This is a genomic window from Janthinobacterium woesei, from assembly GCF_051380875.1.
Lineage (GTDB): Bacteria > Pseudomonadota > Gammaproteobacteria > Burkholderiales > Burkholderiaceae_D > Janthinobacterium.
On record NZ_JBNYXW010000008.1, the window covers coordinates 1 to 112,201 of the forward strand.

113 protein-coding genes, 1 tRNA gene and 1 pseudogene (1 of these 115 cut by a window edge) are annotated in these 112,201 nt (G+C 59.8%); 44 read left to right on the top strand and 71 right to left on the bottom strand.

Features of this window, described 5'->3' with window-relative positions:
- Positions 1-280 precede the first annotated feature (280 nt).
- The 6 genes from ACQ4W6_RS10320 to ACQ4W6_RS10345 form a co-directional block, all read right to left on the bottom strand.
- A complete protein-coding gene (locus ACQ4W6_RS10320; protein ID WP_436567103.1) occupies positions 281-1,807 on the bottom strand; it encodes an MFS transporter in 1,527 nt (508 codons plus the stop codon).
- A 10-nt stretch (positions 1,808-1,817) separates the two neighbouring features.
- Positions 1,818-3,017: an HlyD family secretion protein gene (locus tag ACQ4W6_RS10325; RefSeq protein WP_436567104.1), complete on the bottom strand. Its 1,200-nt coding sequence runs from the start codon at positions 3,015-3,017 to the stop codon at positions 1,818-1,820.
- Between the two features lie 30 nt (positions 3,018-3,047).
- Positions 3,048-4,472, bottom strand: a complete 1,425-nt coding sequence (locus ACQ4W6_RS10330) for an efflux transporter outer membrane subunit (RefSeq protein WP_436567105.1) — start codon at positions 4,470-4,472, stop codon at positions 3,048-3,050.
- Positions 4,473-4,514: 42 nt separating this feature from the next.
- Positions 4,515-4,970 carry a MarR family winged helix-turn-helix transcriptional regulator gene (locus tag ACQ4W6_RS10335; RefSeq protein ID WP_436567106.1) on the bottom strand — a complete coding sequence of 152 codons (456 nt, stop codon included), beginning with the start codon at positions 4,968-4,970 and terminating at the stop codon, positions 4,515-4,517.
- 102 nt (positions 4,971-5,072) lie between these two features.
- Positions 5,073-5,753: an alpha/beta hydrolase gene (locus ACQ4W6_RS10340; RefSeq protein ID WP_436567107.1), complete on the bottom strand. Its 681-nt coding sequence runs from the start codon at positions 5,751-5,753 to the stop codon at positions 5,073-5,075.
- Positions 5,754-5,901: 148 nt separating this feature from the next.
- Positions 5,902-6,582 (bottom strand): dioxygenase family protein, encoded by a 681-nt coding sequence (locus ACQ4W6_RS10345; protein ID WP_436567350.1) that lies wholly within the window; start codon positions 6,580-6,582, stop codon positions 5,902-5,904.
- 76 nt (positions 6,583-6,658) lie between these two features.
- Between ACQ4W6_RS10345 and ACQ4W6_RS10350 the strand changes: the two genes are divergently transcribed.
- A complete protein-coding gene (locus ACQ4W6_RS10350; RefSeq protein ID WP_436567108.1) occupies positions 6,659-7,543 on the top strand; it encodes a LysR family transcriptional regulator in 885 nt (294 codons plus the stop codon).
- On the opposite strand, the gene ACQ4W6_RS10355 is transcribed toward ACQ4W6_RS10350, so the two are convergent.
- Positions 7,540-8,439, bottom strand: coding sequence for a LysR family transcriptional regulator (locus ACQ4W6_RS10355; protein ID WP_436567109.1), 900 nt, complete (start codon positions 8,437-8,439; stop codon positions 7,540-7,542). The genes ACQ4W6_RS10350 and ACQ4W6_RS10355 overlap by 4 nt on opposite strands.
- Positions 8,440-8,536: 97 nt before the next feature.
- On the opposite strand from ACQ4W6_RS10355, the gene ACQ4W6_RS10360 reads away from it, so the two are divergent.
- Positions 8,537-9,541 carry an alpha/beta fold hydrolase gene (locus tag ACQ4W6_RS10360; RefSeq protein ID WP_436567110.1) on the top strand — a complete coding sequence of 335 codons (1,005 nt, stop codon included), beginning with the start codon at positions 8,537-8,539 and terminating at the stop codon, positions 9,539-9,541.
- A 152-nt stretch (positions 9,542-9,693) separates the two neighbouring features.
- On the opposite strand, the gene ACQ4W6_RS10365 is transcribed toward ACQ4W6_RS10360, so the two are convergent.
- The 6 genes from ACQ4W6_RS10365 to ACQ4W6_RS10390 all read right to left on the bottom strand — a co-directional run bounded on the left by ACQ4W6_RS10365 (position 9,694) and on the right by ACQ4W6_RS10390 (position 15,875).
- Positions 9,694-10,608 carry a SphA family protein gene (locus ACQ4W6_RS10365; protein ID WP_436567111.1) on the bottom strand — a complete coding sequence of 305 codons (915 nt, stop codon included), beginning with the start codon at positions 10,606-10,608 and terminating at the stop codon, positions 9,694-9,696.
- 25 nt (positions 10,609-10,633) lie between these two features.
- Positions 10,634-12,085, bottom strand: a complete 1,452-nt coding sequence (locus ACQ4W6_RS10370; protein WP_436567112.1) for an aldehyde dehydrogenase — start codon at positions 12,083-12,085, stop codon at positions 10,634-10,636.
- Between the two features lie 23 nt (positions 12,086-12,108).
- Positions 12,109-13,407, bottom strand: coding sequence for a GMC family oxidoreductase (locus tag ACQ4W6_RS10375; protein WP_436567113.1), 1,299 nt, complete (start codon positions 13,405-13,407; stop codon positions 12,109-12,111).
- The gene (locus ACQ4W6_RS10380; RefSeq protein WP_436567114.1) at positions 13,340-13,825 is read right to left on the bottom strand and encodes a hypothetical protein; all 486 of its coding nucleotides are present in this window, start codon (positions 13,823-13,825) and stop codon (positions 13,340-13,342) included. Before ACQ4W6_RS10380 ends, ACQ4W6_RS10375 begins: the two co-directional genes overlap by 68 nt.
- Before the next feature lie 126 nt (positions 13,826-13,951).
- Positions 13,952-14,941 (bottom strand): AraC family transcriptional regulator, encoded by a 990-nt coding sequence (locus ACQ4W6_RS10385; protein ID WP_436567115.1) that lies wholly within the window; start codon positions 14,939-14,941, stop codon positions 13,952-13,954.
- Between the two features lie 25 nt (positions 14,942-14,966).
- Positions 14,967-15,875, bottom strand: a complete 909-nt coding sequence (locus tag ACQ4W6_RS10390) for a LysR family transcriptional regulator (RefSeq protein ID WP_436567116.1) — start codon at positions 15,873-15,875, stop codon at positions 14,967-14,969.
- Between the two features lie 127 nt (positions 15,876-16,002).
- Between ACQ4W6_RS10390 and ACQ4W6_RS10395 the strand changes: the two genes are divergently transcribed.
- The gene (locus ACQ4W6_RS10395) at positions 16,003-16,182 is read left to right on the top strand and encodes a tautomerase family protein (RefSeq protein ID WP_436567117.1); all 180 of its coding nucleotides are present in this window, start codon (positions 16,003-16,005) and stop codon (positions 16,180-16,182) included.
- Positions 16,175-16,534 carry a putative quinol monooxygenase gene (locus ACQ4W6_RS10400; RefSeq protein ID WP_436567118.1) on the top strand — a complete coding sequence of 120 codons (360 nt, stop codon included), beginning with the start codon at positions 16,175-16,177 and terminating at the stop codon, positions 16,532-16,534. Before ACQ4W6_RS10395 ends, ACQ4W6_RS10400 begins: the two co-directional genes overlap by 8 nt.
- On the opposite strand, the gene ACQ4W6_RS10405 is transcribed toward ACQ4W6_RS10400, so the two are convergent.
- From ACQ4W6_RS10405 to ACQ4W6_RS10465, 13 genes are read right to left on the bottom strand one after another with little or no spacing between them, the layout of a single operon-like run.
- Complete coding sequence (locus tag ACQ4W6_RS10405; protein ID WP_436567119.1) at positions 16,531-17,622, bottom strand: porin; 1,092 nt, start codon at positions 17,620-17,622, stop codon at positions 16,531-16,533. The genes ACQ4W6_RS10400 and ACQ4W6_RS10405 overlap by 4 nt on opposite strands.
- Positions 17,623-17,675: 53 nt before the next feature.
- The gene (gene maiA / locus ACQ4W6_RS10410; protein WP_436567120.1) at positions 17,676-18,329 is read right to left on the bottom strand and encodes a maleylacetoacetate isomerase; all 654 of its coding nucleotides are present in this window, start codon (positions 18,327-18,329) and stop codon (positions 17,676-17,678) included.
- Position 18,330: 1 nt separating this feature from the next.
- The gene (locus tag ACQ4W6_RS10415) at positions 18,331-19,047 is read right to left on the bottom strand and encodes an ABC transporter ATP-binding protein (protein ID WP_436567121.1); all 717 of its coding nucleotides are present in this window, start codon (positions 19,045-19,047) and stop codon (positions 18,331-18,333) included.
- Positions 19,044-19,796 carry an ABC transporter ATP-binding protein gene (locus ACQ4W6_RS10420; protein WP_436567122.1) on the bottom strand — a complete coding sequence of 251 codons (753 nt, stop codon included), beginning with the start codon at positions 19,794-19,796 and terminating at the stop codon, positions 19,044-19,046. Before ACQ4W6_RS10420 ends, ACQ4W6_RS10415 begins: the two co-directional genes overlap by 4 nt.
- Positions 19,793-20,803, bottom strand: coding sequence for a branched-chain amino acid ABC transporter permease (locus tag ACQ4W6_RS10425; protein WP_436567123.1), 1,011 nt, complete (start codon positions 20,801-20,803; stop codon positions 19,793-19,795). Before ACQ4W6_RS10425 ends, ACQ4W6_RS10420 begins: the two co-directional genes overlap by 4 nt.
- Positions 20,803-21,723 (bottom strand): branched-chain amino acid ABC transporter permease, encoded by a 921-nt coding sequence (locus tag ACQ4W6_RS10430; RefSeq protein ID WP_436567124.1) that lies wholly within the window; start codon positions 21,721-21,723, stop codon positions 20,803-20,805. The genes ACQ4W6_RS10425 and ACQ4W6_RS10430 overlap by 1 nt, the downstream gene beginning before the upstream one ends.
- 11 nt (positions 21,724-21,734) lie before the next feature.
- A complete protein-coding gene (locus ACQ4W6_RS10435; protein WP_436567125.1) occupies positions 21,735-22,907 on the bottom strand; it encodes an ABC transporter substrate-binding protein in 1,173 nt (390 codons plus the stop codon).
- Positions 22,908-22,935: 28 nt separating this feature from the next.
- The gene (locus tag ACQ4W6_RS10440) at positions 22,936-23,259 is read right to left on the bottom strand and encodes a non-heme iron oxygenase ferredoxin subunit (protein WP_436567126.1); all 324 of its coding nucleotides are present in this window, start codon (positions 23,257-23,259) and stop codon (positions 22,936-22,938) included.
- A gap of 7 nt (positions 23,260-23,266) precedes the next feature.
- A complete protein-coding gene (locus ACQ4W6_RS10445) occupies positions 23,267-23,743 on the bottom strand; it encodes an aromatic-ring-hydroxylating dioxygenase subunit beta (protein WP_436567127.1) in 477 nt (158 codons plus the stop codon).
- The gene (locus ACQ4W6_RS10450) at positions 23,743-25,002 is read right to left on the bottom strand and encodes an aromatic ring-hydroxylating dioxygenase subunit alpha (protein WP_436567128.1); all 1,260 of its coding nucleotides are present in this window, start codon (positions 25,000-25,002) and stop codon (positions 23,743-23,745) included. The genes ACQ4W6_RS10445 and ACQ4W6_RS10450 overlap by 1 nt, the downstream gene beginning before the upstream one ends.
- Positions 24,995-25,708, bottom strand: a complete 714-nt coding sequence (locus ACQ4W6_RS10455) for a fumarylacetoacetate hydrolase family protein (RefSeq protein WP_436567129.1) — start codon at positions 25,706-25,708, stop codon at positions 24,995-24,997. The genes ACQ4W6_RS10450 and ACQ4W6_RS10455 overlap by 8 nt, the downstream gene beginning before the upstream one ends.
- 31 nt (positions 25,709-25,739) lie before the next feature.
- Positions 25,740-26,789: a gentisate 1,2-dioxygenase gene (gene gtdA, locus ACQ4W6_RS10460; RefSeq protein ID WP_436567130.1), complete on the bottom strand. Its 1,050-nt coding sequence runs from the start codon at positions 26,787-26,789 to the stop codon at positions 25,740-25,742.
- A gap of 11 nt (positions 26,790-26,800) precedes the next feature.
- Positions 26,801-27,787, bottom strand: coding sequence for a 2Fe-2S iron-sulfur cluster-binding protein (locus tag ACQ4W6_RS10465; protein WP_436567351.1), 987 nt, complete (start codon positions 27,785-27,787; stop codon positions 26,801-26,803).
- Positions 27,788-27,896: 109 nt separating this feature from the next.
- Here ACQ4W6_RS10465 and ACQ4W6_RS10470 point away from each other — a divergent pair, with 109 nt between their 5' ends.
- Positions 27,897-28,817 carry a LysR family transcriptional regulator gene (locus ACQ4W6_RS10470; RefSeq protein ID WP_436567131.1) on the top strand — a complete coding sequence of 307 codons (921 nt, stop codon included), beginning with the start codon at positions 27,897-27,899 and terminating at the stop codon, positions 28,815-28,817.
- A gap of 236 nt (positions 28,818-29,053) precedes the next feature.
- Here the strand turns inward: ACQ4W6_RS10470 and ACQ4W6_RS10475 are convergent, their stop codons facing one another.
- The gene (locus tag ACQ4W6_RS10475; RefSeq protein WP_436567132.1) at positions 29,054-29,290 is read right to left on the bottom strand and encodes a LysR family transcriptional regulator; all 237 of its coding nucleotides are present in this window, start codon (positions 29,288-29,290) and stop codon (positions 29,054-29,056) included.
- Positions 29,291-29,450: 160 nt separating this feature from the next.
- Between ACQ4W6_RS10475 and ACQ4W6_RS10480 the strand changes: the two genes are divergently transcribed.
- The 21 genes from ACQ4W6_RS10480 to ACQ4W6_RS10580 all read left to right on the top strand — a co-directional run bounded on the left by ACQ4W6_RS10480 (position 29,451) and on the right by ACQ4W6_RS10580 (position 48,380).
- Positions 29,451-29,630 carry a tautomerase family protein gene (locus tag ACQ4W6_RS10480; RefSeq protein WP_436567133.1) on the top strand — a complete coding sequence of 60 codons (180 nt, stop codon included), beginning with the start codon at positions 29,451-29,453 and terminating at the stop codon, positions 29,628-29,630.
- Entirely contained in the window at positions 29,623-29,979 is a 357-nt protein-coding gene (locus ACQ4W6_RS10485; protein ID WP_436567134.1) for a putative quinol monooxygenase, read from the top strand. Before ACQ4W6_RS10480 ends, ACQ4W6_RS10485 begins: the two co-directional genes overlap by 8 nt.
- Before the next feature lie 116 nt (positions 29,980-30,095).
- The gene (locus ACQ4W6_RS10490) at positions 30,096-30,710 is read left to right on the top strand and encodes a nitroreductase family protein (RefSeq protein ID WP_436567135.1); all 615 of its coding nucleotides are present in this window, start codon (positions 30,096-30,098) and stop codon (positions 30,708-30,710) included.
- Between the two features lie 259 nt (positions 30,711-30,969).
- Positions 30,970-32,046, top strand: a complete 1,077-nt coding sequence (locus ACQ4W6_RS10495) for a porin (RefSeq protein WP_436567136.1) — start codon at positions 30,970-30,972, stop codon at positions 32,044-32,046.
- Between the two features lie 387 nt (positions 32,047-32,433).
- Positions 32,434-32,718, top strand: coding sequence for a hypothetical protein (locus ACQ4W6_RS10500; RefSeq protein ID WP_436567137.1), 285 nt, complete (start codon positions 32,434-32,436; stop codon positions 32,716-32,718).
- A gap of 66 nt (positions 32,719-32,784) precedes the next feature.
- Positions 32,785-34,815, top strand: a complete 2,031-nt coding sequence (locus tag ACQ4W6_RS10505) for an outer membrane protein assembly factor BamB family protein (protein WP_436567138.1) — start codon at positions 32,785-32,787, stop codon at positions 34,813-34,815.
- 577 nt (positions 34,816-35,392) lie between these two features.
- The gene (locus tag ACQ4W6_RS10510) at positions 35,393-35,770 is read left to right on the top strand and encodes a transcriptional regulator (RefSeq protein WP_436567139.1); all 378 of its coding nucleotides are present in this window, start codon (positions 35,393-35,395) and stop codon (positions 35,768-35,770) included.
- 198 nt (positions 35,771-35,968) lie between these two features.
- Complete coding sequence (gene trbB / locus ACQ4W6_RS10515) at positions 35,969-36,928, top strand: P-type conjugative transfer ATPase TrbB (protein WP_436567140.1); 960 nt, start codon at positions 35,969-35,971, stop codon at positions 36,926-36,928.
- A gap of 10 nt (positions 36,929-36,938) precedes the next feature.
- Positions 36,939-37,367 carry a conjugal transfer system pilin TrbC gene (gene trbC / locus ACQ4W6_RS10520; RefSeq protein ID WP_436567141.1) on the top strand — a complete coding sequence of 143 codons (429 nt, stop codon included), beginning with the start codon at positions 36,939-36,941 and terminating at the stop codon, positions 37,365-37,367.
- 2 nt (positions 37,368-37,369) lie between these two features.
- Positions 37,370-37,681 (top strand): conjugal transfer protein TrbD, encoded by a 312-nt coding sequence (locus ACQ4W6_RS10525; protein WP_436567142.1) that lies wholly within the window; start codon positions 37,370-37,372, stop codon positions 37,679-37,681.
- Entirely contained in the window at positions 37,678-39,966 is a 2,289-nt protein-coding gene (locus ACQ4W6_RS10530; protein WP_436567143.1) for a VirB4 family type IV secretion/conjugal transfer ATPase, read from the top strand. Before ACQ4W6_RS10525 ends, ACQ4W6_RS10530 begins: the two co-directional genes overlap by 4 nt.
- Positions 39,963-40,727, top strand: coding sequence for a VirB8/TrbF family protein (locus tag ACQ4W6_RS10535; protein ID WP_436567144.1), 765 nt, complete (start codon positions 39,963-39,965; stop codon positions 40,725-40,727). Before ACQ4W6_RS10530 ends, ACQ4W6_RS10535 begins: the two co-directional genes overlap by 4 nt.
- 11 nt (positions 40,728-40,738) lie before the next feature.
- Complete coding sequence (gene trbG, locus ACQ4W6_RS10540; protein WP_436567145.1) at positions 40,739-41,632, top strand: P-type conjugative transfer protein TrbG; 894 nt, start codon at positions 40,739-40,741, stop codon at positions 41,630-41,632.
- Positions 41,629-42,114: a conjugal transfer lipoprotein TrbH gene (locus tag ACQ4W6_RS10545; RefSeq protein WP_436567146.1), complete on the top strand. Its 486-nt coding sequence runs from the start codon at positions 41,629-41,631 to the stop codon at positions 42,112-42,114. The genes trbG and ACQ4W6_RS10545 overlap by 4 nt, the downstream gene beginning before the upstream one ends.
- A complete protein-coding gene (locus ACQ4W6_RS10550) occupies positions 42,111-43,490 on the top strand; it encodes a TrbI/VirB10 family protein (protein ID WP_436567147.1) in 1,380 nt (459 codons plus the stop codon). The genes ACQ4W6_RS10545 and ACQ4W6_RS10550 overlap by 4 nt, the downstream gene beginning before the upstream one ends.
- Positions 43,491-43,508: 18 nt before the next feature.
- The gene (trbJ, locus tag ACQ4W6_RS10555) at positions 43,509-44,270 is read left to right on the top strand and encodes a P-type conjugative transfer protein TrbJ (protein WP_436567148.1); all 762 of its coding nucleotides are present in this window, start codon (positions 43,509-43,511) and stop codon (positions 44,268-44,270) included.
- Positions 44,271-44,280: 10 nt separating this feature from the next.
- Entirely contained in the window at positions 44,281-44,490 is a 210-nt protein-coding gene (trbK, locus tag ACQ4W6_RS10560; protein ID WP_436567149.1) for an entry exclusion lipoprotein TrbK, read from the top strand.
- A gap of 8 nt (positions 44,491-44,498) precedes the next feature.
- Positions 44,499-46,136 carry a P-type conjugative transfer protein TrbL gene (gene trbL, locus ACQ4W6_RS10565; RefSeq protein ID WP_436567150.1) on the top strand — a complete coding sequence of 546 codons (1,638 nt, stop codon included), beginning with the start codon at positions 44,499-44,501 and terminating at the stop codon, positions 46,134-46,136.
- 35 nt (positions 46,137-46,171) lie between these two features.
- Positions 46,172-46,642, top strand: coding sequence for a lysozyme family protein (locus ACQ4W6_RS10570; protein ID WP_436567151.1), 471 nt, complete (start codon positions 46,172-46,174; stop codon positions 46,640-46,642).
- Positions 46,643-47,008: 366 nt separating this feature from the next.
- On the top strand, positions 47,009-47,266 hold the full coding sequence (locus tag ACQ4W6_RS10575; RefSeq protein WP_436567152.1) for a helix-turn-helix domain-containing protein: 258 nt from the start codon (positions 47,009-47,011) through the stop codon (positions 47,264-47,266).
- A 163-nt stretch (positions 47,267-47,429) separates the two neighbouring features.
- Positions 47,430-48,380 carry a LysR family transcriptional regulator gene (locus tag ACQ4W6_RS10580; protein WP_436567153.1) on the top strand — a complete coding sequence of 317 codons (951 nt, stop codon included), beginning with the start codon at positions 47,430-47,432 and terminating at the stop codon, positions 48,378-48,380.
- Between the two features lie 98 nt (positions 48,381-48,478).
- Here ACQ4W6_RS10580 and ACQ4W6_RS10585 read toward each other — a convergent pair whose 3' ends face one another.
- The 19 genes from ACQ4W6_RS10585 to ACQ4W6_RS10675 form a co-directional block, all read right to left on the bottom strand.
- Positions 48,479-49,681: an NAD(P)/FAD-dependent oxidoreductase gene (locus tag ACQ4W6_RS10585; RefSeq protein ID WP_436567154.1), complete on the bottom strand. Its 1,203-nt coding sequence runs from the start codon at positions 49,679-49,681 to the stop codon at positions 48,479-48,481.
- Entirely contained in the window at positions 49,681-49,911 is a 231-nt protein-coding gene (locus tag ACQ4W6_RS10590; protein WP_436567155.1) for a ferredoxin, read from the bottom strand. The genes ACQ4W6_RS10585 and ACQ4W6_RS10590 overlap by 1 nt, the downstream gene beginning before the upstream one ends.
- Before the next feature lie 11 nt (positions 49,912-49,922).
- Positions 49,923-50,453: an aromatic-ring-hydroxylating dioxygenase subunit beta gene (locus ACQ4W6_RS10595; RefSeq protein WP_436567156.1), complete on the bottom strand. Its 531-nt coding sequence runs from the start codon at positions 50,451-50,453 to the stop codon at positions 49,923-49,925.
- Positions 50,454-50,463: 10 nt separating this feature from the next.
- Positions 50,464-51,831 (bottom strand): aromatic ring-hydroxylating oxygenase subunit alpha, encoded by a 1,368-nt coding sequence (locus ACQ4W6_RS10600; RefSeq protein WP_436567157.1) that lies wholly within the window; start codon positions 51,829-51,831, stop codon positions 50,464-50,466.
- Entirely contained in the window at positions 51,828-52,655 is an 828-nt protein-coding gene (locus ACQ4W6_RS10605) for an SDR family oxidoreductase (protein ID WP_436567158.1), read from the bottom strand. Before ACQ4W6_RS10605 ends, ACQ4W6_RS10600 begins: the two co-directional genes overlap by 4 nt.
- Before the next feature lie 166 nt (positions 52,656-52,821).
- Entirely contained in the window at positions 52,822-54,297 is a 1,476-nt protein-coding gene (locus ACQ4W6_RS10610; RefSeq protein WP_436567159.1) for an NAD-dependent succinate-semialdehyde dehydrogenase, read from the bottom strand.
- Positions 54,298-54,309: 12 nt separating this feature from the next.
- Complete coding sequence (locus ACQ4W6_RS10615; RefSeq protein WP_436567160.1) at positions 54,310-55,329, bottom strand: dihydrodipicolinate synthase family protein; 1,020 nt, start codon at positions 55,327-55,329, stop codon at positions 54,310-54,312.
- Between the two features lie 30 nt (positions 55,330-55,359).
- Positions 55,360-56,376: an ornithine cyclodeaminase family protein gene (locus ACQ4W6_RS10620; protein ID WP_436567161.1), complete on the bottom strand. Its 1,017-nt coding sequence runs from the start codon at positions 56,374-56,376 to the stop codon at positions 55,360-55,362.
- 116 nt (positions 56,377-56,492) lie between these two features.
- Entirely contained in the window at positions 56,493-57,290 is a 798-nt protein-coding gene (locus tag ACQ4W6_RS10625) for a cyclase family protein (RefSeq protein WP_436567162.1), read from the bottom strand.
- A 4-nt stretch (positions 57,291-57,294) separates the two neighbouring features.
- Complete coding sequence (locus ACQ4W6_RS10630) at positions 57,295-58,281, bottom strand: fumarylacetoacetate hydrolase family protein (RefSeq protein WP_436567163.1); 987 nt, start codon at positions 58,279-58,281, stop codon at positions 57,295-57,297.
- A gap of 255 nt (positions 58,282-58,536) precedes the next feature.
- Positions 58,537-58,899 (bottom strand): Rieske (2Fe-2S) protein, encoded by a 363-nt coding sequence (locus ACQ4W6_RS10635; RefSeq protein ID WP_436567164.1) that lies wholly within the window; start codon positions 58,897-58,899, stop codon positions 58,537-58,539.
- A 39-nt stretch (positions 58,900-58,938) separates the two neighbouring features.
- On the bottom strand, positions 58,939-59,835 hold the full coding sequence (locus ACQ4W6_RS10640; protein ID WP_436567165.1) for a LysR family transcriptional regulator: 897 nt from the start codon (positions 59,833-59,835) through the stop codon (positions 58,939-58,941).
- Between the two features lie 79 nt (positions 59,836-59,914).
- Positions 59,915-61,570: a methyl-accepting chemotaxis protein gene (locus ACQ4W6_RS10645; RefSeq protein WP_436567166.1), complete on the bottom strand. Its 1,656-nt coding sequence runs from the start codon at positions 61,568-61,570 to the stop codon at positions 59,915-59,917.
- Positions 61,571-61,647: 77 nt separating this feature from the next.
- Complete coding sequence (locus tag ACQ4W6_RS10650; protein ID WP_436567167.1) at positions 61,648-62,637, bottom strand: LysR family transcriptional regulator; 990 nt, start codon at positions 62,635-62,637, stop codon at positions 61,648-61,650.
- 21 nt (positions 62,638-62,658) lie between these two features.
- On the bottom strand, positions 62,659-65,088 hold the full coding sequence (locus ACQ4W6_RS10655; protein ID WP_436567168.1) for an efflux RND transporter permease subunit: 2,430 nt from the start codon (positions 65,086-65,088) through the stop codon (positions 62,659-62,661).
- A 15-nt stretch (positions 65,089-65,103) separates the two neighbouring features.
- Positions 65,104-66,219: a WD40/YVTN/BNR-like repeat-containing protein gene (locus ACQ4W6_RS10660; RefSeq protein WP_436567169.1), complete on the bottom strand. Its 1,116-nt coding sequence runs from the start codon at positions 66,217-66,219 to the stop codon at positions 65,104-65,106.
- Positions 66,219-67,577, bottom strand: coding sequence for a DUF1329 domain-containing protein (locus tag ACQ4W6_RS10665; protein ID WP_436567170.1), 1,359 nt, complete (start codon positions 67,575-67,577; stop codon positions 66,219-66,221). Before ACQ4W6_RS10665 ends, ACQ4W6_RS10660 begins: the two co-directional genes overlap by 1 nt.
- A gap of 35 nt (positions 67,578-67,612) precedes the next feature.
- Positions 67,613-69,343, bottom strand: coding sequence for a DUF1302 domain-containing protein (locus tag ACQ4W6_RS10670; RefSeq protein WP_436567171.1), 1,731 nt, complete (start codon positions 69,341-69,343; stop codon positions 67,613-67,615).
- A gap of 555 nt (positions 69,344-69,898) precedes the next feature.
- Positions 69,899-70,855, bottom strand: coding sequence for a VOC family protein (locus ACQ4W6_RS10675; protein WP_436567172.1), 957 nt, complete (start codon positions 70,853-70,855; stop codon positions 69,899-69,901).
- Positions 70,856-71,218: 363 nt separating this feature from the next.
- Between ACQ4W6_RS10675 and ACQ4W6_RS10680 the strand changes: the two genes are divergently transcribed.
- Positions 71,219-71,404 (top strand): hypothetical protein, encoded by a 186-nt coding sequence (locus ACQ4W6_RS10680; RefSeq protein WP_436567173.1) that lies wholly within the window; start codon positions 71,219-71,221, stop codon positions 71,402-71,404.
- Between the two features lie 339 nt (positions 71,405-71,743).
- Here the strand turns inward: ACQ4W6_RS10680 and ACQ4W6_RS10685 are convergent, their stop codons facing one another.
- From ACQ4W6_RS10685 to traJ, 6 genes are read right to left on the bottom strand one after another with little or no spacing between them, the layout of a single operon-like run.
- The gene (locus tag ACQ4W6_RS10685; RefSeq protein WP_436567174.1) at positions 71,744-74,533 is read right to left on the bottom strand and encodes a zincin-like metallopeptidase domain-containing protein; all 2,790 of its coding nucleotides are present in this window, start codon (positions 74,531-74,533) and stop codon (positions 71,744-71,746) included.
- Positions 74,505-74,774, bottom strand: coding sequence for a hypothetical protein (locus tag ACQ4W6_RS10690; protein ID WP_436567175.1), 270 nt, complete (start codon positions 74,772-74,774; stop codon positions 74,505-74,507). Before ACQ4W6_RS10690 ends, ACQ4W6_RS10685 begins: the two co-directional genes overlap by 29 nt.
- A 44-nt stretch (positions 74,775-74,818) precedes the next feature.
- Positions 74,819-75,340 carry a conjugative transfer signal peptidase TraF gene (gene traF / locus ACQ4W6_RS10695; RefSeq protein ID WP_436567176.1) on the bottom strand — a complete coding sequence of 174 codons (522 nt, stop codon included), beginning with the start codon at positions 75,338-75,340 and terminating at the stop codon, positions 74,819-74,821.
- 11 nt (positions 75,341-75,351) lie between these two features.
- The gene (locus ACQ4W6_RS10700; protein WP_436567177.1) at positions 75,352-77,262 is read right to left on the bottom strand and encodes a type IV secretory system conjugative DNA transfer family protein; all 1,911 of its coding nucleotides are present in this window, start codon (positions 77,260-77,262) and stop codon (positions 75,352-75,354) included.
- Positions 77,259-79,454 carry a TraI/MobA(P) family conjugative relaxase gene (traI, locus tag ACQ4W6_RS10705; RefSeq protein WP_436567178.1) on the bottom strand — a complete coding sequence of 732 codons (2,196 nt, stop codon included), beginning with the start codon at positions 79,452-79,454 and terminating at the stop codon, positions 77,259-77,261. The genes ACQ4W6_RS10700 and traI overlap by 4 nt, the downstream gene beginning before the upstream one ends.
- 12 nt (positions 79,455-79,466) lie before the next feature.
- Entirely contained in the window at positions 79,467-79,895 is a 429-nt protein-coding gene (gene traJ, locus ACQ4W6_RS10710; RefSeq protein ID WP_436567179.1) for a conjugal transfer transcriptional regulator TraJ, read from the bottom strand.
- A gap of 371 nt (positions 79,896-80,266) precedes the next feature.
- On the opposite strand from traJ, the gene ACQ4W6_RS10715 reads away from it, so the two are divergent.
- The 3 genes from ACQ4W6_RS10715 to traM are packed head-to-tail and all read left to right on the top strand — an operon-like array spanning position 80,267 to position 81,809.
- Entirely contained in the window at positions 80,267-80,647 is a 381-nt protein-coding gene (locus ACQ4W6_RS10715) for a TraK family protein (RefSeq protein ID WP_436567180.1), read from the top strand.
- Positions 80,647-81,372 carry a nucleotide-binding protein gene (locus ACQ4W6_RS10720; protein WP_436567181.1) on the top strand — a complete coding sequence of 242 codons (726 nt, stop codon included), beginning with the start codon at positions 80,647-80,649 and terminating at the stop codon, positions 81,370-81,372. The genes ACQ4W6_RS10715 and ACQ4W6_RS10720 overlap by 1 nt, the downstream gene beginning before the upstream one ends.
- Entirely contained in the window at positions 81,372-81,809 is a 438-nt protein-coding gene (gene traM / locus ACQ4W6_RS10725; RefSeq protein ID WP_436567182.1) for a conjugal transfer transcriptional regulator TraM, read from the top strand. Before ACQ4W6_RS10720 ends, traM begins: the two co-directional genes overlap by 1 nt.
- On the opposite strand, the gene ACQ4W6_RS10730 is transcribed toward traM, so the two are convergent.
- The 5 genes from ACQ4W6_RS10730 to ACQ4W6_RS10750 form a co-directional block, all read right to left on the bottom strand.
- On the bottom strand, positions 81,789-82,412 hold the full coding sequence (locus tag ACQ4W6_RS10730; RefSeq protein ID WP_436567183.1) for an IncP plasmid survival protein KfrC family protein: 624 nt from the start codon (positions 82,410-82,412) through the stop codon (positions 81,789-81,791). The two genes, traM and ACQ4W6_RS10730, sit on opposite strands and share 21 nt — an antisense overlap.
- Before the next feature lie 29 nt (positions 82,413-82,441).
- Entirely contained in the window at positions 82,442-82,786 is a 345-nt protein-coding gene (locus ACQ4W6_RS10735; RefSeq protein ID WP_436567184.1) for a KfrB domain-containing protein, read from the bottom strand.
- 171 nt (positions 82,787-82,957) lie between these two features.
- Complete coding sequence (locus ACQ4W6_RS10740) at positions 82,958-83,629, bottom strand: DNA-binding protein (RefSeq protein WP_436567185.1); 672 nt, start codon at positions 83,627-83,629, stop codon at positions 82,958-82,960.
- A 467-nt stretch (positions 83,630-84,096) separates the two neighbouring features.
- Positions 84,097-84,861, bottom strand: coding sequence for an IclR family transcriptional regulator (locus tag ACQ4W6_RS10745; protein ID WP_436567186.1), 765 nt, complete (start codon positions 84,859-84,861; stop codon positions 84,097-84,099).
- A 68-nt stretch (positions 84,862-84,929) separates the two neighbouring features.
- On the bottom strand, positions 84,930-85,484 hold the full coding sequence (locus ACQ4W6_RS10750) for a VOC family protein (RefSeq protein WP_436567187.1): 555 nt from the start codon (positions 85,482-85,484) through the stop codon (positions 84,930-84,932).
- Between the two features lie 91 nt (positions 85,485-85,575).
- Here ACQ4W6_RS10750 and mhpA point away from each other — a divergent pair, with 91 nt between their 5' ends.
- The 6 genes from mhpA to ACQ4W6_RS10780 all read left to right on the top strand — a co-directional run bounded on the left by mhpA (position 85,576) and on the right by ACQ4W6_RS10780 (position 92,260).
- Positions 85,576-87,090: a bifunctional 3-(3-hydroxy-phenyl)propionate/3-hydroxycinnamic acid hydroxylase MhpA gene (gene mhpA, locus ACQ4W6_RS10755; RefSeq protein ID WP_436567188.1), complete on the top strand. Its 1,515-nt coding sequence runs from the start codon at positions 85,576-85,578 to the stop codon at positions 87,088-87,090.
- Positions 87,091-87,159: 69 nt separating this feature from the next.
- A complete protein-coding gene (locus tag ACQ4W6_RS10760; RefSeq protein WP_436567189.1) occupies positions 87,160-88,158 on the top strand; it encodes a fumarylacetoacetate hydrolase family protein in 999 nt (332 codons plus the stop codon).
- A 162-nt stretch (positions 88,159-88,320) separates the two neighbouring features.
- Positions 88,321-89,670: an MFS transporter gene (locus tag ACQ4W6_RS10765; protein WP_436567190.1), complete on the top strand. Its 1,350-nt coding sequence runs from the start codon at positions 88,321-88,323 to the stop codon at positions 89,668-89,670.
- Between the two features lie 433 nt (positions 89,671-90,103).
- Positions 90,104-90,262 carry a transposase gene (locus tag ACQ4W6_RS10770; RefSeq protein WP_436567191.1) on the top strand — a complete coding sequence of 53 codons (159 nt, stop codon included), beginning with the start codon at positions 90,104-90,106 and terminating at the stop codon, positions 90,260-90,262.
- Between the two features lie 229 nt (positions 90,263-90,491).
- Positions 90,492-91,211, top strand: coding sequence for a DUF6088 family protein (locus tag ACQ4W6_RS10775; protein ID WP_436567192.1), 720 nt, complete (start codon positions 90,492-90,494; stop codon positions 91,209-91,211).
- Positions 91,208-92,260, top strand: a complete 1,053-nt coding sequence (locus ACQ4W6_RS10780) for a nucleotidyl transferase AbiEii/AbiGii toxin family protein (RefSeq protein WP_436567193.1) — start codon at positions 91,208-91,210, stop codon at positions 92,258-92,260. Before ACQ4W6_RS10775 ends, ACQ4W6_RS10780 begins: the two co-directional genes overlap by 4 nt.
- A 111-nt stretch (positions 92,261-92,371) precedes the next feature.
- Here the strand turns inward: ACQ4W6_RS10780 and ACQ4W6_RS10785 are convergent, their stop codons facing one another.
- Entirely contained in the window at positions 92,372-93,298 is a 927-nt protein-coding gene (locus tag ACQ4W6_RS10785; RefSeq protein WP_436567194.1) for a ParB/RepB/Spo0J family partition protein, read from the bottom strand.
- Positions 93,295-93,594, bottom strand: a complete 300-nt coding sequence (kleE, locus tag ACQ4W6_RS10790) for a KleE stable inheritance protein (RefSeq protein ID WP_436567195.1) — start codon at positions 93,592-93,594, stop codon at positions 93,295-93,297. The genes ACQ4W6_RS10785 and kleE overlap by 4 nt, the downstream gene beginning before the upstream one ends.
- 304 nt (positions 93,595-93,898) lie before the next feature.
- Here kleE and ACQ4W6_RS10795 point away from each other — a divergent pair, with 304 nt between their 5' ends.
- Entirely contained in the window at positions 93,899-94,105 is a 207-nt protein-coding gene (locus tag ACQ4W6_RS10795) for a hypothetical protein (protein ID WP_436567196.1), read from the top strand.
- Positions 94,063-95,316, top strand: a complete 1,254-nt coding sequence (locus ACQ4W6_RS10800; protein WP_436567197.1) for an Arm DNA-binding domain-containing protein — start codon at positions 94,063-94,065, stop codon at positions 95,314-95,316. Before ACQ4W6_RS10795 ends, ACQ4W6_RS10800 begins: the two co-directional genes overlap by 43 nt.
- A gap of 67 nt (positions 95,317-95,383) precedes the next feature.
- On the opposite strand, the pseudogene ACQ4W6_RS10805 reads toward ACQ4W6_RS10800, so the two are convergent.
- Positions 95,384-95,632: pseudogene (locus ACQ4W6_RS10805) on the bottom strand (DUF6979 family protein); the annotation flags it as partial.
- A 102-nt stretch (positions 95,633-95,734) separates the two neighbouring features.
- On the opposite strand from ACQ4W6_RS10805, the gene ACQ4W6_RS10810 reads away from it, so the two are divergent.
- Complete coding sequence (locus tag ACQ4W6_RS10810) at positions 95,735-96,730, top strand: IS481 family transposase (RefSeq protein WP_436567198.1); 996 nt, start codon at positions 95,735-95,737, stop codon at positions 96,728-96,730.
- Here the strand turns inward: ACQ4W6_RS10810 and ACQ4W6_RS10815 are convergent.
- From ACQ4W6_RS10815 to ACQ4W6_RS10835, 5 genes are all read right to left on the bottom strand, one after another.
- Positions 96,686-96,883 carry a DUF6979 family protein gene (locus ACQ4W6_RS10815; protein ID WP_436567199.1) on the bottom strand — a complete coding sequence of 66 codons (198 nt, stop codon included), beginning with the start codon at positions 96,881-96,883 and terminating at the stop codon, positions 96,686-96,688. The genes ACQ4W6_RS10810 and ACQ4W6_RS10815 overlap by 45 nt on opposite strands.
- A 284-nt stretch (positions 96,884-97,167) precedes the next feature.
- Positions 97,168-97,242, bottom strand: a tRNA-Val gene (locus ACQ4W6_RS10820).
- Between the two features lie 82 nt (positions 97,243-97,324).
- Positions 97,325-98,041: a DNA polymerase III subunit epsilon gene (dnaQ, locus tag ACQ4W6_RS10825; RefSeq protein WP_436567200.1), complete on the bottom strand. Its 717-nt coding sequence runs from the start codon at positions 98,039-98,041 to the stop codon at positions 97,325-97,327.
- Positions 98,042-98,169: 128 nt separating this feature from the next.
- Positions 98,170-98,619: a ribonuclease HI gene (gene rnhA, locus ACQ4W6_RS10830; protein ID WP_436567201.1), complete on the bottom strand. Its 450-nt coding sequence runs from the start codon at positions 98,617-98,619 to the stop codon at positions 98,170-98,172.
- Positions 98,612-99,388: a class I SAM-dependent methyltransferase gene (locus ACQ4W6_RS10835; RefSeq protein WP_436567202.1), complete on the bottom strand. Its 777-nt coding sequence runs from the start codon at positions 99,386-99,388 to the stop codon at positions 98,612-98,614. The genes rnhA and ACQ4W6_RS10835 overlap by 8 nt, the downstream gene beginning before the upstream one ends.
- A gap of 19 nt (positions 99,389-99,407) precedes the next feature.
- On the opposite strand from ACQ4W6_RS10835, the gene gloB reads away from it, so the two are divergent.
- Positions 99,408-100,217 (top strand): hydroxyacylglutathione hydrolase, encoded by an 810-nt coding sequence (gloB, locus tag ACQ4W6_RS10840; RefSeq protein WP_436567203.1) that lies wholly within the window; start codon positions 99,408-99,410, stop codon positions 100,215-100,217.
- A gap of 79 nt (positions 100,218-100,296) precedes the next feature.
- Here gloB and aceB read toward each other — a convergent pair whose 3' ends face one another.
- On the bottom strand, positions 100,297-101,895 hold the full coding sequence (gene aceB, locus ACQ4W6_RS10845) for a malate synthase A (RefSeq protein ID WP_436567204.1): 1,599 nt from the start codon (positions 101,893-101,895) through the stop codon (positions 100,297-100,299).
- Positions 101,896-102,110: 215 nt separating this feature from the next.
- On the opposite strand from aceB, the gene ACQ4W6_RS10850 reads away from it, so the two are divergent.
- Positions 102,111-103,022, top strand: coding sequence for a LysR family transcriptional regulator (locus tag ACQ4W6_RS10850; protein ID WP_436567205.1), 912 nt, complete (start codon positions 102,111-102,113; stop codon positions 103,020-103,022).
- A gap of 297 nt (positions 103,023-103,319) precedes the next feature.
- Here the strand turns inward: ACQ4W6_RS10850 and ACQ4W6_RS10855 are convergent, their stop codons facing one another.
- From ACQ4W6_RS10855 to ACQ4W6_RS10870, 4 genes are all read right to left on the bottom strand, one after another.
- Positions 103,320-103,523, bottom strand: coding sequence for a cold-shock protein (locus ACQ4W6_RS10855; RefSeq protein ID WP_010398811.1), 204 nt, complete (start codon positions 103,521-103,523; stop codon positions 103,320-103,322).
- Between the two features lie 299 nt (positions 103,524-103,822).
- Positions 103,823-104,185, bottom strand: a complete 363-nt coding sequence (locus ACQ4W6_RS10860) for an Hpt domain-containing protein (RefSeq protein ID WP_436567206.1) — start codon at positions 104,183-104,185, stop codon at positions 103,823-103,825.
- 24 nt (positions 104,186-104,209) lie between these two features.
- Positions 104,210-104,860 carry a uracil phosphoribosyltransferase gene (gene upp, locus ACQ4W6_RS10865; protein WP_436567207.1) on the bottom strand — a complete coding sequence of 217 codons (651 nt, stop codon included), beginning with the start codon at positions 104,858-104,860 and terminating at the stop codon, positions 104,210-104,212.
- A gap of 155 nt (positions 104,861-105,015) precedes the next feature.
- Positions 105,016-106,710, bottom strand: coding sequence for an isovaleryl-CoA dehydrogenase (locus tag ACQ4W6_RS10870; RefSeq protein ID WP_436567208.1), 1,695 nt, complete (start codon positions 106,708-106,710; stop codon positions 105,016-105,018).
- Between the two features lie 377 nt (positions 106,711-107,087).
- Between ACQ4W6_RS10870 and ACQ4W6_RS10875 the strand changes: the two genes are divergently transcribed.
- Positions 107,088-108,827 carry a putative bifunctional diguanylate cyclase/phosphodiesterase gene (locus tag ACQ4W6_RS10875; protein ID WP_436567209.1) on the top strand — a complete coding sequence of 580 codons (1,740 nt, stop codon included), beginning with the start codon at positions 107,088-107,090 and terminating at the stop codon, positions 108,825-108,827.
- Entirely contained in the window at positions 108,824-110,320 is a 1,497-nt protein-coding gene (locus tag ACQ4W6_RS10880; protein WP_436567210.1) for an HDOD domain-containing protein, read from the top strand. Before ACQ4W6_RS10875 ends, ACQ4W6_RS10880 begins: the two co-directional genes overlap by 4 nt.
- A 156-nt stretch (positions 110,321-110,476) precedes the next feature.
- Here the strand turns inward: ACQ4W6_RS10880 and aroC are convergent, their stop codons facing one another.
- Complete coding sequence (aroC, locus tag ACQ4W6_RS10885) at positions 110,477-111,571, bottom strand: chorismate synthase (RefSeq protein WP_436567211.1); 1,095 nt, start codon at positions 111,569-111,571, stop codon at positions 110,477-110,479.
- Positions 111,572-111,960: 389 nt separating this feature from the next.
- Here aroC and ACQ4W6_RS10890 point away from each other — a divergent pair, with 389 nt between their 5' ends.
- Positions 111,961-112,201 carry the start of a putative bifunctional diguanylate cyclase/phosphodiesterase gene (locus ACQ4W6_RS10890; protein ID WP_436567212.1) on the top strand. The gene runs 2,018 nt beyond the window's last position, so only the first 241 of its 2,259 coding nucleotides appear in the window; its start codon is at positions 111,961-111,963; its stop codon lies off the right edge, out of view.

Consider the following 112,201-nt stretch of genomic DNA (forward strand, 5'->3'; position numbering starts at 1 on the left):
CCAGCTCCATGCTGAATGAAACAACTGTAAACCTCGCTTCCGCACCGGACCGGTTTCAGGTGATAAACCGGCCAAGATAGTTGTCGTCTACCGGCCAAGATAATTGTCGCTCACCAATCAAGGTACTGCTAGCCAAATGACACCGATACACCCAATCACACACATGACTTGCTTGAGCAAGTTGCCAATGTTCAAGAATAAACATCGGTTTCCCTGCACAAGCACAACCCTTTGAAAGCCTGACCGTTCATGCATTCGCCCTGAAGTGCGACTGAGCTGACTATTTAAGTACGCGCTGCACCAACATCACGGCCGCGCCGACAATACCAACGGCGGCAACGATCCAGAAATAGTCCAGCGTCGCCAGCAAAGTCACCTGCTGCGTGAGCGACTGTGCCAGTCCAGCGGAGGCCAGCGCGGCGGATTGGGCCGAGCCCGTCAGCGCATACGCCTCACTCAGCTGGCGCAGGGACTGTTCATACAGTGGATCACCCGCGACGAAGTGCGTGTTCATTGCAGAGTAGTGCATTGCTGTGCGAGTTTGCAATCCCAACGTCGCGAGTGAGATGCCCAGGCTAGCGCCGAATTGCGCCAGCATATTCTTTACCTGCTGAGCATGTGAAAATACTGTTTCGTGATGCTGTACCTCACGGAACGTATGCATGGCGGTCGTTGCCAATACCAGCATTACAAACACGCCATAGGCAGCGAGCGCTGGAACGAAGTCGGTCCATAGATTAGCGCTAGGACTGAAGTTGGCGATACGCCAGCCAAAAATTGCCAAGGCGGTGAAACCAAGCAGATAGTATTTTTTGGCCGCTGGTTTTTTGGGCAGAATAATCGCCATGACCATCCAGGTCAGTACAGTTGCCGCAAGGCCTGTGGCTTGCACCCGGCCGATCACCGCCCACGGAAAGCCCAAACCGCGCTGCAACAGGGCAGGCAACATGTAGTTGGTTGCCGCCATCAGCGCATAGCAGCCAGTAAAAAGCGCCACGCCACTCCAGTAACGCTTGTTATGCAAACTACGAATGTCGAGCAAGGTACGTTTATGTGCATGCATGGCGTGGAGAAAGTACACCAACGCCATCAGCCCCAATACACCGGCAGAGGCCAGCATCGTAAAGTCGCCGTAAAAATCGTAGTAGGACCGCTGCAGGGCATATAGCACGACGAAGGTGGCTACGATCAGTACCATCAATAAAACCGGATGGGATTCGGTATGCAATTCTCGCGCCGGCGTTTCTACCGGCAGACAGACCAATGATAGTAGTGCCGCGATGGCAGCCAGTACCATCAAAATGCCGAAAATCCAACGCCAGCTGTCATGTGAAATGGCCAGCGAAGACAGCAACGGCGCGCTGGCACTGCCGACCGCCAGGGCGGTGGCGAAATACCGGATACCGGTGAAACGCGATGGGCTCGGTGGAAACAAATTCACCAGCACGCGCGCAGACGTCATCAGGGTACCGCCACCGATTGCCATGCAGATCCGGCCAGCCATGAATTGGAGATAGGTAGTGGACTGCGCACACACCGCTGCGCCGACCATGAAAAAGGCCAGAGACAACACAACAAACCGGCGCCAGCCCAAGCGCTCGGCAAACCACCGCTGTTTGGCGATCGCCGCGATTGCGACGCACGCATAGACGGCGCTGATCAGGCTAAACTCCTCGGGAGCCGCACCGATCTCGCCCATGATGGGACCAGCGCCAAAAGCGATCATCCCGCTCTGTAAATACTCAATCGCCGTCAGCGTAAAGATGGTAAACAGCAGCAACTGCGGATAGCGCGGCATATTCTGCATGATCGCACCCCTAGTTCGCGCTAGCGACCGAACTACCGGCCATGTTCATGGCGATGATCCGCGTAACGAGTGCCGCCGCGTCTTTTCCCTCTTGAGCAAACACCTCCGTTTCATAAGCATGAGCGGGATTGCCGGCCAACGCGAACGGCGTGCCATCGCGCTTGCTGGTATCGATACTTACCCGCATCGACAAACCCAGCTGTAGCGGATTTTTGCGCACTTCATTCGGATCCAGGGCAATGCGTACCGGCAGCCGCTGTACTACTTTGATCCAGTTTCCAGTGGCATTCTGCGCCGGCATCAAGGAAAAAGCACTACCAGTGCCAGCCTCCTGGCCAATCACTTTACCCCGATACTTGACTTGGCGGCCGTAAGCATCGGCCGTCATTATGACTGGCTGACCGGTGTGAATATAGCGCAACTGAGATTCCTTGAAGTTGGCCGTCACCCACAGGCTTTCCAACGGAATAATCGACATCATCGATACCCCTGCCGCCACACGCTGTCCCACCTGGACATTGCGCCGGGCCACAATGCCCCCCACTGGCGCAGGCACCACGGCGCGAGCTGCACCGATGTAGGCATCCTTAACCTGGGCCGAAACACTCAACACGTCGGGGTGGGTCGCCACAGTGGTGCCGTCCACATATGCTTGATTCGCAGCATACTGCTGCTCGGCCGATTTCAATGCCGCTGAGGCTGTACTGACGGCCTCGCTGGCATGCTCCAGATCCTCACCTGACACCGCGCCAGAGTGCAGCAGTCCACTACGGCGATCCATGTCGGCCTGTACCTTTCTCAGTTCAGAGCGCCGCAGCTCCACAATCGCGCGCATCTGGGACGCCACCGCGTATTGGCTCCGAACCTGCCGTACGGTCTTGGCGAGCATCGCCTCGCTACGTTCCAGCGCCAATTGCGCATCAAGCGGATTGAGCCTGACCAACGACTGGCCAGCGCTAACGCGATCGGTATTATCGGCGCCGATGGCAACCACCGTACCGGCAACTTGGGAGGTGACCTGAACGATGTTGCCTTCAACATAGGCATCCTCCGTTGTTTCCTCCTGCTGCGTCACGTGCGACCAGTAGAGCGCATAGCCGCCACCGACCACGAGCGCGCCAATCATGGCGAGGGTCAGCAAGGTACGTCGGCGCTTTTCGCTGGACGCATGTTGAGTTGCCCCAGCAGCTTGAGTTGGGTGTGCATTCATTCAAAAATCTTTCTCAAAGTCATTCCAGATTCAGTTCTGCGGAGCAAAGCCGCCGCCGAGCGAGCGTGCCAGGCCGATGTCCAGTTCGATAGCTCGCATATCAAGGTCGGATTGCTGGCGCTCGCTGGCCAGCTTTTGCAATTCGGCCGCCAATACCTGCAGGTAATTACCGACGCCACTGCGATATCGTTGCAGCGCCAGGCCGTAGGCTTCATCAGCGGCAGTCACCGCTTCCTGCTGCATGGCGCGCTGCTCCTCAATACCGCGTAGTGATACCAGTTGGCTCACCACATCGCGTACCGCGTCAATCACGGTAGCGTTGTATTGTTCAACGGCGTAGTCGTATTCGGCATTCCTGCCGGCCAGGTTACTTTTCAACCGGCCACCGTCGAAGATAGGCAGGCTGAGCGCCGGCCCGATCCCGGTGATACGGCTGGCCGCATCATTAAAATTAGGGAACCCCAGGCTCTGCATCCCTATCAATGCAGTCAGACTGATGTTGGGATAGAACTGCGCTTTCGCATTGATGATCTCCTTGCTTGCAGCCTCAACGCGCCAACGCTGTGCGACAATATCTGGCCGACGACCGATCAGCTCCGCTGGAAGGGCGCTCGGCAGTAACGTTCCACGCGCTTCATGCATCGTAGGACGCATCAATGCCATGCCGCGATCCGGGCCCTGGCCTGACAAAGCTCCCAGCTCGGCCTTGCTTAGTTCTATCGATTCGTTAATTTGCGCAATCTGTACCTTGGCCGTTGGGACCAGCGACTCTGCCTGCTTTAGGTCGACCGCCGAATCAATGCGCGCGCGCACCCGCTGCTGAATCAGCTCCAGAATTCGCTGCCGTTGCTTCAATGTAGCGGTGGCAATGTCGAGCTGCTGATGCGCCGTCTGCAGGCGTACGTAGCTGCGCAATATATTGGTGACAAGCACCAACCGGGAGGCATAAGCATCCACTTCAACCGCATGCGTCATGCCCACCGCCGCCTCAATCGCCGATTGATTCTTGCCCCAGAAGTCGAACTCGTAGGCGCCATTCAGCGTCGCCTCATTGACCCACTTCCATTGCCCCGCGACCGGCGGTGGCGTGGTGCCGTGGCCGCTGAACAACTGGCGATTATTTCTATCGGCAAATCCCGTCTGTGGCGCTCTGGCCGCTTCCGCGCGGCCGGCAATTGCTTCTGCCTGGCGCACGCGCGCCTGCGCCATTTTCAGCGATGGACTGCGCTTAAGCGCCTCTTCCATCAAGGTATTCAACTGAAGATCGCCATAGCGCTCCCACCATTTTTCGGTGGGCCAGGCCACCGGAGACAGTGTCAACTTGCCCATGCTTGCCTTGGCCTGAAGTTCATCTGCGCCATGCAGCTTGGCGAGCGGTCCCAGGTCCGGGGCGGCACAGCCAGCCATGAGCAACATAAAGCCCAGTGATAAGCTGCACCTGTAGAAAAATTTCATATAAACAACTCTTTGCTTAGGCAAATATAAAGGCAAAAAAAATCAGGGTTTGTCGGCGTTGTCCAACAGGCGCTGCAACAGCGACTGCAACAGTAAAGCTTCGTCGACCGAAAAGTCAGTGAGAAAACGTGTGTAGACCTTGGCGATCAGCGGCATGATCTGGGGCGACAAATGATGCCCTTTCTCAGTAAGCTCGACCAGTACCTGCCGGCGGTCAATGTCATCGCGCACGCGCCGGACAATGCCTTTTGCCTCCAGGCGGTCCAATAGGCGGGACATCGGCCCCGCTTCAATACCGGCAAAGGCGCAGAACTCATTGACAGTGCGCGCACGGCCCCGCATGGCTGCAATGACAACAATGAACTGGGCCGAAGTTAGCTCCAACGACGCCAGTTCCGTCTCAAGCGTAGCGAATATGACGTTGCGCAGAGAATTGATCATGCTACCCAAGCCTCCGCTGATCAGATAATCAATACCAATTTCGCCACCCTGCTGCATACTCACTCCTATGGATAAAGCGAATATTACTTGCTTAGGCAAATACTTTCAAGTAAACAATCAATCCAACTAAGCCGCGTTAGAGTTGGATGAGGTTTCAAATTAAATTTGAGGCGCCAGCCACAGTTTGAAATCATCCACCATGGCCACGTTCAGCGTGTGGCTGGCCTGATACTCATGGTATTGCAGCGGCACTTTATAGCCGTCGAGCACTTGCTTGGCGTTGCGGGCGAAGTGAATGCCCAGTTTGTCATCCTGCACGCCGTGGCTGACGAAAGCCCGCACCTTCTGCAATGCTGGTCCAGGCTGGACCAAAGGCAGCACTTCCGGCATTATCCTGCCACTGAAAAGACCAAAGCCGACGATCTTTTCCGGCGCCGTCAGGCCAACGCTGGCGCTCATAATGCCACCTTGGCTAAAACCGGCGATCCAGATACGCGCCGGATCGATCTCATGCTGTTGCGGCAGCTGCCCGATAAAGCTCAGTAGTTTCTGGCGCGCCTGGTTGGCTTGCATTGGATTGATGGAGGGTCCACTATTGGTGAAATGCACCTGGAACCAGCCAAACTGCATCACCCCGAATTCCAGCGGCCCACGTGCCAGCACCACCGTCAGGCGTGGGTCCAAATGCTTCGCCATCTCGATAAAACCAAGCTCATTAGCGCCTACGCCGTGCAGCAAAATCAGACATGGCGCCTTGCCCTCCCCGCTTTCACCGGGACGCACCCGATAGGTTAATCCGGATATAGGCTCGATCAGCGTTTCGTTCAGTTTGTCCGTCATCTTGATTCCTTTCTTAGTTAAATGCGTACGCGTCCATCGCCAGCACACCGTGTTCTATGCTGGAGTGCAGCAGTTGCGCCTTGGCGCCGGAGCCGGCCGCGCCCATCGCGACAAATAGCGGTAGCAAATGTTCCTCACTCGGATGATTTTATACGGCCGACGGTGCGCGCTTCCGGTAGTCAAGCAGAGCATCGTGATCGCCCGCTTCCAGCCGCTCGCGCATCCATACTTCGAATTCTCGAACCCAAGCTGGCGCCGGCGCATCAACCGCCTGGCCACGGAACTCATACAAGTTATGCGTCAGCGAGCCAGAACCAATCACCAGCACGCCCTCGTGACGCAATTGCGCCAGCGCCCGACCCAGCATTTCATGCGCCGCAGCACCGGCACCACGCACCAGCGAAATCTGCATCACTGGGACCTCGGCCTCAGGATAAATCAGGCTCAACGGGACCCAGCAACCGTGGTCCAACCCGCGCTGCGCGCTGCGACCAACGGGAATGCCGGCCGCCTCGAACAATGCCGCGGCCTGTTCAGCGATTTCAGGCGCGCCGGCGGCATGGTATTGAATATCGAACAAAGCTTTAGGAAAGCCGCCAAAATCGTGAATCGTGGCGGGCTGCTCGGCCAGCGATACCTCAGGCGCTCCGATGGTTTCCCAGTGCGCAGAAAATACGACGATGGCTTTCGGCCGCGGCAGGCTCTCGGCCAAGCCCTGCAGGAAGCGTCGTGCAGGACTATCCTGCAATGCCAGCATGGGCGATCCGTGGGAGACAAAAATGGTGGGTAGCGGAGACATGGTGCACCTCGATTGAAAAGATGGGGCCATCTTAAACGGGTTTAAAAGGTTGATAAATGGTCGCACAGTGACTAGACTATTTCTATTTGATTGACAATGGTAGGCTATGGATCTGTTTTCTTCTATGCGAATGTATGTTGCGGTGGTTGATGGTGGCAGTTTTGCGGCGGCCGCCGAGAAGCTGGAGATTTCCAGGGCGATGGCCTCGAAGCAAATTCAGAAACTCGAAGAACACTTGGGTACACGGCTACTGAACCGCACCACCCGCCGCTTGAGCCTGACCGAGACCGGCCGCGAGTTCTATGAGCGCAGTACGCAGATCATGCATGATGTGGAAGAAGCCGAGCAGGTAGCTGGCCAAATGACGCGCATGCCTCAAGGTGTGTTGAGGGTGACGATCCCGCTTTCCTATGGGCAGCATCGCCTGGCATCCCTCATTGGTGATTACGCGCGAGCCTACCCGCAGGTGCAACTCGATATCTCGCTGAGCGATCGGAAGGTGGACCTGATCGAAGATGGGTTCGATTTGGCGATCCGCATCGGCGCGATGGCCCAGTCAGATCTCATCGCCCGCAAGATCGGTGGCGTACGCAGTATTGTTTGTGCCAGTCCTGCCTACGTGGCGCAACACGGCGCGCCGCAAAACCCTGAAGAACTGAAGCGGCATGCTTGCCTTGGCTATACACTGACAGGTAGCGGCTCCGACTGGCGCTTTGAAACGCCAGATGGCTCTCTGATCGTTCCGATAAGCGGCCCCATTCGCGCAGACAACGGTGACATCATTCGGCTGGCGGCATTGAGTGGCGCCGGCATCCTGTTCCAACCACACTTTATTGTCGATGAGGACCTTGCGGCTGGTCGCCTGATACAGCTGCTGCCGGGATGGCAATCGGCGGAACTCGGCGTATACGCGGTCTACCCCAGCCGCAAACATCTGTCGGCCAAGGTGCGCACCTTTGTGGACTTTCTGGCCGCTGCGCAGGAGAGCTAACCTGAGCCCTTGCGCGTACCAAACGCGGCGACAGCAAATTCAATGAAACTGCGCAGTTTGGGGATCATCTGCCGATCCGGCGCATACAGCAGATGGAGCGGCCGGGTCGGTGGGTGATACTTTGGCAGCACGCGCACCAACCGGCCAGCATCGATTTCCGGCTCGACCAGTTCAGCAGGCTGCAGCAACAGCCCCATGCCGGCACGCGCGGCCATCAACAGCGCCTCGCCGCTGTCGATCATCAAACGGTCTGTAACGGGTACAGTCATCAACCCTTCCGGTCCGTCAAAACTCCAGTGTGTGCGCAACTCCGTGTAGGCGAATCCCAGACATTCATGACTGACCAGGTCCAATGGTGATTTGATCGGCGCGTGCGCCTTCAGATAGCCCGGCGCGGCGCACAGGATCAGCCGGTATGGTGCCAAGCGACGCGCAATGCGGCTGCTGTCGGGCAATTCGCCAACGCGAAACACTGCGTCTGCCCCCTCCTCCAGCGCGTCGACATAGCGGTTGACCAGCGACACTTCGACTTGTACCTCCGGATAGGTGTCCATGTACTCGGTCAGGCGCGGCATCAGCGCATGAATGCCGAAGCTGACCGGAGCGTTGATGCGTAAGCGCCCGCTGGGCCTGGCCTTGCTTTCTGCTGCCAAACCTTCGGCGGACTCCACTTCCGACAGAATCAGCTTCACTTTCGCGTAATAGCTGGCGCCGATCTCAGTGAGACGCTGCCGTCGCGTCGTGCGGTTGAGCAGACGTACTCCCAGGTGCTGCTCCAGCATATGCACATGCTTGCCGACCAGTTGTGGCGACATGCGAAACACCTCGGCGGCAGACGAAAAGGAACCCAGTTCCACTGCCTTGGCAAACACCGCCATGCTCAACAATCTATCCATTAGAAACACCCCATTTCAAGTGACCAATTTTATTCGATATTTATCTCTTCTCGTTTAGAGTTCAGACTGGGGGCTTCACACACTTAAAATCATAAATATGCGACATCTTTTCCGTCTGGCCGTTGGCGGCCTCAGCCTGCTGCTCTGTAGCGTTCTTGCCAGCGCAGCCCCAGCCGTCACAGTACTAGGCAAGGACTTCACTTTCCCTAACAAGATCGAGGGCTTGCCGTCCAAGCTGTCGGACTTCAAGGATTTGCAGATCAATCACTTCACGACCAGCGACGGTGTCAAGCTGGCGTACTGGGAAGCCGGTAAAGGCAAACCGTTGGTCTTCATTCCCGGTTGGTCGGCCAACGGCGCCGAGTATTTCAACGTCATGTACTTACTCAGCAAGCAGTACCACGTTTATGTACTGGACCCGCGTAATCAGGGGCTATCGCAGCATGTCGACTACGGCTCGCGCATCTCGCGCTTCGCCACCGACTTAAAGGAACTGAATGACCATCTCGGCCTGAAAAAAGCCGATTACTGCGGCTGGTCCATGGGCGCTTCGGTGCTATGGAGCTACATCGACCTCTATGGCACCAAAAGCATCAACAAGGTGGTGTTCATCGACGAGCCGCCATCGATTTACAGCCACGCCGACTGGACCGAAAAGGAACGCGAGGACGCCGGCGCCATCACCAGCGATGCGGAACGCATGATCGACTCGTTCACTTCCGACAAGGCGCCGAATAAGATGATCGTCAACAGCCAGGCGTTCCAACGCGCCACGCTGATGGACTCGCCGTACTTCCAGAATTCGGAGAGCTTCGCGCAAGCCGTCGTGAAAAACAACATCGATGATTTGAAGCGCGTCATGTTTGACCACGTCACCAATGACTGGCGCGACGTCATCAGCAAGCGTGTGGACGTGCCGACCGCCATCTTCACCGGCGTCTACAGCGATTCACTGAGGGGGCAGCGTTGGATCCACTCCGTCATTGCGAACAGCGAGCTGCATGTGTACACGGCCGAGGAACAAGGCGACCACTTCCTCGCCTTCAAAAATCCATTGAAATTTACGGCTGACTTATCGGCCTTCCTCAACAAACCAAACTGATCGGAATTCATATGTCTATTCATAGCCCCTCCTGATGCCAGGCCAGATCCTTCATATTAGCGAATTAATTGCTCATTCAACAAGCAGCAGTCCAAGTAAGCGTGCAGCTGGCAGCGAAAAGCGTCGCTGCCAGCTGTGAGGACGGCGGAAGCTTACAGCGCAATGAGGGTCTTGATCCAGAAAGCGCCCCCAGACGAACGGTTACGCACGTCATACTGCTTTTCATATTTCGCGGTGAACATCCAACCCTTGTCGTTCTGGTAGCGCAGCGACGGGCCGATGGCAAAAGCACGCCCACGATTGCCGCCTGCCACCGCGTGGCCAGCCACCTTGTCATCCGTTATTTGACGGTAGATGTAGCCGCTCACTCCTGCAACGAAGCCTTTGCCCAGCCCCCAACCCAAGGCGTAGTCCGCGTGCAGCTCCTGGCCGGATTTGTAGTCGGTATCATTGTTGCGGAAATTGTAATCGTACATCAATTTAATATCCGCATTCAGCCCTTTAGGCTGGATGTAAGATACGGCAATCAACGGTTCGATATTCCAGTAATTGCGGCCAATATTAGCAACGTCACTCCGATCATATCGACCTGTAGGAGCGTTGGTTTCGAGTGCCACCACATAATGCAGTTCAGGTGATACATGGTAACCCAGCGCCGCCGCCAGATTGATATCGCCGATGCCGGTGTTGCGGCTACGGTTGGCCCCCACCCGCACGTCCACATTCAGCAACGGAACAATCGCATGCACGGCAAGTTGGCCACCCAGTACCTTTTGACCAGTCACCCAGATGAAGCGCGGGATGACCCCGGCGACATCCGCTTTAAAGCCTCCGATGGCTGCAGCGATGTCGTTGCCACGATCATCGCGCAGCTCGGTTGCATGATAGCTGGTCGCATACACCAGCGGATAGAACCCGGGCGGTGGCATGGCGCCGACCAGGAAGTTCTCGACGCCATTAGGATAGATGCTGCCCCCGCCTTCGGTGGCAGCCGCTTGTCCACACAGGGCGGCGCCAGCGATCACCGCCGCATGCAGCAGCGCACTCGCACTCTGATTGTTGTTCATGCTGTTGTCTCCTCTGTTCTTTTTATCAGAATGGGTATTGCTGATTTTCCGGTTCGATGGTGATCCACTTGAGGTCGGTGAATTCGTCGATCACGGCGCGGCCGTCGAACTTGCCGTAGCCGCTGTGTTTCATCCCGCCATACGGCGATTGCGCCTCGTTTTGTACAGTCGCCCCATTCACATGCACACAACCGGCGTCTATCCGCAGGGCCACCATCAAGGCACGATGGACATCGTGGCCGAATACGCCGGCAGATAAGCCGTAAGCGGTGTCGTTAGCTACGCGAACGGCCTCTTCCACCCCTTGCACTCGCACCACTGTCGTGATCGGACCGAAGGTTTCTTCGTCATAAATACGCATTTCTGGCGTCACATGGTCCAGGATCGTGGCTGGCATCACGGCGCCGTCTGCATGGCCGCCGCACACCAGTTTGGCTCCCTTGCTCACGGCATCGTCGATTAGTGCATTCAGGCGTGCACCGTTCTCGTTGCTGACCATGGGGCCAATCACGCAACCTGCGGTCGTGGCCGGATCGCCGGCCGGCAACTCCTTGGCGCGGGCAGCGTATTTGCTCACGAATTCGTCGGCCACCGCCGCGTCCACCACCAGGCGTTCGGTGGACATGCAGATCTGGCCCTGATACAGGAACGAGCCAAACACTGCTGCCCTCACAGCCGCATCGACATTGGCGTCGTCCAGCACCACCAATGGCGCCTTGCCGCCCAGCTCCAGCAGGCAGCGTTTTAGTTGGGTCGCAGCTTTTTGCGCGATGATACGACCGACCTTGGTCGAGCCGGTGAAGTTGATGCGGCGTATTGCCGGATGGGCAATCAGTGCGTCGATGACTTCAGGTGCGTCGGCTGGTGCGTTAGTGAGGAAATTGAGCGCGCCGGGAGGCAAACCTGCTTCCAGCAGCGCCTCGACCACCAGTTGATGGGTGCGGGGACTCGCTTCCGACGCACGCAATACCACGGTGTTACCGCACACCAGAGGATAAGCAATGGCGCGCGCCGCCAACACGACAGGGCCATTCCACGGCACGATGCTGAGCACCACGCCGACCGGCTGGCGCACCGTCATCGACAGCGTGCCGGGTTTATCGGTGGGGATGGTCTCACCTTGGATCTGCGTGGCCAGTCCGGCCGCCTCGCGGAACAGATTGGCTGCCAGCATGACGTTGAAGCCGCTCCACAATTCCGATGCGCCGACCTCGTTCGCCATTGCCTTGATGAATTCAGGCATCTTGGCCTCCAGTACATCTGCTGCCTTCAACAGGATGCGGCGACGTTCGGTAGGGGTGGTCAACGACCAGCTTTTAAAGGCCAGGCCGGCCGACGTTGCAGCCTTGACGGCATCATCCACAGAAGCGGCAGCAGCCACCGTGACACTCTGACCGGACGTAGGGCTAATCCGCGCATAGGTAGCGCCACCGGAAGCCGGGACGTGCTGGTTATCGATAATCAGTTTGGTTTCCATACTATTCTCCTTTGATGTAAAAATCAGGCTTCTGCCTTCAGAATTTCGGCCATCCGCTCACCAATCAGCACGCACGTTGCCATCGTGGCGACGGAGACGATTTGCGGCATGATTGAGCTATCGGCGATACGCAATCGCTTGATGCCGTTCACGCGCAGCTTGCTATCGACCACAGCGCTATCGTCCTTGCCCATGCGGCAGCTGCCGCTTTCGTGGAAGTAAGTTGTCGCGCCGTTGCGGATGAAATCGGTCATTTCCTTGCCGGTGAGCTGCTTGTTCGGTGCGACTTCACGCTTGGAGAGTTGCCGCAACGGCCCCGCATTGCCAATGTCGCGGCACATTTCGATACCCACCGCGAGCGCCTTGATGTCATCTTCGTGGCTGAGGAAATTGGCATGCACCAGCGGACGATCACTGACCTTATTTGACCGCAACGCGATATGACCGCGGCTTTTCGGTTGCACCAGCCCGGCGCATAAAGCCCAGCTGTTGCCGGGTGGGTTGTAGGTTTTTGCGATTACCTCACTGGCATAAGGCAGCTCGATCTGCACCAAATTAAGATCCGGCGCGCCCTGGCGCTGGCTATTACTTTGCATGAAACCGGACACTTCGGCACCGCTGTTGCGCAAATCACCAGGCGAGTTGGATTCCCACAGGCATCCGCCATGCAGAATATGGTCCTGGAAATTCTTCCCCACTTCCGGCGCGTGCATCACTGTCTTGATGCCATGACGTTTCAGTTCTTGCTGATCGCCGATGCCGCTCAACATCAGCAGCTTGGGTGTATTGATGGCCCCAGTAGACAAAATGACTTCGCGGTTAACCTTCACTTTTACTGGCTTGCCATCGCGCGTGATTTCCACACCAGTCACCTCATTGCCGCTCAGACTCAGCCGGTCAATATGCGTGTTGACCAGCAATGTGACGTTCTTCTGACCCAGCACGGGATACAGATAGGCCTGCGCCATGCTGTGGCGTTGGCCATCCTTGATGATATGGTTCATCAGCGCAAAGCCCGACTCACGTTCCTCGCGCGCTCCGTTCAGGTCATCGAGCACCGGCAGCCCCAGTGCAGCACACGCCTGCAGCATGGCCGGCGCAATCGGCGCAGGATCATGTGCCGGCTGGCACCAGACTGGGCCGCCTTGGCCGCGATAATGCGCGTCCGGTTTGCCCTGCCAGTTTTCCAGGCGACGATAGATGCCTAAAGCATGTTCGTAGCTCCAATCCTGGTCGCCGGTCACCGCCACCCAGTCATCCAGGTTCTTCTTGAATGGCCGCGCCCAAATGGTGGCGTTGATGCTGCTGCCGCCACCGACCACGGCCCATGTGTTCAGGAATTGCGCGGTTATTAACGTGCACCGAGCGCTCAGCCACATCGCCCCAATCACGCGGCGTGCCCAGGTTGGTGAACCATACGCGCGGATCTGAAACCGACGGCGCCGTGTCCCAGTCGCCTGCCTCGATCAGCAAAATCTTCACGTTCGGATCGGCCGCAAGCCGATTGACGAGCGCGCAACCGGCGCTGCCCGAGCCACAAACAATGTAGTCATAGGCATCCAGCAGCGCCTTGCCACGCTCCGCCTGATTCGTGCGGATGGTGTCCAGATTGTCCGCCAGCGCGCTTACGCCAACGCCGAACAAGCCGGCAGCTCCCATGAAACGTAGGAAATCGCGCCGGTCGATACGCCCTTTGATAAAAGCTGCTTCCAGCGACGCTTGTTGATCCCTGCTCGACATAGTCTCCTCCAGTCTGGTTAAAGTCCGGCCCTCTGACGGGGCTCCGGTCTTCAAACAGATTAGAGGCAATGGCTATCTACGTCTTACGGAAAGTGGCCAGCTCTGACGGATACTGGCCAGCTTTTGTCAAAAATGCGCGTTCGTGCGGGTTTCCGATGGCGTAACGCCGAAAGCCTGGCGATACTTTCGATTGAACTCACCTAAATGACGAAAACCCCAGTAATAAGCAATATCCGCGATGGTCTTTTCATGGGATTGTGCAAGCAACAGTTCGGCGTGAACACGCTTTAAACGCAAGCCGTGCAAATACTGCATTGGCGTGGTGTCACTTGCTTGCTGAAAGGTCCGCGTCAATGAACGGATGCTGCAGGAGGCCGCGTCGGCAATGTCACTGAGCCGAACATCAGATTCGAGGTGCTGATTGATGTAGTCAACTGCCTGCTTGAACTGACGAGGTGATACCTTGAAGGTCTTGCCGACCTGCTCTATATGATAGTTGCTGGGTTGGACGCTCAACAACGTCATCATCAGCAACTCTTCCATGCTGGCCATTTCCATCGCTGACGGAGAGGCGTTCAGCGTCGCCACAACGAAGCGCAACAAAGATGTCCAGCGATTGCTCGCGTCCGGCGACGACATCGGGTAATCGAAGCGCAAGCGGCCACTGGGAATATGGTCATGCAACTTGAGGCTGAATTTTTCAAAGCGGCTGCGCTCAAACCGCAGCTTCAATACTTCGGTATCGGGATCGTACAAGAAGACCGGGCTATCCTCTTCCTGGGAAACGAAAGTTGCGCCGCACTCGATACCGTATATTCCCCGGCTAGACGCCAATCCGGCACGGCCCGCAATCGCCGTCGTGACCAGCACTGCGTCCGCCAAACCCTGCGGGGTGATCTCTACCGAACGCCCGAATTGGAAAGTAGAGATCGCGACATGGCCACAGGCAGCGGCCCGCACATGCACTGCTTGCTCACCTGCCGCGCGCGTCGCCGTGGGACGGGCGACAAAAGCGCCCTGCAGCTTTTCGATGGCCGGGCTCGCTTCGGCAAGATCCCGGGTGGCGACCTTGGTGTACCGATCGGATAATCTTAATCCGGCTTCGCTTGCTAACATCACGGTGTCTCCCCATGAATTATTTTTAGTCTAGTTTCCCCTGCTGCGCCAACGCTAACAACTTGTCCACCAAATGCCGCACCTTGGGCCGCAGGTGCGAAGTGCGTGGCCACACTGCATGAACATCAACGTCTTGCGTCGTGTACGCATCGAGCACCGTCACTAACTGGAGGGCCTCGATGTGCGGCCGAAACAGCACCAGCGGCATCTGGCATAGCCCCATGCCCGCCAACGCCGCGTCCATCATCGCCTCGCCATCACTGATCTGATACGTCGGCGGCGGCGCAAATCGCGTCGCTACGCCATCATCAATCAGATGCCAGGCCAGCGGCCTGCCTCGCCGGTATCCCACGATACACCGGTGCGCCGCGATATCGGCCGGCGTGCGTGGCGTGCCATGCTTGCGCAAATATTCGGGTGTTGCGCAAATTACCCAACGATGGCTGGTAAGCTTGCGGGCCACCAGGTCGCTGGAGTCCTCCAGCGACCCAAAGCGGATCGCCAGATCGACGCCCTCCTCCACCAGGTCGATGACGTGGTCAGTGAAAGTCAGCGTCAACTGCAACGCTGGATACGCCTTGCCTACCTCCAGCAAGATCGGCATCATCACACTGCGGCCAAAAGCTGCCGGCATATCCACCCTCAGCCTGCCAGCAGGCTCCATGAGGCGGTTGCCCAAATTACCCTCGGCTTCGGATATCTCTTCCAGCGCCTGCGCGCAGACGGCGAAATAGGCCTCGCCGTCTGCCGTCAACGATAGACGGCGCGTGGTGCGATGGAATAACTTTACGCCCAACCGCTCCTCAAGGCGCGACACCGCCTTGCCGACAGCCGACTTGGAAATCCCCAGGCGCTCTCCCGCCTCGGTAAAACTCGACGCCCGCGCCGCAGCGACAAACGTCGCGATACCGCTAAGCGACTCAATGGTGATCATACTAGCTCCATTACCAACAAATAGATCATCATTGTAGACAATAAGTTTACATTATGGCGATCTTGAGCCTGTTTATCGGAAGCCACAATCACTTTAAGCTACAACCTTTACTCACCTGGAGAATATTATGCCTGTCGTACGAGTTACCTGGTTTGAAGGCAAGGAAGCCAAAACCAAGGCAGTGGTTGCTGCCGAAATCACCGAAAGCATCGTCAAACATACCGGCACTGACGCCAGCTACATTTACGTCGTGTTTGAGGACGTAAAACCGTCTGATTGGGCCGGCGCTGGCAAACTGTATGGCTGACGACCTGTTCTGGCTGTTCACTCTGAAGGTTCAGCCAGGCAAGTTCGACGCGTTCAAGAATCTGGTTGCCGACATCGTCGCGGCCAGCAGTAAAGAACCCGGCACGCTTGCCTACCAATATGCCGTCAGCGACGATCAAGGTACTGTTCACATTTACGAACGCTACCGGGATTCTCAAGCTTTCGTCGATCACGTCGAGCACACTTTCGGCGGCTATGCAGAGCGTTTTCTGTCGCTGGTCTCCGTCGAGTCGCTGGTTGTCTACGGCGCACCGAACGTCCAGGCCCGCAAGGCACTGGACTCGTTCAACGCGACGTACATGACCTTGTTTGACGGTTTCGCACGCGGCTAGAAGGTATGGCGCAGACCGCTCATCAAGCCGTTCTGCGTCTTTCCTGCCCCCACGGTTCCGCCGGCATCCAGCGACACTGCAGAAGTGCCGCCGTTCTTCATGCGTCCCAGCGCGGCGTACACGGCGGTACGCTTCGAGAAGTAGTAGGTCAGGCGGCCGACCAACATGGTCGCGTCGTTGTCGCTGCTTTTCTGATTGCGGCGCGCCACCTGGGTATCGAGGGTGACAAATGGGGTCAATGGGTAGCTGACGCCCAAGTAGTACAAATCGGACTCGGTCAGGCCCGTGGCGGCACGCGTGGTGCGACCCATTACGCCGCCGCCAATCTTGGCCTCCCCGGTCTTGAAGTAACCATTGAGCATCAGGCGTTTGTCGCTGTTGTCGCTGCTGGTGAGTCCGTTGGCGGCGCCGGTATTGCCGTACATGATGTCGTATGCGACGTTGAAACCGTATGAAGGGGTTTCGTACCCAAGCAAGCCGGTCACTTGCCTGCAGGCCTTCACGTTGCCCGCCACTTCGCCCGCACAGTTGGTCGCACCCGGGCCACCGGCCGACGAGCTGTCGCGTCCGGCACTATAAGTCGCCCCTACCACCACGTTGTTGAAACCACCGTAGTAGCCGATAGCGTTGTCACTGCGCGCATTCGGAATATAGGGATCGATACTACTGATCGAGAACAAATTGGGTCCCATGACATCTGACTTCAGCAATGCCATAAAGGTCATGTTGACTTGGCGACCGATGGTCACCGTACCGAAATTTCCTTTCAACCCTACCGACGCCTGACGGCCGAACAAGCGATTGCCCTGGCTCAGGCCACCCGTATCGACCAGCAGGCCGGCCTCCAGCGTAAATAATGCCTGCAGGCCGCCGCCCAGGTCTTCGGTGCCGCGAAAGCCGATACGCGACGGGAATGAACCCGTCAATGCCGGCATTTTCACAATGGAGTCGCCTGCTGCATTGGCGTTGGTGGTGTAGACCAGTCCTTCGTCCAGCAGGCCATAAACCGTCACCGCGCTTTGCGCCATCGCGCTGCTTGCAGCCATGACAGCCAGCAATGCGGCTGCGCCTTGTATCGAATTTTTCATTTTTGTCTCCATTATTATGTTTTGGTACTATTTTGGTACTACTTCGACGTCGCTTATTCGGCGTCAGGCTGGCGTGCGGGGTGCGCTTGTGCGAATGCTTCCAGTTTCTGGCACTCGGCATCGATTGAGAGTAACGTCGGATAAGGTGCAAGATCGATATTGAAGCGCAGCGCATTAAACAATTGGGGAACCAGGCAGCAATCCGCCATGCTCGGGGTATCGCCGAAGCAGAAGCGACCGCGCCGCTGTGCGCGCGCCAGTTCCTGCTCCAACGCATCGAGTCCAGCCTTGGTCCAGTGTGCGACCCAGGCTTGCTTGGCATCGTCTGTCTGCCCCATCGGTCCAGAGATGTATTTCAGCACACGCAGGTTGCTGAGCGGGTGGATATCGCACGCCATCGCAAGGGACAGTTGACGAACGTAAGCACGATCTGCCGCCGACCCCGGCAGCAACGGGTGCTGCGGGTATTGTTCGTCCAAGTATTCGATAATGGCCAGCGATTGACTGATATTGATGCCCTGTTCGCTCAGCACCGGCACCAGCCGCTGCGGATTGAGTGCGACGAATGGCGCGCCGAACTGCTCGCCGCCATTGCGGTTCAGGTGGACCGAGGCGTAGTCATATGCCAGTCCCTTCAGATTAAGGGCGATACGTACACGGTACGCAGAAGAGCTGCGAAAATAATTGTGGAGAACGCGTTCTGCCATTTTAAACTCCCAGGTATTGATGAATAATCTGCGGTTCGGCGCGCAGCTGCTGTGAGTTCCCGTCCCACACCACTGTGCCCCGCTCCAGTACGTAGTGGCGATCCGCCAACTTCAGCAGCGCCCCAATGTTCTTGTCGATGACGATTTGCGACAGCCCTTCCTCCTTCAGCGCCGCCAACGCGGTCCATATCTCGGTGCGGATGATGGGCGCGAGGCCCTCCGTCGCTTCGTCCAGCACCAGCAGGCGCGGATTGGTCATCAGCGCACGGCCAATAGCCAGCATTTGCTGCTCGCCGCCGGACAGTTGCCAGCCAAGGTTGGCGCGCCGTTCCTGCAGTCGCGGAAAGAAGCGATATACGCGTTGCAGGGTCCATGGCGCCAGCTGGTTGGAGCCGCGTGGAGCGCGGGCGGTCGCCACCAGGTTTTCCTCCACCGTCAAGTTATGGAAAATCTGGCGTCCTTCAGGCACCAGGCCCAGCCCCAGTCGCGCGATCTGGTGCGATGCCATACGCGCCAGTGGCTGTCCGCCGAAGGCAATGCTGCCGGCCTTGGCGGCCAATAGTCCAAACAGGCACTTGATGGTGGTCGAGCGGCCCATGCCATTGCGGCCCAACAGTGTGACGACCTGGCCAGCTTCGACCGACATCGACACGCCGAACAAGGCTTGCGCGTGGCCATAGGAGGCTTGCAAGCCATCGATATTCAGTAGCGTGCTCATGCTTCGATACCCTCCTCTCCGAGGTAGACAGTCTTGACTTCGGGGTGATGGCGAATTTCATCTGGCGTGCCGGTGAAAATCACCTTGCCGTAGACCAGCACCGTGATACGGTCGGCCAGCGTGAACACCGCATCCATGTCATGCTCGATCAGCAGGATCGAATACTTGCCCTTGAGACTGGCAAGCAGCGCCACTACCGCCTGCGACTCCTGCACGCTCATGCCAGCCATCGGCTCGTCCAACAGCAAGAACTTGGGCTGCGCCGCCAATGCCATGGCCAGCTCCAGCTGGCGGCGCTGGCCGTAGGCGAGATTGCCAGCGAGCGCCTGCGCGTGTTCGGCCAGCCCGCAAGAGGCCAGCGCGTCATCTGCCTGGCGCGCCAGATCGGGGCGGCCCAGCAGCGGCCGCCAGAAACGGAAGCCGTGTTCGCGCGCGCCGAGCGCCGCCAGCGTGACATTTTCGCGGACTGTGAATTGCTCGAAGATCGAGGTAATCTGATAGGAACGCAGCAAGCCACAACGAGCACGCTGGTCTATCCGCAAACCCGTCACGTCTTCGTCGTTGAAGGTGATGCCGCCGCTATTCGAGGCCAGCTCGCCCGACAGCTGATTAATCAGCGTGGTCTTGCCAGCACCATTCGGGCCGATGATGGCGTGTAGCTCACCCGGACGGATGTCCAACGAAACATTGTCGGTGACCAGAATGCCACCGTAGCGTTTAACCAGCTCGGACGTGCGAAGCGCGCTCATATTTCCTCTCCTGCAGTCACCACGGCAGGCGCCTTCTGTTTTACTTGCCGCTGGCGTGGCCGCCGCGCGCCCCAGCTATCGAGAAGCCCGGCAATGCCAGCTTTGCCCAACACCGCTATCAGAACAATCGCCAGGCCGAACACAGCCATCCAGTATTCGGTCGTCATCTTCAACACTTCCTCCAGGCCAAGGAAAGCCAGCGCCCCCATCAACGGACCGTACACCGTGCCTATGCCGCCAAGCACAATCATCACGATCAAGTCGCCGGAGATCATCCACGTCAAGGTTGATGGCGAGGCAAAAGCCGTCAGATTGGCCAGCAGCATGCCGGCGACACCGCATAGCACGGCAGACAGCACATACGCCGCCAGCTGGTAGCGCGTGCTGCGCAAGCCGATCGCATTGATGCGGCGCGGATTCTGCCGCGTACCACGCAGTACCATGCCGAACGGCGCCACACGCAAACGCGCCATCCACCAAAGCACCAGCGCAAGCAGGCTTAACGCCACCCAATACACCGTACCCACCTGCCCCAGATCGGCGCCAAAGAACTTGCTGGTAGCAGAGATCGTTGTACCGTCGTCGCCACCATACTGCTTGAGGCTGACAAATACGAAATAGCCCATCTGAGCGAACGCCAGCGTAATCATGATAAAACCGATGCCGGAAGTGCGCAGGCTGATAGCACCAGTCACCAAACCCACCAGAGCGCACACCAACACGCAGCAGAGTAGATGCACCCAGCCATTGTCGATGCCATGGAATGCCGGAATCGCTACGCTATACGCGCCCAATCCGAGGAACAAAGCGTGCCCCAGGCTGACCAGCCCGCCAAAGCCCAGCGCCAGGTTCAGCGCGCTGGCAGCGATCGCATAAATAATAATGCGAGCAAAGAAGGCGAGATAAAACGGCTGATCAGTGACCCGCGCCACGACAGGCACAGCGGCCAGCGCCACCAGCAGCAGCAAGGGTACCAGCGTGGCTGGCTTGAGTAATACGGAGGACATCAGCTTCTCCCTGCAGGGAACAGGCCCTGCGGACGGACGGCCAGGACCAGCGCCATTAACACATAAATTAGCATCGACGCCAGGGCCGGGCCGGCCGCATTGGCCACCTCGCGGCTGGCAACTTCGCGCAGCAAGGAAGGCAGAAAGGCGCGGCCCAGCGTATCGGCCACACCGACGATCAACGCTGCATAGAACGCACCGCTGATCGAGCCGATGCCGCCGATCACGATCACCACCAGCGCGCTAATCAGTACCGGCTCACCCATGCCTGACTGGATCGAGAGGATGGGAGCGGCCATCACCCCTGCCAATCCAGCCAGCGCTGCGCCCAGTGCAAACAGCAAGGCATTGAGCAGCTTGATATCCACGCCGAGCGCACCTACCATGGCAGGATTGACCGCACCGGCACGTATCAGCATGCCCAGCCGAGTCTTATGCATCAGCAGATGCGCACCCAGCGCGACCAGCAAGCCGACCACGATGATGGCAAAGCGGTAGGACGGATAACTGATGCCCAGCAGATCGACCGTGCTTTCCAGGAAGGCCGGCACTGGCAGGAAGTAAGGCTGCGGTCCCCACACGATGCGCACCAGCTCATTAAAGAACAGCACCATGCCGAAGGTTGCCAGTACATGGTCCAAGTGATCGCGCCGGTACAGCCGCGAGATCGCCAACCGTTCCAGCGCAAAACCAAGCACCACGCAGCCGCCCACGCCCGCCAGCAAAGCCAGACCGAACGACTCAGTGTGGCTGTAGGCACTGGCGGCAAAGTACGCGCCCAGCATATACAGCGAACCATGCGCCAGATTCACGAAGCTCATGATGCCGAAAACCAGCGTCAGTCCCGCCGCCAGCAGGAATAGCAGCACCCCCAGCTGCAAGCCGTTCAGCAGCTGGGTCAATAACAGACTCATACTCATGGCCTGCTCCGTTAAGGCAGGCGGCACTGGGCTGCGTATGCATCCCGGTGCTGCGTCAGTGGCGTGGCGACATTCTTGACCACTGGCACGCCGCCCTCTTTTACGACCTGAAAAGCGTAGTAGTTCTGAATCGGTAGATTGTTTTTGTTAAAGCTGAACGGACCGCGCACCGAGCGGAACTGGTTGCCGGATGCCTTGACGGCCGCAGCCAATGCCTGCTTCTCTACCGGCTTGCCTTGCAGTGTGCCGACAGCGACATTCAGCAGCCGGCCCGCATCATATGCTGCGGCCGCATATTCGCTCGGAATGCGCTTGTACTTTGCGCTGAAGGCCTTGACGAAAGCGCGGTTTTCGGGATTATCCAGCGCAGCATCCCACATCGCACCGAAAGTGGTGCCGACTGCCGCATCACGCAGCGCCGGCATGGTGACGCCATCGACCGTGAAGACAGAGTAGTTGGGCAGCTTGGCCAGTAAGCCGGCCTGGCTCAGCTGGCGGATATAGTTGACGCCCATGCCGCCCGGATAGAAGGCGAACACGGCGTCCGGCTTGGCGGCCTGCAACTGTGCGATTTCGGAGGAGTAGTCAGACTGGCCTACTTGCGTGTAGACCTCGTCCACCACCTCGCCCTTGAAATAGCGCTTGAAGCCGGCCAGCATGTCCTTGCCGGCCTGATAGTTGGGTGCCATCAGGTAGACGCGTTTGATGCCTTTGTCCTGCATGTATTTACCCATGCTTTCGGCGGCGCCATCGTTTTGCCAGGCGACCGAAAATACGTTGGGCGCACAGCTGACGCCGGCCAGGGGCGAGGGACCGGCGTTGGTGGAAATCGCCACCGTGCCCGATTCGGTCAGGGTTTTCAGGCTGGCCATCAAGACATTGGAAAAGCTCAAGCCGACAATCACGTCGACGCGGTCCTTGTCGATCAGCTTGCGTATCGCCTGGCTGCCGATTTCCGGCTTGAGCTGGTCATCTTCCTTGAACATCTGTACCGTTTGACCGCCCAACTTGCCACCATTCTGTTCAACGGCCAGCATGAAGCCATCGACCTGATCCTGGCCAACCACCGCCTGGCTACCGGTCAGCGGCGCCATCAGCCCTACCTTGATTTGCGCCATCGCGCTGTTAGCGGCGCACAACATGCCACACATTGCCAAGGTTGCCAAACTATTTTTCGTCTTCATTTTTGTCTCCTGTTTGTTATTTATTAATTCAGATGTCGCCAAGGTCTACATACACACGCCCGTTTTCGATCTTGACCGGATAGGTGCGTATGTCGACGGTCAAGGGCGCGCACATGGCTTTGCCACTGCACACGTCGAACTTGCCCTGATGCAGAGGACATTCGATTTCCGTGCCCTCCAAAAAGCCGTCGCTCAGCCGGGCGTGCCCGTGCGTACAGATGTTGTCGGTCACGTAAACCTGACCATCCACACCGTAGAACGCCAATTCGCGTCCCAGTACCGCCGCAGCCATTACGTCCTCGTCCGGTACCGCCTCGAGCGCTACCGCGTCTGTCCAAAGTTGTGTCGTCATGGCAGCCTCAAATCGGGTAAATCAAAGAATTAGGAATCATCTCGGTGTCGTAGATGCACAAGCGCGATTCCAGGCGCAGACCGTCGGCAGTGCGGCGGATGCGGTCGAGATAGCGGCCGGCATTGAACACCGTGGTTTCCTGGCTCAACTTGGTACGGAACACCGTATAGTTGGTCTCGGTAACGATCACGTCGCTGTCCTCGCTCACGATCAGCGACGGGCCAACCAGGTGGCGTTGGTAGTACGGGTCATGGAACAGCGTTTCGCGGATGCCGTAGGCGCGGTCGCGCAACATGCCCTTGCTCAGCATGGCCAGCGTACATAGCGGAAAGCCGCGTTCATAGTTTTCGCGTGGCTGCACCTTGTACTCACAGTCTTCGGTGAAAAGCCCAATCCAGCGGTCCCAGTCGTTGCTGTCGACGGCAGCGCTATACGCGGCCTGCAGTTGGCTGATTTCAAAATAGGTTTGCAGTTGGCTCATCATCAGACCTCCATCACTTTGCGCCAGTAGTTGTACATGCCACGTATCAGCGTCTCGGTGACCATGTGCTCGGTATCTTCGCAGTCGACACCGCCCAGTTCCGCCATCGCGCGGTGGAACGGTTTCTGTTCGAAACCCTGCTGCGAGAACTCAATCACCTCGCCATCGTCAGCCGAAACAAAACCGGCCGGGCCGAACAGGTTGGCCTGGATCAGGCGGCGTTCAGTCATTTCATCGCTGTCGTCCTCGAAGCCGAAATGGGTCCAGACAAAATCGAAGGAGCCCGTGCCGTTCGGCTGGATGTGGCGGGTCGAGACGCTGTTGACCTGCTGCTGGAAAATCACGCTGGGAAACACTGTCATCATCACGGCGGTCGGACCGTTCCACCACGGCTCCGGGACGATGTCGAGCAGGCGCTTGTCCTCAATCTGCATGTTTTCCTTGAAGCTGGTGACACCAGCCGTCACTTCCGACTGTTGACCGACTGTACCGCGTGTCGAAATCATGGCGGCGTGGCGGAACTGGCTGTCCATGCGCAAGGCCGACTTGTTGTCTGCGCGCCACAGGCCGTAGGTCACGAACCAAGTGTGCAGCAGGCCTGGATGGTAGGGATCCTTGATGTTTTCCTGCATCAGCTTCCAGTTGCCGGGGATGCGCTGGCGGTTGTAGCCGAGAATTTTTAGCTGGCGGCCGTTGAACAGGCGATCGAAGTACGACAGCATTTCCGGGCCGAGAAAATCTTCCAGCGATTCCACGTCATGGTCAAACGAGGCAAACACCACGCCGCCACGCGTGTCGACCTTGAGCTTCGTCAAACCGTGATCTTCCGTCTTGAAGTCTTTCGGCATGCCGCCGTTGACCTTGCCATCCTGCTTGACGCCACGGCGGAACGGCACACCTTGCAGATCTCCTTGCAGGCTGTAATTCCACTGGTGGTATGGACAGACCAGCTCTTTCTTGTTGCCGTGGCGCTCGCGGCAGAACTGCATGCCACGGTGCGCGCAGACGTTTTCCACGACGCTGATACCACCGTCTTCGAGGCGTACCATCACCACCGAGCGTTCGCCGACCACGGTACGCTTGAAGTCGCCATGGTTAGGAATCTCCGCTTCCAGGCCCACGTAGCACCAGTGGTTCTGGTAGAAGAAGCGTTCCAGCTCGCGTTTGTACAGATCGCTGTCCGTATAAGCCCAGAATGGGATACGGCTCGACCCCTCCTGCTCCCACACCGGCTTGATCGGGAATATGGCGTGCTTACTCATGATCTTTCCCTTTGCCGACGCGGACGACGATCTCGCCCAGGCCGGCGATGGCGCCGCGCATTTCATCGCCGGCCACCACGGCGTTCACGCCTTCCGGCGTGCCGGTCATGATGACGTCGCCCGGCTCCAGCGTTTCGTACTGCGACAGGTAGGAGATGGACTCTGCCACCGACCAGATCAGCTTGTTGATGTCCGAGGACTGGCGCGGCGCGCCGTTGACGGTCAGCGTAATGGCGGCATTTTCCAGATGGCCGATGGCACTTACGGTATGCAACGGGCCGATTGGCGCCGACTGCGAAAACGATTTGCCAAATTCCCAAGGGCGACCTTTATCACGCGCGTCCAGTTGCAGGTCGCGGCGGGTCATGTCCAGGCCGACAGCATAGCCATATACATGCTCTAGCGCCTGCTCGACAGAAATATTGGAGCCGCCTTTGCCGATAGCTACCACCAGTTCAATCTCGTGGTGGTAGTTGGCAGTTTTCGGCGGATAGGCGATGGTGATCGCATCGGCACTGGCGCGCACCGCAGCATTGGCTGGCTTCATGAAGAAGAACGGCGCGTCGCGCGTTGGATCCTTACCCATTTCAATGGCGTGCGCGGCGTAATTGCGGCCGACGCAGAAAATGCGGTTGACCGGGAACGCCGCGTCCTGGCCCGCGATTTCCAGGGTGTTGACGGCGGCTGGGGGAATGGCGTATTGCATGGTTGCTCCAAAGATTATTGTTATGCGAGGGTTAGCGCTTCTCTTCGCGCCACATGCCCAGCGCTTGCTGGACAGGACGGTCGGAGAAGCTGAAGAGGACGGTTTCGCTGTCGGCGTTCAGCCTCAGCGTGTACCAGGGCGGTACCACGAAGACGTCGCTCTCGGCGAAATGGAAGGTTTGTTCGCCGATCTGCGCGCTGCCTGCGCCTTCCAGACAGACATACACGGTGCCGTCGGTGCAGCGATATGGTTCGGTTTTGAAGCCGGCAGGGAGTAGCTGTGCGTAAGCGCCCATGGTCGGCATCGGCGAAGCGCCGGTGGCCGGATTCACGTAGCGCATCTTGTGGCCCAGATGTTTGTCGGCCGGCGCACCGGCGGCAATGGCGCTCAGCGCCGCGCGGGTTTGCGCATACGGATACACGAATACTTTGGTCGGCTCGCTGGGAGTCTGATGGAAGTCGACCGGCAGCAAATTACTGCCGTAACGCGCCAGCGCATCGCCTTCTGGACGGCTGGTATCCTGCGTTGCATGGTCGGAGTGTTCGTGGAAGCCGGTGTCGAAGAAGCGCACCAGTGGAATATCCAGGCCATCGAGCCACACCACTGGTTGATCGCCCAGATTGCCATGGTCATGCCAAGTCCAGGCTGGAGTGATGATGAAGTCGCCTCGATGCATCGTGGTACGTTCACCATTGACGGCGGTATAGGCGCCCTCGCCGTCCAGCACCAGGCGCAGCGCCGTTTGCGTATGACGGTGGGCTGGCGCCACTTCGCCGGGCATAATCATCTGCAGGCCGGCATACAGCGATTGCGTGATGGAGGAATTGCCGCGCAGCGCAGGGTTTTCCAGTATCAGCACGCGACGCACCGCTTCCTCGGCGGTGATCAGCGTGCCCGATTCCATCACGTGCTCGCGTACATCCGTGTAGCGCCAGTGCGCCGGTACCTGCTTCGGACGTGGCGAGTTCGGTACCAGCGTGCCGAGCACTTCCCACAGAGGCGTCAGGTGGTATTTGTCGATGCGACGGTAAAACTGTTCGCGTGCCGGATCTTGCGTCGCGGCCTTGGTAGTCGAGTGCATCTTGGTCTCCATCAGGTGGCACTGGCGTAGAACGCGTCTGCATAGACGTGCTCAGGTTGAATTCCGCGCCGGCGCAGCAGCAAAGTGGCCGCATCGACCATCGGAGGCGCACCGCACAGGTAGGCGCGCCATCCGTCGAGGCTGGGTAGGTCTTCTGCGACAGCGTCGGTGACCAGGCCGCGCCGGTGCACGCCGTCACGCTCGCCCATCGCGACAATGATGTGTACGTGCAGGTTTGGATACGCCTCGGCCAATGCAGTGAGTTGATCCGTGCAGTAGATGTCCGCCGGCGAGCGCACGCCGAAGTACACGTGCATCTCGTTTTGCATGCCATTCGCCAGCGCGCCGCGCAGGATGGACAGCACCGGCGCCAAGCCTGTACCGCCAGCGATGCACAGCATGGGGCCTGCGTGCTTCTGGCGCAGATAAGCGGTGCCCATTGGCCCGCTAACGCGCACGCTATCGCCGACCTTCAGGCTATCCCGGATGTAGCCGGTGACGCGGCCATCGGGCACCAGGCGTACGTGAAATTCCAGCTGGCCATCGGTTTCCAGGCTCGCCATCGAATAAGGGCGGATGTGTTCCGGGGTAAATTGCAACATTGCGTATTGGCCCGGCGAGAACGACAGCGGCTTCGAACAGCGCATGACGATGCGTTTGATATCGTGCGTTACGTCTTCTATCGTGACGACTTCGGCTTTGACGATACGGGCCGGATGGGTGACGATTTCGTCCGGCTCTGGCACTTCGATCACGCAGCTCTCATTGAGCGTGCTCATGCAAGCAAGCACATAGCGGCCCTCATTGGGATTGGTGATCTTTGCTTCCTGCCCGGTTTCGACCACACGACCTTCAAGCACCTTGCAACGGCAGGTGCCGCAGCGGCCTGCGGTGCAGCTATACGAAATGGGAATATTGTTCTCGCGGAGGACCTCAAGAAGGTTGTCTCCAGCGGTCACGGACACACTGCGGCCCAGGGGTTGTACGATCAGTTCCATCATTGAATCCGTGTCTCGTAGTTTGTTTTTTTACGAGTATAGGAACTGGTGTAATATAAATATATAGAATATGGTGAATGAACAAAATCACTCAAATGAATATTACTTTATGGAACTAAAAGACGTCGATTTGAATTTGCTACTCGTTTTCCACCAATTGCTGATGGAGCGACGGGTATCGATAGTGGCGGAAAAGCTGGGGCTGAGCCAGCCTGCCGTCAGCAACTCGCTCAAGCGTTTGCGCTTGCTGCTGGGGGATGAACTGTTTCAGCGCACATCGAAGGGAATGGAACCTACACCCTACGCCAGTCAGCTGGCCGAGCCGATAGCTTATGCGCTGAGCACCATCCACAGTTCGCTGAACCACAAGCACAGCTTCGATCCGCTGACCAGCAATCGCAAGTTCACGCTGGGTGTGACCGACATTGGGGAAATCTATTTTTTGCCGCAGCTAATGGACTTGCTGGCCAAGGTGGCGCCGGGCGTAACCGTCAGTTCGGTTCGCAATACTGCGGTCAACCTGCGCGATGAAATGGAGGCCGGTCACGTCGATCTGGCGATCGGCCTCCTGCCGCAATTAAAGGCCGGTTTTTTCCAGCGCCGGCTGTTTAATCAACGCTACGTGTGCATGTTCAGGGCTGGACATGCGCTGGACAAGCCAGAGATGACACTCGATGAGTTCTGCTCAGCAGACCACGTCGTTGTAGTTGCTGCGGGCACTGGCCACGCGGACATGGATACCACCATCGAACGTAAAGGGATCAAACGTAAGGTCAAGCTCACGGTGCCGCACTACGTTGCTGTCGGACACATCATCAGCACCACCGACATGATAACCAGCGTCCCGGAACGCTTTGCCCATGCCTGCGTGAAGCCGTTCAACCTGCGCTACGTGCCGCATCCGGTGGTCAAGACGCCGATCGACATCAACGTATTCTGGCATGCCAAATACCACCGGGATCCAGGTAATCAATGGCTGCGCAGCCTGATCTTTGATAAATTCTCCGATCAGGCCGCACCAGCCGATTGAAGTCACTCCTTAGGGCACGTAAATTAATAACTGGACGTTTTGGCGGTCATGGCGGGATGCAATGCAAGGCGTTCGCCGCGCCGCAGTGCGAGCACTGCAAGCGGTGAGCAACGCAGCAGGGCGCCCTCCATGGCCAGAAAAAAAGTTCAAGTTATTTGTTTATGTGTCCTTAGCGCTCGCCGCCTCGCTTGGGCAGCATAGCCCACCCTGGTTGGCCTCGACCTCGCCGCTGCTCTCTAGCCATCTAGCGCCGTCGGCCACACCGAGAAATAAGCCTCGCCATCGGCGGTCAGCGTCAGGTGACGCGTGGCGCGGTAAAACAATTTCACACCCAGTCGCTCCTCGAGCCGGCCGATGGTCTTGCCGATTGGGGACTTGGACAAGCCCAGCAGCTCGCCGGCCTCGGTAAAGCTGGCCGCCCTGGCCACCACGACAAACGTCGTGATGCCACTCAGCGATTCAATCTCAATCATGTGCCCGCCTTTCCCTCAGAAAAGTCGGCCTCCTCCATTGTAGATAAAAAGGCGACGCTGCGGCGAAGAATAGCCTGTTTATCGACAAACAGAGAAGGTTTAGACTGCTTCCAGTCGAACAGTTTTACCCCCAACTCACTGTTTTTATTAGGAAAACTTTATGCCTGTCGTACGCGTAACCTGGTTTGAAGGTAAAGAAGCCAAAGCCAAAGAAATCGTCGCCGCCGAAATCACCGAAAGCATCGTCAAGCACACCGGCACCGATGCCAGCTACATCTACGTCATCTTCGAAGACGTGAAGCCGTCCGACTGGGCCGGCGCGGGGAAAATCTTTGGCTAACGCACTGTTCTGGGTCTTCACCCTTGAGCTCAAGCCGGGCCGACTTGAAGCGTTTAAAACGATGGTCACGGAGATCGTTCCGCTGGCTGAAAATGAACCTGGCACACTGGCCTACCAGTGGAGCCTGAACCATGACCAGACCATCGCCCACATCTATGAGCGCTATGCCGATTCGGACGCCTTTGTCAGCCATGTCGAGCAAACCTTCAGCCACTTCGCCGAACGTTTTATGTCGATGGTGAACGTGCTGTCGCTGGTGGTCTACGGCGAACCGAATGCCGAATGCCGCAAGGCGCTGGACACCTTCAACGCCACCTACATGACGTTGTTCAACGGCTTCTCGCGTTGAACATAGTTGCATGCAGTTCGTCGGGCCATGCCGGATCGTCGCACCACCCTGCAAGTTCAACGAACGTTACGCTGAACGCACTCCTCGTCTACCGGAATTCTTTCGAAAGTATCAACATGTCCAACATTAACGAAATCATCACCTCCCGCACCTCGGCCAGCAACTACGACGCCACGCGCAAACTCAGCAAGGCTGAGATCGCCGAACTGGTCGCACTGGCCACACAGGCACCGTCGGCGTTCAACCTGCAAAACTGGAAGTTCATCGCCGTCGAGAGCGACGCGGCCAAGGCCTCCCTGCTGCCGCTGGCGTACAGCCAGCCGAAAATCACCGACGCCGCCGTCACCTTCATCATCTGCGGCACGCTGGACCCGCACGTCACCTTGCCTGCGGCGCTGAAACCAACCGTCGATGCCGGCATCATCACCGAAGAAACTTACCAGGGCTGGCTGGACGCCGTACAGAACATGTACGGTAACAATCCGGTCATGGCGCGCGACGAAGCGGTGCGCTCGGCCTCACTGGCCGCGATGACGCTGATGCTGGCCGCGCAAGGGAAAGGCCTGGTATCGTGCCCGATGATCGGCTTCGATGCCGCCGGCGTGGCCGCGCAACTCGAACTGCCAGCCACCGAGATCCCCGTCATGATGATCACCGTCGGTTATGCCGCGCCGGGCAACTGGGCGAAGAAACCGCGCAAGGCGGTCGACAGCGTTCTGAGCTTCCTGTAAACGCGCCGCTGCGGCGGCTAGCCTGGCTGCCCGCCGCGCATACGTTTTAGCAAAAGAGGGGCGGGGCGGTAAAGTGGTCTACGCATGGAATCGTCTTCAAAGCAGGAAGGCGCTGCTCTGACCACCTAAAAAGACCGGGTTAAAAGGGGAACATCATGAACAACATTCGTCGCTGGGCTTTGGCTAGGATGCCGGAGCCAGGAACTGTCTACTGCCAGAGCCAGCCCCGCAGTCCCAAACATCCAAATAAGGAAAATTGATGAAAAAGAAACTGATGGCAGCCGCAGCTTCGGCGGCGATAAGCCAGCTCGCTTGGGGGCAATCCAATGTAACAGTCTACGGCATGCTCGATGCCGGCCTGGCCTTCGAAAGCGGAAATAAGGCGGGCTCGATCACCAAGGTTGGCAGCGGTATCGCCGGCGGCTCACGGCTGGGTTTCAAGGGCACCGAAGACCTGGGCGGGGGCACCAAGGCCTTGTTCGTAATCGAGAGCGGCCTCCAGGTCGACACCGGCGCATCGGGCCAGGGCGGCTTGGCGTTCGGGCGGCAGAGCTTCGTCGGCATCAGCAATGAACAGGCAGGCACGCTGACGCTGGGCCGCCAGTATGCGCCGCACTATCTCGCGACCGTGTTTGCCGACCCCTTCTCCAGCGGCACCTCGGCCGACGAAAAAAACCTGATCACTGCCGTATCGGATGGCGGACGCATGAGTAACAGCATCAAGTATGCAAGCCCGCAGTGGAAGGGCTTTAGCGGAGAAGCCGCATATTCAGCAGGGGAAATCGCCGGCGACAGCACAGCAGGGCGTGCGGCCGGCTTCGCCATCGCCTACGACGCGGCGCCACTGTCAGTACGCGTGGCCTGGCACAATAAGAACAACGATACCACCACCACAAAGGCGGGTAGCGCGCGCAATACCTTCCTCGCGGCGACGTATGCGTTCCCGCTTGCCAAGCTCTACCTAGCCTATGGCATCAACAAGGGGCTATTCAGCTCAACGCTGCGCAATAGCGCCAATCCTTACGGCTACGCCGAGGTGCCGACAGCTGCATCGCTCACAGATGACAGCACCGATGCACTGGTCGGCGTGGCCGTGCCGCTAGGCGCGCATACGCTGCTCGCTTCATGGATCCACAAGGACGACAAGACTGCGGCAAACCGCGATGCTGACCAGCTCGGCCTGGGCTACCGCTACACTCTGTCGCAGCGCACCAACTTGTATGCGGTATACGCACGCATGCGCAACAAGAATGGCGCCAGCTACACGCTCGGTAATGCCAGCGATGGCGGCAGCGGCGATCGGGCCGTCAGTATGGGCATGCAGCACGCGTTTTGATGGCCGATTGTTGGTAGGGCAGTGTCGGTAGACTTATCCATCTGGACAAATCTACAAAGCTTGATAGCCAGTCCCGAAATGGGACTGGCATATGGCTATGCGTACACTGCCCCTGGCTCTTTAACCCCACAATAGTAGCTTTAAATTCTACTATGTCGATAATTTCATTCACAAAAGGAGGGACGTTTCCCATGTTAACATGGCAGGCACTCGGTCAATGTCGGCCAAGTCTGGCGCCTCGTGGCTGCGACGAAGCGTCAGAAATACCCCATTCGACGTAATTGGTCTGAAGGCAGAGATCAGATACATCAGCACAACTTGCTGCCGTGATCGCTGAAACCACCGTGCGGTGCTTGCCAATTACCTCAGAAATTTAGGAAACAAATAATGTCACTCAACCGTCAGTCGTCCGGCGAGAAACCGTCGGTATTTCTCAGGGGCTATGCAATCACCTTGGGCATCATCTTTGCCATCGTAGGGCTCTACCTAGTCTATGGTGGGGTGCAGCTCATTACCTTGGGCGGCTCACTGTACTACGCCCCGGCGGGGTTGGTACTACTGGGTGTCGCCATCCTTCTGGTTCGTCTGGACCTCCGGGCCGCCAGTTTGTACGCCGCGTTTTTTGTCGTGACTGCGGCCTGGGCTGTCTGGGAAACGGGACTCCAATTCTGACCACTCGCAGCGCGGTTGGGCATGTTTGCGGTCCTGGGACTACTGTTGGCTCTCTGTGTGCCGTTCATGCCGAACGCTCTTAAAGTTCAGCGTATCCGGCGAGCGTCCTACGGCGTCGCGGCACTCACTTCGGTGGCGCTGGTCACGGTATTCATCAACGCGTTCTTTCCCATCTGGATCGTCAAACCCGGGCAAGCCCCGCAAGCTGCGGCTGACTATGTCCCGTCGAATGAGCCCAAAAATTGGGTGGGCTTTGGCCGCACAGCATCGGGCGAGCAGTTTTCCCCGGATACGCAGATCACAAAGGACAACGTCAATCAGTTGAAGGTTGCCTGGACCATGCGCACCGGCGACATCTCGGCAGACGGACGGGAAAACCAGAACACCCCTCTGCAGATCGGCGACACGCTCTATCCGTGTACACAGACCGGACAAGTTTTCGCCGTTCGTGCCACGACTGGCGAAAAGCTCTGGCACTTCGATCCCAAGGTGACGCCCACGTCGACGGCCAACTGGATGCGCTGCCGCTCACTGGCTTACTATGAAATGCCGGGAATCGCGGACGACGCGCCGGGCAAGAAACGTCTCTACCTCACGACTGGTGACATGCGCCTGATTGCGCTGGATGCGACGAATGGCCGGATGATCCCTCAGTTTGGTCGCGACGGTACCGTGTTTCTGGCCAAGGGCATGGGGCAGGTCATTCCTGGCTTTTACAACCCGACTTCCGGCCCACTCCTGGCCGGTAACAACCTGATCGTGGGCGGCTGGGTCATGGACAATCAATCTGCCGACGAACCCTCGGGCGTGGTGCGCGCCTTCAGTGCAGCCACCGGAGAACTGGCATGGGCGTGGGACGTTGGCCGCCCTGGAAAAACCGGCGAACCGGCCGACGGGGAGACCTACACGCGAAGCACCCCAAACATGTGGGCCACGCCGAGCTACGATCCGAAATTGAACATGGTCTACCTGCCCACGGGTAACGGCACACCCGACCTATTCGGTGGAACACGTTCCGCGGCCACAGATCGGGTGAGCAGTTCAGTCGTTGCGCTTGATGCCACCACGGGCCAAGAGCGCTGGACTTTCCAGCTCGTTCATCATGATGTCTGGGACTATGACCTGCCGTCCAAACCCGTGCTCTACGACATGCCCGACGGCAAGGGTGGCCGCATTCCGGCGCTGGTTCAGGCGGCCAAGAATGGCCAAATTTATGTGCTGGACCGACGTTCGGGCAAGCCGATCACTCCGGTTGAAGAACGTGCGGTCCCGACCAACGGAGTGCCCGGCGAGCGCCTGTCGCCAACCCAGCCGTATTCGGTGGGCATGCCTTCGATGCGTGACGCAGTTCTGACCGAGGCAACGATGTGGGGCATCACCCCGATCGATCAGTTGAACTGCCGGATCCAGTTCAAAGGACTGCATTACGAAGGCGATTACACACCGCCGCAGTTGAAATGGTACCTTGAGAGTCCATCCTGGTATGGCACGACGAACTGGGGCGGTCAATCCATCGACAAGCAACATGACATCATGATCGTCAACGACATGCGGATCATGATGAAGGGTCGCTTGCTCAGCCGCGAGGTAGTGGACCAGCGCCTTGCCGGAAAAAAATCGGCAGGTGTCGGCGGCGTCATCCCGATGAAAAAGACCCCGTATGGTGCCGAACGCGGCATGGTGCAGTCGTTCCTCGGCGTGCCATGCACGAATCCCCCATTCGGCACCATGGCCGCCATCGACATGAGCACTCAGAAAGTGTTGTGGCATCGTTCGCTGGGAACCCCCGAACAATTCGGGCCGCTGGGCATCAAGACCCATATGCCGATCGAACTGGGCATGCCGACTCTCGGTGGCGCAGTGACCACGGGTTCGGGCCTGGTCTTTTTCTCAGCGACGTCTGACTACTATCTGCGCGCACTCGACGTGATGACCGGCAATGTTCTCTGGAAAAGCGCGATCCCTGTCGGAGGCGGATCGACCCCACTTGTATTCACGTCGCCCGAGAACGGCAAACAGTATGTTGTCGTCACGGCAAGTGGCTCACGCTCGGCGCCGGATCATGGTGACTACATCATCGCTTACACGCTGCCGTAACGAGCGCAGTAAAACTTTCCGGAATTCGGAACTCGGCTGCCGCGTCCTTACGCGAACGGTACTATGAGGTGTACTGTCAATAGCGGACACTCTTGTTTCAAGCCGCCTGTGGTTGTTTGCTGAATTTTTCAGCAAACGATGCGGGCGGCACATTGCCGAGGCGCGAGTGGCACTTCTGGCGGCTGTAAAAGCTTTCTGAGTATTAGCATCCAAACCACCGCACTTTAGCTTTCGGTTCCCGCCACCGTTTCGCATTCGAAACCAACCACCAATTCCCAGTGGCTTCAACCGCCAGTCGCGTATATCCGACGATGTGGGAACTCAAAAGCCACGGCATGGTTAACCGTCACCGCATGCACTGATCCCACCACAACTAAAATCAACCGCCACTTGGTTCGTCGACATTTCCTCACGGGTAACGCAGCAACAAGGTGTTGTTTCAGCTCGGCTCACCGCCTTGGCACACCAATATCGACGACAAATAATTGATACCATCTATCCAATACACCCATTGCAATTTATTTGCCATACAATTATATTGATTGACATAAAAACACCAAATTGAGGAAAATTCAACGTGTACAACCAAATTTTCTTCACCAATGTCCTGCGCCTTCTGGATGAACTGGGCATCTCCAAAAATGAACTGTCCGACCGCGCGGACATGTCGGTGTCGTTCCTGTCCGATCTGACTAATGGCAAGGCCAATCCCTCGCTCAAGATCATGGAGTCGATCGCCAAAGCCCTCGACGTGACGCTACCTGCCCTGCTGGAAATGACCGACTTGGACCAGGAATCGCTCGACATGCTCGCGGGTGGCAAGGCGCCGAGCAGCCTGCCGCCCGGCTATGTGCGCATGGCGGCGGTGCTCACCGAGTACCAGGCATTTCAGGTGCACCAGTGGAATGATACGAATCGGAAGAACATCGCGGGCGGCAAGCAAGCAGACGGCTGACTGGCGTAAATGCGCCACCACCTGCGCACGCGCTGTAAATTCATATCTTCAGTGAAATAGTCAACCAGTATCGGCACCTAACACCGACCTGATCAAAAAATAAGCAGATGAGGTTTGCGCCAAGTCTAATCAAGCTATTTTTCACGGTATATCCTTTGCATATGTGAAATGCATTGATGCAGCAGGGGTATACCAATCATGGCTGATACCGAAGATTTTTCCACGCTGAAGGACCGGGCCCGGCGCAAGCTGGAGCGCGACATGGGTCCCTTGCTAATGGCGGCGCTGAACGATCCGCGCACCGTGGAAATCATGCTCAATGCCGACGGCCGGCTATGGCAGGAGCGGCTGGGCGAGCGGATGCAGTGCATCGGCACGCTGCGCGCGGCGCAGGCCGAAGCCATCGTCAAGACCGTGGCAGGCTACCATGGCAAGGAAGTCACGCGCGGCAAACCCCTGCTGGAAGGCGAACTACCGCTCGATGGCTCACGCTTCGCCGGCCAGCTACCTCCAGTCGTGCTCTCCCCCACTTTTGCCATCCGCAAGAAAGCCATTGCAATCTACACGCTGGACGAGTATGTCGCCACCGGCAACATGACGACGCGCCAACGCAGCGTCCTGCAGCAGGCAGTTGCCAGTCACCGCAACATCCTCGTCACCGGCGGCACTGGCTCCGGCAAGACTACCCTGGTCAACGCCATCATCAACGAAATGGTCCTCTGCGATCCCGGCGAGCGTATCTTCATCATCGAAGACACGGGAGAAATCCAGTGCGCCGCGGAGAACTTCGTGCAGTACCACACTTCTTTCGACGTCTCCATGACGGCCCTGCTGAAAGCAACCCTACGCATGCGCCCTGACCGCATCCTTGTCGGCGAAGTACGGGGACCCGAGGCGCTGGACTTGCTCGACGCATGGAATACGGGCCACGAGGGTGGCGCTGCCACCCTGCACGCGAACAATCCGGCGGCGGGCCTCGTCCGCCTCAAGTCCCTCATCACCCGCAACGCATCGGCTCCGGCCGACATTGAGCCACTGATCGGCGAGGTGGTCCACATGGTCGTGCATATCGCCCGCACTCCTTCCGGCCGCAGCGTCCAGGAAATCCTTGAGGTTTCCGGCTACGCGGACGGCCGCTATCTCACCCACCTACCCTGAGGAGCTCCCGATGGTTACATTTCTGCCAGGCCCGCCGAGCCCCATCCACGCCAAGACGCAGTTCTGGCTATGCGCGGCCGTCATAGTCCTGCTATTTCTGTCATTGCCGCACCAGGCCAATGCCGCAGCCGGTACCGGCGGCTCACTGCCCTATGAAAGCTGGCTGGAGAACCTGCGCAATTCCGTCACCGGGCCGGTGGCCTTCGCGCTGTCCATTATCGGCATCGTCATCGCCGGCGGCGTGCTCATTTTTGGCGGCGACTTAAATGGCTTCTTCCGCACCTTGATCTTCATCGTACTGGTCATGGCGCTGCTGGTGGGCGCGCAAAACGTGATGAGCACCTTCTTCGGGCGCGGCGCAGAAATCGCGGCAGCAAGCGACATGCTGTGCGGCGGCATACGCCATGCCGCGCTGTGCACCGGCGCACGGTTGGCATAGCCATGGCCCTGCGCGCCATCCCCATCCGCCGTGCGGGCAACCGGCACAACCTGTTCATGGGCGGTGACCGCGAACTTGTCATGTTTGCTGGCCTGCTGGCCTTCGCGCTAATTTTCAGCGCGCAGGAACTGCGGGCAACAGTGGTGGGACTGTTGCTGTGGACGGGCGCCCTGTTCGCCTGCCGCCTGATGGCCAAGCATGATCCGAAGCTGCGCCAGGTGTACCTGCGCCACCGCCGCTACCGGCGCTACTATGCCGCGCGCAGCACGCCCTTCCGCGTCAACACAGCCGGCCAGGGGAGGCAATACAAATGACTGAAGCGATCTCTATTGCCATTGCGGCTTGCGGCTGCCTGATGCTGGTCATCCTGTATGCCCGCATCCGCGCAGCTAGTGCCGGCATGCGGCTGAAACAGCACCGCTCGCGCGATGCAGGGCTGGCCGACCTGCTGAACTATGCCGCCATGGTCGACGACGGCGTCATCGTCGGCAAGAACGGCTCTTTCACGGCGGCCTGGATCTACCGAGGCGGGGACAACGCCAGCAGCACGGAACAGCAGCGCGAATTGGTCTCCTTCCGCATCAACCAAGCGTTGTCCGGGCTGGGCAGCGGCTGGATGATCCACGTCGACGCGGTGCGGCGGCCCGCACCCGGCTATGCAGCCGCCGGCCAGTCCCACTTCCCCGATCCGGTTTCCGCCGCCATCGACGAGGAACGCCGCCGCCTGTTCGAAGGTCTGGGCACCATGCACGAAGGCTACTTCGTCTTCAGCGCCACCTACCTTCCGCCGCTGCTGGCACAAAGCAGATTCGTTGAGCTGATGTTCGACGATGAAGCGGCGACACCCGGCCACAAGGCGCGCACACAGGGTTTGATCGATTTCTTCAGACGCGAGTGCGCCAGCATCGAGTCGCGCTTATCGTCTGCCGTAGCGCTGGAACGCCTGCGCGGCAAGGAGGTCATCGGCGAAGATGGCAGCTGCGCCACCCATGACGCGCTGCTGCGCTGGCTGCAGTTTTGCATCACCGGCATCAACCACCCGGTCATCCTGCCCCGCAATCCCATGTACCTCGACGCCGTGATCGGCGGCCAGGAGCTGTTCGGCGGCGTCGTGCCCCGGATAGGCCGCAAGTTCGTCCAGGCGGTCGCCATCGAGGGCTTCCCGTTGGAGTCCACGCCCGGCATCCTCACCGCGCTTGGCGAACTGGCATGCGAATACCGCTGGTCCTCGCGCTTCATCTTCATGGATACCCACGAGGCAGTCAGCCACCTCGACAAGTTCCGCAAGAAGTGGCGGCAGAAGATACGCGGTTTCTTCGACCAGGTATTCAATACCAGCACCGGCCCCGTGGACCAAGATGCGCTGTCGATGGTGGCCGATGCGGAGGCGGCCATTGCGGAGGTCAACAGCGGCCTGGTGGCGCAGGGCTACTACACGAGCGTTGTGATCTTGATGGACGAGGACCGGGAAAGACTCGACGCCGCCGCGCGCCAGGTCGAGAAAGCGATCAACCGCACCGGCTTTGCAGCGCGGGTGGAGTCGGTCAACACCATGGACGCCTACCTGGGCAGCCTGCCCGGCCATGGCGTGGAGAATGTGCGGCGTCCCTTGATCAACACCATGAACCTGGCCGACCTGCTCCCCACGAGCACCATCTGGACAGGACTGGACAAGGCACCCTGCCCTTTGTATCCGCCACTGGCGCCAGCCCTGATGCACTGCGTGACGCATGGCGACACGCGCAGCGACCGCGCCTGGGCCATGGAGTGGATCGACACCATCCTCTCCCTGAACAATGTCGAGACGACGCCCGCCCAGCGCAACGAAATCGGTAACGCCATCATGAGCATGCATGCCAGCGGCGCAAAGACCCTTTCCGAATTCGCGCTGACGATCCAGGATGAAGCGGTGCGCCAGGCGATACGCCCCTATACGGTCGAGGGCAGCATGGGGCACCTGCTCGATGCCGAGGAAGACGGCCTGTCGCTGTCCGACTTCACTGTCTTCGAGATCGAGGAACTGATGGGCATGGGCGAAAAATATGCGCTTCCCACCCTGCTATACCTGTTTCGCCGCATCGAGCGCAGCCTGCAGGGCCAGCCTGCCGCCATCATCCTCGACGAAGCGTGGCTCGCGCTGGGCCACCCCGCCTTCCGCGCCCGCATACGCATCTGGCTAAAAGTGCTGGCGAAGGCGAATTGCCTGGTGCTGATGGCCACCCAAAGCCTGTCCGACGCGGCCAACTCCGGCATCCTTGACGTGCTGGTGGAATCGACAGCCACCAAGATTTTCTTGCCCAACGTCTATGCGCGCGATGAAGACACGGCGGCGCTGTACCGCCGCATGGGCTTGAACGCGCGCCAGATCGAAATTCTCGCCACGGCCATCCCGAAGCGCCAGTACTACTATGTCTCGGAGCACGGGCGGCGCCTGTACGACCTGGCATTAGGGCCGCTGGCCATGGCCTTCGTCGGCGCCACGGACAAGGAATCGGTGGCCGCGGTCAAGGCACTGGAAGCCAAGCATGGCAGTGCATGGACCAGCGCTTGGCTGGCCAGCCGGGGACTGAACCTGGACGACTACGGAGGCGCAGCATGAACATTGCCCGCATAATTAGATCGTTGCGCACTGCAGGAAACCGCAAAGCACCTGCGCAAGACGAATTCCTGGAAGGCGGCCGCCGAAGTGGCGAAAACGACAATCCGTACCTGTCCGCGCGGCGCACCTGGAACGATCATGCGGCCCAAGCCGCATCGTCGCGCCAGACTTGGCAGCTGCTGGCTGTGCTGTCGCTGCTGATTGCCCTGGCCGCTGTTGGCGGCATGGTCCATGTCGCCAGCCAGTCCAGGTTCGTGCCCTATGTGGTCGAGGTCGACAAGCTGGGCCAGCCCTTCGCTGTGGCGCCGGCGCAGCTGGCACTCGCGGCAGACCCGCGCGTGGTGCGCGCCGCCGCAGCATCCTTCGTTGGCGACGCGCGCCTGGTCACGCCGGACATCGCGCTGCAGCGCAAGGCCATCTACCGGCTGTACTCGATGCTGGCGGCAAACGACCCGGCCACGGCCAAGGCAAACGAATGGCTGAACGGTACCGATGAAAGCAGCCCGCTCAAGCGCGCCACTAGGGAAACCGTCAGCACCGAGATCATTTCCGCCCTGCCGCAGACGGCCGATACCTGGCAGGTCGACTGGACGGAAACGGTGCGCGACCGCCAGGGCGTCTTGACTGCGCCGCCGTTCCGCATGCGTGCGCTGCTCACCGTGTACACCGTGGCCGCCACGCCCCAGACCACGGAAGAACAGCTGCGCAACAACCCGCTGGGCATCTATATCCGCGATTTTTCGTGGGCAAAACAACTCTGAGGAGGCTTTCCATGAAATCCATCTTCCTGGTACTGATGCTGGGCCTCGCCGCCACTCATGCAACAGCAGGACCGGACGGCAAGAGCATCGCCGACGGTTACTTCTCCGGCAAGAATCTGGCGCTGACCCAGCAAGAGAAAAACGCGATCGCCATTGCCCAGCGCTGGCGCAGTGCCAGCGGCACGGGCATCCAGCCCGTGCCGGGCAAGGACGGCACGATCCGCTTTCTCTTTGGAGCCCAGCAGCCCGGCATCGTGTGCGCCGTACTGCAGGTGTGCGATATCGAGCTGCAGGCGGGCGAACAGGTCAACTCCATCCACCTGGGCGACACGGCGCGCTGGACGGTGGAGCCGGCCATCACGGGCAGCGGCCCCGCCGAAGTCCAGCACCTCATCATCAAGCCACTCGACGTAGGACTGGAAACCTCGCTGATCGTCACCACCAGCAGGCGTACCTACCATTTCCGGCTACGCTCGCACCGCAGCGAATTCATGCCGCGCATCGCCTTCACCTATATTGAAGACGCAGCCGCCAAATGGGATGCCCTCAAGACCCGCGATACCCGGGAAAAGCAGGAACGCACCATCGCGCAGACCGGTGAATACCTGGGCGACCTCAGTTTTGCCTATGTCGTGACGGGTTCCGCGCCCTGGAAACCCGTCCGCGTGTACAACAACGGCAGCAAAACCATCATCCAGATGCCGCTGGCGATGGCGCAGACGGAAGCGCCCACCCTGCTGGTGGTGCGCAGGGATGGCGGCCTGTTCAGCGAGGATGAAACGGCGATGGTCAACTACCGCCTGCAGGGCGACCGCTACATCGTCGACACGGTCTTCGACAAGGCCATTCTGATTGCCGGTGCAGGCCGCGCGCAGGACAAAGTCACCATCACGCGGGAGAAATGAACATGCGCGCACAGATGATCCTGCCCTTGCTGCTGGCCTGCCTCGCAGGCTGCGCCGGAAACCAGGCCGCTGGCGTGACAGCCTATGGCAATCTGCTCACGGTGCCAGTGCCTGCGCAGGAAAGTAGAATCGCCGCCGATGCGGCGGCCCGGCTCGTGGCCAGCTACCCGCCAGCCCACACCCGCTTTACCCTGCAACATGCGGCGCAGGACGGCTTCGGAGCCAAACTGCTGGGACAGTTGCGTGCGCAAGGCTATGCCATTGCGGAATTCACCGCCACGGTGGCGCCCAACTCTCCGCTGCCATCCTCGCCAAGTGTGGGAGCCACTCCCCTGCGTTACGTGCTGGACCTGGCCAGCGAGCCCGATCTGGTCCGCCTCACGCTGTATACCGGCGGCGAGTCGCTGACGCGCGCCTATCTGGTCCAGGGCGACGCCGCACGGCCGGCCAGCGCGTGGATACACAGGGAGGCCGGGCCATGAGCGACGATGAAGACATGTCACCGGACGCCTCGCCCGACAGCGTCCGCAAGAAGTCCGGCGTGCGGCGCGTCAACAACCTGCCCGTCTACCTGATTGGCGGCGCAATGGGCATCTTCCTGCTCGTGATGGCCCTGGTAGCCTGGGACCGCTCGGCCCAGCAAAACCGCCCGGTAGATCCGCTGGAGGCAAAGGCTGGCAGCACCAGCATGTTTGCCAAGGAAATCGCCGGCAGCGAGAAGGACGGCTTCGTCGCGCCTGCAAAGGCCACAGTTCCCGGCCAACCCGATATGCAGCTGCCCCCGACCGGCGCCATTATCGTGGCCCGCCCCGATGATTTGGAGGCGCCGCCGCGGCCACCAGGCAACACTCTGCCACCAGAAGAGCAGCGCGGCCTGGAGGAGCGCGAGCGAATGCGCATGGACAAGCTGCGTCAGCTCGACGAGGCGGTCCGCTCCAAGACGACGGTCCAGGCCATCGCCCCGCGCAGCGCCGGTTCGGCGCTTGGCGGCAACGGCCCGCTCACGCGCGAAGAAGCCCTCACGCAAATGGCGGCCCTGCAGCAGCAGGCCGACGCACAGGCGAGCGACAACCCGGCTGCCGCCTACCAGGCCAGGCTGCAGCAGTTACAGGCGATGGGTCTCGGTGGCAGCACTGCCTCTGCGGCCGATGTGGCAGGACCCGTGCCGCTCGGGGACGCCACCGCTGGCGGCAAAAACTACCGCCAGTTCGATATGCCAGGCCAGGGCGACCGCTGGCGGCTGGACTCGCGCGCGGAAGCGCCCCGCTCGCCGTACGAACTGCGGGCGGGCTTCGTCGTCCCGGCCATGCTCATTTCCGGCATCAATTCGGACCTGCCAGGCCAAATCGTGGCCCAGGTCAGCCAGGACGTGTTCGACACAGCGACGGGAAAATGGCGCTTGATACCGCAGGGTTCACGGCTGGTCGGCCAGTACTCCAGCGACGTCGCCTATGGCCAGTCGCGCGTGCTGGTCGCCTGGCAGCGCATCGTCTTCCCCGACGGCAAGGCCATGGATATCGGCAGCATGCCCGGTGCAGACAGTGCGGGCTATGCCGGCTTCCGCGATCAGGTCAACAACCATTACTTCCGCCTGTTTTCCTCGGCCTTCCTGATGTCCGGCGTGACGGCAGGCATTGCCATGAGCCAGCCGCAAACCGTTGACTTGGCCACGCGCCAGAGCGCCAGCAGCGCCATGAGCGAGGCGCTGGGACAGCAACTTGGCCAGGTGACCGCCCAGTTGATCGCCAGGAACATGAATATTGCGCCAACGCTGGAAATCCGGCCCGGCTACCGCTTCAATGTCATCGTCACAAAAGACCTCACCTTTTCCCGCCCCTACAAGGCATTCGACTACTGACGGCAAGGAGCATGCATAATGGACAAAACTTTAGCGGCTAAAATCATGGCGGGCATGGTGCTCTGCATTCCCATCGCCATGCAGCCGGCCCGTGCGGGTCTGCCGGTCATCGATGCCAGCAACCTGTCGCAGAACAGCGTAAGCGCCCTGGAAAACGTGGCGCATACGCTCAAGCAGATACAGCAGTACCGGACCCAGCTGCAGCAATACCAGAATATGCTACAAAATACCGCCGCGCCGCCGGCCTTCATCTGGGACCCGGCCAACCGGACCATGAACCTGCTGCGGCGCGAGATCGATACGCTCGGCTACTACAAAAGCAGCTTGGGCAGCATTGATGCCTACCTGCGCAAGTACCGCAGTGTCAGCGACTACCGGGGCTCGCCCTGCTTCTCGGTGCGCGGCTGCACGCAGACAGAATGGGCGGCGATGAGCGACGCGCAGCGCCTCGGCTCGGATGCGCAGAAACGCTCGACCGACGCCCTCTTCCGGGGCCTGGACCGCCAGCAGGATGCCATGGAGGCCGACGCGCGCCAGCTGATGAAACTGCAGGCGGCGGCACAAGGCGCCAGCGGGCAGATGCAGGCCATCGGCTATGCCAACCAGATGGCCAGCCAGCAAGCCACACAGCTACTGCAGATACGCGGCCTGCTGATTTCGCAACAGAACGTCATTGCGACGCGCTACCAGAGCCTGGCCGACCGCGAGGCGATGCAGCGCGCCTCGGACGAGGTTGTACTGAGCAACACCTATCGACCCAGCCCTGCGCGCGGCTGGTAAGGAGACAGCAATGCGCCAACCCATCATCATGCTCGCCGCAGCGATTCAGCTGGCAGCCTGCTCGCCAAGCGACCCGGCGGATTTCTTGCCGCCCGTAACGGCGGAAAATTGCGAACCGGAAGCCATCGCGAAGATCTCGGACCAGAAAGCGCGCAGCCAATTTATCGACATGTGCGTGCGACGCAACACCTTCCGACCTAGTCCTCCAAGAGGATGGTGAGGTTCCAGATGAAAAGCTCCCCCTACACCAGAGCGCCTGCTCTCAAGGTTTGGTTCTGCGGAATTCTCATGCTATGTCTGGCACTGTTACCATTCGCCGCCCGGGCCGAGATCGACAGTACAGGGGTGCTGGACAACGTACTGGCACGTTATTCAGCCATTGCAGCAACATGGGCGGCGGCGATCACGACACACGCAACGCGCCTGTTCTGGACCCTGGCCACCATCAGCATGGTATGGACCTTCGGCATGATGGCACTGCGCAAAGCCGATATCGGCGAATTCTTTGCCGAATTCGCCCGCTTCACTATCTTCACCGGATTTTATTGGTGGCTGCTGCGCAATGGACCGCATTTTGCAACCACTATCATGGATTCGATGCGGATGATCGCCGCAGGTGCAAGCGGATCAGGTACGATATTGTATCCCTCTGGCATTCTAGACATAGGCTTTGGGCTCTTCGCCAACGTGCTGGAAAAATCATCGCTCTGGTCGCCGCTAAGCAGTGCGGTTGGCGTAGCAATCAGCCTGATTACACTCATTTCTCTTGCCTTGATCGGAGTGAACATGCTCCTCCTCCTGATCAGCGGCTGGATACTGGCCTATGCAGGCATCTTCTTTCTAGGCTTCGGTGGTTCGCGCTGGACGTCGGACATGGCCATCAATTACTACAAGACCGTACTGAATATTGGCGCCCAACTATTCACGATGATACTTTTGGTTGGTATAGGAAAATCATTCATCGATGAGTTCTATAGCAATATGAGTTCCGCGTACAAAATGAATGAGTTGGCAATTGTAATGGTCGTCGCAATCATCCTGCTCGCCCTTGTCAACAAAGTCCCCTCTCTTGTGGGCGGGCTGGCGATGGGCGGCGGTACCGGCGCTCTTGGAAGCGGCTTCGGCGCAGGAACGGTACTTGGCGCTGCCGCCATGGCAGCAACTGCTGCCGCGACAGCAGGTGCAGCAGCAGTGGCCGGCACGGCTAATATCGCTGGCGGCGTGCAGGCACTGATGGCCGCCGTCTCCAAGGCTAACGCGGCGGAAAGCATCGGGAGCGGTACGCGCGACTTCATGGCCTCCGACGTAGGAGGAAGCAACGGGCAAGGAGCCAACACGGGCAGCGGTAGCGGCGCACTGGCCGCAGCCATGGGCGATGTTGCACAGACAAATGGCAACGCAGATACAGGAAGCGGGGCCGCCGAAACGCAATCGACTAGCAGTGTATCGCAACAAGCACAGCAGCCCGCCTCCCACCAAGGCACCAACGGGCCCGCAAATGCTGGCAGTGATGGCACGCCAGGCCAACGAGCAACAAAAACAGCGCCCGGCATGGGTAGCCCTGCCGCCACAGCAGCACTGGCAGCAAAGGTGGGCAGAATAGCGGCGGGTACGGCAGGAAATCTGGCACAGGGAACCTGGGATGTCGGCAAGGCGAAGTTCAAGCAGGGTTTTGCGGCTGCAGGGGAACGCGTCAGCAAAACAATAGGTGGTCAGATTGCAGCCGCCATCAGATCCAGCGACCAGGTTGCATCGCCGGATACCGGACCGTCATCGATGGAAGACGGCAGCCTGTCCGCTGGAAACAGCGCCTCCGCAGATCCGGCAGCCGAAGTTGCCGCATTCCGCGACAGCAAACCCGAATAGCACCGCATGCCTCATCGAAACCGAGGAGAAACATCATGCTCGACCTCCCTGCCCTGCAACAGGAGCGCATTGTGTGCTCGATCACCGCAGCAATGAAATACCAGGTACCGGCCAATATTCTGCTGGCCATCGCCGAGAAGGAAGGCGGCAGGCCCGGCATGTTCGTCGCCAACAAAAACGGCACGTACGACATCGGCCCGATGCAGTTCAATTCCGCCTATCTTCGTGAACTGGCGCGGCATGGGATCTCGCCGGCCAATGTGGCGGCCAAAGGTTGTTATCCTTACGATCTCGCCGCTTGGCGGCTGAGGCAGCACCTGCTGTACGACACGGGAAGCGTATGGACCAGGGCCGCCAACTATCATTCGAGGACAGAGAAATACAACCTGCCGTATCAGGTAGATCTCATCAGTAAAGGATACAAGTGGGCACTTTGGCTGGAGTCAAATTTTTCTGTACAAACCGCGCGGGTCAGCGCAGCAGTGATAAGCAGCAAACAATACTGAGCCTGGCAGCTCATGTTAGATCAAACCTAATTCACCTTGACCTCTTCAACAACCGTGCTGGCGATCAGCAAACATACCAACCGCTTGCCCTTATTCCGCCCAGATAGGCGCACGACAGAACCTGCCGCTGTCGAGGACCGACTGCTCGACAAAGTTGGCGCGGGAGACGTTGCTGCCGCTGGGTTACCGGATTGGCGAACTGCTACGTCAGCGACCCGGCGCCGATAATGGCAACTTGTGTTTTCATTGTAATCTCCTTGTAAACCTGCGGCTCGCACCTGGCGCGCACGCACCGCAGCGTATGCTTATAGTCATACAAAAGACCATTTTTCGAAATGTTCATTCCGGTATTAAAATAGGATTTTCATGGATTATTACGCACAATGCATCGGCATCACCGCCACCCATTTGAATCCCATTGCCCGTGGCCATGCGGGGAAATCGGCACTGGAGTTGATACATGAACGCGTGCTGCTGGAGGCCAAGCGCAACCTCGCTTATACGTCCATGACCATCAACGTGTTGTCCTATGCGCTGGGATTCGCTGAACCGGCCTACTTCGCGCGTTTCTTCAAACGGCACACCGGGGTCACGCCCAAGGATTTCAGGATGCAGCTTAGCTAGTGCTGCAGCCGCTGCCCATCTCGTCCGGTGCGACGAAGGGGACATTACTACTTTGGGCTAACAGGCGGAGTCCGGCAGTTGCAAAACGAAGTGAAATAGTGCATTCTCTTCGCTCCTGTCGTCGCGCTGATCGCTATGCCCCGGCAGCGTCTTCTCGTAAAAAATGACCGCGCGATCCTATCCTAAGCTGACCTGCAATATGCGCTTCAATAAACTTGACCTTAATCTCCTCGTGGCGCTCGACATACTGCTGGAGGAGCGCAGCATCACACGAGCAGCGGAAAAAATCAGCCTGAGTCCTTCAGCGCTCAGCAACTCGCTGGCGCGTCTGCGCGAATATTTCAATGACGAACTGCTGCTGCAGATTGGTCGAAAAATGGAATTGACCCCGCTGGCGGAAACGTTACAGGAAGAAGTGCGAGATATCCTGTTACGGATCGACAGCCGTATCATGACCCGGTCCGTCTTTGATCCGCACCGGAGTGAGCGCACATTTCGCATTTTTGTGTCGGACTATACACAGATGGTGTTGGCACCGACGATCATGACGCTATCGGCGCGGGCCGCCAGTACAGCATGCTTCCAGTTCCTGCCACAGGTCGCACAGCCATTTCGCGCGCTGGAGCGTGGCGATGCTGACCTACTGATCGTTCCGGCCGAATTCATGTCGCCAGATCATCCGCGTGAATTTCTTTACGATGAGGAATTCGTATGCATGGTGTGGCGCGACAGTGCGCTGGCGCAAGGCGAATTGACGATTGACCGCTACGCCGGTGCCGGACATGCGGTCGCACAACCTGGCGACGGCCGCATGGATGCTTTTGAAAGCTGGCTGCTCAAGCGCATGGGGATCAGCAGGAGGGTCGTCGTGTCGACCTTCAGCTTCGTCACGTTGCCTATGCTCGTGATAGGCACTGAGTTGATCGCTACCGTGCACGCGCGCGTGGCGCGCCATCTGGTCAGGACCTGGCCGCTGGAGATCAGGCCGATGCCGATACCGTTTGAGAAAATGCAGCAATCAGTCCAATGGCACAAATTCCGTTCTGACGATCCCGAACTTGTATGGCTGCGTGGCCTGTTGGCCAAGGCAGTCATCCAGATGGACGCAGACTGACGCCGTTGCTGCCACATGGGCAAAGCGCCCGCGTGGCCACATATGGCTAAGCGGGCGTCACCTGCACGGGATTGCACTCCCCAATATCATCCCGACGCTCAACCGGCAACGTTGGCCTCCGCCAAACCAAGCGCCTGAGACCAGCTTGCGTTCTCTTCCAGCAGCTTGCGATAGCGCCTCAGCGAACGTGGACGGTTGCTGGCAATAACGCCGTGAAAATGTTCGTTCGCCCCGAACAACGCGACGAACTCGCCACTGTCCAAGTCACCCTCGACAACACGCATGCTGTCGCCCGGCTGGCGCCGGCCATACCCCTGCAGCTTGCGGTCGTGCTGGTCCGTCCAGAAATATGGTGTCAACTGCGTCACCTCACCGAGCAACATGTGGCGCGCTGCGGCACGCCCCTGCTCCACCGAATGCGTCCAATGTTCGATACGCATGACGCGACGCGATGGCGCGTGGTGGGTTGCCGCCACGTCGCCAGCAGCGAAAATTCCTGCCAAGCCGGTGTTACCACTCGCGCTGCACAGGACTCCGACCTCGTTATGGGGTACGGCAGATCCCAGCAACCATTCGGTGTTCGGTCGAACGCCGATACCGGCCAGTACGATGCCCGCTTCCAGCACACGGCCATCCGCCAACACGACCTCGTAACGTCCTGGCGCGCCCCGCACCCTGGCAACCTGCACACCCGCAATTACTCGCACGCCCTGCGCGGCATGATATCCGCACAGCCAATCGGCAAGTTCCGGGCCGAGACTGTGCTGGAATGGCGTCGGTGCAGTCTCCAGAACAGTAACGTCGATGCCACGGCGGCGCAGTCCGGCAGCCACCTCCAGCCCGATAAAACCGGCGCCGATCAAAATTGCCTGCGTATATGTCGATGCCGCCTTGGCGAGCCAACGTGCATCGTCCAACGTTCGCAGCACGGGTAATGGCTCGCCATTTTCAGTGATCAAGGTATTGGCGCGGCAGCCAGTCGCGATTACCAAGTCATCGAACGGCACCTCGTCACCATCGTCAAACGTCACAACCTGGCGATCAGTGTCCAAGCGACTGGCTGCCTTTCCCAGCAATAACTCAAACTGCTGGTTCCGGTAGTGCTCATCGCCGCGCAGAGGAAAGTGTCCGTCCCGCGTGTCGTCCACGCTGAGCGCCTGCTTGGACAATGGCGGACGGTCATACGGCGCATGCGGCTCCGCACCGGCGAGCACGATGGAACCATCAAAACCGGCTTCGCGCAGTGCGTCGGCAGCGCTCACCCCTGCTACCGACGCACCAATGATCAGTACGCGACGCATTATTTGCCCGTCTCGGCCGGGCCTATGGACAGCGCGCGCACCGGGCAGCTGCGTACAGCCTCTTCCAACTCCTCCAACTCGTCCTCCGCCACGGCCCGCTTAAGCACAATGACAGTCTTGGCCTTTGCCGGCAAGTCGAACATATCAGGCGCAACGCTGACACAATTTCCATACGCGAGGCATTTCCCGGCATCCACGCGGATCTCCAGGCTGGTTTCTACATTACTCATTATTCTTCTCCTTATAATATGACGGCGAGATTGGGTGTGGTCAGCACGGTGTCGGCCAGGATGACGGTACGCGACAGCAGACGCGCCCCGTTTTCGGTGAAGCGGATCCGATCCTGACGGCGTGCCGCGATGGTGTCGCCGTGCGGATCCTGTGCGCGGTGGCGATACAACATCAAGGCGCTTTCGACTTTAACGACGTCTAGCTCAGCCGACAGTTCGACGAACAGACTGCCGACCATGCGTACCGTGCGTGATGGTGGGTCCTCGGCCCAGGCCGATCCCGTGAACAGGCGCTTGATGCGGGTTTCGATCATGCCCTTGTCATCGCGGATCCGCCAGGCATTGGCCACGAATTCATTCTTGCCGAACTCTCGCACCGACCGCAATGGCACCTCGTAGACAATATCGTCATCCAGCAACTCGAACCACTCCCAGTAACGACGCTCATCGAGCAGCATGGCTTCCCGACCCAGAAACCGCGCGACAGCACGCTCCGTCTCTGCATCAACGATTTGTACCGGGGATTCAGTAGATATATTCATCGCGCTCTCCTTAAGCTTTCTTCCGCATCATCTCGAGCCACTGACCGTAGAAGCCCATTTGTCCAAACTCGCCGTAGGCTTTCCGGTACAACACGCCGGGGCCCCGCCACGTCGAATCCGGTTCACGTTTGACGCGCCCCCCAGTTCCTTGCTGGTAATTGAACTGCATGCCCGACTTGCGATTCCAGACGCTCTGAGCGACCCGCGGTGCGCCTTCCCAAGCCACCGTGTCGTCCTGCTCGAAGATGCCCGCCGAGCTGAAGTTGTACTGGCCTGCGGTGTAGCCGGGCCGGGCCTCCTCGTCGCTCATGAAGTTCCAGGTGAATTGCCAGCTCCACAGTTCCATCACGCCCGGTGCCACCGGCTGCCACTGGCGGAACGAGGTGTACACGGCCGGAGGCTTGCCTGCCTCGGCGGTTCCGGGAAACCGGATAAAACCCAGGTTCGGGAAGATATTGCCTACCGACGGCGGCCGCTCCTTCACCATTTGGCGTTGCACCTCGTCGAGACCGGAGAAATCGAAGCGCTCCTTGATCTCCGCCGGATAAACCGAGTACTCTCCAAAAGGTCCTAACATTTCCACGAACGAATGGCACAGGAAGCCGTGACCGCCGTCCAGCACCAATGCATTGGCGAAGTCGTTATTCTGGCGCAGTCCCTCGACGTAGTCGGCTTGCTCGTTGCCGAAATGAAGTGTGTCGATATGATAGGCGTCACCCGCGAAGTTCTCGGCGCCGCTCTTCCAGTCGGCGCGGACCTGCGTACGCTCAGGAACGCCAACCACACGCATTCCACCAGGATGCATGCCGCAGATAGCATCCAGCACCCATGCCGCGCCGCCCAGGAACTCCTTCAGGCCCGGACCTTCTTCGCTCAGGCTGGCGAAGATGAAGCCTTGGTGGGTATCCACCCTCGGCGCGCGCAGCAGACCCCATTCGCGCGCGTCGAGACGACCACCGTAGGCTTCCTGCGCATGCGGGGCCCCAGCCCAGTCGCCATTGTTCTTGAAGGTCCAGCCATGATACGGACAACGGAAGTGCGAAGTATTGCCGTGATCTGACTGGCACACCTGCGCGCCGCGATGGCGGCAGAAGTTGGACATCACACGAATTTGTCCGCTGTCGTCGCGCGACACGATCACCGGATCCAGGCCGATGCGGCGCAACACGTAATCCCCCTTGTTCGGGATTTCCGACTCGTGCGCGACGAACATCCACGCACGTGCGAAGATACGCTCCATCTCTGCCTGGAACACCGCCTCGTCATTGAATACTTCCACCGGGAGCAGACCTTGCGCCAAGCCGTCATCGACACGCTCAAGCAGGTTCGACAGGCCCGCAGGCCCCATGGTCATACGGATAGGGGAAGTTGTGCTCATTTTTTTACTCCTGGATTGACTGGGGTCAGGATATTCCGGTTCATTAGCCCTTGGTCGGCCGCCACGGTGGTACCAGTCATGACCCGCGAATGGCGCGATGCCAGCAGCGCGTACAACGGACCGTAATCCTCAGCGTCCGGCATCCATTTCAGTGGCGAGAGATGGTCTACACTTTGCTGAAATATTTCCTTGGGAATGTCGGCTTGACTTTGGCTTTCCAGCCCCAGTGCAACGGGGCCACGCAGCTGGCTGCCGCCGATGACTGCGGGCGCCACGCCGTTGACACGCACCGTCGGCGCAAATTCAAACGCCAGTTGGCGAACGACCCCGAGGATCGCATGCTTGGTGGCGGTGTACAGCAAGCCGCCCCCATCGGCGCAATACGATGCGCCCGAGGAGCCTGTCAAAACGATGGCGCCATTTTCCTTATCGAGCATATCGATGAAGACGCGGGCGGTCAGCATGTAGCTTTTGACATTGATGTGGAACACCTCGTCGAATGCAGCGTCGAACTTGTCCAATGGAATGTCCCGCAGCGGCACGTTGCCGTCCCAAATACCTTGCGCCCCAATAAAGGCGTTGAGGCGGCCAAAGCGGTCAATGATTGCCTCGCGGCAGGCCTGCAGGTCAGCCAGCTTGGTGGCGTCGCCTCGGAACAACAGCGGCGAGTCGCCTAGCTCAGCGCGAAGATTGTCCAGCTTTGCCGCCGAGATATCCATGATCGCCAGCTGCGCGCCTTCGGCCAAGCAATGCCGGGCAACGCCAGCGCCCAGTCCCGAACCGCCGCCCGTGATCAATACTACGTCGTCTTTGAGAAGTTGCATATTGTCTCCTTGCACGCATTGCGGCTGCAATGGTGCATGTAATTATTAGAATAATAATGTTGCACAGCTTGACTGCCAGCCCCCAATTCATTGGCCTGATGGATTACATCGGCCCTTCCCTGGGAACTGGAAACAAAACTGTCGCCAGCCGGACACCACGCGACAATCAGTTGAGCGCTGGTGTCAGTCCATCCCAGCAAAGGTACTTCATCTCCAGGAACTCATCAATGCCATATTGCGAGCCCTCGCGTCCCAAGCCACTTTGCTTGACGCCGCCAAACGGCGCAACCTCGGTGGAGATCAAGCCGCAATTAATGCCGACCATGCCCGACTCGAGCGCTTCAGCGGTGCGCCAGATGCGCGCTGCATCCTTGCTGAACAAGTAGGCGGCCAGGCCGAACTCCGTATCGTTGGCCATATCGATAGCCTCGGCCTCAGTGTGAAATCGCAACAGTGGCAGCACAGGACCGAACGTCTCTTCGCGAGCGATGCTCATGTCGCGGGTCACGCCGGCCACCACTGTGGGTTCGAAGAACGATCCTCCCAGCGCGTGGGGCCGACCACCGCAAAGGATCGTCGCACCGCCAGCGACGGCATTGGCCAAGTGCTCCTCGACCTTGGCAACGGCTGCCCGATCAATCATCGGGCCGATCTGCACGCCCTCGTCAAGGCCATTGCCGACCTTGAGCTCTGCGGCGCGACGCGCCAGGCGCTGGGCCAGCACATCATAAATGCCGTCCTGCACCAGCACGCGGTTCGCCGCGATGCAGGATTGACCCGTATTGCGGAACTTCGCTGCCAGCACGCCCTCGACGACCAGGTCAAGGTCTGCATCATCGAAGACGATGCATGGGGCATTTCCGCCGAGTTCCATGGAGCACTTCTTGATCGTGGCCGCAGATTGCTCCAACAACACACGCCCCACCTCGGTCGACCCGGTGAAGGTTACCTTGCGTACCAGCCGGTGCGAGGTCAGCGTGCCACCGATCGCACGGGTGTCATTGCCGGTAACGACATTGAAAACACCATCCGGGATACCGGCGCGGCGGCCCAGTTCGGCCAAGGCCAGCGCCGTCATCGGCGTCTGGCTGGCTGGTTTGACCACGATCGTGCAGCCGGCGGCCAGGGCCGGGCCAGCCTTGCGGGTGATCATCGCCGCCGGGAAATTCCATGGCGTGATCGCCGCACAAACGCCGACCGGCTGCTTGAGCACCACAATGCGGGCAGTGTCGCGCGGCGCCGGAATCACGTCGCCGCGGACGCGCTTGGCCTCCTCGGAAAACCATTGCACGAACGACGCGGCATAATCGACCTCCCCCTTCGACTCGGATAATGGTTTGCCCTCTTCTAGAGTGATCAGCATGGCCAGGTCATCGCGATGTTGCACGATCAGCTCGTACCAGCGCCGCAGCACTTCCGAGCGCACCTTCGCAGTGGTCTTGCGCCACGACAGGAAGGCTTGGTGTGCAGCCTCAACCGCGCTGGCTGTTTCCGCCTCCTTGAATCGGGGCAATTCGACCAGCAACTCGCCGTTGGCCGGATTGTGCAGGGCATAGGTACCATGCGGCGTGGCATGGATCCACTGCCCGCCTACATAGGCACCTTCGCGCCAGAGCGTCGGATCTTTTAAAAGTTTGCGCATTGAGCATGTCCTTTAGCAGGGATTGCGGCCGATGATGTAGGCGCTGTCCGGATCCTGAGTCACCGGCAAGCCCGAGGCGATCAAGCCTTGGCGCAGCGATTTCATGAAGCGATCGGGCACGCGCATGGCGGGTGCGCGCAGCGGCCCACCGTTGAAGCCGGCCAGCCAGTCCTGATATTTCCACATCGTGCGATTGAGCACGCCGGTACCGCCCGCGTATGCCTGTGCTGCGGCACCGTTGGCGCTGCGGGCCGGGTTGACCTGCCAGTACAGCTCCATCGCCTCTTCCCACTGCCCCTTGCGCGCCAGGTCGAACGCACGCGGATAATAGCTGCTCATCCATGCGGTGTTGCTTGTTCCCGAGAACTGCAGTTCCATCTGATCCATCAGCGGGATCGCATCGCTTTCGATAGGAATGCTGATGACGACCTCGTTGCGGAAGTGGTGATACATCTCGAGCGCGCCGGCGATCAATGGGAAACCCTGCTCGGACTTAATCGCCACGATGTTTGGACAGTCGTCCAGAAGACGGCGCACCAGTTGTACCGACATGCCGGCCGGATGCACTCGTTCGAAACCCCACAGCGGGATCGGGAACAGCATCACCGCAAGATCGGTGGCGTCGCAGAACTGCTTCGTGTAGTCGTAGATTTCCTGCTCGGTGGTGGGCCAGAACTGCGGTGGATACGACAACAACGCGATGTCAGCTCCAGCCTGCTCCGCCAATTTGACGGCGCGGATATTCTCCGCCAGCGTGCCGAAGGCTGCATGGAAGAACAGGCCCAGGCCGGCGCCGGCCGTGTCGCGTGCCAATGCCGTAAATTGCGCATTTTCCTCCGGCGTAATGGCCACCTCGGCGCACAGCAACGTATAGGTGTACCCCAATTCTTTGGTCAGCGCGATGTCGTGCCGAATGCCACGCTCGTTAAGCTTGGTCAGGTCAGCCGAATAACTCGGGGTGGTGACGGCGGAACAGCCGACCAGGTGTTCGCGAGCCCAGGCACGGGCATCGGCGCGTTTATAATTTGCCATTTCGATTTCCTTTGTATTTACTATTTAAAATTACTTATTGACCGGCACGATCGTCGCTGCCATGTGAGTGCCAATCCCGCGCGTGCGCGCCAGGGCCAGCAACATTTCAGCAATCACCACGTCCTGCAATGCGGAACCCACGGATTTATAGACAACGATGTCATCGGGCTTGCGTTCAAAGTGGCCGGATATCATGTCGTTGAGCGAAATCAACTTCGCCGAAAAATCAATGCCAGCGCGCGCCGCCGCCAGCATGTCTCCAGTGTCATGCGTCACTTCCTCGGGCATATCGGCCACGATACGCGTGGCGCGCCTGACCACTTGCTCGTCGACCTCACGTTGTTCGGGCAACGTCGAGCCGATCGACACCACCGTCATACCCGGGGTCAGCCATTCGCCCAGCAATACCGGGGTTTCATCCCGGCTGCGCGCGGCGCACAGCACGACATCGGCCCCGCTGACAGCGGACTGCGCGGAGCCGGCCGCTTCTATGCGAATACCGTTCTGTTCCCGAAAAGTGGCGGCAAAACGCTCCCGGCTCGCCGGCGTTGGGCTGTACACCACGGCACTGTCGATGGTGCGCACCGCCGCGAGAGCCGCGAATAATCCTTTTGCCTCGAAGCCTGATCCGATCACGGCCACGCGCAACGGCCGGCGCGGCGCGATGGCATCCACGGCGACGGCAGCAGTAGCTGCGGTGCGGATGCCCGTAATGCGGTTGCCGTCGATGAGCGCGGCGAGTGCCATCGTTTCCTGGTCGAACAAGGACACCAGGTAGCTCGCGCAGCGGTTCTTCATGCTCGCAGCGATCAGTTTGCAGCCCAAATGGCCGCCACCCGGGGATACTGCCGTCAATCCGCGCAGCCAGTTGCCGTCGCCGCGCGCCATCGAACGTGGCGGCACCATCGTCGCCGAGACTTGGCTGGAGTAGGCGGTGCGCAATGCGTCGAAGGCAGACCTCCAGTCGGTCAATTGGCCGACATCGGCGTCGGTAAGGAAGAGAGTCGGCGGCAACTGCGCTGCCGATTCTTGAACTGAATTACCCAAAATATGTCTCCTTTAGTGGAGTAGAAATCTTAATTGCGCTGACTGGCCCGAGCAATCCTCTCCGGGGGAAAGCAGCTTTGCCCATTTCGGGGAGCTGGGCTGCTTAATCCCCCGTGTTAATCCCCCGCCTGATCCTGGAAGATCGCAACGGCGCGAGTCCACCCGGCGGACGCTCCGCGAATCTTGTGCGGGAAGCAGCAAATAGTGTAGCCAAATGGCGGCAACGCCTCCAGGTTGTGCAGCTTCTCCAAATGGCTGTAGCCGATGTCGCGGCCAGCCTTGTGACCTTCCCAAATCAGCGACTTGTCGCCGGTTTCAGCGATCTTTTTGGCCGTGTAGGAAAACGGAGCATCCCAGCTCCACGCATCCGTACCGGTAAGGCGCACCCCGCGCTCCAGCAGATACATGGTCGCGTCATAGCCCATTCCGCAGCCGGCCGACAGAAAATCGCTCTGGCCATAGCGCGATCCGGCGCGGGTATTGACGACGACGATATCCAATGGCTGAAGCGTGTAATTGATACGCTTGAGTTCAGCTTCCACGTCGGCGGCCGTCGCTACGTAACCATCCGGAAAGTGACGGAAATCGAGTTTCACGCCTGGCTTGAAGCACCATTCCAGCGGCACCTCGTCGATGGTGATGGAAGGCTTCTTCTCGCCCAATTTGGCATCCATCGTGGAATGGAAATGATACGGGGCGTCGAGATGTGTGCCGTTGTGCGTCGACAGCGAAACCCACTCGGCGGCGGCGGCTTCCCCATCGGGATAATCTTCCGCCACGGTTCCAGGGATCATTCCCACAAAGTCAGCCACCGTTTCGGCATGCTTTTGGTAGGTAATCTTGGGCGCCAGCGATGGCGGATCCGACATCACGTCGTTTTCGAGGTAGATCGAAAGGTCTACAAATTTAGTCATGGAGTTATTCCTTATTAATGTTTGCAGGCACGATGCCTTGGTCAATAGCACCGAACACAGACGCGCCATCGAGCAGCGCCTCCATTCGGATACGATCGCCATACTTCATAAAAGAGGTCGTCGGCACACCGCGCTCGATCATTTCAATGGCGCGTCGTTCGGCGATACAGGCCGAGCCCCTGGTGCGATCCGCGTTCGACACGGTGCCGCTGCCAATCACAGTGCCGGCCGAGAGGCGCCGTGTCTTGCATGCGTGCGCGACCAGTTGATCAAATCCGAAACTCATTTCCGCCCCGTTCGGATTGCCGAACCAGACTCCGTTCCAGGCGATCTGCAGATCAAGCTGAACCCGGGAATCACACCATGCGTCGCCCAGTTCGTCCGGCGTCACAGCAACCGGCGCGAAGGCCGAAGACGGCTTCGCATGCAAGAAACCAAAACCGGTCTTCATCTCGCGCGGGCCCATGCTGCGCAGGCTGACGTCATTGATCTGGAGCAGCAGGATGACGTGCACCCGCGCGGCGGCCGCTGTGCAGCCCATGGGTACGGCATCGACAATGACGCCGAACTCGCCTTCAAAGTCGATGCCGTCAGCTTCGTCCGGCAGAGGCACGTCGTCGTGCGCACCCAGCAGGTCGTCCGATGCGCCTTGATACATCAAGGGTATCGTTTCAAGGTCCGGGATGGGTGGCAGCTTGAAAGCTGTTTCCATCAACCTGGCGTGGTTCAGAAATGCTGAACCGTCGCACCACTGGGGCGCGCGCGGCAGCGGAGCGGCGGCCTGCAAGGGGTCGAAGGCGAATGCGCCAATCGCCTTCCCGGCGTTCAATTGCAGGTACACCTCGGACAGTCTGGTCGCGCATTCGTCCCAGCGCTCGACCGCATCGAGCATCGTTGACGCAATCGCGGGAACGGCAACAGCCGACTGGAGGTCGCGCGAGACAACGACCAGTCGGCCATCCTTGCCATTCTTTAGAGATGCCAGTTTCATCGATATTCCTTATCATTTCGTTATGTAAATCGTTTCAGCGACGATCACGATCACGGCTTGGCCGAGGCATCGGACCGTTGATCTACGAAGTGCGAACGGCCAGCCGGTACCGCGCCCGCAAGCCGGCGTAGCCGGATCAGGGGCGTTGATGTTTCCTCGCAGGGAATGAAAATCTTAAGTCGGCGGGGCGACGCGAGCAATCCGCGCCGTGGGAAAGCAGCTTTGCGTTATTGAGATGGCTGAACGCCGGGCAAGTCAGCTTGCCACTGACGCCGGCAGCAAGATGTACAGCTCGCTGTCGCAGGCGCGTTCGATGGTGATCGGTTCAAGCGCTTGGCCCAGGCATGGACCCAAGAGGCAAACACCGCTTTCGATGTCGAATTGCGCGCCGTGCGCGCTGCAGACGATACGGCTGCCATTGGCGTTAAGGTATTGATGACGGGCCCACGCCATTGGCGCCCCGTCGATATGCGGACAGGCATTGCGGTAGGCGTATAGGCGACCTTGTTTGCGTACCACGAACATTACGTCCCGGCCGGTAGCCAGGGGGTCAAAGCCGCGTGCCTGTCCTTCGCAGATCTCGTCCGCCATGCACAGCCGGTAACGGCGCATGCTCATGACCAGGGCGCCGTGATGGCCAGGCTCAAGAAGACGCACTCAGACATCGGCGAACAATGATTTGATCAAACCGTCAATGCTACGCGTTGCCAGCGTGTGCGGGCGATGCTGCGTGGTACCCAGGACGATGTGCCGTATCAGTTCGGGCTGGACAATACGCGCAGCCGCCAGCCCGGAACTACAGCCAGCCGGCTCGGGCAGCGAGGCAACAATGGCATAACCGATGCCAGTTGCGCTAAGTTCGCGCTGTAGCTGGATGGTGTCAGCCTCCAGTGCCACCGTCAGACGAATGCCGCGTTCCCGCGCCAGAAGGTCGAGCCGCCTGCGCAGTACATGCGGTTCAGCGGGCAAGATCAACGGCAAGCCTTCCAGCGCGGCGAAGGCGATCTGTCCCGAGGCGATCAGCGGATCGTCGACCGGGCCGATCAGGTCGAGGGTAATGCTGCGCAGGATAGGTTCATCCAGATCTTCCACCGGCCTTTCCCTGAGCAGCAAGGCAATGTCCAGCCGGCCGGTACTGAGCCACTCTTCCAACTGGGCGCTTGATCCTTCCACCAGGTGCAAGCGGATGCGGGGAAACTTCGCCATTGTGGCACGGAACAGCTTGCCCGCCATGATGGGTACGGCAGACGGCAACAAACCTACGTGCACCTCTCCGATCGGCACGCTGCTAGTGGCGAGTATATCGTCAGCCAATTGATCAGTTTCGGTGATCAGTGGGCGTATACGCAGGTAGATTACCTCGCCGAATTCGGTCAAGACGACTCCCCGCCCCGTGCGACGAAACAATTTTCCGCCGCATTGCGTCTCCAGCTGTGCAATTTGGCGGCTGATCACGGACGACGGACTATTAAGGGCATTCGCCGCTTGGGTCAAGCTACCCAACTCAGCAACTTTTGCAAACAGGGACCAGCGCGAATCAAGAATTGGCAGCATGTTCAGGGCTTCATTGGAAATTTGTTTATATCATGAAGAGTGTACTCCAGTCTGCGCACGCCCCTGTACCACAAACTCATCATGTTTCGCACATCAACGCTGGCTGCTCGTCCAGCGGTTGCCTGAGCTGGAGCGCCGGATGCGGCACGCCGCCTTCCGGCCCTCGGCTCAACTTGAACACGCTGACCAGCCGCGCTAGTTCCGCAGCATGCACTTTCAGGTTTTCGGCGGCGGCGGCGGCTTGCTCGACCAATGCGGCGTTTTGCTGGGTCGCGTCGTCGATGTGCGCCATCGCCGTACCTACCTGTCCGATGTCGGCGCTCTGTTTCTGGCTCGCCGAGGCGATCTCGGCCATCAGCTCAGTTACCTGCCGGATCCCTGACACGATCTCGTTCATCGCTCCTCCGGCCTTGCCTGCCAGCTGTAGGCCCATTCCAACTTCCTGCACCGAATTGTTGATCAAATGCTTGATCTCCTTGGCCGCGCCGGCCGAGCGTTGCGCGAGCGCCCTCACCTCGGACGCCACCACGGCGAAGCCACGGCCTTGATCGCCAGCGCGCGCCGCCTCGACAGCCGCATTCAGCGCCAAGATGTTGGTCTGGAACGCAATACCGTCAATGACCCCGACAATGTCCACGATACGGTTTGCGGACTGGTTAATTGTATCCATGATCTTGACAACCTGTCCCACCACTTCGCCGCCATTGCCTGCCGCGGCGGCGGCGGTCTTTGCCATCGCGTGCGCCATGTCTGCATTTTTCGCGTTACGCTGAACGGTCGTCGTCAATTGCACCAGCAACGTCGCGGTCTGCTGCGAAGAGCTGGCCTGCTGCTCGGTGCGGGATGAAAGGTTTAGATTGCCAAATGCGATCTCACTGGTGGCGGCGGCGATGGTTTCGCTTTTCTCGCGCACTTCGCTGACGATGCCCGCAAGGCTGTCACGCATTTTCTTCATTGCCGCCAGCAGGCTGCGCGTATCACCTTCCCGGGTCGCGATCCGTCCCTCCAACTGGCCTGCGGCAATGCGTTCCGCAATGTCGACTGCGTACCCCAGTTCGCCGCCCAGTTGCCTGAGCATGCTGCGCGACAGCAGCATGGAGACGATCACCGCCAGCACTACGGAAAAAGATCCCATCAGCAGCATCAGCAAACGGGCGCTCTCATAGGACTGCTGGCCGTCCTTGGCAGCCTTGTCGCTCAGCGCTTCTTCGTAACGGATCAGCGCATCGAGTCCACGCATCCAGCGCGCCTGGACCGGTAGCAATTCATTGACCAACACCTGGTACACCTGGTCTCCCTGGTTCGCCGCAGCCATGGTAGCGACCCGCGCAATCAATGGTCCCGCCGCAGTCTGGGCTTGCCGTATTTCCTGCAGCAAGGCTCGCTCCCGAACCGCGTCTGCAGAATGGCCTGAGAACGTGCTGGCCAGCTTGCCTTGGACTTGCACGTAGCGCCTGTGCTGTTCATTGAGCTGAGCCAATTCCTCCTGGATGGCCGACAGCGACCCGACCAATGCCACATTGCGCAGATGGACCATACCTTCATACACGGAGTCGCGCATCGTAGTCGCCAGTCTGGATTTCAAGTTATTAACTTCGGTGATCTCGGTAACGCGGTGCTGGTTTTCCGCCATGCGCGAAATTCCGAGCGACGATACCATCATCAGCATCACCACCAGCACGCCCAGCCCTGCGCGCAAGCGGGTGGCGATTTTCCACCGTTCAAACATCTTCATGATTGGGTCTCCTGTTATAGTTTTGGTCTTGCCGCGCGCGTAGAACGCTAGTCGACGCGGTCCATTCGGGCCGGCGGTCAGGCCATGCCAGCAATTTCCGGCAAACCTGGGTGCGCCGCCCCATCCTTGGCGAACACGGTTCTGATGACACCGGCGACACAGCGCGTCGCCAAAGTATGTGGACGATGCTGGGTAGTGCCCAAAACGATATGCCGGGTCAGCTCGGGTTGGACAATGCGCGCCGCGCCCAGCCGGGATAGGCCGGCCGAAGGGTCGGCAAGCGAGGCGACGATGGCGTAACCCAGGCCGGTCGCGCTGGTCTCGCGCTGCAGTTGTATCGTGTCCGCCTCCAGCGCCACGCTGAACCGCATACCGCGCTCCCGTGCCAGCAGGTCAAGCCGCCGGCGCAGAACGTGAGGCTGGGCTGGAAGAATCAACGGCAACCCCTCCAGCGCGGCAAAAGCAATCTGTCCCTGCGCAATCACGGGATCATCAGTCGGGCCGATCAGGCTGAGTGCGATGCTCAGCAGGCGTGGCTCGTCCAGATCCTCCAATGCGCGCTCCCGCAGCAGCAAAGCCAAATCCAGCCGCCCCGTGCTCAACCACTCCTCAAGCTGGGTGCCCGATCCTTCCACCAGATGCAAGCGGATACGGGGAAACTGGCGCTGCACCATAGCAAAAATTTTGCTTGCAAATGCAGGTACGGCCGATGGCAGCAGACCGACATGCACCTCGCCAATGGCAACGCTGTGGGTGGCAACAATATCGTCGACCAGTTGGTCGGTCTTGATGATCAACGGCCGAATACGCTGGTAAATCACCGCACCGAACTCGGTCAGCACCACGCCGCGGCCGGTGCGCCTGAATAATTTTCCACCGCAGTATCCTTCCAGCTGGGCGAGCTGGCGGCTTATCGCCGACACAGGGCTGTTGATTGCATGCGCCGCATTGGTCAGGCTGCCCAGTTCCGCGACTTTTGCAAATACCCCCCAACGCAGATCGAGGATCGGCAGCGTCATGGATGTCATAGTGGAAATCATCGTTGTCCCATCATTGAACGTGCGCATGGCTGCCGTTTCGGGCCAGCGCTATGCAGCCTTGATTTCCATTTTCCCGCCCTGCAGTCCCTTTTTGGCATGCAACGCCTCTTGTGGCAGCAGGAAATGTGCGAGCGCTGGCAACAGCACCAGGGCACCGAGCATATTCCACAGGAACATAAAGGCCAGCAAGATTCCCATGTCGGCCTGGAATTTGATGTCCGAGAAAGCCCATGTCGCCACCCCGACCGCCAGGGTCACGCCGGTCAGCATCACGACTTTTCCGGTAAATAGCAGCGCCTGGTAATAAGCCTCGGACAGACTCTTTCCCTGGCGCAAGTGGGCCAGCGTCACCGAGAGGATGTAGAGCGCATAATCGACGCCGATACCGACCCCCAATGCGATCACGGGCAGCGTTGCCACTTTTACCCCCATGCCAAGGGCAACCATCAATGCCTCCGCCAGCACCGAAGTCAGCATCAGCGGCAGCACCGCCACCACCACCGCGCGCCAGGAACGGAAGGTGATGTAGCACAGGATGATGACTGCGCCATAAACCAGGAACAGCATGTCGTGCCAAGCCTGCTTGACGACGATGTTGGTTGCCGCCTCTATCCCGGCGCTGCCGGCCGCGATCAGGAACTGCGCATCCTTACTATTGTTGTCGCGGGCAAAGCTTTCCACTCGATCGACCACACGGGTAAGCGTATCGGCCTTGTGGTCCTTGAGGTAGGCATAGACCGTCAACAGGTCGCAGGTTTCGTTGTATAACCCGCGCGGCGCGGAGGCGGTGATGAAGTTGAGCATCTTCTGGTTCTTGACCAGGTCGTACCATTTGGGGTGGCCCTCGTTTAGCCCAGTCATCACGCGGCGGTTCAGCAGCGACAGGGAATTGGTCGACTCCACGCCATCGATCTGGCGTAGTTCCCATTCCAGCGCATCGACGCGCATCAGCGTATCGTATCCAGTACAACCACTTTCTCCCGACGTCTTGACCATGACGGCGAATAGATCGCTGCTGGCGCCATAATGCGTGGTCATGAAAGCCACGTCGCGGTTGTAGCGCGACTCGGCACGCAACTCGGGCGCCCCCGGATCGAGGTCGCCGACTTTAAGGTGATGGCTCACCGCGACGGCGGCGAACGCCATCCCTGCCGAGCAAATGATCGCCAGCAGTGCCCATTTGCGCTGGGTGAACAGATCGAGGAAGCGCCACATGGCATGGCGTTGTCCGCCTTCGCTCGCTCGCTCCTCGTCGCGCAGGCTGCGCGCAGCGGCGCGCACGCTGACACCGGTGTATGACAGCAGGATCGGCAGCAAAATCAGATTGGTGAAGATCAGCGCCGCCACGCCAAGGCTGGCCGCGACCGCCAGTTCGCGGATGACCTGGATATCAATTATCAGCAGCACGGCAAAGCCGACTGCGTCGGCCAGCAGCGCCGTGAGCCCGGCCAGGAACAGACGGCGGAAAGTAAACCGCGCCGCCACCAGTTTATGCGTGCCGCGACCGATATCTTGCATGATGCCGTTCATCTTCTGCGCGCCATGGCTCATACCGATGGCGAACACCAGGAACGGGACCAGCATCGAATACGGATCCAGGGTGTAGCCCAAACTCGGCAACAGTCCCAATTGCCACACCGCCGCCACCAGCGAACTGGCCACCACCAGGATGGTGCTGCGGATGCAACGCGTATACCAGAACACCATAGCGCCAGCAATCACGATGGCGGCCACGAAAAATAGCAATACCTCGCGCAGGCCATCGATCAGGTCGCCAATCAGCTTGGCGAAGCCGGTGACATGGATACCGATGCCATCGGCCTGGTATTTGACGCGTATTTTATCCAGTGCGTCCGAAAATGCGACGTAGTCGAACGGCCGGTCGTCCGCATAGCGCGCCATCAATGGCACGTAAATAACGCTGGACTTGGCATCGAGCGCCACTATTTGGCCGACTTCACCGGATCGGGCGATGTTGGCGCCGAGCTGTTGCAGGCTGCGCTCGGAGCCGTCGTACCCGTCGGGAATCACCGCCCCCCCCTCCAGCCCTTCTTCCGTCACCCCTACCCAACGTGTATTCGAGGTCCATAGCGATTTCATGGCTGCGCGCTCGACACCTGGAATCAGGAATACTTCGTCGTTGATCTTGCGCAGGGTGTCGAGATAACGGCGATCATAAATCGTGCCGCGCTCGTTGTCGACCGCGATGCGCACCGCGTTGCCCAGCCCGCTCAATTCCTTCTGATACTTGAGATAGTTGGCGATGTATGGGTGACCTGTCGGAATGGTTTTTTCAAAGCTGGCGTTGAGCTGCAGACGGGTGGCCTGGAAGCCCAGCACCGCAGTGATCAGCAGACAGATGGTTATGACGATCAAACGGTTGTTAAACAGCAGGCGCTCGACGATCGAGCCAGAGCGGGGATCGAATTGCTCAAGGCTCTGAATCACCGGCTGGGTCGGCGTTTTATTAGGATTCATGCAAATCTCACATCATCATGGTTGTGCTGGAATACGCAACACGCCGCGCAGGCTGGTGGCGACCAGGCTGTCGTCGCGAAGCACGGCAAGTTGCGTCAGAGGCGGGAGATTGCTGGCGATCGCACGCAGGGTTCGCCCGCGATCCTGGCTTTCGAGAATCTGTCCAGCCTGCGTGGCCAGCAGCAGCCTCCCCTTGCCACTTAAGGCCGTGGCGAGAACAGAGGCTTGCGCCCCCAGTTCCAGCTTGTCCCAACTGGCGCCATGGTCGGTCGAACGGTAGGCGTTGCCGCGCAGGCCAGCAGCAATCAGTTCGCCAGAGGGATAGGCGCTCAGCGCGAAGTAACTGCCCTGGTACGGAGAAGCCAGGCGTGTGAAGCTGCGTGCACTGTCATCTGAGCGCAGCAGCAAGCCTTGCTCGCCGGCGATATAGAGCTTAGCGCCGGCGGCGCGGATAGCGTACAGGTGCGCATCTGTCGGATTATCGAGCCGTTCGGATAAAGGTTGCCAGCTTTTTCCGCCATCGTTTGTACCGAAGAACATGTTGTAGGCACCAACGACATAGCCCGTCTTGTCGTTCTCGAAATAGAGATCGAAGAAGGGTTTGTCAGCGCCATCCTTCACCAGCTGCTCGGCCTGATCCAAACGTTTGTGCGCACGCGGAGTTGCCTCCGCCGCCATGCCAGCCTTGGCCGCCTCTAGCGCCAGGCGCGCCGCCTGTACGCCATCGAGCTGGCGCACCCAGTTTTCGCCACCATCGGCACTGTGCAGCACCACCCCGGCATGCCCCACGGCCCATCCCTGCCGAGCGTCGATGAAACGCACCGCTGTCAGCGTTACGCTGACCGGAGAACGCCCCTGTCGCCATGTTTTGCCCTGGTCATCCGACAGCACCACAATACCCCGCTCGCCGACTGCCACCAGCCGCCCGCCCGCCTGCGCCAGGTCCATCAGCGCGGACTGTGCGGCGTGGGCTGTCATGGTCGCGGGCCGGTTGAGCGGCGCCGCCACTCCCTGCGCATGCAGCGCCGCCGCTGGCGGGAGCGCCAGAACCAGCGCTATGCAGACGTTCTGCACCATCAGTTTGAAACATTTCATCATTGTTCCTGTTTCCGCTGCGGTCACCGCGCGCATTAGCGCAATCCACCGCCGGATAGCGCTTCCGGGGTAAAGGTGGATGGGGAGTACTGCGGCATCTGCTTGTAATGGCTGGCCTTTCCGTTACCATTGCTGCTGACGAACCAGGTTCCCGACAACAGGTCGTAGAAGCCGAACGTCATCGATGTGGTGGCTGGAAAATCCGGCATCATCATCGGCAACTGCCACAAAGTCTTCCACAACTGGCCGTTGGCATCGCGCCGGTCGCCCAGCACCGCGTGCCAGGTATCCTCGTCGATGTAGTACACGCTCTTCGGCGCGACATGGCGCAGGCCCGGCTTCAACGTCGATTCCACCACCCAGACACGGTGCAGCTCCCAACGCACGAAGTCGGGATTAAGATGCTTCGGGCCGAGCATTTCGCCGTAACTGGTCGGCTTCAGCGATTTGTTAGTGTTATACGGAATAAGGATCTCCTTTTTCCCTACGAGCTTCCAGTCGAACATGTCGATGCGCCCGCCAAACACCTCAATTTCGTCGAACGCCATGACGCCTGCGGCGGACGGGGTCGGCGTGTCACAGCAGGCATTCGGCAACTTGCGAGTACGCCGCTGGCCGGCCAGATAGACGTATGTCTGATCCTTGTCAGGGTTCATGTTCAGGCGCCCAAGAATGGCTTCGCCGGCGCGTATCGGCGGACCGGCGTTAACTAGCCGCAGCAGCCAGTAGGCACCATTGAAGCTGTCTGGCGAGCCATCCTTGTAGTAGTAAGGCATGCTCTGGTCACCCAGCGCGTCGACCGTCAACACGGCTTTCCCATCGGCCGTGACCAGCACCGATTGCATATCGAACTGCCAGTCCGCGCCACGCCAGCGCAGCAGGTGGTTCCACATCGCCTCAGCGCCGCTTTTCGGAATCGGGAACGGAATGCCGCCGTACGCGCCGGTAGGCACCAAGTTTTCGTTCAGCTTGGCGCGGGTGGCATTCTTGGCCGTGTTGTCATACACCCACTGGGGCGCCGCCGCCGTGCGATGGGTGGGATACACGTCCAGCCGATAACTGGAGTACTTCTTCAGCATCGCCTTGGTGCCGTCAGTCAGCTTGTCGGCGTATTGATCCATGTTCTTGGCAGTGACCGAGTACAACGGCTTTTCACTGGCATAGGGATCCTGGTCGCGCCGGCCGCCATTTTTGAAGCCGGGCAACGGCTTGATATAGCCGCCGTCCCACGCCGGTATGCTGCCATCTTTGTTGCCAGCTTTTTCCGCGCCTAGTGGGGTCAGGTTCTTGCCCAACTCCGCCGCTTCATTCGTCGATACTGCTGCCAACGCTATGCCACCGCAGCCAAGGCCGCCGCAGAGCAACGCCATCATGAGGCCAAGGGTAATTTTCATTGTTGTCTCCTTTTTGTTTATTGAATTGCTTGAAATCAAAATGCCCGACGTACCGACAACGAAATAAAGTCGCGGTCTTTCAGCGTTTGACGAAAATTGAAGGCTATCTGCGGCTGATTTTGCGGAGCATGCGTTACCGTGGCGTTCGTCGCTTCACCGCCGTAGTAATGGGTGTAAGTCAGACCGAAGTACCAAGCGCTCTCGTACACGCCATTCAGTCCGATGCTGATGTCGCCGCCGTTGTCGGGTCCAAAGGATGGCCCCAGCGCCAATGAGCGGCCCTGTGGTGTATAGCCAATGCCGATCGGTACGTCGACATCCAGCCCGGACAAGACTTGGCGGTAAGTCGGCGTATACACCGCGCGCATGGAAAGGCCATCGCGCTGCGCATTCGGATCGATCGCGCTGGCATTGCGGGTAATGCTCGTCACCCGGTTCCATGCGATCTCGGCGACCAGCGCGGCCTCCTGTGCGACCCTGCTGGCAGGCAGCGTGGCCAACATCGATATATTCAGATGCGCAGTTTTCCCAACCGGGTAAGTGACGTTATCGCGGTTGTCGGCCGCGGCGAGCGGACCGCCAAAAGCGGCGGGCACTACCCCGAACAAGTCGGCGGTGGCGGTGTTGCTCAACGGCGTATTGTGGCGCACCGACGCTTCCAAGCCCACGTTAAAGCCGGCCACAGTGGTGTTGGCGCTGACGCCGGCCGTGCGGATGCCCTCGTGGTAGTACAGTCCATAATCGCCCAGCGCCGGACGCAGCACCACTTGGGGCGCCTTATCGTTATAGCGGGCGGCATAGAAGCCAAGATCCACCGCGCCGCCTTCCGGCGTCCATTTGAACTGGAAGCCACCCTGGCCGCTGTCCTTGGCGCGATAGTCCCTGCCACGTGTTGCGGCAAGCAGGCGTCCTGTCGCCGGATCGACCCCAGTGAACAGTCGCTCACCTCCCTGATCCAGGAAATCGGCAGAGGAGAAATAGCTGCCGACCGCAGGTAGGCGATGTGCCTGCCAACGGTATTGATAGTAGCCGCCGATACTCATGTCCGGGTTCAACTGCAGTTGGCCGGATACTTGACCAACCGGCCGTATTAATTCCTTGAACTGGGTATTGGGAACCGATTGCGCCTTCACGATATCGATCGGCTGCTGGGCTGCGGCAATACCATTGCTGCCATAGAAAAGGGTCTCGCCAAAGACCAACGCATGCCGGCCGGCACGAACGGCACCGGCCATGCCGCCGACCTCGCCCTTGGCGAACAGGAAGGCGTCGAGTAACTCGGCCTTGCGGCCGTGCAAGTCGCGAGTGGCGTTTGGAAACTGCGTATTCGGCACCGAAATGGGATTGTAGGTAGCGCCGAAGGGCGAGCTGTTGTCCGTGGCGCGATTGTAGACAGAGTCGTACCATGCGGCGCCACTAACACGGGCCCCCACATTCTGATAAGTCAGGTCCAGCTCGGACAACAGATCGACCCTGTTCGAAATGAGGCCCTTGCTGAAATTACGATCGCCGTCGTCGAAGTTGATGGTGTTTTCGCCAATTGTCGTCTGCATCGCAGAGGCATCCTTGAGACGGAATGCACTGCTGTACTTGACCGTATTGTCCCAGCGAAGCTTGAGATCCGGCGTTCCGGTATTGAACTCGAACGCGGACGCGGACGACGTCGCCAGAAGCGCCGCAGCGGCCACAGCGATCGGGCGCTTCGACAGCACGGTTTCCAGCCACCCCCGTCCAGGCACGCATCTCTGAATGTTAGTCTCTTCCATTGTTCCTCCTTATAGTTATGATTTTTCACGGCAATTACCGTTCTGGGTACTGTCCGATCGAAACCTGCTCATGTCGCACTTTGATTGCATACCCGTTCGACGATGCTAGTTGCAATCGACCGAAAGAGAAATGTCACGCGGACTAAATCAGAGTTGGTATTTTTGACAAATCAGAGGTATCACCGCATCACGTGAGGAGTGTCAGGCGTGCCGGACCGGGGCCGACCCAGGCATAGGTTGTGCGGCGCGGGCACAAGGCATGCCGATCGCGATCCGACCCGACATGACCCAGCGGTCTCATTTTTTTAAGGTTGGGAACATTTGCCACAGTACCGGGAGCGAAGCTCCGGAATTGCCTGTCCAGAGTGAACAGAGTCAAGCACGAGCATTGTCACAGCGTCGCCTGGACCTGTCGCTGCGATTGGCGTTGCGCCGCGCTGGCAATCGCCAGCACCAGCGCGCGCCAGCGCCCAAAGGCGCGGCGCGGCCGCAGTTCATTTTCAGAATGACGGCAAGGATATGCCGCCTTTGATGCCTATTAAGCCTTATAACGCATTAGGCCGCCTTTTGCGCCTGGGCCGCCGGAGGGGGGCCGGACGGAGCCCACTTGTCGGTCTGTTTGAACAGGAACAGCTGCGAAGCGTCGGCGCCCGCCGGCAAATCGCGTGCCACCCAGGAGGCGTCGTGGTGGTCCATGTCGGCGTCGTACTCGACGTGGCAGCCCAATGGACTGTTGAAATACCAGAACCAGTTAGAACCCATGCGATGGCGACCCGGCCCCCAGAACGACTCGTAGCCCTTGGCGACGAAGCGGTATCCGGCCTGCAACACGGCCGTCGGACCGGACATATGGAAGGTAAAATGCTCGACGCCCTTCATGAATGGTGGCGTCTGGATCAGGAACAGTGTGTGATGGTCAACGGTGCCTGCAGGCTGCAGGAACGATCCCGCGCCGTCAAGGCGGTCGGTGCAGCGAAAACCCAGGCGCTCGGTGTAAAACTTTGCCGCCTTTACCTCGTCCGGCACGAAGTACACGACATGGGACAAGGTCAAAGGTGTGCAATCGGCATCTTCGATTGCGCCCAGCGCATTCACCGGGCGGCCTGGCTGCGAGCCGGGTGAATTGATGGCCTCTGCCTTGACGTCAATCTTGCGGCGTATCGTCACCTGAAAGCCGAGTACAAATCCCATGTCGTCAGCCACTTCGATCGAGCCGTCGACGAAGCGCTTGACTTCGCGGTCGCGGCCAAGCTCGGATGCGATCGCATCGACTGTGGCGCTGTCAGCTACGCCATAAATCGTCTTGCGCAGGCACGAGGCCGTACCCATCGAAGGCGGTAATGCAGGGTCATCCGAAGCAGCGATCACGATCGCCGTGCCATCCAGGGCTTCGAAACGCCCTCCCTGTTCAGTAACGTCAACATGAAACAAACCATAGTCCTTCAAGTACTGAGCGCATGCCGCGACATTGTCCACGCCAAATACCAATGCATCCGGTCCGATGATATTCATTTTCTTTCTCTCCTTGTAAATTTGGGCAGGTGCGGGCCACCGCTCTGGCGAAATACGCCGATCGGAATGCGAGGCAAATGTTGTATCGCTCATCGCCGGAGAGTGATCCAGCACGACGCGTAGATGCCGGTTGCGCCCCGAATTCGCCCGGGCACAATGGCCTGAAGACCTTTATTTTTTAATACCGTTGAAGATACGACTCACTCACCCCGGTGTAAAACGCTTTTGGTTGCACGCAGCTATTCACAGAATCGAATGATACGGGGCCGATGAATTCTTCACATATATCAAATAGAGTCAACCTGATGTTCCCTGGCTTTTTCGAACACTCTGGTTTGATAGACTTCACCAACTAGAGAATTTATGAAACGCTCAGCAACATACACGTCAGAGCTTCGGGAAGAAGCGGCAAAGCTGCTCTTGACGCAGGGCCTGACGCAGGAAGGCGCCGCCTTACGCCTCGCCATTCCCAAGGGAACGCTGGTCAGCGGCAAGGCGCGGCACGTCGTCCAAAGTAGCTCCTGGCAGCCGCTCTATACCCGAACTTGAGGCCAAGGTAAGCAAGCTTCGTAAAGAGTTCGCAGAAGCCCGCATGGAGCGCGATATCGTAAAAATGGCGGCAGCATACTTCGCGCGGGAGTCCCTGCCAAGTACGTGATCATAAAGACAAACTGACTCGAATATCGCGTCACTGTCCTGTGCTGCGGTTTTGACGTCTCGCACAACGATTTCTATGTTTCGTCGTCGAACAAGCCCACTGCAGGACAACGGTCTCGCCGGCCATGTCCGGCTCCGCCAGGTAGGCGGTGCCGCCGATGGCGATGCGCGCGTCTACGCCGACCTTGCAACTCTCCGGTTCGCGCACAATGGCTGGCGCCATGCACGTAGTCATTGCTGCCCAGACCTGACCAGCCGGCGCTGCAGCGGTTCCCGTGTAATAGACAAGGCATCTTGATTGCTATTGGCATGCCGGCTTTCGATGGCAGACTCCACGGCTGGCCGCACCTGTCGGTCCAGCCCATCCATTCCCAGCCGGCTCTTACTGGCTAGGTCATTGAAATCGGTGTATCCCTTCGGGTCGGCCGCCAGCTCACCCGGCGCAAAGATGGGCAGCAGCACACGGCCGCCGGTCAGGTGGGCCGCCTCCTGCGCCTTGTCCTTGCCGGGGTTGATGCCCTGCGTTGCTTCCAGATGCTGGTCGTTGTCGCCGGCGATGATCACCGGTTTGGCCGGAAAACGGCCGTGCAGCGCCTTCGCCACAAGCGGCAGGTTGCCGGAGTCGAAGGCGGCGACCGTGGCGAAGCCAAGTGACCTGGACAGACTGGCGGCTGTCGCATAGCCTTCCGCGATGACCAGTGCTGGCGCATTAACCAGCGCGTCAAGGCCTCCGACGGCATGGAAGCAGCCTGTCTTGCGGCTGTCGCGCGCGAAGCGCTTGGCGCCGTCCTCGCCGATGTACTGCATGCTCCACTGCTTGCCATCGACATCGATGGCCGGAATGTAGCTGGTCTTGCCCGTCTTGTCGGTGAATACACCCGGGGTGGACAGTAGCCCTTTCGATACCAGATACGGCGTCGGTTCGGTCATCGGCACCAGGCCAGCCATCTGCCGCGCGATGCGGCTGGCGGCAGCCTCCTGCAGCTGCTCCTGCTCGGCCAAGCGTTGTCGCAACTTAGTAGCAGCTTCAGCTTGCAGCCGCGCTTTCTGCTCCGGGTCCAGCGTATAGCCTTTGTGTTTCCAGTCCATTGCTTCGCCGGTCTTGTTGTTCTTGATATGCCCTGCCGGATGGCCGTCCATGTGGGCGACATAAAAGCCGGAACCGGAATGCTCGCTATGCTTTTCGCCTTCCACGGTGATCCGGTGCTTTCGTCCATCCATCATGGGATGCTCGCCGCTCACCACGCAGCGCAAGCTGCGCAGCGCGCCAGCAAACTCCTCTTGTGCGGTCATGACCGGGTCCTGTTGGACGCCGACCTTGCCGGGTATCCAACGTGCCAACCGCGCCATGTTCGCCTTCGCTCCCGCATACCAGGACTTCGCCACCTTGTCCCATGCAGCGCCAGCGGCCGTGGCCAGCTTGCGTTCGCCGTAGGGCACGGATAGGTATCGGCGCGGTTGGTGCGGCGCGGCTTCTTCGCCGTCTCGCGGCGCCTGTCCGCCAGTGCCATCCGCAGCGGGTTTACTGTGCCACTTATCAAACACGGCTGGATCGACGCCTGGCGGCACTGACCACGATTGCGCCGCCCTGTCCCAGCGGGCACCCAGGGCTTTGGCTTCCTCTTTTTCCCTGAATGGCACGGCAAGCAGTATGACGGATTCGCCAGGAACAGCCTGGCCCGCAGGCGTCTGCCCGCTGCCCTGCTCAAACTGTGCCAGCTGCGCCTGCACCACCTCGCTGTCACCTTCATTTTTCGTTTCCGCCAGCATGATAACCTCCCCTGCTGTCTGGTCCGCGCGCGTATTTTCTTGCACAGCATCGAGCGTCTTCCAGTAACCGTTCTGCGCCACAGCCACCACAGCTTCGACTTCCGGCGTAGCAAAGCGCTCGCATTCGAAATCGCCGTCCGGGCCCCACACGACACTGGCGAGCACTCGCCCGTCGGCAGCGGCCATGCTCCGGTTGGCACCCGCCGACTTCGTCACATAGCAGCGCGCCGCTTCGTCCAGGGTGGCAAACGACTGCGAAAAAAGATCCTTTCCGCCAACGCGCTCGCTGACAATGATGCGTGCATCATCCGTTGTAGCAAGCGCCTGCTGCTGCGGTGCCGCAGCCTGCGCCAGCGTCTGCACCTGTTCCAGCCCCAGCACATACGCCTGGATCTTCTCGGCCCCGGAGGCGGCGCGGAAAATCTCCAGCGGATCGGACTGCAGTACCCTGATCCACGATCCGACATACGCCGCATGCTGGCCGGGATCGTGGCCGATGCCCAGCTCGTCCCCCAACAGCATGCTGGCAATTTCCGCGCGCAGCTCTTCCCGCGCATACCCTTCGCTGCCGAAGGGGTGGACAAGGTCACGGTCGAGCCGCGTGGCATGCCCGGTCCAGTGTCCCAGTTCATGCAGCGCCGTCGCATAGTAATTGTCTGCCGTGGCGAACTGCCCTTTGTCTGGCAGGTGGATGGTGTCGGTCGACGGCCGGTAGAAGGCGCTGTCGCGTCCGCCGTGCTCAATCGCTGCGCCTGACGCCTGCAGTATCGTCTCCGCCCGTTCGGCAGGCACCCAGGCAGCAGGTGCCCGGGGTGGCAAAGACGCCAGGCCATCGATCTGCGCTGCGTTGAATACCGTCGAAAAGAACATCTGGGGCCGCTCCAGCCTGACGGCCTGCTTCGCCTGGTGGCCGTCGCTACCCAGCACCGGCTTGCCGCCGGCATCCGTCTGGCCCTGCTCCTCGCTGAATTTCCAGTACTGGATGGGCGTGCCCTTCTCGCCGTGCCGCACCTGCGCACCGGCGGAGGCGGCCTGTTTGTAGGTCATCCAGCGCTGGTCCGCATAGCCTTCGCTCATCAGGTGCAGGGCGTTGATGCCCTTGTAGCGCTTGCTCGTGGTGGGATTGAATGGCAGGAATGCTCCCGGCTCGCCCGGCTGCCACGGCTTTTGCCAGGGTGCCGTACCCTCCTTCAACTGCGCTATCAACTTGTCGGCGATCGTTTCAATCAGTGACTTGGGTATGTCGCTCATGGTCTCTGCTCCTTATCAAGGGAGGCGGCGCGCTGGCATCGGCCAGGTCGATGGCGCCCGCCGCCGCATCCTGTTCGTCCAGGGCATCCTCCGCAAAGGCGCCCGCCTGCTCGGCCTCGTCCGGCGCGAACTCGGCCACACCGCCAGGCACGGCGGCATCATCAAGTTTCTCGCGCAGGACGGCTGCCATGGCTTGCGCGTCTGCCATCTCGCTGCCGCTGCCCATATCTTGCTGGCTCATCGTAGAGCTCATCCTGTCATAGGTGCTTGGAAAAGAGGGATGCCCTACCAGGTCAGCACCGGAACGATCACGGCCCGGACCTGCGCGCGCTGGACCGGGCCGAAGTAGCGCGCGTCGAATGACCTGGGGTTGGCGTCCGCCATCAGGAGCAACTGGTACTCGCTGAGGATGTACTTGTCGGACTGAAACCGGGCCATGGGACGGCCATTGCCGTCGGCGGCCAGCGGCGCGCTGCGCGCAAGCAGGCGCCCGTTGACGCGCACGCCATCGGACGCCACGCTGACCGAGTCATTGCCTGTACCTAGCACTTTCTTCATCATGTAGCCATAGCCGCCAGGGCAGAATCCCGCGCCGATGTAGCCGCGCCGCCGCGCCTCATCGAACACGCCCAGCTGGGGCGGACAGAACATCACGTAGCGCCCGGGCGATACTGGTGCGCTGCTGGTCCAGTACAGGCCCAGTGGGATGCTGCGGCTGACGTTGACGCGCGCGCCTGTCAGATGTCCAACCATGCCCAGTACCAGCAGCGCGACGCCCAGCATGGCGCTCCAGGCCGCCAGTTTCATGCATGCCTTATTCATAGCCGTATGCCCTCCCCGGCCGCAGGCCGGTGCGTGTGGTGCAGCTTGTCACTTTTGCCCGGCGCGGGAATCGAGGCGCGCGCCTGAAAGACCGTATCCCGGAAGTAAAGCGGTTGGCGGCCGTAGATCGCCGGATAGCCGGCTACATAGATAACCATGTCGCCAGCTTTCTCGATGTCGCCGCTGGCCGACTTAACGGGGCCAGGCATGCGCAGGCACTCGTCGGGCGTAAGCAGCGGGCGCTGCGTCTCCTGGATGGTGCGCGACACCTGGGCCAGCAAGGCACTGGTGCGGCGGCCGCTCGTCGTAATCTGCTCCTTGGCCACCGTGGTCTGGCCCGTCAGCTTGGACAGGTGCTCGGCCGTCTCAATCCGGTTCGGCGGGTAGGCATTCTGGATATGGCAGCTCGACGTGATGCTTTCATCGGGGCCATAGCCCGTTTCGCGGCTCTTGAGCTGGTTGATGTCCTGGCAGATCAGGTAGCATTTGATGCCGTAGCCCGCAAGGAAGCCCAAGGACTCCTGCATGATGTCCAGCTTGCCCAGGCTGGGGAATTCATCGAGCATCATCAGGAGCCGATGCTTGTAACGCGCGACGGGACGCCCGTTTTCAAAGCTGACGCGGTCGGCCAGTTGGCGCACGATCATGTTGACCAGCACGCGCACCAGCGGGCGCAGGCGCGCTTTGTCCGTCGGCTGCGTGACGATGTACAGGCTGACGGGACTGTCGAGGTGCATCAGGTCGCGGATGCAAAATTCCGAGCGGCTCACGTTACGCGCGACAATGGGGTCGCGGTACAGCGACAAATAGGATTTGGCTGTCGACAACACGGAGCCCGCTTCCTCCTCGGGTCGGTCGAGCATGTCGCGCGCGGCCGAACCCACCACCGGATGATTGCGCCCGGCGGCGTGGCTGTAGGTGATCATTTCCATCCACAACTCGCCAATGCCCCGGCTCGGGTCCGCCATCATGGCGTCGACCACGGACAAGGTGGCCGTCGTGCCTTCGGCGCGCGCCTTGTACAGCGCATGCAGGATGACGCCCACGATCAGTGCCTGGCTGGTCTTTTGCCAGTGCGTCTCCAGCCCCTTGCCGTCAGGGTCGACGATCAGGGTGGCGAGATTCTGCACGTCGCCCACTTCGTGCTCGGTATCGAGGCGAATCTCGTCGAGCGCATTCCAGCACACGCTGCCCTTGGCGGCCGCCGGCTCGAAATACAGCACCTTGTTCCTGGCATATTTCTGGCGCCAACCCGAGGTCAGCGCCCACAGCTCGCTTTTCAAGTCGGTGATGACGGCGCTCTGCGGCCACGCGAGCAGGGTCGGCACCACCAGCCCAACGCCCTTGCCGGACCGCGTGGGCGCGTACGTCAGCACATGTTCCGGCCCATCGTGGCGCAGGTAATGCTGCTGCCCTGCCCGGTCCAGCCATGCACCCACGTACACGCCAGCGCTGGCAGGCTGCGCCCGCCCGGCCAGCAACTGCCACAACGAGCGCGGCCTGGACAGCAGGCCGGCGGCGCGGATATCGCGGATATTCGCCCAGCGGGCCGAGCCGTGCAGGTACTCGCTGGCGCGGGCCGAATTCACCGAGATCATCCTGGCTACCAGCAGCGCGATCAGGCCGATGCCGGCGACGCTGATGCCCACGCTGCCCGCCTGCATCAGCGCATCCGGGTACTGGCCACGCCACTTGGCCGCCCAGCCAAGGATGGCCCATGGTGGATACACCTGGCTGGCATGCCAGCCCAGCGCGCCCTGGTAGTGGAAAGCGTGGGCAAAGAACTGGGTGGCCGCCTGCAAGCCGCCAACGAGGGTGAGCGCGGCCAGCGCGGGAATGGCCTTGCCGGCGCCGCGCCGCGCACTGCGCACCTGGGGGCCGACTGCATTATTGAACCTGTCTTTCATCTGGTCCGTCCTTTTGTCTTGATGACGCCCTTAAGCGTCACGCTGACGGCATCGCCAGGAGCAAGCTGCTGCAAGCGCCTTGCCGCTGCGCCACTTACTGGCAGGACCATCGTTACCTCGCCCCGCGCCAAAAGCGCCAGCATCTGACCGCCCGACTCGTGCAACCCTGCAAAAACAGCGCTCCCCTTGACACCATCATATCGTTCAAATTTCGGTATATCGGACAATCCAGGCCTTGTTTGTTCCCGCTCAAGAAGGAAAGCATCCACCGCCGCCGACGCCGATTCCTGCAATTGCGCTACTCCTCCCCGCCCAGGAACATGCCGTCGCACGCGCTGATCTGCTGCGGCTCCTTGCTGCTCCATGTGACCAGGTACATCACGCGGCAATAGCACTTCAGCTCCACTGCCGATGCGAACCATACCGAGTTGCGGCAGCTCTCGCAGGCGGTGCCTAGCTGCGGGCGGCGGATGGCGTCCAACGCCGCCAGGGTCGGGCTGGGACTGGGATCCGGTCGTTCCTGCTCTGGCCTCTGTGGCGACGGGCGCTCCAGGGACTCCAGCGCCTGCTCCAGCAGCGCGTCGCGCTGTGCCTTTACGGGGCTGCTCGTTACTGAGAGGTTTCCTTGCTTGCTCATCCTGGCTCTCCTTCGTGCCATGTGCACGTAACAGTTCCTGCCGGCGCCGCTCCAGCACGGCGTCGTCGAACGTGACCGCCAAGTGCGCGGCAGCCGCCGCCTGGATGACCTGGTCCTGGAACACGGCGCTACCGCCGATATGCAGGCAGCTGCCATAGCGCGACAGCGCCATGTCCAGCGCCACCTGCAAGCCCGCTTGCGTGGCACCGCGCGTGATTTTCAGCTTATGCCCGTCGTCGCGTATCGTGGTAGAGCCAGCGCAATAAATGAGCGTGCCATGTTTGGTGACGCTGTCCTGCAGCAAACCGCCCGGGACCAGCGGCCGGTTTCCCCTGCCCGCCAGGGTGTTGCCTGCCAAACCGTGCGCACCGTCGCGTGCGCGCAGGGCGGCCAGCGCCTGCGCGTCGCCAGCCGCGGCACGGGCGCGCAGCCAGTCGGCCCATGCAAAGCGGCCATGCTGGCTGCGGATGGCACGGCGCTGCGCGAGGTAGCTGCTGTTGGCGCGTTCGATTTCCGCCATCAGAGTGCTGGCGGTGGCCCCATATAAGATGCGCTTGGCGAGGGGGCCACATTGAATGAGTTGGATTGCCGCCCGCTTGAGCCTGCCCCGGCGCTTCGCCTCGGCGATCAGCCGCTTGTGCTGCCCACGTGCCCCAGCCAAAGCATCGGTGCGCACCCGGATGGCTTCCTGCTGCTGTTCCTGGTAGCACGCATACAGTTCCACAGTTGCGACGCGCAAGCGCAGCGGCTGACGCACATAGCTGGCATGCCCGTCGTCTATCCCGGCTGGCCCCGGAACAAAGGACCCTAGCCGCGCCTCCAGGCGTGCCCGGGAACAGTCGCGGTGCACCGAGCTGGCCTTTACGGCAGTGCCGTCTTGGGCCAGAATGACAAGGCCGTTGCCGCGTTCGCGCAGCACCAGGCCGTGAGCTTGCAGCACGCCGTGCAATTCCTGCCATGTTGCCGCGTCCTGCATCTGCGCGTGGCATGTGCGGCGCACCAACCCCAGCAGACTCTCGATGCCGGCATGGCGTTCCATGTCCATGGCACGGCTGGCGGCGCCCGTCTGCCGCGCTTGATGGTTGTCACGCCGCAAGCCGAATTCTTCTTCCAGTGTGGCGCATAACAATCCCAGGGTGACATGATCCCGGTACGGCTGGTGGATGGTGTAGCGGGACGGATGGATCTTGTTGATGGCGATGTGCACATGCAGGTTGTCGGTATCGTGGTGCACGACGCTGATGCGCTGGTGTTCGCCATACCCCAGCCCTTGGCAGATGCGCGCTTCCACGGCCTGTAGCACGGCCGGTGCCGGCTCCTCGCCGGCCGGAAAGCTGAGAATCAGGTGATAGGTCTTGTCCGATAACGCGCGCTGATTCTGCGCCTGGGTGTTCAAGATCTCGGTGATGGCGAATGCGGCCTGGTCCGACTGGCAGTTCGTGACGGTCACGCAGCCGACGCGCTCCCGCTTGGCCTGCGCATCGGCCAGGTATGCCAGGAGACTGGCAAAGCCGCTCTTCTTCGCTACTTTCATGGGAACATGTTTGGCGATCATGCTGCTCTCCCCCTATAGCCCTGCCGCCGGTGCCCTGCCAGTGCAGGCAATTTCTTTAGCGGCTAAATTCTTCGTCCCCGGTTGCCGCAATACCACGGCACGCATCACGGCATGCAATTCATCCTGGGTATCAGCAATTTTCGACAAGACGGCGCGGATCGTCGCCTCGCCGAATGCAGCGGTGCGCATGTCGTCCGCCAGCCAGAGCTTCAGCAGGCCGCCCAGCCGGCCCAGGTCGCCATTGATGCGCGCCAGTTCCTCGACGCGCCGGTGATCGAGGATGGCCGGCAGCCGGTAGCCCAGCCCCACCTTACGCAGATAGGCCGCCACCGGCAAGCCTGCTGCGGCTGCCAGCCGCTTGATCTGCGCCTCTTCGGCGGGCAGCACCGGCACGCGCAGCTGCCGGGCCTTGCGGGTAGTGGCTTGTGTTGATTCATCCATGGCGTCCTCCTGGTTGGCGCGGCACGCGCAGGCCTCGCAGAGCAGGATGTCCGTTGAGCGCCGCAGGCGCGAATAAGGAGCATTGTGAAGATAGATAACCGGCCTGCCGGTTAGCTAACTTCACCTATCCTGCCCCGGCCCTTACAGCGACCGAACCCTTTTATCGTAGGACAGGCTTTCGGTTTAACCCTTGTTCTGGCACAAAACGGAGCGGATTGTATCGGTCACTATTCCGAAAAGGCCTTTAAAGGCCTTATCTGCTTTCAACCGTGGCATATCAGGGTTCGACCGTGTCAGATTTGTGGTTCAACCGTGCCAGATTTGTGGTGTAACCGTGCATGTTCCGCACAACATGAGGGGGAATAAATACCATGGAGAAACCCTATGCCGAACAACTGAGTGACTGGCTCAAACGCAACCATCCAGCGCGGCGTGACCAGTATCAGGTCGCTTTTCTGGCCGTCAGCGACGATGTCCGCGCCGCGCTGGCGGCGGGCTTTGCCATGAATACCATCTGGCGCCATCTGCATGCATCGGGACGCATACCGTTCGGCTACGACACTTTCCTGAAGCACGTGCATCGCATGCAGAAATCCAGCAGCCCAGCCCAGGAGCTTCCGGAGCTCCACCGACCTGCATCCCGAACGGCCAGCGCGGCAGTGCAGAGGCCGGACACTATCGCGCCCAGGCCAGCACCGGCGCCGGCCGGCTTTCATTTCAACCCGATTCCGAACAAAAAGGAGCTACTGTAATGGCCCATATCCACATGATGCTGCAGGGTAAAGGTGGCGTCGGCAAGTCACTGATCGCCGCCGTCCTCGCCCAATATATGCTCAGCAAGGCCCGCATGCCGCTGTGCATCGACACCGATCCAGTGAATGCCACCTTCCATGGTTACCAGGCGCTGCAGGTACGGCGCATCGAATTGATGGAGGACAATGAGATCGATCCGCGCGGCTTCGATGCCCTCATCGATCTGGTGGCACAGGAGCACGGGGACACCATCATCGACAATGGCGCCAGCTCCTTCGTGCCGCTGTCGCACTACCTGATCAGCAACCAGATCCCGGCCTTGCTGAAAGAACTGGGCCACGAGTTGATCGTGCATACCGTCATCACAGGCGGCCAGGCCCTGCTCGATACCATCAGCGGCTTTGCCCACATTGCCAGCCAGTTTCCGGCGGAAACCCGCTTCATCGCCTGGCTCAACCCCTACTGGGGCCCGGTCGAATACGAGGGCAATGGTTTCGAACAGATGAAAACCTATCTGGCCAACAAGGAACGCCTGTCGGCCATCGTCCGGCTGCCCGTGCTGAAAAAGGAAACTTTTGGACGCGACTTGGCCGACATGCTGCAACACCGCCTGACCTTCGACGAGGCGCTGGCACAGGAATCCCTGTCGATCATGACGCGCCAGCGCCTGGGCATCATCCGGCGCCTGGTCTACGGCGAGCTCGATGCCGCGATGGTGCTGTGATGGGCGACCAGACCGAGGAACTACTACGGGAAATTGCCGCAAAACACGGCATCGCCGTCTCGCGCGACGATCCGATTCTGATTTTGCAAACCATCAACAGCCGCCTGCTGCAGGACAGTGCCAAGGCCCAGCAGGTCCAGCTGGATCAGTTCAAGCAGGAAATGGATGAGCTATCGCGCCGCTGGAGCACGGACACCAGGGAAAAGGCCGAACGCATCGTCAATGCGGCGCTGGCGGCCGCCAGGGAATCCATGGCAGCTGCCATGCAGGAGGGAGGACAGCAGGCGGCAAGGGCCGCGCGCCAGGAAATCGCCGAGGCCCTGCAACAACTCGCCAGCCCTGTGCACGCTGCCCGGGTCATGGCAATGTTGAACGTGATCGCGTCCATGTTCACCATGCTGGCGGCGGCGCTGGTCTTATGGATCGTGCTGCGATAGTCCCAATCGCATGCTGCGTCCCGACTGAATCACCTGGCCGCGTTCGAAGCCCTGCTGTTCTGTCCTCTGGCGCTGCAGCAGCTGGTGCAACCGCTGCGCCTGCTGCAGCGCATCCCACTCGCTGGCCAGTTCGGGATGCTGGAGACGAAGCTTGCGCGCGGCCAACTCCTCGATGCGCGGCGCATGCACGCCCATGCTGTCGCGCACCTCGCGTACCAGTTCAAGGCGGCCCAGCAGGCGCTGCAGGGACTTCTGTTGCTGCTGCACCTGCTGTTGCCATTGCGTGCGCGTGCCGGGAAACGCCAGCAAACCCGGCTGCTGCATCTGCGTGCGCTGCAGGCGCGATGTCTGCGATTCGATCAGGCTCTCTAGCCTGTCCTCGATGCGCTCCACCTGCTCGTGCTTTGCCTCGACCTGCGCCGCCAGCCCCATACTGTATGGCGATTCCAGCGGTGCCGAAGCGATCATCGCGGCCTGTTCCAACTGCTCTTCGGCCGCCTGGTACAGCTGCGCGTCGGCCTGCATCTCGGCGGTGCCGCCGGCAGCTCGTGCACTGGCTGGGGTGGCAACGGCTTGCTGCGGCCTGTCCATGGACCTGCTCATGATCTCGCCTCCGGTTTTAGCGGCATACCCTATCGGCTCAACTTGCGCCCCTGCCTGACGGTCGAGCTGCTGCTGAGCGCATGGCCGTCCTGGTAGCTGACACTGGAGTCGATGCCCGTCTCAGGTACTTTAGCGAAATCGCTGGCAGCGTGTTTGATCAATGTCTTGCCCACCTGCTGATACACGCTGGCGCCATCGGCGTGCAGGATGACACCATCATACGTCTTCGCCTTGTCGGCCATTCCCGCCAGATAGATATCGTAGATGCCAGGTTTGATCGCGCCGGCCTTGTCAACCTTGCTGGTGGCCCACTGCCCGCCCTGCTCGTTTTGCAGCAGGCGCTGCCCGTTCATCACCAAGACTCGTTGCTTCATCAATACGCTCCTGTTTATCGATAGGACGTAAAACCGGCCAATTCGTTCGGTAGCCAGGCATTTTAATGCTGGGCGTTCACCGCAGGCGCACCACGTGCAAGCGATGCCGCGTGCGTCAAGCGACGGCGCCATGACGGCGTCACCCGCCGGATCCTCCTGCCTGGGAATGCGTCACTTCCGCGACACCGTCAGATCAAGGGCAGCCGCTTCCGCCCTGACTGCCTTCATTTCATTACCGTAGTTCAGATGCGTCTGCGCCAGTTCGGCCCTGGCATGGGCCATGTCCTGGTGCGCATGGTCAAGTTCCGTCCGCAATTCAAGAGCGCGGCGTTCGATCTCCCGCGTGCGCGCGTTTGCCAGCGTGGCAGTTGCCTGCGCTTCGGTCAAGCTGGCAAGCAAGCGCTCCTTCTCGTGCGCCATTTCCTGCGCCTCGGCACGAGAAATGTCGAGCTGCGCCTGGCACGCCTGAAAGTCAGCCGCCAGCACTTCATAGGCATCGGCCAGTTGCCGCGCCAGCACCTCGGATTCAGTGCGTTCCGCGTCCCAGGCACTTTGCGCCAGATGCAGCGACTCGCCCGCCAGCGCCTGCGCCTCGCTCCATACGCCCGCCAGGGCAGTCATTCCCGCTTCGCGGACCTTCTCGGGCACGGCGACCGCAGCCGCGTTTGCCTGCACGGTATGTGCGCGGCGCCACTCGCGCATGCCCGCACTGGCATCGTTCATGCTGACCCTGGCCGCCTTGCGCACCGCATCGACCGTCGGAAACGCCGCCCCACCACCTTGCGCATGCAAGGCATCGGCTGCAACACAGATACGCTCATACAGCTCGCCCGACAGATTCATGATCGCCTCCGTGGTTCAAGTCATAGGAATAATATTATTCTTCCTATTTCTACTGATATTGACGTACCTCAATGACGCTCTGTTTGATGTAATAACATACGGGCATGCCTGTGCCAATAGCGACGCTGAGCCCGTCGGCCACATGGATTGCGTGTCTTGACTCCCAATCAAACGACGCATCACGACACGGCATCATGCCAGCGCCAGCTACCACGCCCCCATTCCGCTTGATGGGGCGCCTCGCCTATCCGCGCCGGGCCGCATATTGCTGGCTGTCGCTACGCTCTGCAAGCACACAAGTGCTCGACCTCTTCAAGCTGGTCTTCAAGCGAGCACAGGTGTTGAGGGTAAGCCAAGCGACCAAGGGTTACGCGCAGCGTAGCCCTTGATGAACGGTGCTGTGCAAGGGCGAACAGTATGTTGAGCGGCGTATCGTTTCGTTTTTGGCCAACGGTGGCAAAGATGGGTTAGGTATCGGCCGGCGGCATGTCGCTGGCGGACAAACGACGAGCCAATTCGGCGCATTGGGTCTGGAGCGAATTGCCGATACTTTCCTGGTTCAGCAATCTGGCCCGCTTCCTGGAACAGGTCAGCGAGACGCTGCCAATGACGTCATTTTCGAGGACGACGGGGGCCGCGAAACCGACAACATCAGGATCGAGTTCGCCCAGGCTGACACAGTAACCGGCCTTGCGTATCGCCCTGAGCTCCTTGACCGCAGCCGTCCACTGCGCTTCGTCGGCCTGTGCGCCGAACGTCGCGTCAAACAAGTGGCGCACGCGCGCACGCGGCAAGAACGCCAGGACAGCCTTCGACGGCGAGCCCTTGAACCATGGCAAATTGCGCCCTCGAAAATAGGAAAGTCCCAATGCCTCCACGCCGGGCTGGTGGAAGACGTTCATGAGGTGATCGCCATATACATTCGACAGCAAGACGTCGCAGCCCGTTTCATTGACCAGCTCTTGCAAGATGGCGCCACCGACTTGCGTCAGCGGATCGGTATCGCGTATCAGCGCTTCGAGCTCAATCACGCGGCCGCCCACCACATATACGCCGCGTGGCAGCCGGATCAGCAAGCCAGCGTTGCCCAAGGCCTTGACATAGCGGTAGGTGGAAGCAACCGTATAGCCGAAATGGCCAGCCAGTTCATCCACCGTCCAGGCATATTTTTTGGCAGTAAAAGCGTCCAGCACGGCAAGCATGCGGATAAGGCTAGAGTTCGATTCAGTCATCTGTTGATTTTACTGTATTCCTGCTGATCAATCACCCGATAGCTTCGACACTCCCGCCCCGGGAACACTTATTCAACACCCATCAATTTCGCCATTTCCGCGCGCCACTCGCTACGCGGCCGAAAGCCCGGCAAGACGCGGGCATGCTGCTCGGCCCACGCCAGCAGTTCGTCGGCCGGCAATTCGATCGGCATCGGTACGCGCATCGGTTGCGACACATACCATGGCGTATCGATGTACAGCTCGATGCGGTTGCCCTCCGGGTCGCGAAAATACACCGATAGCGCGTTGCCGTGCGTGACGGGCGTCAACTCCGTCACGCCGGCCGTCTGCAGCCGCTGATAGAAGGCTTGCAGGGTTTCAATCGAATCTGCGGTCAAGGAAATCTGGTTGACGACATTGAAGTCGATCTCCTCCGGACGGCCCGACACAAGCACGATCTGGTGGTGCACATCGGGGTCGCGGCTGGTGAACACCAGGTCGATGGGACCATGCGGGCCTTGCAAGTGCCCCCTGTCTGTGATCGTGAAGTCCAATACATCCGAATAGAAGCTGGCCATGACTTCCAGATCGTTCACAAAGATCCCTACATGGCTAAATGAAAGTCCCGTTGATTTTCGCATTGCGTAAATTCCTCTTGATATTATCGAATGAATGGCGCTATATTATCTCACTTTTCGCACATTGCGCAAATATCGCAAATCAAGGACAAGCATGAACGACGTCATAATCGTAGGGGGCGGCCCGACCGGCGCATTGCTGGCAAACCTGCTGGGACAACACGGTTTGCAGGTCCTGGTACTCGACCGCGCGCAGGGAGTCATGCAAATCCCGCGTGCCGTGCATATGGATGGGGAAACCATGCGCATCTTCCAGGCCGCCGGGGTCGCACCCGAGATCATGGCAAACTGCCGGCCCGGGCATGGTATGCAATGGCTCAATGCCGCAGGGGAAACGCTGGTCACGCGCGAAGGCCAGGCCGGCTTGAGCGATCAAAACTGGCATAACGACTACTACTTCCACCAGCCCCAAGTGGAAGAAGCACTACGCCACGGCTTGGCCCGTTACAGCAATGTGACCTTGCGGCAAGGCATTGAGGTGCGCGGCTATACCGCACAGGCTGACGGCGCGACGCTGCAAGTCGCCCATCTGGCCGATGGCACGCTCGACACCGTGCGTGGACGCTATGTCGTCGGTTGCGATGGTGCCCGCTCACTGGTGCGGCAATGGATAGGCGACGTGCCAGAAGATCTGGGTATGCATCAGGGTTGGCTGGTGGTCGATGCGCAACTGCATCGCCCCCTCGATTTGCCTGATCACACGGTGCAGCATTGCGATCCGGCCCGTCCCGCCACCTCGATCTATGTCCACCCACTGCGGCGACGCTGGGAAATCATGCTGCTCGATAACGACGACCTGGCCACCATCACTGAGCCAAATAATGTCTGGACCCTGCTGGAACGCTGGATCAAACCATCGCAAGGCGTACTGGAACGGGCATCGTGCTATATGTTCCATGCGCTGGTCAGCCAGACATGGCAACAAGACCGGCTGTTCATCGCAGGCGATGCGGCGCACCAGACGCCGCCGTTTTTAGGCCAGGGCCTGTGCGCGGGCGCACGCGATGCCGCCAATCTGGCGTGGAAGCTGGCCGTGGCGGTCCGCACGCCGCAGCGCGCATCCATCCTGCACACCTATGGAGCGGAGCGCCATCCCCATGCCCGCGAATTCGTCGACCTAGCGGTCCAGATGGGGCGCATTGTCCAGGTCGTCGATCCGCAAGCGGCCGCCCGGCGCGATGCCGAGCTCAAGGCCCAGGGCCTGTGCTTTAAATTCCCCCGCCCCACCCTGGGTTCCGGCGTGCATACGGGGCGCGGCGGGCCGGTCGGCAAAATATTCATCCAACCCACCCTGCCCGATGGACGCTGGCTGGACGACGTGGTGGGCCAGCGCTTTGCCGTCCTTGTCGATGCCAGCCAAGCGGCGTATTTAACGCCGCAACTGCGCGCCGAACTGGCACGACTGGACGTGGTGCTGATCGAAAACGGCGGCGCCAAAACCCAGCAGTGGCTGCACAGCGAGCAATGCGCTGCCGTGGTAATCCGTCCGGACCGCTACGTCTTTGACGCCGTTGCCAATCTGGCTGACCTGCCGGGATGCATCCGCCAGCTGGCGCAGTGGATCTACTGCGATACCACCATTGCCGCTGCGCAAGCAGTCACTGCCTGAGCGAACCGCCATGACCAAACATATCCTGACTTCTACACCCGCTCATTCACCTCCATTGAAAGCTCAACCATGAAACTCGCCACTCTGAAAACAAGCAGCCGCGACGGCTCCCTGATCGTTGTCTCACGCAATCTGAAACATGCCGTCGATGCCACGGCAATTTGCCCCACCTTGCGTGAAGCGCTGGAAAACTGGAGCACCGTTGAACCACAATTGCGCGAATTGTCGGACCGCCTTAACGCGGGCCAGGCCAGCGGCGCCTTTGCGTTTGACACGCAAAAGGTGGAGTCGCCCCTGCCCCGCACCTTCCAGTGGTGCGATGGCTCGGCCTATCTGCACCATGCCGAATTGGTGCGCAAGGCCCGCAATGCGGACATGCCCGAGCAGCTCTACACGGACCCGATGCTGTACCAGGGCGCCTCCGACTGCTTCATCGGTCCGCGCGACCCTATCCGTATTGCGGATGAGAAATGGGGCATCGACCTGGAAGCCGAAGTAGCCATCGTCACCGATGACGTGCCGATGGGCGTCAGCGTGGCCGATGCGGCGAAACATATCAAGCTCATCATGATTCTCAACGATGTGAGTTTGCGCAATGTGATGCCGGGTGAGCTGGCCAAAGGCTTCGGCTTCTTTATCTCCAAGCCGTCGACGGCATTCTCGCCGGTGGCCGTCACGCCAGACGAACTCGATGCCGCCTGGGATGGCACCAAGGTGTGCCTGCCCCTGGTCAGCCACGTCAACGGAAAACTGCTGGGTCGGCCCAACGCCGGCGTCGATTGCTATTTCGACTTCCCGCGCCTGATTTCCCACGCCGCTACTTCGCGCGAGTTGCGCGCCGGCGCCATCATCGGCTCGGGCACCGTGTCGAACCGCGATACTTCCGTTGGCTCCGCCTGCCTGCAGGAACAGCGCATGCTGGAAAAGCTGGCCACCGGCACAATGCAGACACCCCTGCTGCAATTTGGTGATGAAGTGCGCGTCGAAATGTTCGATGCACAAGGCCAATCCGTGTTTGGTGCCATCGACCAAAAGGTGGAGCAATACACTTATCAGCCAGCCCAATAAGCTGACTAGGTCGATACGCCACACCGACAAGTAAAGAAGCAAGAAATACACTGCAATTGATACACAAGAGCATGACATTGGACAGCAACCGCCACCAAGAAGCGGCGTCCACCGCCGCACGCTGCGCGTGCGGCACCATCGACAATTCAGGAGACAGCCTTTATGCAAGCGATCACATCCCACCCACCGGGCACCTATTCCGACGCCGCTGGCGAAGTCGCGGCCAGAGCCAAAGCTGAAAAACAAGTTGTAGCCAAGGTATCGCGGCGCCTGCTGTGGTTCATCTTCCTGCTCTTTGTATTTTCCTTCCTCGACCGCATCAACATCGGTTTCGCCGGCCTGACCATGATGCAGGACCTGGGCCTGACATCGACCCAGTTCGGCCTGGCGACCACCATGTTTTACATCGCCTATATCTGCTTCGGCATCCCCAGCAACGTGGTGCTGGCGCGAGTCGGTGCGCGGCGCTGGATCGGCACCATCATGATCGCCTGGGGCCTCGCCTCGACCGCGACCATGTTCGCGACCAGCCCGAAAACGCTGTACCTGCTGCGGGTGCTGGTCGGCATCACCGAGGCCGGTTTTCTGCCTGGCATGCTGCTGTACCTGACATTCTGGTTTCCGCCCATCTACCGGGCCCGGGCCAATGCCCTGTTCATGATCGCGATGCCCGTCACCGCCGCGCTTGGCTCGGCAGTATCGGGCTATATACTGGGGCTGGACGGTGCAATGGGGCTCAAGGGCTGGCAATGGCTGTTCATGCTCGAAGGCATGCCGTCCGCTGTGCTGGGACTGGTGGTATTCTATTACCTGGACGACAAGCCCCAGGATGCAAAATGGCTGTCCTCCAGCGACAAGGAAGTACTGGCGCGCAGCCTGCAAGCGGCGCACATGCCAAAACCTGCCATCGGCGCGGGCTCCAGCCTGTGGGCCGAGTTAAGCTCGCCGACAGTCATCAAGTTCGGCATGGCTTACTTTTGCCTCGTCAACACTTTAGCCATGGTCGCTGTGTGGACCCCGCTGATCGTCAAGAGCTTCAGCGCCGACGCGAGCAACCGTATGATCGGCCTGTTGTCCGCGATACCGCCTGTAGTAACCGTGGTTGCCATGATTTGGTGGGGCCGCCGCTCGGACCGCAAGCAAGAACGGCGCTGGCACCTGATGCTGCCGATGCTGCTGTCGGCAGCCGGCTGGCTGTGCACAGCCACCTCAAACCAGCCTGTGCTACAGATGCTGGGGGTCTGCATGGCCTCGGCCGGCGCCACCACCGCGATGTCGATCTTCTGGACCACACCCGACCAAGCCCTCAGCCTGAAGGCCCAAGCCATCGGCATCGCGCTGATCAATGCAACGGGCAACCTCAGCTCCGCGCTGAACCCCGTCATCGTCGGCTGGCTGAAAGATACCACCCACAGCTTCACGGCAGGACTACTGTACGCAACCGTGCTGTTGCTGATCGGCGTCGTCATTGTGATGCGCTTGCCGATAAATGGGGGGAAGCGGGTGCAGTGATGGATTAGGTAGGTGACAAGGAAAACGTCGCGAGGCATCGGTGCCAAGCCGCGTTTGCGCTTGCGTCCACTGCCTAAGATGATTTGTCAGCGTTAGCCGCTGTACGGTAGAGGAAGGATTCTGAGCGCCACGCGCCTGCCAAGCGCGAGGACTTTGAATCTCACATGTAAAGCGCGCAGGCGCTTTACTCGTCTCGATGTTCAGAAATCCGGATAGGGGCTCCGCGGCATAGGCCTTATTGAGTGGTGTTTCGTGCCGTTATCATTTTACTGGCGAAGCGCAGCGGCAAGCGCGTCAGCGCGGCCTGGTCCGCCACTTCAAGCTGGCCTTCAGGCGAGCGCAGGTTTGCGGGATAAGCCGAGCGGCTAAGGGTTACGCGCAGCGTAGCCCTTATTGAGCGGTGCTGCGCAGTGGACTGGATGACGAGCAATGAATGTGGTCAACAATCAAGCGAATTGATGGCACTCTGGTGCTCCATACGTGGGCCCAGAACCTGCTGCACCATCTGCATATGTACGCGCTGGTGGCAAACGGCGCGCTGGGCGGCGATGGACATATTACCGCTCAAAGCCAACATTCGTCCATTTGGTGATCTCCTTGATCAGCTGAAAATACACATAACCGCCAATTTTCCGCGAAATTCACTGGCTGAAATAAGGAAAAAAGTCATACCGTAGTTCCCAAATATCAACTGATGAATCCAGGAGAAACCTCTCCAAAAATAAATTAACAATCAGCCCGTCCGAAATAAAACTACATTTTTCGGACAATTTCTTGCTCAATGTCCGAAAAAGATATATAAATATCGGACAGGAGAAAACATGTCCGAACTCAAATCCAATATCTCTGCCATGGTCGAAGCAGCTGAACCCGGACAAGTCTGGGTACCGACCGACTTTACCCAGTTGGGTAACCGGGATGCCATCGACAAGACCTTGCAGCGTATGGTGCGGGCGGGAGAATTGCGTCGCATCGACAGGGGTCTGTATGACAAGCCCAAACTCAGCGGACTGACCAAGCGCCCCACCACCCCGGACTACCGTGCTGTGACGCAAGCTATTGCCCGCCGCGATCAACTGCGCCTGCTGGTGGACGGCATGACTGCCGCCAATGACCTCGGCCTGACCGATGCAGTCCCCGCACGAGTAACCATCCATACCGACACGCGCCGCCGCGCAATTGAGCTGGACAATCTCACCATTGAGTTCAAGCAGACGGCACCAAGCCGCCTGTATTGGGCCGGGCGTCCGGCCATGCGCATCGTGCAGGCACTGCATTGGCTGAAAGACACATTGGCGACAGAACGCAGCGCCATCCTGAGCAAACTGGGTAAAGTGCTGGCAGACCCGGTACACGGTGCCGCGATCCGCCAGGATTTGTGCGATGGTTTCAATATGCTGCCGGCCTGGATGCAAAGCCTGGTGCGGGAACTTCCCGGCTGCGACCCGCAGGGTGCATCGGTCTCACACCATCAGTCTCCCTGTGCAGAAAAACCCGCGACGCTGCGCCAGCGCCCGGTCAAACATACGGAGGCCACTTGAATCCGGCATTTCACACAGTCATCACTGCCAACGATGCAGAGCGACGCGACTTATTCCTCAGTGCCGCCGCCCGCCTCGGCACGGCGGTGCAGAACGTAGAAAAAGACTTCTGGGTCTGCTGGACACTGGATGCGCTGTTCAATGGCCTGCAGCCTGGCGGCCCACGCCTGCTCTTCAAAGGCGGCACCTCCCTCTCCAAGGCCTTCGGCCTCATCACGCGCTTTTCCGAAGACATTGACATCACCGTCTTCCGTGAAGATTTGGGACATGCTACCGAAGTTGCCGATCTGGATGCGCTGAGCGGGAAAAAACGCCGCGCACGCTTGGACGCGATTCGCGACGCATGCCAGTCCTACATCGCAGGACCGTTGACGGCGCAACTCACGCAGCTCGCGGCAGCCGTCATTCCCGAGGGCCGTTTTCGGCTGGAGCAAGACCCTGACGACAAGGATGGCCAAACCCTATTGCTCTGGTATCCGACGGTCACGGCCACCACCGGCGACTACATCCGCTCAGCCGTGAAAATCGAGGCCGGCGCCAAATCGGCACTCGATCCGCATATCGCTGCCTGCGTCACGCCGTATGTCACACAGGATCTGCCTGACCTGGACTTGAGTGTAGCAAACGTCACCACCGTCCAGCCCGAGCGCACTTTCTGGGACAAGATCATGATCTTGCATGGCCTGCGCCAATGGCATGACCGGCGCGGCGAGCTAAGACATGGTGGGCAACGCATCTCGCGCCATTACTATGACGTGCATCAGCTGATGCAGGCACCGCTGGCCGCCGCATGGCAGACCGATCACGCGCTGGCGACCGACTGCGCCCGTCATGCAAGGCTGTTCTTCGGCAATACCGACTTGGGTCTGGATACTGCCATGCCCGGCACGTTCACACTGACACCAAACCCGGCGATGCGAAATGCACTCAAAAGTGATTATTCAGCAATGACTGGCATGATCTTCGGCGGCGTTCCCCCACTCGATGCAGTGCTGGACAGTGCGCAGCGTTTCGAGCAACTTGTCAACGGTGCCAGAATGCCACCCTGAGCACAAAAGAGCGATAACATCCATCAGCGATTATTTCAGTGATCGGCAGGAGGCGGCGCACAACCGTGCCCGCTAGGCGATTCCATGTGTCGGATAATCAGCGATAAGAAATCACCCCTCGGCACCCAGCAGTATCAGTGGCTGTGCTTCGGCAAGCGCAATCTCCACTTCGACACCATCCTCATAGCGTATCCACACGCGCCCTTCCCCGCCCGGACGGCGCCCTAGCACCAGCACACCCTCGCGCTGGAGGTGCCGTACCAGGATGCCGGTACAGCGCCAGCGGCTGTGCACTACGTCCACCACCGCAGATCCAGTTGCCTGCATTGCGGACGCAGTGTTATCCAGCTCAATGACCGGCGATTCCTCATGGTCAAACTTTGCGTCCAGAAAGGCGCGCAGCAGCTTGACGGCGCTGCGTGTGATCTCGGGCTCTCCCTGGTTCAGCCAGGCCGCGACTTGGCCCGGCTGCGACTTGTAAGCCGTCACCAGCTCATTGACGGTCGTTACATCGCGCACCCTACCTTCGTTGAATGCCAGGGCAATGGATTCCGGCAAGTCCAGCAGGGCCGCGTGCTGCGTCACAAAAGCGGCGGACTTGCTGATGTTGCTGGCAATCTGTCCCCGCTTCAAGCCCTTCGACAGCTCACGGCCGATGTAGTTGGCAATTTCCCGCGCCGTCAACTCGTTGCGCTGCAGATTTTCCACAACCTGGTCGGTCTCGCTGTAGTCGTCGTCAATAAAGCCGGGAATCGCCACCAACTGCGCCAGCCGCGCAGCGCGGTAGCGACGCGCGCCGTGATTGATGATGTAGCGCCCGGGCCGTTCGGGATGACTGCGTACGGAAATCGGCGTCTTGATACCGCGCAAGTGTATCGAGGCTGCAAGTTCAGACAGGCTATGTGCCGTAAAACCCGGATTCGCCGCTGAGCGTGGCTGCAACGGGTCTTCGTCGATAAGTTCGAGGGGTAGCTCCAGCGGCCCACCCTCCAATTCACCACTACCAACGGCTTCATCCTGCGTGGATGCCTTCCTCATCGCGACTGATCCGGATTGCCATACGCTACGAACCAGGTCAGGTAGCAGAAAAAAGCATAGTGCAGAATGAATCCCCAACCGGCATGCGTACCCGGCGTATCCCACAACACGAGCATGCGCAGCAGTTGGAACAGCACATCGCACACCATAAAGAACCGTATTACTGGCCAGCACAATACGACGATGACCCACAGTATTTTTCGCAGACCAGGCGTGCTGGGCTGGGGGGCGGGCGCGGGCTGCAGCTGAGGCTTCCCCTTGCCTGTGACAGGTGGAAACTGAATAATGTCTGCCATGTTCTCTCTCCTTCGCACCGGGCACGCTATGCCAGGCAACAGAAATTCCGTCTGTGGCTATCATCATCCCCTTAGCTGCAAACGAGATTGATATAGAACAAACAGCCTTACAGAATTCGGCGTATTTTTATCTGCTAAAGCCAGAGTAATCCCTGACATCCGGCATTGAGCGCAGCTTTGATCCAGTCGATATCCCATGAGGATTCCTGTTGAAACACCACTCGTGGCGTCAGATACTAGGCTCAGGAATTCGAAATATTGATCGTGCAGCGCTGGCGCGGCACACCGGACGATGGAGGCTCAGATGGAACATTCCGTGACGTGGGTAAAAATCAAGAAGTACGCCGAACTCACCGGCGATTCGGCTGCATCCGTGCACGCCAGACGGCGTGCCGGCAAGTGGTGCGACGGCATACAATGCAAGGTCGTCGATGAAATGCTATGGGTCAATCTCGCTGCCGCAGAAAAATGGGTGGAGACATGGGGGCAAGGAACAGTGGTACGGGCGTAGAGCTGCGCAAGGGGGTACGCTCGGAAACGATACGCATCGTTTTCCAGTATCAAGGGAAACGATGCCGCGAGCCGCTGAAGCTGGAACATACGCGCAACAATATCGCTTATGCAAGGCGGCTGCAGGGCGCCGTGGTCAATGCCATCGAACGCGGCACCTTTTCCTACGAGGAATTCTTTCCCGATTCGCTCACCACGAAGCGAAAAAAGCAGGTGCAAGCCGACGCGCAGGCCGCCGCAGCGGCGAGGGCCCGTCCAGCGGTTCTCGTCGGCGACCTGTTGCGCGACTACCTGCTGATCGCCAAGCGCAACCTGGAGCTATCGACCTACAACTGCTACCAGCAGGTGGCGAAAAATCATCTTTTTCCACAATGGGCAGACAAGCCTGCCACCGAACTGACCACGCGCGACCTGCGCAAGTGGATCATGGGCCTCAACGGCAAGAGCAAGACCATTCAGCTGATCCTTACCCCGATGCGCAACGCCATCGAACTGGGCGTGACCGAAGGCGACTTGGAATCCAATCCCTTCGACAGCATCAAGCTAGGAAAACTGCTGCCGCGCGATCAGCGTGTCAGCAAGTTCAAGGCCGACCCATTTAATATCGATGAAATAGATCTCATCCTGAAAGCCTGCGAGCGCGAGGATGAGCGCAACATGCTGCTATTTTCCTTCTGCACCGGCATGCGGCCCTCCGAATACATCGCACTGCAATGGCCAGCCGTCGATGAGGCGCACCACCAGATCAGCGTGGCCGGAGCGTTCGTCGACGGCGAAATGAAGGACCGGGCCAAGACACTGAGCGGCCTGCGCACGATCGACATGCGCTTTGGGGCGCTAACCGCACTGCAGGCACAGCACGCGCTAACGGGAACCGGTGCAAGCACCGTATTCCTACATTCGCGCACCGGCAAGCCGTGGCAGGGAGACAAACCCGTCTACAATCGCTGGAAGCGCATCATCAAGGTAAGCGGCGTGCGCTTCCGCAACCCCTACCAGATGCGCCATACCTTCGCCTCCAACCTACTCATGCTCGGTGCGCCGCCACTATATGTCGCCACACAGATGGGCCATGCGGACACAACCATGATCGTGCGCACCTACGGCAAGTGGATTGCAGCGGGACTGGACCATGGGCGCAGGGAACGGCTGCTGCGTCTGTATGCACAGACGAACCCGCTGCGGACAGATGAATTCCCGAAATACAACTAAAAATACCTCACAACCTCGCTCAAAGACCGCCGACGGCAGTTCATGGCAGATAAGCGACAGAAAGCTCTTATCCTTTTGGATTCCCATATACTAGCCCCGCTTTCCAAAGCAAAGAAATGACGTCCATTTGATTATTTGGAACCCTGCTTTGGCCGGCCAGCACCAGCTGCCAAAGGGTGGCCTCATCGTCGGCAAGACTAGGGGTCACGCACAACAGTTCAAGCGCTTTCAGTCCGTAGAGCTTATTTTTCCGGGACCTCGTGTATTCGCCACAGGGAACCCCGATAACGCATCCGCTCTCGCAAATCCCTAGGTGTCTAGAGTTGGGTGATCATGTCCCGACTCGCAGCTTGCCCTACTTCAAAGCCAGGCGCCTGTTGAGTACACTGTTAATTCCTGTCACCCCATCGCCAGCGCCATGACCCAAGCCCTTCACAGCCAAACCCGTACCACCCACCTGATTCGGGAAGAAATCCGCAACTCGACACTTTCCCAACAGGAACTGGCCGAGCGTTATAACGTGAGCCGCCTGACGATCCGCAAATGGCAGAACCGCGACAGCCCGCAAGACCGCTCGCACCGGCCGCACACGATGCACACAACGCTCACGCCCACCCAGGAGCTGATCGTCGTGGCGCTGCGCACTACGCTGCTCTTGCCCACCGACGACTTGCTGGCAGTCGCGCGCGAGTTCGTCAATCCGGCGCTTTCGCGTGGTGCCCTGGGGCGCTGCTTGCGGCGCCATGGTGTGTCCCGTCTGCTCGAACTGGCCACACGCGAAGGCGACAAGCCGGTCACCAAAAAGTCGTTCAAGGATTACGAGCCCGGCTTTTTACATATGGATATCAAGTACTTGCCGCAGATGCCTGATGAAACCGAACGCCGTTACCTGTTCGTCGCCATCGACCGCGCCACGCGCTGGGTCTTCATGGAAATCTATGCCAACCAGTCCGACAGCAGCAGCACCGACTTTCTGATCAAACTGAAAAATGCTTGCCCAGTCACCATCGTCAAACTGCTCACCGACAACGGCAGCCAGTTCACTGACCGCTTTACCAGCAAGCAGAAAGACCCCGTGAGCGGCGACCGTATCCCCAGCGGCAAGCATGTCTTTGACGTGCTGTGCCAGCAGCTGGTGATCGAACATCGATTGATTCCGCCTCGCCATCCGCAAACCAATGGCATGGTCGAGCGTTTCAATGGCCGCATCAGCGAGATCGTAAACCAGACCCGTTTTGGCTCTCGGGACGAACTGGAATCGACGTTGCGCAATTACCTGAAAATCTATAACCACAACATTCCTCAGCGCGCCCTGAATAACGAAACACCGATCCAGGCGATGAAGAAATGGCAGCAGACCAAGCCGGAATTATTCGTTAAACGCGTCTACAACCAGGCGGGTCTTGACACCTAGGAATGTCCCTTTAGGACAACCCTTGGCCTGAGAAGATGGACTGTTCGGAAAAATCTCTAGGACAGCAAGGCCCCAAGCATCCGCTACTGTTGCCACCTTTCCTTCGCTATACACACGAACCGCAGTAATTGCTGCCACTCCAAATTTCCCCATAACTACCTCGAAAATTGATGCGCGACGCTTAGACTTCCGCTACTTTGCGACGTCCGGTAGCGATTGAGGACAGCCAGAATGACTCAGTGTACGAGCTTGTTGCTTCAAGAGTAAGTGTGAGGTTTGCTAGGCGTTCTAAGCCAGCTTGGCGTGAAAACGGCCGCAGGAAGCGGCCGTATCGTTTGGGGCTGGACAATGAACGAAACCCATTGCCCCAGATTTGCCCCAAGTTCCTATTCAGACAATATATTAAATCCTAAGTCATTGAATAAAAACGAAAAATTTGGTGGGAAGTGCAAGTTTCGAACTTGCGACCCCTGCAGTGTGAATGCAGTGCTCTACCCCTGAGCTAACCTCCCGAAGCAAGGCAAATTATCGCATAGGTGTTGCGGCATCTGCAAGGGCTGGCGGCAGGAAATTTGTCGCGCCCTGCTTTTTTTCTCAAGCGGGCGCTGGTGGCGCGAGGACGGCGCTCCAGATGCACTGGCCTTTGGCGGCCTTGTCCAGGCCGGCGATGGCGGCTTCGTGGGCGGCGATTTCGTCGGCAGTGGCGCTCAGGAAGACAACTTCGGCCAGAGGCACGATCTCTAGGGCGGCACCGTCGGCGGCCACCTCCACTTCCTCTTCCATGCTCAGGCTGTTCTGGCCACGCGTCATGGCCAGGTAGACGTCGGCCAGCAATTCGGAGTCCAGCAGCGCGCCGTGCAATTTACGGTGCGCGTTCGAGACGCCATAGCGGTCGCACAGGGCATCGAGCGAGTTGCGCTTGCCGGGGTGCATTTCCTTCGCCTGCACCAGGGTGTCGATCACGCCATGGACTTGCTCGTGCACGAGCGGCAGGTTCAAGCGTTTGAATTCGGCGTTGAGGAAGCCGATATCGAACGGCGCGTTGTGGATGATCAGTTCGGCGTCGGCGATGTAGGCGCGCAATTCGGCGGCAATTTGCGCAAATTTCGGCTTATCGCTGAGGAATTCGGTGGTCAGGCCGTGGACTGCCAGCGCGCCCTCTTCCGAATCGCGCTCGGGATTGATGTAGTGGTGAAAATTATTCCCAGTCAACATGCGGTTGTTCAGCTCAACGGCGCCGATCTCCAGGATGCGGTCGCCCGTGCGCGGGTTCAGGCCGGTGGTTTCAGTATCGAGAACAATTTGACGCATGGCAGATTCAGTCGTAAAAGCAAAAAGCGAAGGGCACAGTATAGCAAAACTGTGCCCTTCAATTATGTACCGCCCATTGTATCGCGGCAGGAAATTCTATCGATCAAGCGCGCATCAGGCACGCACGATCAGGCGCGCACGGTTTCCACACCCAGATTGGCAAGCTCGTCGGCACGTTCGTTGCCCGGGTGGCCACTATGGCCACGCACCCAGCGCCATTCCACTTCATGCACGGCTTGGGCCGTATCGAGCGCTTGCCACAGGTCGACGTTTTTCACGGGTGCCTTGGCCGCCGTTTTCCAGCCACGCGCCTTCCAGCCGTGGATCCATTCACTGATGCCCTTTTGTACGTACTGGCTATCGGTATACATCACCACCTGGCATGGACGTTTGAGCGCCGTCAATGCTTCGATCACGGCCTTCAATTCCATGCGGTTATTCGTTGTATTCAGTTCCCCGCCGTAAATTTCTTTCTTGGCACCATCGGCCACCATCAGCGCGCCCCAGCCGCCCGTGCCGGGATTGCCCTTGCATGCGCCATCGGCATAAATCTCAACCTTGGTTTCTACCTTATCCATCTTGCTGTTCCCGCCTTTTATTCGTGACCGGTGCGCCTGCGGGCACCGTCGCCGGTTTTTTCGTCCACGCCGGACCGACCAAACGCATCCCTTTGACGCGCTTGATCGCCTGCACTATATACACTGCGCCCAGATATGGCCACCAGCGCGCGCCAGCCTTGTCCATGAAGGCGTGGCGGCGCAGCCATTTTTCCGTCTTGCAGGCGGGCGCATAGCAACCAAAGTGGCTGCGGCTGACGCCCAAGTTCATCAATTTTAACCAGTCTTTCATGCGCGGCATAGAGATCAGTTCGCCTGCCTGCGGCAAGTAATGGCGACCCGTGACGCGGCCCAGGCCCTGGCGCGCGCCCCACAGGCTGGCCGGATTGAAGCCGCAGACGATCAAACGCCCTTCCGGTATCAGCACGCGCTCGACTTCGCGCAAGACCTGATGCGGCTCGGCGGCAAATTCGAGTACGTGCGGCAGCACGACCAAATCCAGACTTTGCGAGTCGAACGGCAGCTCGTCGAAGGCCGATACCAGCGTCAAGCGGCTTTCCTGCGGCGGATACGAAGGCAGGCGCGAATCGAGCAGCCACTTGTTTGGCATGCGGCTGGCGGCCAGCGCGTCGAACTGGGGCAAGCCGATCTGCACGGCGTTAAACCCGAAGATGTCGGCCGTCAGGCTGTCGAGGCATTGCTGCTCCCAGGCACGCACGTACAGACCGGCCGGCGTCTGCAGCCAGCCGTCAAGCGCTATAATGGATTTTTCGGATGCCACACTGTCCATTCAGTTTTCTCTTTGACTCATGACCCACTCCCCTGAACACGCTTTATCGGTACTTGCCGTGCCCGCCTTCGCCGACAACTACCTGTGGCTGATCCATGATGGCAGCCATGCCGCCGTAGTCGACCCCGGCGACGCGATGGCCATCCTCGATGTGCTCAAAGCCCATCAGCTGACCCTGTGCGCCATTTTACTCACGCATCACCACGCCGACCACACGGGCGGCGTGCCTGAATTGTTGCAGCACTTCGCCGTGCCCGTCTTCGGCCCACGCAATGAGGCTATCACAGCCATCACGGAACCGCTTGCCGAAGGCGATGTTGCCTACGTGCCCGAGCTGGGCTTGCAGTTGACAGTCATCGACGTGCCTGGCCACACCAAGGGCCATATCGCCTATGTTCGCCAGCGAACGGAGCACGGTGATGCACCATGGCTATTTTCCGGCGATACCCTGTTTGCGGGTGGCTGTGGCCGCCTGTTCGAGGGCACGCCAGGCCAGATGGCCGATTCGCTGGGCAAGCTGGCCGCCCTGCCCGATGATACCCAAGTATTTTGCGCGCATGAGTACACCTTGTCCAATCTGCGCTTCGCCAGCGCCGTCGAGCCGGGCAATCTTGCCTTGCAGGAAAGAGTCGCCATCGACACGGAAAAGCGCCAGCAAGGCTTGGCTACCGTGCCGTCGACCATCGGCATGGAAAAGGCCACCAACCCTTTCCTGCGCTACCGCGAGCCGGCGATCCTGAACAGCCTGAGGGTGGCAGGCAAGCTGGCGGCAGATGCATCGCCCGTCGAAACGTTTGCCGCACTACGCATGTGGAAAAATAACTTTTAAACTTGCACTCCCCGAATAAAAAAATCCCGGCGATGCCGTCAGGCAGCGCCGGGATTTTTTTCGAGCTATTTGATCAGGATCAGATTTCTTCGTACAACGGCAAGGTCAGGAACTCGGCGAACGACTCGGAGGTCGACATTTCCTCGAAGATCTGGCCGGCGCGCACATAGGTTGGACCGTTGCCACCTGGCGCATCGCGCTGCACCTTGGCCAGCTCTTCCGGAATCATGGCGCGCACCATCTCGGCCGTGACCTTGCGGCCGTCTTCCAGCACGCCCTTGCTCGAACGTATCCACTGCCACACTTGCGAGCGGCTGATCTCGGCCGTGGCCGCGTCTTCCATCAGGTTGTGAATAGGCACGCAACCGTTGCCAGCCAGCCAGCTACCCAGGTAGTGGATGCCCACGTTGATGTTGTAGCGCAAGCCCGCTTCCGTGATCGGCGCTTCCGGCTGGAAGTTCAGCAAGTCCGACGCCTTGACGTCGATGTCGGGACGCTGCTTGTCGATCTGGTTCGGCTTATCGCCCAGCACCTTGGTGAACTCGCCCATGGCCAGCTCCACCAGGCCCGGATGGGCTACCCAGCCGCCGTCGTAGCCGTCGGTGGCATCGCGCGCCTTGTCGCTGCGCACGCCGCCCATGGCGATGTCGTTCTTTTCCGGATCGTTCTTGATCGGGATCAAGGCTGCCATGCCGCCGATGGCTGGTGCGCCGCGTTTGTGGCAGGTTTTCAGCAGCAGCAAGGCATAGGCGCGCATGAATGGCGCCGTCATGGTGACTTTCGCGCGGTCGGCCAGGCAGAAATCCTTGTCAAGCTTGAATTTCTTGATGCACGAGAAGATGTAATCCCAGCGCCCCGCGTTCAGGCCCGAGCTGTGTTCCTTCAGTTCGTACAGGATTTCATCCATTTCGAAGGCGGCCAGGATGGTTTCGATCAGCACGGTCGCCTTGATCGTGCCTTGTGGCAAGCCCAATTCATTTTGCGTCATGACGAAAATATCGTTCCACAGGCGCGCTTCCAGGTGCGATTCCATCTTCGGCAGGTAGAAATACGGGCCGGCGCCGCGCGCCAGTTGTTCCTTGGCGTTATGGAACATGAACAGGGCGAAATCAAAAATGCCGCCGGAAATGCGCTTGCCGTCGACCAGCACGTGCTTTTCATCGAGGTGCCAGCCGCGCGGACGCACGACCAGGGTGGCGATCTTGTCGTTCAGCTTGTACGACTTGCCATTTTGTTCCAGCGAAATGGTCTTGCGCACGGCGTCGACCATATTGATCTGGCCCGTCAGCTGGTTATCCCAGTTTGGCGTGTTCGAGTCTTCGAAGTCCGTCATGTAGCTGTCGGCGCCCGAATTGAAGGCGTTGATGACCATCTTGCGTTCGATCGGGCCCGTAATTTCCACGCGGCGGCATTCGAGCGCCTTCGGGATCGGCGCAATCTTCCAGTCACCGTCGCGGATGTGCGCGGTTTCTGGCAGGAAATCAGGACGCTCGCCCGCGTCGAGGCGCTTGGCGCGTTCCACGCGCACGGCCAGCAATTGCTGGCGGCGCGGCTCGAATGCACGCGTCAGCTTGGCCACCAGCGCCAGCGCAGCTGGCGTCAAAATCTGTGCGTAGCCGGGCGCGATGGCGCCCGTGATTTGCATGCCTTCGGGAAGGGCGATCGTGGTCTGCGTCATGAAGTTCTCCTGTTATGAGTAAATATAAGTAAAAGTAATCTGACTATCAAAGTATAAGCTGAACTGATCTGCCGGCACGCCGGACAGCGGCGTAAAACACGCTGCCAGGTGGCGTAATGTTCTATAGTATATGCACTATAAAGCATGGAAACGAGATTAAAAATCACTTCATCTATGCGTTTTTATCACAAGTGATGACACAACAGGAGCGCAGCATGGGCCAGTTCAGACAAATTTCGACCTTCGTGGAAGTCGTCGCCAAGGGCAGCCTGTCGGCCGCAGCGCGCGCGGAGGGCATTGCACCTGCCATGATCGGCCGCCGCCTCGATGCGCTGGAGCAGCGCCTGGGTGTGAAATTGCTACAGCGCACCACGCGCAAGCTGGCCCTGACGAATGAAGGCGCGGCCTTTCTTGAGGATTGCCAGCGCATCCTGGGCGAGCTGGAAGAGGCGGAATCGGCCGTGGCCGAACGCAGCGTGAAAGCCAGTGGCCATCTGCTCATTTCCGCGCCGGCCGGCTTCGGGCGCCAGCACGTGGCGCCCCTGATCCCCTCGTTCGTGGCAGAACACCGCGACGTGACGGTGTCGCTGAACCTGAATGACCGCCTGGTCGACCTGATCGGCGAAGGCATCGACGTGGCCATCCGCATCGCCAGCCTGTCGGACTCATCCCTCGTGAGCACCAAACTGGCCGACAATCAGCGCGTGCTGGTCGGCTCGCCCGCCTATCTGAAGCGGGCGGGCACGCCGCGTGTCCCGGCCGACCTGGCGAAACATAATTGCCTGGCGATCAGCGGCGAAGGCAGCCAGCGGGGCTGGACATTCCGCGAAAACGGCAAGAATGTGATTTTAAAGGTGGCAGGCAACATGGTCTGCAACGACGGCGAAGTGCTGCACGACTGGGCGCTGGCCGGCAAGGGCCTGGCCTGGCGTTCGATGTGGGAAGTGGGCGCGGAGATCGAATCGGGGCAATTAGTGACGGTGCTGGACCAGTTCGCCGCCCCGGGCAACGATATTTACGCTGTCTTCGCCCAGCGCCGCCACTTGCCGCTGCGCATACGGGCATTCGTGGATTTCTTGCGCCACAGCTATTCTCAAGCAGATTACTGGCGCGAACGGGCTATCTGATGACGCTGGACCAAACCTGCTGCGCGTCGGCATAGGCGGCCTGCGATGCTCACCGGCTCGGCGCCCCCGTACAGAGTACGGCTGCGCTTCTCGGCCACCTCTGCCTTCCGCTCGCTACGGTTTTGTCCTGCGTCGTGACGTTAAGGAACTAAACCACAACGGCGCAGGTCGACCAAAGCCAGCCAAGAAGCAGCCACGCAGCCCGTAAACGCCCATAAAACCCATGCATCACGAAAATCCAGGCGAAAAAAAATCCTCGGAGACCGAGGATTTCTTTATTTCGTTTGATCCAGCGTATTAGATTGGCTGAATGTTCGAAGCTTGCTTGCCTTTAGGGCCAGCGGTCACTTCAAAAGAAACGCGTTGGTTCTCTTGCAGGGACTTGAAGCCGTTCGACTGGATAGCCGAGAAGTGAGCGAACAGATCTTCGCCGCCTTCGTCAGGAGTAATAAAGCCGAAACCCTTCGAATCATTGAACCATTTTACGATGCCAGTTGCCATTACAATTTCCTATTTCAGTTAAGTTGGGCTTGCACCCGTTATATCGTTTGAAGCAAGAAAGAAATGACAGACAAACTGCACTACTACCTCGAATCCAACGATGCCCAATTATACCAACAAAACTGAGAAAAACCATTCTTTCGCAAAATAAACTTGCAAACACTACTTTAATAGCCAAATCCCCGTCTTGCGGCGCCCCGTACGAGCGGCATAAGCACACTATATCCTAATCTGCGACGCATGGGCTTTGCGTTGTATCAAATGAATCATTGCAACCACACCACTCGTGACGTGGTCGCTCAGGCGCTGAAATGCGTGGCGGCCGCATCGCGCTCGGCCCAGCGCAACAACGCCCCCACCTGCGCACTCACCGCGGGCCACTCGGCCAGCACCTGTCCGGATGCATTGAGCAAGACGCGCACCAGTTGCTCGATGCGCCGGCATTCCTGGCCCAGCGCCGCAAAACCAAAGGTAGCGGCCGAGCCAGCCACCGCATGCAGGGCGCGGTGCAGCTGCGTCAACGGCTCCAGGCGCGGCCCGTCATGATCACAACGCTCTTGCGCCCGCGCGATCGTCTGCATCAGGGCGGGCACGCCGAGTGCGTATTTTTCATTCAATACGCGCAGGCGGGCACGAAAATCAGGGTCGATCAAGGTTGCCATCGCAGTGCTCGCCGAGAAAGTCGATTATTTGGTACCGAAAATACGGTCGCCAGCGTCGCCCAGGCCTGGAACGATGTAGGCATGGTCATCCAGGTGCGAATCGAGCGACGCGCAGAACATCTTGACCTTCGGGTGCGCGTTCTGGAACACGGTCACGCCTTCCGGTGCAGCTACCAGGGCCAGGAAAATGATCTGTTCGTCCGTCACGCCGCGTTTTTTCAGCACATCGACGGCGTACACGGCCGAATTGCCGGTCGCCACCATCGGGTCGCACAGGATGAAGGTGCGCTCATTCAGGTCTGGCAGGCGCACCAGGTATTCCACCGGCATATGGGTGGTCGGATCGCGGTACACGCCAATGTGGCCCACGCGCGCCGATGGCACCAGGTTCAGCAGGCCATCGCTCATGCCGATGCCGGCACGCAAGATAGGCACGATGGCGAGTTTTTTGCCCGCAATGACGGGCGCGTCGATGGTCACCAGCGGGGTCTTGATTTCGCGCGTGGTCAGCGGCAGGTCGCGCGTGATCTCGTAGCCCATCAGCAAGGTGATTTCCTTGAGCAATTCACGGAAAGTGCGCGTCGACGTGTCGTGCTCACGCATGTGGCTCAGTTTGTGCTGGATCAAGGGATGATCGGTAATGAACAAATTCGGGAAGCGTGGATCTTGTTTCATGTTGTTTTTCTTTCTCTACTCTCTGGCGCGGCGGCATGCCTGCACCGCAAGCGCGCTGTGTGTCGATAAAATGATGGATTGCGGCATTATCCCAGTCCGCAGCATGCCTGTGGCCTGAATTTTCGAATTAATTGGATGCCAGATTCGCGTTAACGTCAATACTCGCGCAGCGCACGCGCCAGGATGGCCGTGCAATCGGTGCCGGCCGGCAAGCGGCCATACGCGCCACCCGGCGCCTGCACCAGCCGCGATTGCAGGAACGCTTGCGCGACGCATGGCGGTGCATGGCGCAACAGCAAGCCGGCCTGCACGGCCAGCACGATGCGTTCGCTAAGTTGCCTGGCGCCAAACTCATCCGTTTGCTGCCCCTCCAGGTCGGCCAGCAGCCGCGCGCGGCAAGCGGCAAACGCGGCATCCCCATCACCGGCCAGCGCCAGTTCAGCCGCCAGGGCCGCGCGCGCGGCGGGCGACTTGCCGAACGCGCGCAAGACGTCGAGGCACATCACATTACCCGAGCCTTCCCATATCGAGTTGACGGGCAGCTCGCGGTACAGGCGCGCCAGCGGCGCATCTTCCACGTAGCCGGTGCCGCCCAGCACTTCCATCGCCTCGGCGCCAAAACCGGGACCGCGCTTGCAGATCCAGTATTTGCCGGCTGGCGTCAGCACGCGCGCCAACATCGCTTGCTGCGGATCATCTTTTTCATCGAAGCAACGCGCCAGGCGCAGCGCAAACGCGGTGGCGGCCTCCGATTCGAGCGCCAGGTCGGCCAGCACGTTCTGCATCAACGGCTGCGCCACCAGCGGCTTGCCAAAAACGGCGCGCTGGCGCGCATGGTGCAGCGCCTGCGTCAAGGCGGCGCGCATGATGCCGGCGCTGCCCAGCACGCAATCGAGGCGCGTGTGGCTGGCCATTTCCAGGATGGTGGGGATGCCCCGCCCCGGCTGGCCCACCAGCCAGCCATAGGCATTGGCGAACTCCACTTCCGACGAAGCGTTCGAGCGGTTGCCCAGCTTATCCTTCAGGCGCTGCACGCGGATGGCGTTGCGGCTGCCGTCTGGCAGGAAACGGGGCAGGAAGAAGCAGGATAGTGCTGCACTATCTTCGCCCTCGCCCGCCTGCGCCAAAATCAGGTGAGCGTCGCTTTGCGGTGCCGAAAAAAACCATTTGTGGCCGACGATGCGCCAGGCGCCGTGCGCCTGTTCGCCGAACAGCGAGCGCGCCTCGTCCAACGGCACGGGTGTGGCGCGCGTGGTATTGCTGCGCACGTCGGAGCCGCCCTGCTTTTCCGTCATGCCCATGCCGATCAGGGCGCCGCGCTTCTGCTCCACCGGCAGCGAACGGGGATCGTATTCGCGCGACAGGATCTTCGGCAGCCAGCGCGCGGCGATCTGCGGCAAATCAAGCGCCTGGCGCAGCGCCGGCACCGAGGCATACGTCATCGTCACCGGGCATTGCGCGCCGTTTTCCACCTGCCCCACTAATAGATAGGCGGCCGCGCGCGCCACCTGGGCGCCCGGACCCGGCGCAGCCCACGGCGAGGCGTGGGTACCGGCGCCAATTAATATCTCCATCAAGGCATGCCAGGCGGGATGAAAGCCCACTTCATCGATGCGCCGGCCGGCGCGATCGAACTGCTGCAGCTCCGGGCCATGGCGATTCGCCTCGCGCGCCAGCGCATACGTCTCGGCGCGGCCCAGCCTCTCGCCCAGGGCATGGAGTTCCTGCAGCGCCGCGCCGCCGCCTTCGCGCAGCAGCGCCTCGATCAAGGCGGGGTCGCAGGCGAACAGATTGACATTTTCGAACGGCGTCGCCTGGTTGAAAACTTCATGCGTGTCAAAGGCATTCATGGGTATCTCCATTGCGATTTGCTATCATGGCGCCCATGCCGCAACTGGCGCACCGTCAACACCGTCTGTCAGCCAGACTAGCGCAAACACGTCATGGGGGCAAGCGCGCAGCCGGAATGCCGTGCGGCGCAATGTTTCTGCAGGGAACGAAAAGGGCGGCGCGCACCGGGCATGCTGATTTTTTCAAGCAGGACAGGAATATTTATAAAACCTGAAGCAATGTTGCTCTATTTCCTGTAATCGGGTGCTTTTCAATGATACATTTCGTGTAAATTGCGTTCTGACAGCGACCGTTTTCCCCGCACCATGCACTCTTCGTTGGCGCCCTGCCCTGCCATGGGCGCCAGGACTAATAAAAAAAGGTAAAAACCAGCACGATGTTTTCCAGTACCCCATCCGCCGCCCACCGCGAAGCTCGCCACGAGCTGAACAACCTCATGGAAGAGGCTGGCGACGTCGTGTTCCGCCTCGATGCGGACGGCTTGATCCTGTTCGCCAGCAAGCGCGCCACCACCCTGTTCGGCGCAGCATCGGGCCTGGCCGGCCATTTGCTGCTGCCGCTGGCGGCCGAAGCGTCGCGCCCCGCCCTGCAAGCGGCGCTGGAAGACGCCCTGGCCGAGCCGGGCCGCCTGGAAGTGCGGCTGCAAACGCCGGACCAGGAAATCTGGTTCGAGCTGCGCCTGTCCTCGTACATGAACGGGGACGGCAGCGCAGAACTGCTGGTGGTCGGGCGCGACACGTCGGCGCAGCACAACACGGAAGAGCGTTTGCGCCACATGGCCACGCACGATGCACTCACGGGCTTGCCGAACCGGCTGCTGCTGTCAGACCGCATCCGCATGGTGATCGCCCAGGCCGCGCGTTCGGGCCAGGGCTTTTCGGTGGCGACCATCGGCCTCGATGGCTTTAAAAAAGTCAACGATGGCCTCGGCCACCCGATCGGCGACGCCGTGCTGCGCCTGGCCGCGGCGCGCCTGCGCAAGACCTTGCGCGACAGCGATACCCTGGCGCGCGTGGGCGGCGATGAATTTGTCGCCGTGCTGCCCGGCAGCACCACCGATGCGCAAATCAAGCTGGTGACGGGACGTTTGCTGGCCACCTTGCAGGCGCCGTTTGAAGTGGACGGCCACACGATTTACGTGGGTGCCTCGGTCGGCGTAGCGATCTACCCGCTGCACGCGGACGACGAAGTGCGCCTGGTGGCGCTGGCCGATGCGGCCATGTCGCGCGCCAAGGAAACCGGCAAGGCGCGCTGCCTGGTCTACAACCCGCGCCTGAATAGCCCGTCGGAACACGATATTTCGCTGGAAGCGGCCATGTTCCAGGCCGTGCGCGAAGGCGAATTCCTGCTGTTTTACCAGCCCATCGTCGACGCCCGCACGCGCCAGATCCAGGGTTTCGAGACCTTGATGCGCTGGAAGCACCCGACCCTCGGTTTGGTGCCGCCCGTGCGCTTCATCCCGATTGCCGAAGCCAATGGCCTGATCAATTTGCTGGGCGCCTGGGCGCTGAAAGCGGCCTGCGTGCAGCTCAAGCAGTTCCAGGAAGTGGCCAAACGGCCGCTGTACATCTCCGTCAATATCAGCCCACGCCAGTTCCGCAACGACAAATTCCTCGACGTGCTCGATGACGCCATCGCCTTTTCCGGCCTCTCGGGCGAACACTTGGTGCTGGAAATCACGGAAGGGACCTTGATGATCGACCCCGTGCACGCGGAAACCATCCTCGGCAAGATGACGGAGCGCGGCGCGCGCATCGCCATCGACGATTTCGGCACCGGCTATTCCTCGCTGGCGTACCTGAAGCGCTTCCCCATTTCCGTGCTGAAGATCGACCGCACCTTCATCAAGGACTTGCCCGCATCGAGCAAGGATGCGGCCATCTGCAACACCATTCTCGACCTGGCCAAGCATTTGAATCTGTCGGTGGTGGCCGAAGGGGTGGAAACGGAAGAACAAATGCACTTCATCGAGTCGCGCGGCTGCCAGTATGTGCAAGGCTATCTGACGGGCAAACCGATGCCGGCCCACGCTGCGCTAGCGGCCTTGAGCGACAAAACCTATGCGGCGCTGGTGCCCACGCCGTCCGCCAATGAACTGCGCGGAGCGGTGCAATGAATCCAGGCCAATTCACGGTACCAACACAGCTCGGCAAAAACACCCTGGAGCTGCTGTGGGCGCGCACGCGCCAGCAAGGCGACATGCCCGGCTTCGCCAAGGCCATCAGCGCCATCCTCGGCGCCATGCGCGGCGAGGATGACCATGAATTTGACATCACGCAAACGGTGCTGTCGGACCCTGTCCTGACGCACAAGGTGCTGCGCCTGGCCAACAGCGGCATGTATTCGGCATTCGGCCAGAGGGTCAACACGGTCTCGAAAGCCGTGCTGGTGCTGGGCATCGATGCCATCGGCCACCTGGCGCTGGGCTTGAAACTGATCGAGGAACTGTCGCAGGCGTCGCCGGACTCCGTCAGTGCCCACGTGGAAATGGAAAAAGCCGTGCTGGCCGGGATGGTGGCGCAGCAGGTGGCCACCAGTGCCGGCAGCCTGCAGGCCGAGCAAGCCGTGGTCTGCTCCATGCTGCACACTCTGGGGCGCATGATGGTGACGTTCTACATGACCGACTTCTGGGCCAGCATGCAGGCGCACGCGGGGCCCGGCAACGAGGCGGCCGCCGCGCGCGACATCCTCGGCCTGTCGCTGCCGGAGCTGGGCTACGCCACGGCCGCCCACTGGGGCTTGCCGCAGCACTTGATCAACGGCATGCGTCCGATGGAGCCGTCGCCCGACAACGCGCCCGCCAGCGGCGCCGACTGGATGGCAGGACTGTCGACGATGGCGGCGCGCTGCGCCGACTCGCTGTGGCATGACGATGTGGCCGGAGCGGCGCAGGTGCACGCGCTGATCGACAGCTATGCGGGCACTCTCGGTATCGCGGCGAATGACTTGAACATGGCGGTGGACAAGGCGAAGATGATGGCGGCGGCCGACCTGTCGATCGCGCCGCTGTCGAAACCAGCCGAACGGCGCGCACGCCAGTTGGCGTCTACGCGTCTGCGCGCCGAGGGCAACGGCGTGCTGATCAGCGGCCTGGCCGACCTGCGCGGCGCCATCGGCAGCGCCAGTCCCGGACAGATGGTCTCGATGGCGCTCGAGACGCTGCATCAGGGCTTCGATTTTTCGCGCTCGGTTGCCTTCGTGCGCAACCACAAGGAGCACCTGTATTCGGCCCGCATCAGCATGGGCGAAGGCATGGCCAAGCTACAGGACTTGATGGTGTTCGGCGACACGTATGAGCCGAACGTATTCCATGCGGCCCTCAATAGCGACCGCGTGATCTTCATCGACAATGCGCGCGATCCGAAATTTGCCGCCAAGCTGCCGCAATGGTGGAAATCCACCTTGTCGGAAGCGCGCAGCTTTGTCGTGCTGCCCCTGTCGGCCAACGGCCACCCGACCGGTTTCCTGTATGGCGACTGGGACGACAGCTTCCCGCCGATCCAGCTGAACCAGACGGAATTCAACCTGATCAACGATATTCGGGCGTTATTGGTGCAGTCGGTGGAGATGCGCCACCAAGTGGAACTGGTGGCAAACAAGGTTGCATGAAAACACCTGACCAAACCTACTGCGCGTCGCGATATGCGGCTTGCGATGCTCACTGTACGTAAAGTACAGTTGCGCTTCTCGGCCACATCTCCCTTCCGCTCGCTACGGTTTTGTCAGGTGTCGCAAGCGCCGTTGTTACACGACCAGATTCAACAATTACCTCAACTTCGGCGTAGCCACCGACACATCGCCGCATTGCGCGCGGTGCATCAGGGCGTGGTCGATCAAGACCAGCGCCAGCATGGCTTCGGCGATCGGCGTGGCGCGGATGCCCACGCACGGGTCGTGGCGGCCGAACGTTTCCACCATGACAGGGTTGCCTTCCTTGTCGATCGAGCGGCGCGGTGTGCGGATCGACGACGTAGGCTTGATGGCGATCGAGACACTGATGTCCTGCCCCGTCGAAATGCCGCCCAGCACGCCACCGGCGTTATTGCCGATAAAACCTTCCGGCGTCAGTTCGTCGCCATGTTCCGAACCTTTTTGCGCCACCGAATCGAAGCCCGCGCCGATTTCCACGCCCTTGACGGCATTGATGCCCATCATGGCGTAGGCGATGTCGGCGTCGAGCTTGTCGTAGATGGGCTGGCCCAGGCCGACGGGCACGTTTTGCGCGATCACGTCGATGCGCGCGCCGATCGAGTCGCCGTCGCGGCGCAATTGGTCCATGGCCGCTTCCATGCGCGCGATCAGGTCCGCGTCATCGCTGGCGGCAAAGAACGGGTTGCCATGCACGTGATCCCAGGACTGGAACGGCACGGCAATATCACCCAGCTGGCTCATGCAGCCCTTGAAGGTGGTGCCGTACTGCTGCAGCAGCCATTTCTTGGCGATCGCCGCCGCGCCCACCACGGGCGCCGTCAGGCGTGCCGAGGAGCGGCCGCCGCCGCGCGGGTCGCGCACGCCGTATTTGTGCCAGTAAGTGTAGTCGGCGTGGCCGGGGCGGAAGCTTTCGGCGATATTGCCGTAGTCCTTGCTGCGCTGGTCTTCATTACGGATCAGCAACGCAATCGGCGTGCCCGTCGTCAGGCCCTGGTATACGCCGGAAAGGATTTCCACCGTATCCGATTCCTGGCGCTGCGTCACGTGACGCGACGTGCCCGGTTTGCGGCGGTCCAGCTCAGGCTGGATATCGGCTTCCGACAGAACCAGGCCCGGCGGACAGCCGTCGATCACGCAACCGATGGCCGGGCCATGCGATTCGCCGAAAGTGGTAACAGTAAACAGCTTGCCAAAAGAATTGCCGGACATAGTAGGAAGTGTGAAGGACTGGAAAACACAATTCTACCAGCCTGCGGGGCATGCCATGCCGCTAATGCCACGGCCAGGCGCGTTATTTACCCCGCGGCGTTACCTCACGGCGTCATCCCACGGCGACCCTGCAGCCGATTCCTTCTCAACGACTATCGCCATTTTTAAAATCCCGCGTTTTTTTCGTGTTAAAAATACCAAACAAGAGTTGCAATCATACAAAACAAGAAATATTGCTCTACGGAATAGGCTTAAAAAACATTTTGCTTATTGAATAGCTATATACTTGGACGAACAATCACCCGAAAATACGCAAGCCTTGCGAATATGTGAGTGCTGTTTTTCGCTGTGCCAGCATTCCGTACTGAGTCATCTTGGAGAAGCTATACATGCCCGCACCGATCATCCCCCTTGACGCCAACAAGGACGATCACGACGACCTGGTATTCCTCGATGAACAACCAGCGCCAGCGCTGGCCATCGCACGCAGCGTCTGGCGGGTAATGATCATCGACGACGATGAAGACGTCCACTCCACCACCACTTTCGCGCTGGGCAACCTGGAAATACAGCACCGTCCGCTGGAGTTCGTGCACGCCTATTCGGCCGGCCAGGCACGCGAGCTGCTCA

Excerpts from the sequence above, each read along its gene's own strand:
- traJ (WP_436567179.1), bottom strand. The coding sequence starts at position 79,895 with ATGGATGAATCAACACAAGCCACTACCCGCAAGGCCCGGCAGCTGCGC.
- dnaQ (WP_436567200.1), bottom strand. The coding sequence starts at position 98,041 with ATGCGTCAAATTGTTCTCGATACTGAAACCACCGGCCTGAACCCGCGC.
- ACQ4W6_RS10395 (WP_436567117.1), top strand. The coding sequence starts at position 16,003 with ATGCCTGTCGTACGAGTTACCTGGTTTGAAGGCAAGGAAGCCAAAACC.
- ACQ4W6_RS10335 (WP_436567106.1), bottom strand. The coding sequence starts at position 4,970 with ATGCAGCAGGGTGGCGAAATTGGTATTGATTATCTGATCAGCGGAGGC.
- ACQ4W6_RS10580 (WP_436567153.1), top strand. The coding sequence starts at position 47,430 with ATGACCGCGCGATCCTATCCTAAGCTGACCTGCAATATGCGCTTCAAT.
- traM (WP_436567182.1), top strand. The coding sequence starts at position 81,372 with ATGGGCGACCAGACCGAGGAACTACTACGGGAAATTGCCGCAAAACAC.
- aceB (WP_436567204.1), bottom strand. The coding sequence starts at position 101,895 with ATGACGCAGACCACGATCGCCCTTCCCGAAGGCATGCAAATCACGGGC.
- ACQ4W6_RS10360 (WP_436567110.1), top strand. The coding sequence starts at position 8,537 with ATGCGACATCTTTTCCGTCTGGCCGTTGGCGGCCTCAGCCTGCTGCTC.
- ACQ4W6_RS10480 (WP_436567133.1), top strand. The coding sequence starts at position 29,451 with ATGCCTGTCGTACGCGTAACCTGGTTTGAAGGTAAAGAAGCCAAAGCC.
- ACQ4W6_RS10670 (WP_436567171.1), bottom strand. The coding sequence starts at position 69,343 with ATGGAAGAGACTAACATTCAGAGATGCGTGCCTGGACGGGGGTGGCTG.
- ACQ4W6_RS10870 (WP_436567208.1), bottom strand. The coding sequence starts at position 106,710 with ATGAATGCCTTTGACACGCATGAAGTTTTCAACCAGGCGACGCCGTTC.
- ACQ4W6_RS10525 (WP_436567142.1), top strand. The coding sequence starts at position 37,370 with ATGGCCCTGCGCGCCATCCCCATCCGCCGTGCGGGCAACCGGCACAAC.
- ACQ4W6_RS10535 (WP_436567144.1), top strand. The coding sequence starts at position 39,963 with ATGAACATTGCCCGCATAATTAGATCGTTGCGCACTGCAGGAAACCGC.
- ACQ4W6_RS10605 (WP_436567158.1), bottom strand. The coding sequence starts at position 52,655 with ATGCAACTTCTCAAAGACGACGTAGTATTGATCACGGGCGGCGGTTCG.
- maiA (WP_436567120.1), bottom strand. The coding sequence starts at position 18,329 with ATGGCAGAACGCGTTCTCCACAATTATTTTCGCAGCTCTTCTGCGTAC.
- ACQ4W6_RS10660 (WP_436567169.1), bottom strand. The coding sequence starts at position 66,219 with ATGCGCGCGGTGACCGCAGCGGAAACAGGAACAATGATGAAATGTTTC.
- trbG (WP_436567145.1), top strand. The coding sequence starts at position 40,739 with ATGAAATCCATCTTCCTGGTACTGATGCTGGGCCTCGCCGCCACTCAT.
- ACQ4W6_RS10640 (WP_436567165.1), bottom strand. The coding sequence starts at position 59,835 with ATGCTGCCAATTCTTGATTCGCGCTGGTCCCTGTTTGCAAAAGTTGCT.
- ACQ4W6_RS10740 (WP_436567185.1), bottom strand. The coding sequence starts at position 83,629 with ATGAATCTGTCGGGCGAGCTGTATGAGCGTATCTGTGTTGCAGCCGAT.
- ACQ4W6_RS10320 (WP_436567103.1), bottom strand. The coding sequence starts at position 1,807 with ATGCAGAATATGCCGCGCTATCCGCAGTTGCTGCTGTTTACCATCTTT.
- ACQ4W6_RS10700 (WP_436567177.1), bottom strand. The coding sequence starts at position 77,262 with ATGAAAGACAGGTTCAATAATGCAGTCGGCCCCCAGGTGCGCAGTGCG.
- ACQ4W6_RS10350 (WP_436567108.1), top strand. The coding sequence starts at position 6,659 with ATGGATCTGTTTTCTTCTATGCGAATGTATGTTGCGGTGGTTGATGGT.
- ACQ4W6_RS10750 (WP_436567187.1), bottom strand. The coding sequence starts at position 85,484 with ATGCGAAAATCAACGGGACTTTCATTTAGCCATGTAGGGATCTTTGTG.
- ACQ4W6_RS10600 (WP_436567157.1), bottom strand. The coding sequence starts at position 51,831 with ATGAGCACAACTTCCCCTATCCGTATGACCATGGGGCCTGCGGGCCTG.
- ACQ4W6_RS10690 (WP_436567175.1), bottom strand. The coding sequence starts at position 74,774 with ATGAGCCAGCAAGATATGGGCAGCGGCAGCGAGATGGCAGACGCGCAA.
- ACQ4W6_RS10355 (WP_436567109.1), bottom strand. The coding sequence starts at position 8,439 with ATGGATAGATTGTTGAGCATGGCGGTGTTTGCCAAGGCAGTGGAACTG.
- ACQ4W6_RS10415 (WP_436567121.1), bottom strand. The coding sequence starts at position 19,047 with ATGAGCACGCTACTGAATATCGATGGCTTGCAAGCCTCCTATGGCCAC.
- ACQ4W6_RS10815 (WP_436567199.1), bottom strand. The coding sequence starts at position 96,883 with ATGGGGAAATTTGGAGTGGCAGCAATTACTGCGGTTCGTGTGTATAGC.
- ACQ4W6_RS10575 (WP_436567152.1), top strand. The coding sequence starts at position 47,009 with ATGGATTATTACGCACAATGCATCGGCATCACCGCCACCCATTTGAAT.
- ACQ4W6_RS10465 (WP_436567351.1), bottom strand. The coding sequence starts at position 27,787 with ATGGAACTGATCGTACAACCCCTGGGCCGCAGTGTGTCCGTGACCGCT.
- ACQ4W6_RS10810 (WP_436567198.1), top strand. The coding sequence starts at position 95,735 with ATGACCCAAGCCCTTCACAGCCAAACCCGTACCACCCACCTGATTCGG.
- ACQ4W6_RS10680 (WP_436567173.1), top strand. The coding sequence starts at position 71,219 with ATGAAACGCTCAGCAACATACACGTCAGAGCTTCGGGAAGAAGCGGCA.
- ACQ4W6_RS10800 (WP_436567197.1), top strand. The coding sequence starts at position 94,063 with ATGGGTGGAGACATGGGGGCAAGGAACAGTGGTACGGGCGTAGAGCTG.
- ACQ4W6_RS10380 (WP_436567114.1), bottom strand. The coding sequence starts at position 13,825 with ATGTCGAGCAGGGATCAACAAGCGTCGCTGGAAGCAGCTTTTATCAAA.
- ACQ4W6_RS10450 (WP_436567128.1), bottom strand. The coding sequence starts at position 25,002 with ATGAGTAAGCACGCCATATTCCCGATCAAGCCGGTGTGGGAGCAGGAG.
- ACQ4W6_RS10330 (WP_436567105.1), bottom strand. The coding sequence starts at position 4,472 with ATGAAATTTTTCTACAGGTGCAGCTTATCACTGGGCTTTATGTTGCTC.
- gloB (WP_436567203.1), top strand. The coding sequence starts at position 99,408 with ATGACCCACTCCCCTGAACACGCTTTATCGGTACTTGCCGTGCCCGCC.
- ACQ4W6_RS10855 (WP_010398811.1), bottom strand. The coding sequence starts at position 103,523 with ATGGCAACTGGCATCGTAAAATGGTTCAATGATTCGAAGGGTTTCGGC.
- ACQ4W6_RS10440 (WP_436567126.1), bottom strand. The coding sequence starts at position 23,259 with ATGACGACACAACTTTGGACAGACGCGGTAGCGCTCGAGGCGGTACCG.
- ACQ4W6_RS10615 (WP_436567160.1), bottom strand. The coding sequence starts at position 55,329 with ATGGCAAATTATAAACGCGCCGATGCCCGTGCCTGGGCTCGCGAACAC.
- ACQ4W6_RS10470 (WP_436567131.1), top strand. The coding sequence starts at position 27,897 with ATGGAACTAAAAGACGTCGATTTGAATTTGCTACTCGTTTTCCACCAA.
- traI (WP_436567178.1), bottom strand. The coding sequence starts at position 79,454 with ATGATCGCCAAACATGTTCCCATGAAAGTAGCGAAGAAGAGCGGCTTT.
- ACQ4W6_RS10875 (WP_436567209.1), top strand. The coding sequence starts at position 107,088 with ATGTTTTCCAGTACCCCATCCGCCGCCCACCGCGAAGCTCGCCACGAG.
- trbJ (WP_436567148.1), top strand. The coding sequence starts at position 43,509 with ATGGACAAAACTTTAGCGGCTAAAATCATGGCGGGCATGGTGCTCTGC.
- ACQ4W6_RS10720 (WP_436567181.1), top strand. The coding sequence starts at position 80,647 with ATGGCCCATATCCACATGATGCTGCAGGGTAAAGGTGGCGTCGGCAAG.
- ACQ4W6_RS10650 (WP_436567167.1), bottom strand. The coding sequence starts at position 62,637 with ATGCGCACGTTCAATGATGGGACAACGATGATTTCCACTATGACATCC.
- ACQ4W6_RS10585 (WP_436567154.1), bottom strand. The coding sequence starts at position 49,681 with ATGCGTCGCGTACTGATCATTGGTGCGTCGGTAGCAGGGGTGAGCGCT.
- ACQ4W6_RS10530 (WP_436567143.1), top strand. The coding sequence starts at position 37,678 with ATGACTGAAGCGATCTCTATTGCCATTGCGGCTTGCGGCTGCCTGATG.
- rnhA (WP_436567201.1), bottom strand. The coding sequence starts at position 98,619 with ATGGATAAGGTAGAAACCAAGGTTGAGATTTATGCCGATGGCGCATGC.
- ACQ4W6_RS10665 (WP_436567170.1), bottom strand. The coding sequence starts at position 67,577 with ATGAAAATTACCCTTGGCCTCATGATGGCGTTGCTCTGCGGCGGCCTT.
- kleE (WP_436567195.1), bottom strand. The coding sequence starts at position 93,594 with ATGGCAGACATTATTCAGTTTCCACCTGTCACAGGCAAGGGGAAGCCT.
- ACQ4W6_RS10430 (WP_436567124.1), bottom strand. The coding sequence starts at position 21,723 with ATGAGTATGAGTCTGTTATTGACCCAGCTGCTGAACGGCTTGCAGCTG.
- ACQ4W6_RS10685 (WP_436567174.1), bottom strand. The coding sequence starts at position 74,533 with ATGAGCGACATACCCAAGTCACTGATTGAAACGATCGCCGACAAGTTG.
- ACQ4W6_RS10880 (WP_436567210.1), top strand. The coding sequence starts at position 108,824 with ATGAATCCAGGCCAATTCACGGTACCAACACAGCTCGGCAAAAACACC.
- ACQ4W6_RS10760 (WP_436567189.1), top strand. The coding sequence starts at position 87,160 with ATGAAACTCGCCACTCTGAAAACAAGCAGCCGCGACGGCTCCCTGATC.
- ACQ4W6_RS10785 (WP_436567194.1), bottom strand. The coding sequence starts at position 93,298 with ATGAGGAAGGCATCCACGCAGGATGAAGCCGTTGGTAGTGGTGAATTG.
- ACQ4W6_RS10390 (WP_436567116.1), bottom strand. The coding sequence starts at position 15,875 with ATGATCACCATTGAGTCGCTTAGCGGTATCGCGACGTTTGTCGCTGCG.
- ACQ4W6_RS10645 (WP_436567166.1), bottom strand. The coding sequence starts at position 61,570 with ATGAAGATGTTTGAACGGTGGAAAATCGCCACCCGCTTGCGCGCAGGG.
- ACQ4W6_RS10730 (WP_436567183.1), bottom strand. The coding sequence starts at position 82,412 with ATGAGCAGGTCCATGGACAGGCCGCAGCAAGCCGTTGCCACCCCAGCC.
- ACQ4W6_RS10570 (WP_436567151.1), top strand. The coding sequence starts at position 46,172 with ATGCTCGACCTCCCTGCCCTGCAACAGGAGCGCATTGTGTGCTCGATC.
- ACQ4W6_RS10550 (WP_436567147.1), top strand. The coding sequence starts at position 42,111 with ATGAGCGACGATGAAGACATGTCACCGGACGCCTCGCCCGACAGCGTC.
- ACQ4W6_RS10490 (WP_436567135.1), top strand. The coding sequence starts at position 30,096 with ATGTCCAACATTAACGAAATCATCACCTCCCGCACCTCGGCCAGCAAC.
- ACQ4W6_RS10385 (WP_436567115.1), bottom strand. The coding sequence starts at position 14,941 with ATGTTAGCAAGCGAAGCCGGATTAAGATTATCCGATCGGTACACCAAG.
- ACQ4W6_RS10455 (WP_436567129.1), bottom strand. The coding sequence starts at position 25,708 with ATGCAATACGCCATTCCCCCAGCCGCCGTCAACACCCTGGAAATCGCG.
- ACQ4W6_RS10365 (WP_436567111.1), bottom strand. The coding sequence starts at position 10,608 with ATGAACAACAATCAGAGTGCGAGTGCGCTGCTGCATGCGGCGGTGATC.
- ACQ4W6_RS10625 (WP_436567162.1), bottom strand. The coding sequence starts at position 57,290 with ATGACTAAATTTGTAGACCTTTCGATCTACCTCGAAAACGACGTGATG.
- ACQ4W6_RS10765 (WP_436567190.1), top strand. The coding sequence starts at position 88,321 with ATGCAAGCGATCACATCCCACCCACCGGGCACCTATTCCGACGCCGCT.
- aroC (WP_436567211.1), bottom strand. The coding sequence starts at position 111,571 with ATGTCCGGCAATTCTTTTGGCAAGCTGTTTACTGTTACCACTTTCGGC.
- upp (WP_436567207.1), bottom strand. The coding sequence starts at position 104,860 with ATGAAACAAGATCCACGCTTCCCGAATTTGTTCATTACCGATCATCCC.
- trbK (WP_436567149.1), top strand. The coding sequence starts at position 44,281 with ATGCGCCAACCCATCATCATGCTCGCCGCAGCGATTCAGCTGGCAGCC.
- trbC (WP_436567141.1), top strand. The coding sequence starts at position 36,939 with ATGGTTACATTTCTGCCAGGCCCGCCGAGCCCCATCCACGCCAAGACG.
- ACQ4W6_RS10370 (WP_436567112.1), bottom strand. The coding sequence starts at position 12,085 with ATGGAAACCAAACTGATTATCGATAACCAGCACGTCCCGGCTTCCGGT.
- ACQ4W6_RS10655 (WP_436567168.1), bottom strand. The coding sequence starts at position 65,088 with ATGAATCCTAATAAAACGCCGACCCAGCCGGTGATTCAGAGCCTTGAG.
- ACQ4W6_RS10325 (WP_436567104.1), bottom strand. The coding sequence starts at position 3,017 with ATGAATGCACACCCAACTCAAGCTGCTGGGGCAACTCAACATGCGTCC.
- trbB (WP_436567140.1), top strand. The coding sequence starts at position 35,969 with ATGGCTGATACCGAAGATTTTTCCACGCTGAAGGACCGGGCCCGGCGC.
- ACQ4W6_RS10500 (WP_436567137.1), top strand. The coding sequence starts at position 32,434 with ATGTCACTCAACCGTCAGTCGTCCGGCGAGAAACCGTCGGTATTTCTC.
- ACQ4W6_RS10850 (WP_436567205.1), top strand. The coding sequence starts at position 102,111 with ATGGGCCAGTTCAGACAAATTTCGACCTTCGTGGAAGTCGTCGCCAAG.
- traF (WP_436567176.1), bottom strand. The coding sequence starts at position 75,340 with ATGAAACTGGCGGCCTGGAGCGCCATGCTGGGCGTCGCGCTGCTGGTA.
- ACQ4W6_RS10345 (WP_436567350.1), bottom strand. The coding sequence starts at position 6,582 with ATGGCCCCATCTTTTCAATCGAGGTGCACCATGTCTCCGCTACCCACC.
- ACQ4W6_RS10860 (WP_436567206.1), bottom strand. The coding sequence starts at position 104,185 with ATGGCAACCTTGATCGACCCTGATTTTCGTGCCCGCCTGCGCGTATTG.
- ACQ4W6_RS10425 (WP_436567123.1), bottom strand. The coding sequence starts at position 20,803 with ATGTCCTCCGTATTACTCAAGCCAGCCACGCTGGTACCCTTGCTGCTG.
- ACQ4W6_RS10590 (WP_436567155.1), bottom strand. The coding sequence starts at position 49,911 with ATGAGTAATGTAGAAACCAGCCTGGAGATCCGCGTGGATGCCGGGAAA.
- gtdA (WP_436567130.1), bottom strand. The coding sequence starts at position 26,789 with ATGCACTCGACTACCAAGGCCGCGACGCAAGATCCGGCACGCGAACAG.
- ACQ4W6_RS10420 (WP_436567122.1), bottom strand. The coding sequence starts at position 19,796 with ATGAGCGCGCTTCGCACGTCCGAGCTGGTTAAACGCTACGGTGGCATT.
- ACQ4W6_RS10595 (WP_436567156.1), bottom strand. The coding sequence starts at position 50,453 with ATGAATATATCTACTGAATCCCCGGTACAAATCGTTGATGCAGAGACG.
- ACQ4W6_RS10745 (WP_436567186.1), bottom strand. The coding sequence starts at position 84,861 with ATGACTGAATCGAACTCTAGCCTTATCCGCATGCTTGCCGTGCTGGAC.
- ACQ4W6_RS10505 (WP_436567138.1), top strand. The coding sequence starts at position 32,785 with ATGCCGAACGCTCTTAAAGTTCAGCGTATCCGGCGAGCGTCCTACGGC.
- ACQ4W6_RS10715 (WP_436567180.1), top strand. The coding sequence starts at position 80,267 with ATGGAGAAACCCTATGCCGAACAACTGAGTGACTGGCTCAAACGCAAC.
- ACQ4W6_RS10545 (WP_436567146.1), top strand. The coding sequence starts at position 41,629 with ATGAACATGCGCGCACAGATGATCCTGCCCTTGCTGCTGGCCTGCCTC.
- trbL (WP_436567150.1), top strand. The coding sequence starts at position 44,499 with ATGAAAAGCTCCCCCTACACCAGAGCGCCTGCTCTCAAGGTTTGGTTC.
- ACQ4W6_RS10635 (WP_436567164.1), bottom strand. The coding sequence starts at position 58,899 with ATGAGCATGCGCCGTTACCGGCTGTGCATGGCGGACGAGATCTGCGAA.
- ACQ4W6_RS10340 (WP_436567107.1), bottom strand. The coding sequence starts at position 5,753 with ATGACGGACAAACTGAACGAAACGCTGATCGAGCCTATATCCGGATTA.
- ACQ4W6_RS10435 (WP_436567125.1), bottom strand. The coding sequence starts at position 22,907 with ATGAAGACGAAAAATAGTTTGGCAACCTTGGCAATGTGTGGCATGTTG.
- ACQ4W6_RS10735 (WP_436567184.1), bottom strand. The coding sequence starts at position 82,786 with ATGAAGCAACGAGTCTTGGTGATGAACGGGCAGCGCCTGCTGCAAAAC.
- mhpA (WP_436567188.1), top strand. The coding sequence starts at position 85,576 with ATGAACGACGTCATAATCGTAGGGGGCGGCCCGACCGGCGCATTGCTG.
- ACQ4W6_RS10675 (WP_436567172.1), bottom strand. The coding sequence starts at position 70,855 with ATGAATATCATCGGACCGGATGCATTGGTATTTGGCGTGGACAATGTC.
- ACQ4W6_RS10495 (WP_436567136.1), top strand. The coding sequence starts at position 30,970 with ATGAAAAAGAAACTGATGGCAGCCGCAGCTTCGGCGGCGATAAGCCAG.
- ACQ4W6_RS10610 (WP_436567159.1), bottom strand. The coding sequence starts at position 54,297 with ATGCGCAAACTTTTAAAAGATCCGACGCTCTGGCGCGAAGGTGCCTAT.
- ACQ4W6_RS10405 (WP_436567119.1), bottom strand. The coding sequence starts at position 17,622 with ATGAAAAATTCGATACAAGGCGCAGCCGCATTGCTGGCTGTCATGGCT.
- ACQ4W6_RS10630 (WP_436567163.1), bottom strand. The coding sequence starts at position 58,281 with ATGAAACTGGCATCTCTAAAGAATGGCAAGGATGGCCGACTGGTCGTT.
- ACQ4W6_RS10775 (WP_436567192.1), top strand. The coding sequence starts at position 90,492 with ATGTCCGAACTCAAATCCAATATCTCTGCCATGGTCGAAGCAGCTGAA.
- ACQ4W6_RS10770 (WP_436567191.1), top strand. The coding sequence starts at position 90,104 with ATGTGGTCAACAATCAAGCGAATTGATGGCACTCTGGTGCTCCATACG.
- ACQ4W6_RS10400 (WP_436567118.1), top strand. The coding sequence starts at position 16,175 with ATGGCTGACGACCTGTTCTGGCTGTTCACTCTGAAGGTTCAGCCAGGC.
- ACQ4W6_RS10835 (WP_436567202.1), bottom strand. The coding sequence starts at position 99,388 with ATGGACAGTGTGGCATCCGAAAAATCCATTATAGCGCTTGACGGCTGG.
- ACQ4W6_RS10795 (WP_436567196.1), top strand. The coding sequence starts at position 93,899 with ATGGAACATTCCGTGACGTGGGTAAAAATCAAGAAGTACGCCGAACTC.
- ACQ4W6_RS10475 (WP_436567132.1), bottom strand. The coding sequence starts at position 29,290 with ATGATTGAGATTGAATCGCTGAGTGGCATCACGACGTTTGTCGTGGTG.
- ACQ4W6_RS10445 (WP_436567127.1), bottom strand. The coding sequence starts at position 23,743 with ATGATGAGCCAACTGCAAACCTATTTTGAAATCAGCCAACTGCAGGCC.